The organism is Nocardia ignorata NBRC 108230, from assembly GCF_001612905.1.
GTDB lineage: Bacteria > Actinomycetota > Actinomycetes > Mycobacteriales > Mycobacteriaceae > Nocardia > Nocardia ignorata.
This window is the reverse complement of the sequence record NZ_BDBI01000035.1, coordinates 1-101,509: the sequence shown is the minus strand read 5'-3', so window position 1 is coordinate 101,509 and position 101,509 is coordinate 1. Positions and strand designations below refer to the sequence as shown.

106 protein-coding genes and 1 pseudogene are annotated in these 101,509 nt (G+C 68.1%); 33 read left to right on the top strand and 74 right to left on the bottom strand.

Going from position 1 to position 101,509, the window contains the following annotated elements; genetic code table 11:
• The 4 genes from NI2_RS27235 to rimP all read right to left on the bottom strand — a co-directional run.
• On the bottom strand, nt 1-296 hold a 296-nt coding region (locus tag NI2_RS27235; protein WP_174552245.1), incomplete at its 3' end, for a translation initiation factor IF-2 N-terminal domain-containing protein.
• 108 nt (nt 297-404) lie between these two features.
• Nucleotides 405-737, bottom strand: a complete 333-nt coding sequence (locus NI2_RS33290) for a YlxR family protein (protein WP_084456574.1) — start codon at nt 735-737, stop codon at nt 405-407.
• Nucleotides 738-807: 70 nt separating this feature from the next.
• Nucleotides 808-1,836 (bottom strand): transcription termination factor NusA, encoded by a 1,029-nt coding sequence (gene nusA, locus NI2_RS27230; RefSeq protein ID WP_067496435.1) that lies wholly within the window; start codon nt 1,834-1,836, stop codon nt 808-810.
• Complete coding sequence (gene rimP, locus NI2_RS27225; RefSeq protein WP_067496432.1) at nt 1,833-2,462, bottom strand: ribosome maturation factor RimP; 630 nt, start codon at nt 2,460-2,462, stop codon at nt 1,833-1,835. The genes nusA and rimP overlap by 4 nt, the downstream gene beginning before the upstream one ends.
• 181 nt (nt 2,463-2,643) lie before the next feature.
• Between rimP and NI2_RS35340 the strand changes: the two genes are divergently transcribed.
• On the top strand, nt 2,644-3,558 hold the full coding sequence (locus NI2_RS35340) for a hypothetical protein (protein WP_243749697.1): 915 nt from the start codon (nt 2,644-2,646) through the stop codon (nt 3,556-3,558).
• Nucleotides 3,555-3,986 (top strand): ferritin-like domain-containing protein, encoded by a 432-nt coding sequence (locus tag NI2_RS27215; RefSeq protein WP_067496430.1) that lies wholly within the window; start codon nt 3,555-3,557, stop codon nt 3,984-3,986. Before NI2_RS35340 ends, NI2_RS27215 begins: the two co-directional genes overlap by 4 nt.
• Before the next feature lie 216 nt (nt 3,987-4,202).
• Here NI2_RS27215 and NI2_RS27210 read toward each other — a convergent pair whose 3' ends face one another.
• Both NI2_RS27210 and NI2_RS27205 read right to left on the bottom strand, forming a co-directional pair.
• Nucleotides 4,203-5,954 (bottom strand): acyl-CoA dehydrogenase family protein, encoded by a 1,752-nt coding sequence (locus NI2_RS27210; protein WP_067496425.1) that lies wholly within the window; start codon nt 5,952-5,954, stop codon nt 4,203-4,205.
• Between the two features lie 137 nt (nt 5,955-6,091).
• Nucleotides 6,092-7,840: a proline--tRNA ligase gene (locus tag NI2_RS27205; protein WP_067496422.1), complete on the bottom strand. Its 1,749-nt coding sequence runs from the start codon at nt 7,838-7,840 to the stop codon at nt 6,092-6,094.
• A gap of 270 nt (nt 7,841-8,110) precedes the next feature.
• Here NI2_RS27205 and ehuB point away from each other — a divergent pair, with 270 nt between their 5' ends.
• The 6 genes from ehuB (at nt 8,111) to NI2_RS27175 (ending at nt 12,367) form a co-directional block, all read left to right on the top strand.
• Nucleotides 8,111-8,998 (top strand): ectoine/hydroxyectoine ABC transporter substrate-binding protein EhuB, encoded by an 888-nt coding sequence (gene ehuB, locus NI2_RS27200; RefSeq protein WP_067496419.1) that lies wholly within the window; start codon nt 8,111-8,113, stop codon nt 8,996-8,998.
• Nucleotides 8,999-9,005: 7 nt separating this feature from the next.
• The gene (gene ehuC / locus NI2_RS27195) at nt 9,006-9,722 is read left to right on the top strand and encodes an ectoine/hydroxyectoine ABC transporter permease subunit EhuC (RefSeq protein WP_067496415.1); all 717 of its coding nucleotides are present in this window, start codon (nt 9,006-9,008) and stop codon (nt 9,720-9,722) included.
• Entirely contained in the window at nt 9,719-10,366 is a 648-nt protein-coding gene (gene ehuD / locus NI2_RS27190; protein WP_067496413.1) for an ectoine/hydroxyectoine ABC transporter permease subunit EhuD, read from the top strand. Before ehuC ends, ehuD begins: the two co-directional genes overlap by 4 nt.
• A gap of 4 nt (nt 10,367-10,370) precedes the next feature.
• A complete protein-coding gene (ehuA, locus tag NI2_RS27185; RefSeq protein WP_067496410.1) occupies nt 10,371-11,126 on the top strand; it encodes an ectoine/hydroxyectoine ABC transporter ATP-binding protein EhuA in 756 nt (251 codons plus the stop codon).
• 110 nt (nt 11,127-11,236) lie between these two features.
• Complete coding sequence (yaaA, locus tag NI2_RS27180; RefSeq protein ID WP_067496407.1) at nt 11,237-11,980, top strand: peroxide stress protein YaaA; 744 nt, start codon at nt 11,237-11,239, stop codon at nt 11,978-11,980.
• A gap of 156 nt (nt 11,981-12,136) precedes the next feature.
• Nucleotides 12,137-12,367 (top strand): hypothetical protein, encoded by a 231-nt coding sequence (locus NI2_RS27175; RefSeq protein WP_067496404.1) that lies wholly within the window; start codon nt 12,137-12,139, stop codon nt 12,365-12,367.
• Here NI2_RS27175 and NI2_RS27170 read toward each other — a convergent pair.
• From NI2_RS27170 to NI2_RS27160, 3 genes are all read right to left on the bottom strand, one after another.
• Complete coding sequence (locus NI2_RS27170) at nt 12,364-13,038, bottom strand: NADPH-dependent F420 reductase (RefSeq protein ID WP_067496401.1); 675 nt, start codon at nt 13,036-13,038, stop codon at nt 12,364-12,366. The two genes, NI2_RS27175 and NI2_RS27170, sit on opposite strands and share 4 nt — an antisense overlap.
• Before the next feature lie 64 nt (nt 13,039-13,102).
• Nucleotides 13,103-13,495 (bottom strand): VOC family protein, encoded by a 393-nt coding sequence (locus NI2_RS27165; RefSeq protein ID WP_067496485.1) that lies wholly within the window; start codon nt 13,493-13,495, stop codon nt 13,103-13,105.
• Nucleotides 13,495-13,776 carry an ArsR/SmtB family transcription factor gene (locus tag NI2_RS27160; protein WP_067496487.1) on the bottom strand — a complete coding sequence of 94 codons (282 nt, stop codon included), beginning with the start codon at nt 13,774-13,776 and terminating at the stop codon, nt 13,495-13,497. The genes NI2_RS27165 and NI2_RS27160 overlap by 1 nt, the downstream gene beginning before the upstream one ends.
• A 176-nt stretch (nt 13,777-13,952) precedes the next feature.
• On the opposite strand from NI2_RS27160, the gene NI2_RS27155 reads away from it, so the two are divergent.
• Nucleotides 13,953-14,789 (top strand): SGNH/GDSL hydrolase family protein, encoded by an 837-nt coding sequence (locus NI2_RS27155; RefSeq protein ID WP_243749698.1) that lies wholly within the window; start codon nt 13,953-13,955, stop codon nt 14,787-14,789.
• Nucleotides 14,790-14,814: 25 nt separating this feature from the next.
• A complete protein-coding gene (locus NI2_RS27150) occupies nt 14,815-15,459 on the top strand; it encodes a LysE family translocator (protein WP_067496479.1) in 645 nt (214 codons plus the stop codon).
• Here NI2_RS27150 and NI2_RS27145 read toward each other — a convergent pair.
• The gene (locus NI2_RS27145; RefSeq protein ID WP_067496398.1) at nt 15,456-16,079 is read right to left on the bottom strand and encodes an HD domain-containing protein; all 624 of its coding nucleotides are present in this window, start codon (nt 16,077-16,079) and stop codon (nt 15,456-15,458) included. The two genes, NI2_RS27150 and NI2_RS27145, sit on opposite strands and share 4 nt — an antisense overlap.
• Nucleotides 16,080-16,197: 118 nt before the next feature.
• Here NI2_RS27145 and NI2_RS27140 point away from each other — a divergent pair, with 118 nt between their 5' ends.
• Entirely contained in the window at nt 16,198-16,611 is a 414-nt protein-coding gene (locus tag NI2_RS27140; protein ID WP_067496395.1) for a PPOX class F420-dependent oxidoreductase, read from the top strand.
• A 2-nt stretch (nt 16,612-16,613) separates the two neighbouring features.
• On the opposite strand, the gene NI2_RS27135 is transcribed toward NI2_RS27140, so the two are convergent.
• The 3 genes from NI2_RS27135 to NI2_RS27125 all read right to left on the bottom strand — a co-directional run bounded on the left by NI2_RS27135 (nt 16,614) and on the right by NI2_RS27125 (nt 20,886).
• The gene (locus tag NI2_RS27135; RefSeq protein WP_243749699.1) at nt 16,614-18,065 is read right to left on the bottom strand and encodes an MFS transporter; all 1,452 of its coding nucleotides are present in this window, start codon (nt 18,063-18,065) and stop codon (nt 16,614-16,616) included.
• Between the two features lie 87 nt (nt 18,066-18,152).
• On the bottom strand, nt 18,153-19,409 hold the full coding sequence (cobA, locus tag NI2_RS27130) for a uroporphyrinogen-III C-methyltransferase (RefSeq protein ID WP_067496389.1): 1,257 nt from the start codon (nt 19,407-19,409) through the stop codon (nt 18,153-18,155).
• 130 nt (nt 19,410-19,539) lie between these two features.
• Nucleotides 19,540-20,886 (bottom strand): DoxX family protein, encoded by a 1,347-nt coding sequence (locus NI2_RS27125; protein ID WP_067496386.1) that lies wholly within the window; start codon nt 20,884-20,886, stop codon nt 19,540-19,542.
• A 193-nt stretch (nt 20,887-21,079) separates the two neighbouring features.
• On the opposite strand from NI2_RS27125, the gene NI2_RS27120 reads away from it, so the two are divergent.
• Both NI2_RS27120 and NI2_RS27115 read left to right on the top strand, forming a co-directional pair.
• Nucleotides 21,080-22,210 (top strand): phosphotransferase family protein, encoded by a 1,131-nt coding sequence (locus NI2_RS27120; protein ID WP_067496384.1) that lies wholly within the window; start codon nt 21,080-21,082, stop codon nt 22,208-22,210.
• A gap of 2 nt (nt 22,211-22,212) precedes the next feature.
• Nucleotides 22,213-23,316, top strand: coding sequence for an Rv3169 family protein (locus tag NI2_RS27115; protein ID WP_255284041.1), 1,104 nt, complete (start codon nt 22,213-22,215; stop codon nt 23,314-23,316).
• An 877-nt stretch (nt 23,317-24,193) separates the two neighbouring features.
• On the opposite strand, the gene NI2_RS27110 is transcribed toward NI2_RS27115, so the two are convergent.
• The 7 genes from NI2_RS27110 to mqo all read right to left on the bottom strand — a co-directional run bounded on the left by NI2_RS27110 (nt 24,194) and on the right by mqo (nt 32,730).
• On the bottom strand, nt 24,194-24,994 hold the full coding sequence (locus tag NI2_RS27110) for a TROVE domain-containing protein (RefSeq protein WP_067496381.1): 801 nt from the start codon (nt 24,992-24,994) through the stop codon (nt 24,194-24,196).
• A 380-nt stretch (nt 24,995-25,374) separates the two neighbouring features.
• Nucleotides 25,375-25,758 (bottom strand): cobalamin biosynthesis protein, encoded by a 384-nt coding sequence (locus tag NI2_RS27105; protein ID WP_067496378.1) that lies wholly within the window; start codon nt 25,756-25,758, stop codon nt 25,375-25,377.
• Nucleotides 25,759-25,768: 10 nt separating this feature from the next.
• On the bottom strand, nt 25,769-27,301 hold the full coding sequence (locus NI2_RS27100; protein ID WP_133733796.1) for a cobyrinic acid a,c-diamide synthase CobB: 1,533 nt from the start codon (nt 27,299-27,301) through the stop codon (nt 25,769-25,771).
• A gap of 328 nt (nt 27,302-27,629) precedes the next feature.
• Entirely contained in the window at nt 27,630-28,244 is a 615-nt protein-coding gene (cobO, locus tag NI2_RS27095; protein ID WP_067496372.1) for a cob(I)yrinic acid a,c-diamide adenosyltransferase, read from the bottom strand.
• 149 nt (nt 28,245-28,393) lie between these two features.
• The gene (locus NI2_RS27090) at nt 28,394-30,526 is read right to left on the bottom strand and encodes a magnesium chelatase subunit D family protein (protein WP_067496369.1); all 2,133 of its coding nucleotides are present in this window, start codon (nt 30,524-30,526) and stop codon (nt 28,394-28,396) included.
• Between the two features lie 233 nt (nt 30,527-30,759).
• Nucleotides 30,760-31,191, bottom strand: a complete 432-nt coding sequence (locus tag NI2_RS27085; RefSeq protein ID WP_067496367.1) for a GNAT family N-acetyltransferase — start codon at nt 31,189-31,191, stop codon at nt 30,760-30,762.
• Between the two features lie 6 nt (nt 31,192-31,197).
• Nucleotides 31,198-32,730 (bottom strand): malate dehydrogenase (quinone), encoded by a 1,533-nt coding sequence (mqo, locus tag NI2_RS27080; RefSeq protein WP_174552244.1) that lies wholly within the window; start codon nt 32,728-32,730, stop codon nt 31,198-31,200.
• Between the two features lie 232 nt (nt 32,731-32,962).
• Here mqo and NI2_RS27075 point away from each other — a divergent pair, with 232 nt between their 5' ends.
• Complete coding sequence (locus NI2_RS27075) at nt 32,963-33,994, top strand: alpha/beta hydrolase (RefSeq protein ID WP_084476873.1); 1,032 nt, start codon at nt 32,963-32,965, stop codon at nt 33,992-33,994.
• A 7-nt stretch (nt 33,995-34,001) separates the two neighbouring features.
• Here the strand turns inward: NI2_RS27075 and NI2_RS27070 are convergent, their stop codons facing one another.
• A complete protein-coding gene (locus NI2_RS27070; protein ID WP_067496364.1) occupies nt 34,002-34,565 on the bottom strand; it encodes a glycosyltransferase family protein in 564 nt (187 codons plus the stop codon).
• Between the two features lie 248 nt (nt 34,566-34,813).
• Between NI2_RS27070 and NI2_RS27065 the strand changes: the two genes are divergently transcribed.
• Nucleotides 34,814-35,257 (top strand): hypothetical protein, encoded by a 444-nt coding sequence (locus NI2_RS27065; protein WP_067496361.1) that lies wholly within the window; start codon nt 34,814-34,816, stop codon nt 35,255-35,257.
• 6 nt (nt 35,258-35,263) lie between these two features.
• On the opposite strand, the gene NI2_RS27060 is transcribed toward NI2_RS27065, so the two are convergent.
• From NI2_RS27060 to NI2_RS27050, 3 genes are read right to left on the bottom strand one after another with little or no spacing between them, the layout of a single operon-like run.
• Complete coding sequence (locus NI2_RS27060; RefSeq protein WP_174552246.1) at nt 35,264-36,889, bottom strand: cobyric acid synthase; 1,626 nt, start codon at nt 36,887-36,889, stop codon at nt 35,264-35,266.
• A gap of 8 nt (nt 36,890-36,897) precedes the next feature.
• Nucleotides 36,898-37,761 carry a type I methionyl aminopeptidase gene (gene map / locus NI2_RS27055; RefSeq protein WP_067496356.1) on the bottom strand — a complete coding sequence of 288 codons (864 nt, stop codon included), beginning with the start codon at nt 37,759-37,761 and terminating at the stop codon, nt 36,898-36,900.
• A gap of 13 nt (nt 37,762-37,774) precedes the next feature.
• A complete protein-coding gene (locus NI2_RS27050) occupies nt 37,775-40,060 on the bottom strand; it encodes an FdhF/YdeP family oxidoreductase (RefSeq protein WP_067496352.1) in 2,286 nt (761 codons plus the stop codon).
• Between the two features lie 81 nt (nt 40,061-40,141).
• Between NI2_RS27050 and NI2_RS27045 the strand changes: the two genes are divergently transcribed.
• A complete protein-coding gene (locus NI2_RS27045) occupies nt 40,142-41,152 on the top strand; it encodes an LLM class flavin-dependent oxidoreductase (protein WP_067496348.1) in 1,011 nt (336 codons plus the stop codon).
• Nucleotide 41,153: 1 nt separating this feature from the next.
• Here NI2_RS27045 and NI2_RS27040 read toward each other — a convergent pair whose 3' ends face one another.
• A complete protein-coding gene (locus NI2_RS27040) occupies nt 41,154-41,753 on the bottom strand; it encodes a DUF4126 domain-containing protein (protein WP_067496345.1) in 600 nt (199 codons plus the stop codon).
• Nucleotides 41,754-41,842: 89 nt separating this feature from the next.
• Nucleotides 41,843-42,224, bottom strand: a pseudogene (locus tag NI2_RS27035) (winged helix-turn-helix transcriptional regulator).
• 36 nt (nt 42,225-42,260) lie between these two features.
• Here NI2_RS27035 and NI2_RS27030 point away from each other — a divergent pair.
• The 5 genes from NI2_RS27030 to NI2_RS27010 all read left to right on the top strand — a co-directional run bounded on the left by NI2_RS27030 (nt 42,261) and on the right by NI2_RS27010 (nt 46,269).
• A complete protein-coding gene (locus NI2_RS27030; RefSeq protein ID WP_067496342.1) occupies nt 42,261-42,584 on the top strand; it encodes a RidA family protein in 324 nt (107 codons plus the stop codon).
• Nucleotides 42,585-42,996: 412 nt separating this feature from the next.
• Entirely contained in the window at nt 42,997-43,590 is a 594-nt protein-coding gene (locus NI2_RS27025; RefSeq protein WP_067496339.1) for a hypothetical protein, read from the top strand.
• Nucleotides 43,591-43,669: 79 nt separating this feature from the next.
• On the top strand, nt 43,670-44,515 hold the full coding sequence (locus NI2_RS27020; protein ID WP_067496336.1) for a helix-turn-helix transcriptional regulator: 846 nt from the start codon (nt 43,670-43,672) through the stop codon (nt 44,513-44,515).
• A 101-nt stretch (nt 44,516-44,616) separates the two neighbouring features.
• Entirely contained in the window at nt 44,617-45,384 is a 768-nt protein-coding gene (locus NI2_RS27015; protein WP_067496333.1) for a class I SAM-dependent methyltransferase, read from the top strand.
• 120 nt (nt 45,385-45,504) lie between these two features.
• Entirely contained in the window at nt 45,505-46,269 is a 765-nt protein-coding gene (locus NI2_RS27010) for a glucose 1-dehydrogenase (RefSeq protein ID WP_067496330.1), read from the top strand.
• Between the two features lie 10 nt (nt 46,270-46,279).
• Here the strand turns inward: NI2_RS27010 and NI2_RS34035 are convergent, their stop codons facing one another.
• The 7 genes from NI2_RS34035 to NI2_RS26975 form a co-directional block, all read right to left on the bottom strand.
• Entirely contained in the window at nt 46,280-46,819 is a 540-nt protein-coding gene (locus NI2_RS34035) for a hypothetical protein (protein WP_133733797.1), read from the bottom strand.
• A 330-nt stretch (nt 46,820-47,149) separates the two neighbouring features.
• Nucleotides 47,150-47,947, bottom strand: a complete 798-nt coding sequence (locus NI2_RS27000) for an ABC transporter permease (RefSeq protein WP_067496324.1) — start codon at nt 47,945-47,947, stop codon at nt 47,150-47,152.
• Between the two features lie 2 nt (nt 47,948-47,949).
• Nucleotides 47,950-48,843, bottom strand: coding sequence for a 2-aminoethylphosphonate ABC transporter permease subunit (locus tag NI2_RS26995; RefSeq protein ID WP_067496321.1), 894 nt, complete (start codon nt 48,841-48,843; stop codon nt 47,950-47,952).
• 70 nt (nt 48,844-48,913) lie between these two features.
• The gene (locus tag NI2_RS26990) at nt 48,914-50,101 is read right to left on the bottom strand and encodes an ABC transporter ATP-binding protein (RefSeq protein ID WP_067496318.1); all 1,188 of its coding nucleotides are present in this window, start codon (nt 50,099-50,101) and stop codon (nt 48,914-48,916) included.
• 24 nt (nt 50,102-50,125) lie between these two features.
• Nucleotides 50,126-51,172 (bottom strand): 2-aminoethylphosphonate ABC transporter substrate-binding protein, encoded by a 1,047-nt coding sequence (locus NI2_RS26985; protein WP_255284040.1) that lies wholly within the window; start codon nt 51,170-51,172, stop codon nt 50,126-50,128.
• A 61-nt stretch (nt 51,173-51,233) separates the two neighbouring features.
• Entirely contained in the window at nt 51,234-51,914 is a 681-nt protein-coding gene (locus NI2_RS26980; RefSeq protein ID WP_067496466.1) for a phosphonatase-like hydrolase, read from the bottom strand.
• An 8-nt stretch (nt 51,915-51,922) separates the two neighbouring features.
• Nucleotides 51,923-53,050 (bottom strand): TIGR03364 family FAD-dependent oxidoreductase, encoded by a 1,128-nt coding sequence (locus NI2_RS26975; protein WP_067496310.1) that lies wholly within the window; start codon nt 53,048-53,050, stop codon nt 51,923-51,925.
• A gap of 97 nt (nt 53,051-53,147) precedes the next feature.
• Here NI2_RS26975 and NI2_RS26970 point away from each other — a divergent pair, with 97 nt between their 5' ends.
• Nucleotides 53,148-53,870: a GntR family transcriptional regulator gene (locus NI2_RS26970; protein WP_067496309.1), complete on the top strand. Its 723-nt coding sequence runs from the start codon at nt 53,148-53,150 to the stop codon at nt 53,868-53,870.
• Between the two features lie 3 nt (nt 53,871-53,873).
• Here NI2_RS26970 and NI2_RS26965 read toward each other — a convergent pair whose 3' ends face one another.
• Nucleotides 53,874-54,233 (bottom strand): DUF4254 domain-containing protein, encoded by a 360-nt coding sequence (locus tag NI2_RS26965; RefSeq protein WP_067496462.1) that lies wholly within the window; start codon nt 54,231-54,233, stop codon nt 53,874-53,876.
• A 388-nt stretch (nt 54,234-54,621) separates the two neighbouring features.
• Between NI2_RS26965 and NI2_RS26960 the strand changes: the two genes are divergently transcribed.
• Complete coding sequence (locus tag NI2_RS26960) at nt 54,622-55,503, top strand: helix-turn-helix domain-containing protein (RefSeq protein WP_067496306.1); 882 nt, start codon at nt 54,622-54,624, stop codon at nt 55,501-55,503.
• Nucleotides 55,504-55,510: 7 nt separating this feature from the next.
• Here the strand turns inward: NI2_RS26960 and NI2_RS26955 are convergent, their stop codons facing one another.
• The 3 genes from NI2_RS26955 to NI2_RS26945 all read right to left on the bottom strand — a co-directional run bounded on the left by NI2_RS26955 (nt 55,511) and on the right by NI2_RS26945 (nt 58,332).
• A complete protein-coding gene (locus NI2_RS26955) occupies nt 55,511-56,335 on the bottom strand; it encodes a thioesterase domain-containing protein (RefSeq protein WP_067496303.1) in 825 nt (274 codons plus the stop codon).
• A 56-nt stretch (nt 56,336-56,391) separates the two neighbouring features.
• Nucleotides 56,392-56,856 carry a DUF4254 domain-containing protein gene (locus NI2_RS26950; RefSeq protein WP_084476870.1) on the bottom strand — a complete coding sequence of 155 codons (465 nt, stop codon included), beginning with the start codon at nt 56,854-56,856 and terminating at the stop codon, nt 56,392-56,394.
• A 129-nt stretch (nt 56,857-56,985) separates the two neighbouring features.
• Nucleotides 56,986-58,332, bottom strand: coding sequence for a TIGR03118 family protein (locus NI2_RS26945; RefSeq protein WP_243749701.1), 1,347 nt, complete (start codon nt 58,330-58,332; stop codon nt 56,986-56,988).
• 114 nt (nt 58,333-58,446) lie between these two features.
• Between NI2_RS26945 and NI2_RS26940 the strand changes: the two genes are divergently transcribed.
• A complete protein-coding gene (locus NI2_RS26940; protein ID WP_067496295.1) occupies nt 58,447-58,944 on the top strand; it encodes a peroxynitrite isomerase in 498 nt (165 codons plus the stop codon).
• 210 nt (nt 58,945-59,154) lie between these two features.
• Nucleotides 59,155-59,346, top strand: a complete 192-nt coding sequence (locus tag NI2_RS26935) for a hypothetical protein (protein ID WP_067496292.1) — start codon at nt 59,155-59,157, stop codon at nt 59,344-59,346.
• On the opposite strand, the gene NI2_RS26930 is transcribed toward NI2_RS26935, so the two are convergent.
• The 5 genes from NI2_RS26930 to dxr all read right to left on the bottom strand — a co-directional run bounded on the left by NI2_RS26930 (nt 59,340) and on the right by dxr (nt 65,860).
• Nucleotides 59,340-61,130 carry a penicillin-binding transpeptidase domain-containing protein gene (locus NI2_RS26930; protein ID WP_067496289.1) on the bottom strand — a complete coding sequence of 597 codons (1,791 nt, stop codon included), beginning with the start codon at nt 61,128-61,130 and terminating at the stop codon, nt 59,340-59,342. The genes NI2_RS26935 and NI2_RS26930 overlap by 7 nt on opposite strands.
• 65 nt (nt 61,131-61,195) lie before the next feature.
• Nucleotides 61,196-62,050, bottom strand: a complete 855-nt coding sequence (locus NI2_RS26925) for a GNAT family N-acetyltransferase (protein ID WP_247607075.1) — start codon at nt 62,048-62,050, stop codon at nt 61,196-61,198.
• Between the two features lie 80 nt (nt 62,051-62,130).
• On the bottom strand, nt 62,131-63,285 hold the full coding sequence (gene ispG, locus NI2_RS26920; RefSeq protein ID WP_067496286.1) for a flavodoxin-dependent (E)-4-hydroxy-3-methylbut-2-enyl-diphosphate synthase: 1,155 nt from the start codon (nt 63,283-63,285) through the stop codon (nt 62,131-62,133).
• Between the two features lie 116 nt (nt 63,286-63,401).
• The gene (locus NI2_RS26915) at nt 63,402-64,598 is read right to left on the bottom strand and encodes a M50 family metallopeptidase (RefSeq protein ID WP_067496282.1); all 1,197 of its coding nucleotides are present in this window, start codon (nt 64,596-64,598) and stop codon (nt 63,402-63,404) included.
• 68 nt (nt 64,599-64,666) lie between these two features.
• Nucleotides 64,667-65,860, bottom strand: a complete 1,194-nt coding sequence (dxr, locus tag NI2_RS26910; RefSeq protein WP_243749702.1) for a 1-deoxy-D-xylulose-5-phosphate reductoisomerase — start codon at nt 65,858-65,860, stop codon at nt 64,667-64,669.
• Between the two features lie 95 nt (nt 65,861-65,955).
• Here dxr and NI2_RS26905 point away from each other — a divergent pair, with 95 nt between their 5' ends.
• Nucleotides 65,956-66,225 (top strand): DUF2631 domain-containing protein, encoded by a 270-nt coding sequence (locus NI2_RS26905; RefSeq protein WP_067496279.1) that lies wholly within the window; start codon nt 65,956-65,958, stop codon nt 66,223-66,225.
• 55 nt (nt 66,226-66,280) lie between these two features.
• Here the strand turns inward: NI2_RS26905 and NI2_RS26900 are convergent, their stop codons facing one another.
• The 5 genes from NI2_RS26900 to rlmN all read right to left on the bottom strand — a co-directional run bounded on the left by NI2_RS26900 (nt 66,281) and on the right by rlmN (nt 71,747).
• Nucleotides 66,281-67,231: a LysR family transcriptional regulator gene (locus NI2_RS26900; protein ID WP_067496276.1), complete on the bottom strand. Its 951-nt coding sequence runs from the start codon at nt 67,229-67,231 to the stop codon at nt 66,281-66,283.
• A gap of 43 nt (nt 67,232-67,274) precedes the next feature.
• The gene (locus NI2_RS26895; RefSeq protein WP_084476875.1) at nt 67,275-68,402 is read right to left on the bottom strand and encodes a serine/threonine-protein kinase; all 1,128 of its coding nucleotides are present in this window, start codon (nt 68,400-68,402) and stop codon (nt 67,275-67,277) included.
• Nucleotides 68,403-68,479: 77 nt separating this feature from the next.
• Nucleotides 68,480-70,069, bottom strand: coding sequence for a serine/threonine-protein kinase (locus NI2_RS33285; RefSeq protein ID WP_084476868.1), 1,590 nt, complete (start codon nt 70,067-70,069; stop codon nt 68,480-68,482).
• Between the two features lie 73 nt (nt 70,070-70,142).
• Nucleotides 70,143-70,565, bottom strand: coding sequence for an uL11 family ribosomal protein (locus NI2_RS26885; protein WP_067496273.1), 423 nt, complete (start codon nt 70,563-70,565; stop codon nt 70,143-70,145).
• 72 nt (nt 70,566-70,637) lie between these two features.
• On the bottom strand, nt 70,638-71,747 hold the full coding sequence (gene rlmN / locus NI2_RS26880) for a dual-specificity RNA methyltransferase RlmN (RefSeq protein ID WP_067496270.1): 1,110 nt from the start codon (nt 71,745-71,747) through the stop codon (nt 70,638-70,640).
• Between the two features lie 62 nt (nt 71,748-71,809).
• On the opposite strand from rlmN, the gene NI2_RS26875 reads away from it, so the two are divergent.
• Complete coding sequence (locus tag NI2_RS26875) at nt 71,810-72,217, top strand: LapA family protein (RefSeq protein ID WP_243749703.1); 408 nt, start codon at nt 71,810-71,812, stop codon at nt 72,215-72,217.
• 5 nt (nt 72,218-72,222) lie between these two features.
• Here NI2_RS26875 and NI2_RS26870 read toward each other — a convergent pair whose 3' ends face one another.
• The 5 genes from NI2_RS26870 to rpsB all read right to left on the bottom strand — a co-directional run bounded on the left by NI2_RS26870 (nt 72,223) and on the right by rpsB (nt 76,614).
• The gene (locus NI2_RS26870; RefSeq protein ID WP_067496448.1) at nt 72,223-73,095 is read right to left on the bottom strand and encodes a phosphatidate cytidylyltransferase; all 873 of its coding nucleotides are present in this window, start codon (nt 73,093-73,095) and stop codon (nt 72,223-72,225) included.
• A gap of 149 nt (nt 73,096-73,244) precedes the next feature.
• Nucleotides 73,245-73,802, bottom strand: a complete 558-nt coding sequence (gene frr / locus NI2_RS26865; protein ID WP_067496444.1) for a ribosome recycling factor — start codon at nt 73,800-73,802, stop codon at nt 73,245-73,247.
• Between the two features lie 49 nt (nt 73,803-73,851).
• Nucleotides 73,852-74,580, bottom strand: coding sequence for a UMP kinase (pyrH, locus tag NI2_RS26860; RefSeq protein ID WP_067496264.1), 729 nt, complete (start codon nt 74,578-74,580; stop codon nt 73,852-73,854).
• Nucleotides 74,581-74,799: 219 nt separating this feature from the next.
• Nucleotides 74,800-75,624, bottom strand: coding sequence for a translation elongation factor Ts (gene tsf, locus NI2_RS26855; RefSeq protein ID WP_067496261.1), 825 nt, complete (start codon nt 75,622-75,624; stop codon nt 74,800-74,802).
• Between the two features lie 108 nt (nt 75,625-75,732).
• A complete protein-coding gene (gene rpsB / locus NI2_RS26850; protein ID WP_067496258.1) occupies nt 75,733-76,614 on the bottom strand; it encodes a 30S ribosomal protein S2 in 882 nt (293 codons plus the stop codon).
• An 827-nt stretch (nt 76,615-77,441) separates the two neighbouring features.
• Here rpsB and NI2_RS26845 point away from each other — a divergent pair.
• From NI2_RS26845 to NI2_RS26835, 3 genes are read left to right on the top strand one after another with little or no spacing between them, the layout of a single operon-like run.
• Nucleotides 77,442-77,699, top strand: a complete 258-nt coding sequence (locus tag NI2_RS26845) for a hypothetical protein (RefSeq protein WP_133733798.1) — start codon at nt 77,442-77,444, stop codon at nt 77,697-77,699.
• Nucleotides 77,700-77,710: 11 nt separating this feature from the next.
• Nucleotides 77,711-78,247, top strand: a complete 537-nt coding sequence (locus NI2_RS26840) for a M23 family metallopeptidase (protein ID WP_067496252.1) — start codon at nt 77,711-77,713, stop codon at nt 78,245-78,247.
• Nucleotides 78,248-78,289: 42 nt separating this feature from the next.
• Nucleotides 78,290-78,820, top strand: a complete 531-nt coding sequence (locus NI2_RS26835; protein WP_166655748.1) for a DUF1990 domain-containing protein — start codon at nt 78,290-78,292, stop codon at nt 78,818-78,820.
• A 17-nt stretch (nt 78,821-78,837) separates the two neighbouring features.
• On the opposite strand, the gene NI2_RS26830 is transcribed toward NI2_RS26835, so the two are convergent.
• The 15 genes from NI2_RS26830 to NI2_RS26760 form a co-directional block, all read right to left on the bottom strand.
• Complete coding sequence (locus tag NI2_RS26830) at nt 78,838-79,206, bottom strand: GatB/YqeY domain-containing protein (RefSeq protein ID WP_067496246.1); 369 nt, start codon at nt 79,204-79,206, stop codon at nt 78,838-78,840.
• A 76-nt stretch (nt 79,207-79,282) separates the two neighbouring features.
• On the bottom strand, nt 79,283-79,594 hold the full coding sequence (locus NI2_RS26825; RefSeq protein ID WP_243749704.1) for a DUF202 domain-containing protein: 312 nt from the start codon (nt 79,592-79,594) through the stop codon (nt 79,283-79,285).
• The gene (locus NI2_RS26820; protein ID WP_067496240.1) at nt 79,591-79,956 is read right to left on the bottom strand and encodes a YidH family protein; all 366 of its coding nucleotides are present in this window, start codon (nt 79,954-79,956) and stop codon (nt 79,591-79,593) included. Before NI2_RS26820 ends, NI2_RS26825 begins: the two co-directional genes overlap by 4 nt.
• A 481-nt stretch (nt 79,957-80,437) precedes the next feature.
• Nucleotides 80,438-81,361 (bottom strand): tyrosine recombinase XerC, encoded by a 924-nt coding sequence (locus NI2_RS26815; protein ID WP_067496238.1) that lies wholly within the window; start codon nt 81,359-81,361, stop codon nt 80,438-80,440.
• Between the two features lie 498 nt (nt 81,362-81,859).
• Nucleotides 81,860-83,026 (bottom strand): DNA-processing protein DprA, encoded by a 1,167-nt coding sequence (dprA, locus tag NI2_RS26810; RefSeq protein ID WP_067496235.1) that lies wholly within the window; start codon nt 83,024-83,026, stop codon nt 81,860-81,862.
• On the bottom strand, nt 83,023-84,531 hold the full coding sequence (locus NI2_RS26805) for a YifB family Mg chelatase-like AAA ATPase (protein WP_067496231.1): 1,509 nt from the start codon (nt 84,529-84,531) through the stop codon (nt 83,023-83,025). The genes dprA and NI2_RS26805 overlap by 4 nt, the downstream gene beginning before the upstream one ends.
• Nucleotides 84,531-84,887 (bottom strand): YraN family protein, encoded by a 357-nt coding sequence (locus NI2_RS26800; RefSeq protein ID WP_067496228.1) that lies wholly within the window; start codon nt 84,885-84,887, stop codon nt 84,531-84,533. Before NI2_RS26800 ends, NI2_RS26805 begins: the two co-directional genes overlap by 1 nt.
• A gap of 95 nt (nt 84,888-84,982) precedes the next feature.
• Complete coding sequence (locus NI2_RS26795) at nt 84,983-85,288, bottom strand: DUF2469 domain-containing protein (protein ID WP_011210678.1); 306 nt, start codon at nt 85,286-85,288, stop codon at nt 84,983-84,985.
• Between the two features lie 46 nt (nt 85,289-85,334).
• Entirely contained in the window at nt 85,335-86,039 is a 705-nt protein-coding gene (locus NI2_RS26790; RefSeq protein WP_084476864.1) for a ribonuclease HII, read from the bottom strand.
• A gap of 19 nt (nt 86,040-86,058) precedes the next feature.
• Nucleotides 86,059-86,823 (bottom strand): signal peptidase I, encoded by a 765-nt coding sequence (gene lepB, locus NI2_RS26785; RefSeq protein WP_370465683.1) that lies wholly within the window; start codon nt 86,821-86,823, stop codon nt 86,059-86,061.
• Nucleotides 86,824-86,909: 86 nt separating this feature from the next.
• Nucleotides 86,910-87,251, bottom strand: coding sequence for a 50S ribosomal protein L19 (gene rplS, locus NI2_RS26780; RefSeq protein ID WP_019048201.1), 342 nt, complete (start codon nt 87,249-87,251; stop codon nt 86,910-86,912).
• A gap of 160 nt (nt 87,252-87,411) precedes the next feature.
• On the bottom strand, nt 87,412-88,302 hold the full coding sequence (locus tag NI2_RS26775) for a hypothetical protein (RefSeq protein WP_067496222.1): 891 nt from the start codon (nt 88,300-88,302) through the stop codon (nt 87,412-87,414).
• A 21-nt stretch (nt 88,303-88,323) separates the two neighbouring features.
• The gene (locus NI2_RS26770; RefSeq protein ID WP_371852014.1) at nt 88,324-90,726 is read right to left on the bottom strand and encodes a Tex family protein; all 2,403 of its coding nucleotides are present in this window, start codon (nt 90,724-90,726) and stop codon (nt 88,324-88,326) included.
• A gap of 144 nt (nt 90,727-90,870) precedes the next feature.
• On the bottom strand, nt 90,871-92,484 hold the full coding sequence (locus NI2_RS26765) for an AMP-binding protein (protein ID WP_067496217.1): 1,614 nt from the start codon (nt 92,482-92,484) through the stop codon (nt 90,871-90,873).
• A complete protein-coding gene (locus NI2_RS26760) occupies nt 92,484-94,202 on the bottom strand; it encodes an AMP-binding protein (protein ID WP_067496214.1) in 1,719 nt (572 codons plus the stop codon). The genes NI2_RS26765 and NI2_RS26760 overlap by 1 nt, the downstream gene beginning before the upstream one ends.
• 84 nt (nt 94,203-94,286) lie before the next feature.
• On the opposite strand from NI2_RS26760, the gene NI2_RS26755 reads away from it, so the two are divergent.
• On the top strand, nt 94,287-95,126 hold the full coding sequence (locus tag NI2_RS26755; protein WP_067496211.1) for a helix-turn-helix transcriptional regulator: 840 nt from the start codon (nt 94,287-94,289) through the stop codon (nt 95,124-95,126).
• Nucleotides 95,127-95,261: 135 nt separating this feature from the next.
• Nucleotides 95,262-95,630 carry a VOC family protein gene (locus tag NI2_RS26750; protein WP_067496209.1) on the top strand — a complete coding sequence of 123 codons (369 nt, stop codon included), beginning with the start codon at nt 95,262-95,264 and terminating at the stop codon, nt 95,628-95,630.
• Here NI2_RS26750 and trmD read toward each other — a convergent pair.
• From trmD to NI2_RS26715, 7 genes are all read right to left on the bottom strand, one after another.
• Complete coding sequence (gene trmD, locus NI2_RS26745; RefSeq protein WP_067496208.1) at nt 95,627-96,307, bottom strand: tRNA (guanosine(37)-N1)-methyltransferase TrmD; 681 nt, start codon at nt 96,305-96,307, stop codon at nt 95,627-95,629. The genes NI2_RS26750 and trmD overlap by 4 nt on opposite strands.
• Nucleotides 96,308-96,310: 3 nt before the next feature.
• Nucleotides 96,311-96,835 carry a ribosome maturation factor RimM gene (gene rimM / locus NI2_RS26740; RefSeq protein WP_067496205.1) on the bottom strand — a complete coding sequence of 175 codons (525 nt, stop codon included), beginning with the start codon at nt 96,833-96,835 and terminating at the stop codon, nt 96,311-96,313.
• Nucleotides 96,836-97,078 carry an RNA-binding protein gene (locus NI2_RS26735; protein WP_056811833.1) on the bottom strand — a complete coding sequence of 81 codons (243 nt, stop codon included), beginning with the start codon at nt 97,076-97,078 and terminating at the stop codon, nt 96,836-96,838.
• Nucleotides 97,078-97,518 (bottom strand): 30S ribosomal protein S16, encoded by a 441-nt coding sequence (gene rpsP, locus NI2_RS26730; RefSeq protein ID WP_067496202.1) that lies wholly within the window; start codon nt 97,516-97,518, stop codon nt 97,078-97,080. Before rpsP ends, NI2_RS26735 begins: the two co-directional genes overlap by 1 nt.
• Before the next feature lie 199 nt (nt 97,519-97,717).
• A complete protein-coding gene (locus tag NI2_RS26725; protein WP_067496199.1) occupies nt 97,718-98,308 on the bottom strand; it encodes a Uma2 family endonuclease in 591 nt (196 codons plus the stop codon).
• Between the two features lie 29 nt (nt 98,309-98,337).
• Nucleotides 98,338-99,432 (bottom strand): metal-dependent hydrolase family protein, encoded by a 1,095-nt coding sequence (locus NI2_RS26720; RefSeq protein ID WP_067496196.1) that lies wholly within the window; start codon nt 99,430-99,432, stop codon nt 98,338-98,340.
• Nucleotides 99,433-99,777: 345 nt separating this feature from the next.
• A complete protein-coding gene (locus NI2_RS26715; RefSeq protein ID WP_067496193.1) occupies nt 99,778-100,578 on the bottom strand; it encodes a nuclear transport factor 2 family protein in 801 nt (266 codons plus the stop codon).
• Nucleotides 100,579-100,678: 100 nt separating this feature from the next.
• Here NI2_RS26715 and NI2_RS26710 point away from each other — a divergent pair, with 100 nt between their 5' ends.
• Entirely contained in the window at nt 100,679-101,470 is a 792-nt protein-coding gene (locus tag NI2_RS26710) for a phosphatidylethanolamine N-methyltransferase family domain-containing protein (RefSeq protein ID WP_067496191.1), read from the top strand.
• The last annotated feature ends 39 nt before the right edge of the window (nt 101,471-101,509 follow it).

Below are 101,509 nucleotides of genomic sequence, written 5' to 3'. Positions count from 1 at the left end.
GTCGCGGCGGCGGCGGGCGCCGGAGCCGGACGCGGGCCCGGACGGGGACCACCGGGGGTGGGCTTGGCGGCCGGACGGGCCGCCGACGACGGACCCGGACGGGCCGCCGGCTTCGCGTCGGCCGCCGGAGCGGACTTCGACGCGAGTGATTCGCGCAGACGACGTGCGACGGGTGCTTCCACCGTCGAGGACGCCGACTTCACGAACTCGCCTTGCTCCTTGAGCTTCGCGAGTAGTTCCTTGCTTGTGACACCGAGTTCCTTAGCCAACTCGTGCACGCGGGCCTTGCCTGCCACTGCTCTCCTCACTGAGAGGTCGAGCAGTGACGCCGCCTAGGTAAGGCGGGCCCGCACGACCTCGGGTTATCTCCGATGGACGTTCATCGTTGGTGCTTCACGGTGTGCTCATGAGTGCTCGTGCCTGTTCTCGAGGTACTGCTCCAGGGCTGAGATATCCAGATTTCCGGACACTCGTAGGGCTCTGCCGAATGCTCGGCGCCGCTCTGCGGAACGCAGACAAGCTGAGACGGGGTGCAACCAGGCACCCCGTCCGGGAAGTCTGCGCCGCGGGTCGGGAACGATGACCACGGGGGCGGCGGCAGTAGCACTGCCCGCCTCCCTTGGCTGCGTCACGATCCGCAACAGGTCGGCAGACGGCTCGCGCTGACGGCATCCGATACAGGTTCGAACGGATTGCGCGGGCCGGTCCTTCACCCACTCTACCGGTGACCCGGTCATAACGACGAACCCCTCCCCTTCCGAAGTTATCAACCTGTCATCCGGTGGCCGATATTCCGACGTGTCCGCGTCAACTACGGTGCGCCTGCGGCCGTGCCGAGTCGTCGGCCTCCGGCGCGGCGTCGCTGCGGATATCGATGCGCCAGCCCGTCAGGCGGGCAGCCAGGCGGGCATTCTGCCCCTCCTTGCCGATGGCGAGGGAGAGCTGGAAATCGGGCACGATCACCCGCGCGGCGCGCGCCTCGGGGTCGACGACAGTGACCGAAACCACTTTCGACGGCGAGAGCGCATTACCGACGAAGGTCGCCGGATCCTCGGCGTAATCGATGATGTCGATCTTCTCGCCCGCCAGTTCGCTCATCACGTTGCGCACGCGCTGCCCCATCGGGCCGATACAGGCGCCCTTGGCGTTCACGCCGGGCACGGTCGAACGGACCGCGATCTTGGAGCGGTGCCCCGACTCGCGGGCCACCGCGACGATCTCGACGGAACCGTCGGCGATCTCGGGCACCTCCAGCGAGAACAGCCGCCGCACCAGGTTGGGGTGGGTGCGCGAGAGCTGGATCTGCGGACCGCGCGGACCACGCGACACACCGTAGACGTAGCACTTGATGCGGTCGCCGTGCTCGTAGGTCTCGCCGGGCACCTGCTCGGCGGGCGGGATCAGGCCCTCGGCGCCGTTGGCCTCGCTGCCGATGCGCACCACGACGATGCCGCGCGCGTTGGCCCTCGCATCGCGCTGGACGACGCCGCCGACGATGTCGCCCTCGTGGGTGGAGAACTCGCCGAAGGACTTCTCGTTCTCGGCGTCACGCAGCCGCTGCAGCACCACCTGACGGGCGGTGGTCGCGGCGATGCGGCCGAAACCCTCTGGGGTGTCGTCCCATTCGGAGACGAGGTTGCCGTCGGCGTCGAGTTCGCGCGCCATCACCCGGACCACGCCGGTCTTCTGGTTGATGTCGATGTAGGCGTTGGGCTGGTGCCCCTCGGTGTGCCGGTAGGCGGTGAGCAGCGCCGACTCGATCGCCGAGATCACGGTCTCGATCGGGATGCCCTTGTCGGCGACGATCGCGCGCAAGGCTTCGATTTCGATGTTCATTCCGCAACCCCTTCGGTGGGAGTGTCACTGTGTTGGCCTGCTGCGGCGAGGTCGGCGGGTTCGTCGCCCGGGACGGGGCGGCCCGCGGCGATTCCACCGGCGAGTTCGAGTTCGGCGGCGCCGGGTGCGTTGAATTCGACCTGGACGACCGCGGTGGCGATGTCGGCGAGGGGCACGTGCACCCGGTGCGGCTTGTTCCTGCCGCCGAGCACGAGCGCGATGGTGCCGTCGTCGGCGAGCTGACCGACGCGCGCCTCGAACTTCTTCTTGCCCTCGACGGGCTCGGCGCCGTCGGCCAGGCCGACCTTTACCTTGCGGCCCTGGGCGCGGCGCCAGTGCCGGTCGGTGGTCAACGGCCGGTCGACGCCGGGGGTGGTCACTTCGAGCAGGTAGGCGGATTCGCCGAAATCACCTGCCGCGTCGAGCGACTCGGACATCTCGCGGCTCAGGTCGGCGATCGCGTCGAGGTCGGCGGGACCGTCGCTGTCCACGGTGACCTTCACCCGAACCGGAGCCAGTTCGTCCTTGCCCGCGGCCGCGATCGCGACGCCCTCGAGGTCGAAACCCCGGCGTGCGACGAGCTCAGCGACGAGCTGGCTCACCCTTTCCTCGGTGGGCATCGGCATATGGGCGGCTCCTGGTTCAGTTGTGACGCGATCGGAAATTTCTACGCCGAAGGTCTAGCGTAACGCGCCACGAGAGTGTAAAGGACCAGCCACCGGGCGGTGCGCACCGGTCCGTGTCGGCGTGCCAGGAGCGATCGCAGCGTGGCGAACCGTCGCCGCGAGATCTGGCACGATGGTCCACGTGCATCACCGCCATACCGTCCCGCCGAGTGCCGGGCGACCTTCCGGCATGCGCACCGACCACCGCGATCCCCACCCGCCGACCAGCGGGTTCGCGCGTGAAGTCGTGCGGTCGGCCACCGCCTCGGCCGTCGCGACGACTGCCGAATCCGCCGTCGCGACGAGCACCCACGCTGCCGCGCAGACTGCCCAGCACCCGCAGTCGCCGACCACCGACGCCGTGCCGCACGCGAAGTCGACAGAGCACGCTGTCCAGCACCCGCAGTCGCCGACCGCCAACACCGCGATACCGCCCTCGAAGTCGACGGAGTGTGTTGCCGCGCCGGGTGCCAGGCACGCGAAGTCGACGGAGTTCTCACCCGCACCGGCCGCCGGAAGTGCCGCGCGCACCTGGCATCGGCGGACGGTGCTGAGGCTGGTCGGAGCAGGCGCTGTCGCGGTGCCCGCGGTCGCCGTCCTGGCGTCGTGCGCCGAGGACGACACCGTGCATGCGCCGGATCCACTTGCCGCACACGAGGTGCTGGCTCGCGCCGATGCCGCCGCCGCGACGGCCGCGATCGCGCTCGCACCGCAGGCGCAGGCCGCACTGACGACCGTCGCCACCGAACGCACCGCCCACGCCGACGCCTTGCGCGCCGAGATCGACCGGGTGATCGGGGTCTACGGCGACGGAACCACCCCTGTGCACCGCACCGGCGTCGTCACCGTGCCGGGTTCCGACGGCGCACCGGTGCCCGCCGCGGACCTCGTATCCGCGGCGCAGCAGCCGATCAGCGTCGAGCAGTTGCGTGCCCGGTTGCAGCATTCCCAGCAGGCCGCAGCCACCCTGGCCCGCACCGAATCCGGTTACCGCGCAGGGCTTCTGGCCTCGATCAGCGCGGCCTGTGCCACCGAGGCGGGAGTTCTGCTGTCATGACCGGTCAACGTGAAGCGCTGCAACGCGCCCTCGACACCGAGTACGCGGCCGTGTACTCCTACGGCCTGATCGCCGCCTACGCCAACAGCGATCGGTCGCGCCTGGTCGCGGAGTTCAGTGCCGCGCACCGCGCCCGCCGGGACGCGACGATCGAACTGCTCGAAGCCGGTGGCTCCGCACCCGAGGCACCCGACGCCGCCTACAGCCCACCGTTCCCGGTCGACGACCCGATCCCGGCCGCACACCTCGCCGTAGCGGTCGAATCCGATTGCGCCGCAGCGTGGTACGCCGTGGTCGAACAGGCCACCGAGGAGGCCGTCCGGGCCGGCGCCGTCGAAGCGCTCACCGAAGCAGCGGTGCGCCGCGCCCGATGGCAGGCGATCCTCGGCACGAACCCGGTCACGGTCAGCTTCCCGGGACGGACATAGCCCGAAGGCCCACCGGGTCACGCGGGCTTCCGTACTGGAATACCGCCCGCGCACATCGGCCCGTCGCGGACGGAAGCGATTCCGCCCGCCCGGCAACGCCATGCCCTCCCGTTGGCAGTGCCGGCGGGCGACGAGCCATCGAGGGGGCCTCGATGGCCGCCCCGTGTGACACAGCGACGGTCCGGCCCGCTGAACAGGCCGGACCGTCGCTGTCGACTACGGACGCATCGCGTAGGCGCCGTCGTAGGACTCCACCTGCTGCCACACCCGGTCGAACCGCTCCGCGTCGGCGATCGGCGTGCGCAGGGCGGCGACCGCCCAGTTCCGCTGCGCGTCGGTGACCGACGGCTTGCCGAGCAGCGCGGTGGCCTGGGTGTTGAAGTCGCGGATCTGGAAGTCGAAGATCTGGTCGAGTACGTCGCGGTCGAGGCCGGTGAGTTCGGCCTGCTCGAGGATCAGCTGACCGTAGACCACCGTGGAGAACAGGTGGCCGATGGTGAGCATGAAGTCCAGGTCCTTCTGCTGCGCCTCGTCCGGTGCGGCGGTGAGCAGCAGCTCACGCAGCGCCTTGGCCTGCTCGTAGAAGCGGCCCACGTTCGGCACGTCGGCGGCCGCCTCGTAGGGCGGGGTCCAGTCGGCGAAGCGCACCTTGCCCGCGCCGCGCGCCGGGCCCTGCTTCCAGAAGAACTCCTCGTCGCCCGCCTCGAGCCGGGTGGGGACCGCCGGGTACTCGGCCGGGTTGAGCAGGTAGTTCGGCATGAACTTGAGGATCTGGCCCACGTTCACGTGCACCGTGCCCTCGAGCCGGGGCAGGTGGTTGATGTAGCGCGAGGCCTCGTGGAAGTAGGTGTTCTTCTCGAAACCCTTGGCCGCCAGCACATCGAGCAGCAGGGTCATCGCGACCTCGCCCTCGGAGGTGACCTTGGACTTGGTCATCGGGTTGAACAGCAGGTAGCGGCGATCCTCGAGGGAGGCGCTGCGGAAGTAGTCGACGGCCCGGTCGCTGAACAGCTTCATCGCGATCAGGCGGGCGTAGGCGTCGACGAAATTGCCACGCACGTGGGCGAAGTCGGTGACCGGCTTGCCGTAGAGGATGCGGTTGTTGGAGTGGGTGATGGCCTCGAAGAACGAGTGCTCCACCATGCCGATGCTGCCGTGGCACAGGTTGAACTTGCCGACGTTGACGGTGTTGAGCGCGGCCGAGAACCCTTCGGGGCCTTCGTGGAGCACGTCGGCGGCGGTCACCGGGTAGTTCTCCAGCCGGAAGTGGCTCACATACATCTGACCGTGGATGACGCTGTCGACCAGGTGGTAGTTGTCGTGGCGGGAGTCGGCGGCGAACCAGACGTAGCCGTCGGCGCCCTCGATGTCGGCGCGGCGGGAGAACACCGACACCATCGAGGCGACATTGCCGTTGCCGATGTAGTACTTCTCGCCGTTGGCACGGAACAGGATCCCCGCCTCGGCGTCGGCGCTGCCCGGCTCGGTCGGAGTCAGGACGAGGTCGGTGTTGTAGATGTCGGCGCCGTGGTCACGCTCCGACAGCGCGAACGCCATGACCTGACCGTCGGCGAGGTCGGCGGCGGCCTTGCGCTTGGCGATCTCGTTGTCGCTCTGCCAGATCGGGCCGAGGCCGAGGATCGTCACCTGCTCGGCGTACCAGTAGGCCAGCCCGTAGAAGCCGAAGATCTCCGACAGCGCCGCATTGCGCGCGGCGTCCCAGCGCTTGTTCGGGTCACCGTCGGCGTAGGCGGCCGGGGTCAGGAAGGTGGCGAACAGCTTCTCCTTCGCCACGAAGTCCAGGAAGTCCTGCACCCACAGCGCGTCCCGGTCGTCGGCCAGCAACTGCGCCTTGCCCTTGGACTCGAACCACTCGATGGTGGCTTTCAGCAGCCGCCGCGTCTCCGCATCGAAATGCTGCGGGTCGTAGGTGGCGGGGTTGAACAACAGGCTGGGCGAACTCGTCATACCCGTCAACTTATCAGCGCCCCATCCCCGACTATGCCGTCTACCTGCAGGTTTCCCCTACGTAGGCGTAAGTTCGCCGGATACGTCGATCGCGCTGCCCCACCGGTCGGCGGGACAGCGCGATCGTTGCGGACAGATCAGCCGCGCACGCGCGCGGTGACCGCGCTGACGGCGTCTTCGGCCGGGATCTCCTCGGCTTCGCCGGTCAGCCGGTTGCGGAGTTCCACCTTGCCTTCGGCCCAGCCGCGGCCGATGACCAGGATCCAGGGCATGCCGAGCAATTCGGCGTCCTTGAACTTCACGCCGGGGGAGGCGGTGCGGTCGTCGAAGAGGACCTCGAGGCCTTCGGCGTTCAGTCCGGCGACCACGTGTTCGGCGCCGTCGCGGGCGGCGGCGTCCTTGTTGGCGATCACCACGTGCACGTCGAAGGGGGCGACTTCGGCGGGCCAGCGCAGGCCCTTCTCGTCGTGCTGCTGTTCGGCGATCACCGCGACCATGCGGGAGATGCCGATGCCGTAGGACCCCATGGTGAGGCGCACGGGCTTGCCGTTCTCGCCGAGCACGTCCACGTCGAAGGCGTCGGTGTATTTGCGGCCGAGCTGGAAGATGTGGCCGATCTCGATGCCACGCGCCGACACCAGCGGACCGGCGCCGTCGGGCGAGGGGTCGCCGTCGCGGACCTCGGCGGCCTCGATGGTGCCGTCGGGGGTGAAGTCACGTCCGGCGACCAGGCCGACGACGTGCCTGCCCTGCTGGTCGGCACCGGTGATCCACGAGGTGCCGTCGACGACGCGGGGATCGACCAGGTAGCGAACACCGTTGGCCTGCAGACCCTTCGGGCCGATGTAGCCCTTCACCAGGAACGGGTTGGCGGTGAAGTCCGCCTCGGTGAGCAGTTCCACCGTCGCGGGTTCGACAGCGGCCTCGAGGCGCTTGTCGTCGACCTCGCGGTCACCGGGGATGCCGATGCCGACGATCTCGGTCTTGCCGTCGGGGTGGCGCAGTTTCACCATCACGTTCTTCAACGTGTCGGCGGCGGTGACGGCGCGGTCGAGCACCTTCGCCTCGTTGGCCCAGTCGACCAGGGTGGCGATGGTCGGGGTGTTCGGGGTGTCGTGTTCGACGGCGGCGGGCAGCCCGTCGATGGGCAGCGGCGCGGGCGCGGGGGTGACCACGGCTTCCACGTTGGCGGCGTACCCGGACTCCACGCAGCGCACGTAGGTGTCCTCACCCACGGGGCTCTCGGCGAGGAATTCCTCCGACGCGCTACCGCCCATGGCACCGGAGGTGGCGGCCACGATCACGTACTTCACGCCGAGCCGGTCGAAGATGCGCTGGTAGGCGGCGCGGTGGGTGGCGTAGCTGGCGGCGAGACCGTCGTCGTCGAGATCGAAGGAGTAGGAGTCCTTCATGATGAACTCGCGGCCGCGCAGGATGCCGGCGCGGGGGCGTTCCTCGTCGCGGTACTTGGCCTGGATCTGGTACAGCGTGACCGGGAGGTCCTTGTAGGAGTTGTACTCACCCTTCACGGTGAGCGCGAACAGCTCTTCGTGGGTGGGGCCGAGCAGGTAGTCGCCGCCCTTGCGGTCCTGGAGGCGGAACAGCGCGTCACCGTATTCGGTCCACCGGTTGGTGGTCTCGTAGGGCTCGCGCGGCAGCAGCGCGGGCAGGGAGATCTCCTGGGCGCCGGTGGCGTCCATCTCCTGGCGCACGACGTCCTCGATCTTGCGCAGCGTGCGCAGACCCAGCGGCAACCACGAGTACACGCCCGGGGCGACGCGGCGGACGTAGCCGGCACGTACCAGCAGTTTGTGGCTCGGCACCTCGGCGTCGGCGGGATCGTCTCGCAGGGTGCGCAGGAACAGGCGGGAGAGGCGGGTGATCACGGATGCACAGGGTAGTCCCTGGTCCGGTGGGGCCGACAGCCGATTACCACCTGAGCGCGCGGGAGGTTCCCGTCGCCGGTCCGGGCCCGAAATCGCATATCAGGTTACCCATTGGAGTCGTGCGCTAATCAGCAGATAACAAAGCGATAACGGAACCGGGTTCGGCAAATATCGAAGCATTAGGTTTTTCACAGACGCGAATTTCCCGACGACAAAAGAAGTTTCGGTAACCTGCACATTCTGCGGCGCTACCCCTGCGAGAGGCCGACCATGCCGGACACGATTTCCCTGCCTAAGCGCTGTACAGCAGTGTTCGCCGGTGCCGCGCTCGCGGCGGCGGTGCTCGCCGGGTGCACGAAGACCGAGACCACCGAGAGCGGCCAACTCCTGCAGTCGCTGAAGGACAAGGGCACGATCACCGTGGGTTTCGCCGGTGAGGCGCCCTATTCGTTCGAGGAGGGCGGTCAGCTCACCGGCGCGACCGTGGCCCTGCACAAGGAGATCTTCGCCAACCTCGGTATCAAGACCGTCGACGGTGTGCAGACCGAGTTCGGCGCCCTCATCCCCGGCTTGCAGGCCGACCGATTCGACGCGGTGAGCGCCGGAATGTCGATCTTGCCGAAACGCTGCGAACAGGCCGCATTCAGCGAACCGGAATTCATGTACACCACTGCGCTGATGGTGAAAAAGGGAAATCCGATGAACCTCAGCGATATGCAGTCGATCAAATCCAGCGGAGCGAAGATGGCCGCGATGACGGGCGCCATCGAATCCGATTACGCCGCGTCGCTCGGCATCGACGCCACCCAGGTGGCCACCCCGCAGGACGGTATGGACGCGGTCACCTCGGGCCGCGCCGACGTGTTCGCCCTCACCGCGATCTCGTTGAACTGGCTCAAGAGCCATACCCCGGACGCCCCGGTGGACGTGACGCCCTCGTTCGTGGCCGTCATCGACGGCAAGCCGCAGGTCGGAGCGGGCGGCACGGTGTTCCGCACCACCGATCCGGACCTGCTCGCCGCCTACAACGCCGAGCTCGCCAAGATCACCGGCGACAAGGACAAGTACCTGTCCATCGTCGGCAAGTTCGGCTTCACCGAACGCGAACTGCCCGACCCGAAGTACACGACGGCCAAACTCTGCAAGGGCGAGATCTGATCGGCCGGTGAGCAAGCTCGACGCGGTACGCGACGCCCTCCCCGCGCTGTGGGACGGCATCGTCGTCACGCTGGAACTGACCATCGGCGGTGCGCTGCTCGCGTTCGTCCTCGCCCTGGCGCTCGGTACCGCCGCACGTTTCCGCTCGCTCGCGGTGCGTGGCAGTGCCCGGGTCCTGATCGAGTTCTTCCGTGGCACTTCGCTGTTGGTGCAGATCTTCTGGCTGTTCTATGTGCTGCCATTGCTCGGTTACAAGCTCGACCCTGTGTTCTGCGGCATTCTCGCGCTCGGCCTCAACTACGGCGCCTACGGTGCCGAGGTGGTGCGCGGTGCGCTGAACGCGGTGCCGCGCGCCCAGTTCGAGGCGGCGGTGGCGCTGAGTTTCAGTCCGTGGCAGCGGATGCGGCGGGTGCTGTTCCCGCAGGCGTGGGCGCTCATGCTGCCCTCACTGACCAATCTGCTCGTACACCTGCTCAAGGCCACGGCGCTGGCGTCGTACATCACCCTGCACGATCTGACCTACGAGATCGGGCAGCTGCGCAAGACCACCAGCGACACCCTGTTCTCCTTCGGCGTCGGCCTGGTGATCTATTTCGTCCTCGCCTACCTGCTGACCCTCGGCATGAACCTCCTGGAGACCCGCGCCAAGACCAAGCTCGGCCGAGGTGCGTCGTTGAAGGAAGTGTTGCGACTCGCCCCTGACGACGCGAAGGTGACCGCATGAACGCCCAATGGAGCTGGGAGCGCGCCCGCGACGCCCTGCCGGTGCTGTGGGACGGCTTCCAGATCACCCTGCTCGCCACCGCTCTCGGCTTCGCGCTCGCCGCCGTGCTGGGGCTGGTGATCGCGATCATCCGTCAGTCGATGCCGCGTTGGATCGCCGCACCCGTCCACGCGGTGAGCGAGTTCGTGCGGCTCACTCCGCTGGTCGTGCAGTTGCTGTTCGCCTACACCCTGCTCACCCAGTTCTCGGCGCTGCAGATCGGCATCACCGTGCTCGGTATCCATTACTCGAGCTATCTCGCCGAGGTGTACCGGGCCGGGATCGAGGCGGTACCGAAGGGACAGTGGGAGGCGGCGCGCGCGTTGTCGCTGCCGCCGACACGCACCTGGCGGGCGGTGGTGCTGCCACAGGCGATCCGTGCGTCGCTGCCCGCACTCGGCACCAACGCGGTGTCGATGTTCAAGGACACCCCGTTCCTGTTCGCCATCTCGGTGGTCGAACTGGTCACCGCCGCACAGCAATTCGGGGCCCGCAACTTCGCCTACCTGGAGGCGATCACCCTGGCGGGCGTGTTCTTCCTCGTCGCCAGCTACCCGACCTCCGTGCTGATCAGAAGACTGGAGAAGCGACTTGCCTACTACTGACGAGATGATTCGATTCGATCAGGTGGTCAAACGCTTCGGCGCTCTCACCGTGCTCGACCACCTCGACTTCACGGTGGGGCGTGGGGAGAAGGTCACGTTGATCGGCCCGTCGGGGTCGGGCAAGACCACGATCCTGCGCCTGTTGATGACGCTGGAAACCGTGAGCGAGGGCGTCGTCTGGGTCGACGGCGAACCCCTCACCCACACCGAACGCAACGGAGAACTGGTGCCCGCCAGGGAGAAACACCTTCGGGCGGTGCGCACCAAAATCGGCATGGTGTTCCAGCAGTTCAATCTGTTCCCGAACATGACGGTGCTCGAGAACATCACCGAGGCGCCGATCCACGTGCTCGGCAAGTCGAAAGACGAAGCGCGCGAGCGGGCGCGGCACCTGCTGGACGTGGTCGGCCTGGCCGACAAGGAGAACGCGCACCCCTCCCAGCTCTCGGGTGGTCAGCAGCAGCGGGTGGCGATCGCGCGGTGCTGCGCGATGGACCCGAAGGTGATGCTGCTCGACGAGGTGACCTCCGCGCTCGACCCGGAACTGGTCGGCGACGTGCTCGACGTGCTGCGCACCATCGCCGAGACCACCGACATCACCATGCTGATCGTCACCCACGAGATGCGTTTCGCCCGCGAGGTGTCGGACCGGGTGCTGATGTTCGATGCCGGGCGCATCGTCGAGCAGGGTCCGCCGGAACAGATCTTCGAGGCGCCGACCAACGAGCGGACGCGCAAGTTCTTGGAAGCGGTGCGCTGAGTACCCCGGGACTTCGGATGCCGTAGTCGGCGAGCACGAAGACGCGGCTTCGCCGGGAGCGGCGGGGTGGGGCGCTGCGGTGATCAGCGCGGTGATTACCGTTGACACTCGTGCTGGTGCTGCTGCCTCCCTCCGAGACCAAGTCCGACGGCGGTTCGGGCGCGCCCCTGAACCTCGAGGATCTGGCGATGCCGCAGCTGAGCGCGGTGCGCGACAAGTTGATCACCGAGGTGGTCCAGTTGGCGGCCGACCCAGCCACCTCGGCTGCCGTGCTCGGGCTCGGCAAGGGCGCCGACACCGAGATCGCCCGCAACGCGACCCTGCGCACTTCCCCCACCCGGCCCGCGCTCGAGCGCTACACCGGTGTGCTCTACGACGCGCTGGACTCGAAATCGTTCACCAAGGCGCAGCGGGCCAAGGCGTACGCCCGGCTCGGCATCGGCTCCGCCCTGTTCGGTGTCGTCCGCGCGGGTGACCCGATCCCCGCCTACCGTCTCTCCGGCGGCACCAAACTCCCCGGCTTGCCCACCCTCTCGGCCCTGTGGCGTGACGTGCTCCCCGACGCCTTCTACGCCGAAGCCGCGGGTGATCTCGTCATCGACCTGCGTTCGGGCACCTACCAGCAGCTCGGCCGCGTCCCCGACGCGATCACCGCCAACGTCCTCACCGAACACCCCGACGGTTCCCGCACCGTGGTGAGCCACTTCAACAAACACCACAAGGGGCTGCTCGCCCGTGCCCTCGTCCTCACCCGCGCCGACCCCACCGATATCCGCGGCGTGGCCCGGGTCGCGACCAAAGCCGGTCTGCGTGCCGAAATCTCCTCGCCCACAGAGCTTCTCATCATCACCTGAGCTCGAGGTGCGCGCCGGCCCGGTTGCCGGTAACGTTCCGCGGTCCGGTCGCGTCCGGCCGGGCATGCGTGATCGAGAGAGTGCTCAGCAGGCCGACTCGACGAGCACGCCGCCGAGCTGCTGCATGTTCGGGCCGCCGACGGAATCGAGGAAACGGTGGCCGCGTGGACCGATACCGTGCCCACACTGCTACCGCGGGCACACGTCGTCAGCATGGTCGATCCGACGACCGCGTCGCTGTTCCAGGTTCCGTGGGAGGTGCTGGATCGCGAAGTCGGGCTGCGGGCCGTGCCCGGCCTGTTCCCGCCCCGCTTCCTGGTCGAACATCACCCCGATCAGGCGACGCTGGCCAGGTTGCGGGCCGCGGGGAGGTGGGGAACGGGTTAGACCTGCGCCGCCACGAGGGCCGCGCGCACCTCGTCGGCGCTCGCGGGCTTCGACGCGGGCGGCCAGTTGCTGTCGGCGGCGTACGGGTGGACGTAGACCGGCGTATCCCTTTGGGAGCGGCGGCTTTCCGGGAGGTCACCACCGTCGACAACGTCGTAGCCGAGGCTGTCGATGAACTCGGCGGCCAGCTTCTTGGCGTCGGCGTCGTCACCGAAGATCGGCAGGGCGGAGCGGTCGGCGGCGCCTGCGGGCCTGGCGAGTTCGGCCAGGTTGGCGTAGGCGATGTTGTTGAACGCCTTGACCACCTTCGACTCGGGCAGGTGCGCTTGCAGGAGTTCGCTGGTGGTGGTCTCGTCGGCGTCGAGTTCGGGGAACGCGCCGTCACGCTCGGGGTAGTAGTTGTTGGTGTCGAACACCACCTTGCCCGCCAGTGGGGCGACGGGGACGTCGCGATACGCCTTCAGCGGGACGGTGACCACCACGTAGTCACCCGCCTCGGCCGCTTCGGCGGGGGTGGCCGCGCGGGCGCGAGGGCCGAGTTCGGCCACCAGGTCCGTCAGGGTTTCCGGGCCACGCGAATTGCTGAGGACCACGTCGTGACCCGCGTCCACCGCGAGCCGGGCCAGGGTGGAACCGATGAATCCGCTACCGATCAATCCGAGTGTCGTCATATGCCGGGTCAACCGATGGGGCGCCACGATTGTTCCCCCTGGAACTCGGCGGCGCCCCGGTGCGCTATTCGCCGACAGGCGAGTTCAGGGAGATGAGATTGCCGCAGGTGTCGTCGAAGACGGCGGAGGTCACCTGGCCCATGGGCTGGGGCGGTTGGGTGAAGAAGACACCCAGGTCGGTCAGGCGGCGGTATTCGGCGTCGATGTCGTCGACGGTGAAGATCATCATCGGAATACCGTCGGCACTCAACGCCGTCTTGTAGGCCTTCGCGGCAGGGTGCTGGTCGGGCTCGAGCAGCAGCTCGATGCCGTCGGGGTCGGCGGGCGAGACCACGGTCAGCCACGAGTACTCACCAAGGGGCACTTTGTGTTTCACCTGGAAGCCGAGCACCTCGGTGTAGAACTTCTCGGCCTTGTCCTGGTCGTCGACGAAGACGCTGGTGACGCCGATGCGGATCATGTGTCCTCCTGGGGAATGGGCCACCGCGCCGTCAGCTCGCGCAGCGGGGTGAAGTCGCGGTAGTGGAATTTGTAGCGGCCGACGCGGCTCGTGCGGACCAGGCCCGCCGCCTCGAGCACCCCGAGATGCTGGGTGATCGCCTGCCGCGAGGAGCTGATGCCGTGCAAGGTCGCGAGCCTGCCGCACAGTTCGAACAGGGTCTGACCGTCACGATCGGCCAGTTCGTCGAGCAGCGCGCGTCGTGTCGAGTCCGCCAGGGCGGTGAAGATATCGCTCACGGCGAGCACTCCTTGTCTCTTCCGCAACCACAATAGGCAAGTGGCTACTTGCCTGTCAATCGCATAGTCCAGCAGATACCGTGACGCAGCACAAAGACAACGGGGTCGCCGCCGCCTAGCCTGAACTCGGCCGACCGACCCGACGCCGACGACCGCTCGACCCCCCAGGATGTTCGATGACCAACCGCATGCGCGCGCTCGTTGCGGCGCTGACTGTTTCGGTGCCCGCACTGCTCTCGGCCGGAGCGCACGCCGAACCGGCGAGCGGGGCAGCCTATGTGGCCCTCGGCGATTCCGGCGCCGCGACCACCGGCGCCGCGAACCTCGACCTCACCGCTCCGCTGCAGTGCGCTCGCTCGACGGCCAACGCGCCGAAGCTGGTGGCGCAACGGCTCGGACTCACCCTGGACGATCGCACCTGTAGTTCGGCGAAGATCCCGCACCTGACCCAGCAGCAGGGACCGGGTGTCGCCCCGCAGCTGGACGCGCTCGGGCCCGCAACCCGGCTCGTCACACTGCACATCGGCGCCAACGACGCCGACATGACCCAGTACATCCTCGGGCGGTGCCACCTGGGCGGCTGTGGAACGGACCCCGGCTGGGACCACAAGATCGATGCGATCGCCCCGAGCTACGCGGCAGCGCTGGACGACATCACCCGGCGCGCCCCGAACGCCGTCATCGTCGTCGACGGCTGGCCGACCTACCTCACCGACCACAGCTGCCCGGCCATGGCCGGACTGCGCGACGCCGACGCCGCCCACATCCAGTCCAAGTTCGAACGGCTCAACGCGGTTGTCGCGCGCGAAGCCGCCGCGCACGGCGCGATCTATGTCGACACTGTCGCCGCGTCCCGCGAGTTCGGGATGTGCGCGGATCCGTCGGTGCGCTGGTTCGACCCGATCCTGGCCGAGCGCACGCTGCTGCCCTATCACCCGACCCTGGCCGGACAGCGCGGCGTGGCCGACCTCATCGTCGCCGCGATCGAATCGAACAACGCGCTCGCGCGCTGAGCGCGGCCCGGATACCGTGGCGGTCATGGTCTCCTGGGGTGCGCTGGCGTCGTTCGCCGGACTGGCGTTGCTGATCGTGCTCGTGCCGGGTCCGAGCGTGTTGTTCACCATCGGACGGGCGCTCACCGCCGGTCGGCGGACCGCGTTGCTGAACGTGGTCGGCAACTCTGTCGGGGTATACCTCCAGGTCGTCGCCGTCGCGTGTGGCGTGGGGGCGGTAGTGATGGCGTCGGCGACGGTGTTCACCGCGATCAAGCTCGTCGGCGCGGGTTACCTTGTGTACCTGGGCATTCAGGCCTTCCGGCACCGCACCCAACTGCACGACGCCATGCGGATCGGGCCCGACGGTCGCGACGACAACGCGGTCGCGGCATTGCGCGACGGGTTCATCGTCGGCCTGGCGAACCCGAAGACCATCGTCTTCTTGGCGGCGCTGCTCCCCCAGTTCGTCGACCCCGCACGCGGCGGCGTATCGCAGCAGATGTTGATCCTCGGCCTGTGCATCCCCGTGTTCGGCCTCGTGTTCGATTCACTGTGGGCGTTGGCGGCCGGGTCGGCCAGGACCTGGTTCGCACGGTCACCGCGACGCCTGGCCGCGGTCGGCGGGACAGGCGGGTTGGTGATGATCGGCCTCGGCGCGTCGCTCGCGCTGACCGGGCGCAAGGACTAGCCCGACAACCCGATGAGTTCGGCCGCGAGGTTGGCGCGAGCGAGTCCCTCGTACCGCTGATAGGCCCGCGGCGTGCGGAACAGGCGCGGTTGCTCGGCGAGGTTGCGCAGCACCGAGGCACGGCCGGCACGGAACAGGTCGTCGGGGACGTGGCGGTATTCCTCGCGGATCGCGGCCGCGTAGGCGGCGTACTCCCGCGCTGTCCCACCGAGCACGACCAGGTCGGCGTCGCAGAGCACCGCGCCGTTGGCGTCGCCGGCTTCCGGGTTGTGGCCGCGGGTGAGGATCACCAGGCGCATCACCTCGTGCACCAGTTCGGGTGTGGCGCCGAGTGTTTCGAGGACGTCGCGAGCCAGGTCGGCGCTGCGTTCCTCGTTGTCGGCACGGTCGACGGCGTAGATCGCGTCGTGGAAGAAGGCCGCGTAGCGCACGGTGTCGATATCGGTTGCGGCATCGGCCAATTCGTCGATGGCGGCGAGCATCACCGACAGGTGGGTGAGGGTGTGGTAGCGGCGGTGTGGTTCGGCGTAGCGGCCGATGATGCCGATCCCGATGGCTTCGGAGTCGGTCCCGGCCAAGGCGATCCACCGGTCGAGCAGGTTCTCCGCGAGCACAGACATCCCTCCAGTCTCATGCCGCGTCAACTGTCGGGCAACCCCGTTTCCGCCACGAGAACCCGAATACCGTTCTGCCGCAACGGGCCGGAATGCCGGGCATGACCGCCGCGTTCGTACCGGTATGACCCGAACCATCACGCTGTCCGAAGAGTTGTCCACCTATATCGACGACGAGAAGGCGTATGCCACCGTCGCCACCCTCGGTCCCGACGGGCATCCGCATCTGACTGTCGTCTGGATCAAACGCGACGGCGACGACCTGCTCTTCTCCACCACCGTCGCCCGCCAGCAGGCCAAGAACCTGGCCCGCGACCCCCGCGTCACCGTGATGGTCAATCCGCCCGAACGCCCGTTCGTCTATGCCGCCATCCGCGGCACCGCCACCCTCGTCCCGGATCCCGATCGTCTGCTGCCCGACGAGTTGTCCCTGAAATACACAGGTCTGCCCTACGCCGAGTTCAACCCGGCCTCGGCGGACGACGCCGAACGGGTGACGGTACGGATCACGCCGTACAAGGTGACCGGCCGCCTCTGACCTCAGGCCTTTTGGGCTTCCTCCTGGGCGTGCTGGGCCTGGGCCAGCTGAGCAGGCGTGAAACGCAAGGTCAGCGCCACCACGGCGGCCAGCAGTGCCAGACCCGAGCAGACGAGCAGGACCGTGGTGTAGCCGCTGGTGAGCGCGTCGAGCTGGGGTCCGGTCATGGCCGACACCTTGGTGTCGGGGCTGCCGCCGAGCGACAGGGTGCGCGAGGCCGCGATCGGGCTGAGCAGTCCGATCGCGATCGGCGTCGCCAGGTTCATGAACATCTGCCCCACCGCCGAGAGCGGGCCGATATCGGACGGCGGCACGTCGACCAGCACGCACAGCGGTGCGAGCACCATCGCCACACCCACCCCGAACCCGATGACGACGAGCAGCGGCAGCAGGGTGGTGAAGTAGCCGATGTGGCGGTCCAGTGTCGACCCGAACAGCAGCGCCCCCGACAGCACGAGCGCGGCGCCGGTCAGCAGCCAGCGCGGCGGCACGAGCAACGCCGCCTTGGAGGCCAGCGCGCCGCCGACACCGATGCCGATGGTGAACGGGATGCAGGCGATACCGGCGTGCAGCGGGCTGTAGCCGAGCGAGTTCTGCAGCATCTGGGCGACGAAGAAGGTCATCGCGCCGAGCACCGCGCCCGCCAGGAAGATCAGCAGGAAGGTCGAGTTGCGGTCGCGGCTGTCGAACAGCGACCACGGCAGCAGCGGGTCGGCCTCGTTGCGTTCGATGAGCACGAATGCCACGAGCAGCACGACGCCGACGATCAGCGAGGTCAGGATGACCGGGCTGCCCCACCCCCACGACGGTCCCTCGGTAGCGCCGAACACGACCAGCGCGCAGGCGAGAGTGCCCAGCACCGCACCCTTCACGTCGAGGGGCGCCCGGTGGTGGGCGGTGTCGGAGAGCGTGTACATCGCGCCGACCACGATCAGCGCGCCGATCGGCACATTGATGAGGAAGATCATCCGCCACGACATCTCGGTGAGCAGACCACCGATCACCAGGCCGCTCACCGAGCCGATTCCGGCCATCGATCCGACGACGGCCACCGCCTGGTTGCGCGCCTTACCCGGCGCGAAAGTGGTGGCGACCAGCGCGAACGCGGTCGGTGCCGCGATCGCCGCGCCCGCACCCTGGAAGGCGCGCGCGATCAGCAGCGCCAGCTCGCCCTGGGCGAGACCGCAGGCCAGCGAGGCGGCGGTGAACAGGCCGACACCGGTGATGAGCATGCGTTTGCGGCCGAAGACGTCACCGAGGCGGCCGCCGAGCAGCATCATGCCCGCGAAGGTGAGGCCGTAGGCGGTGACCGTCCACGCGCCGCCCGAGCTGGACAGCCCGAGTTCGTCCTGCAGGCGGGGCAGCGCGAAGATCACGACGGTGCCGTCGAGCACGACCATGAACTGCAGGCCGCTGAGAACGATGATCGCGAGCCCGAAGGCCGACTGCTTCACCGGGGACTGCTTCGAGGCAGCGGGGTTTTCGAGCACAGTCGACCACTGTAAACGACACCGTCGGCGCCACCCGCCGAGATCGTGACCTCAGGCGGGATCGGCGGGATCGGCGCCGAAGGCCGCCGTCGGCCCGATGACGATGATCGCGGGCGGCCGGATGCCCTCCTGCTTGACCCGTTCGGCGACGGTGGCCAGGTCGGCGCGCACCACCCGCTGGGTGCGCAGGGTGCCCTCCTGGATGACGGTGGCCGGGGTGTCGGCGGACTTGCCGCCGTCGAGCAGGGCGGCGGCGAACTTGTCGATGCGTTCCACGGCCATCATCAGCACGAGGGTGCCGCGCAGCTTGGCCAGCGCCGACCAGTCGACCAGCGAGTCCGGATGATCCGGGGCGACGTGTCCGCTCACGACCACGAATTCGTGGGTCACCCCGCGATGGGTCACCGGGATGCCTGCGGCACCGGGTACCGAGATGGGGCTGGTGATGCCGGGTACCACCGTCACGGGGATGCCCGCCTCGGCGCACGCCTCGAGTTCCTCGTACCCGCGCCCGAAGACGTACGGGTCGCCGCCCTTGAGCCGGACGACGAACTTGCCCGCTTTCACGCCCTCGACGAGGGCGAGGTTGATCGCCTCCTGCGCCATGGACCGGCCGTAGGGGATCTTCGCCGCGTCGATGACCTCGACGTGCGGGCCGAGTTCGGCGAGCAGTTCCGGCGGGGCTAGCCGGTCGGCGACGACCAGGTCGGCGCGGGCGAGCAGGCGGCGGCCGCGCACGGTGATGAGGTCGGGGTCGCCCGGCCCACCACCCACGAGCGCGACGCCGGGCGTGACGGGTTCCGAATCATCGGTCACCACACCGGATTGCAGCGCTTCGAGCAGGCCGTTGCGGACGGCGGCCGAGCGGCGGTGCGCACCGCCGGCGAGGACGCCGAGGGTGAGACCGTCGTAGCGGGCGGTCGCCGGGGTGACGGCGGTGCCGTCGCGGGCGATGTCGGCGCGCACACAGAAGATCCGTTTGGCGGTGGCCTCGGCGACCACGGCGGCATTGGTCTCGGGTTCGTCGGTGCAGGCCATCGCGTACCAGGCCTCGTCGAGGTCGCCGTCGCGGTAGTCGCGCAGTTCGACGGTGAGTTGCCCCGCTGTTGCCATGCCCTCCACAGCGGGGGTCACGGCCCGGCTGATCACGTGCACCCGCGCACCCGCCGCCACGAGCAGCCCGAGCCTGCGCTGGGCGACAGTGCCGCCGCCGACGACAACGACTCTTCGCCCACGCAGATCGAGCCCGACCAGGTAGTTCGGGTCCCCGGCGGGCTGGGTCGATGCGGTGTCAGACGTGTTCGGCACAATGTCCGAGCCTAGTTCGTGACGTGCTGATCCCCGCACCCACCCGGCCGTTGCGGTTCCGGCCCGCTGCCTCGTGCCGGTCGGCCCGATGGACGCCGCTCCGCGCACGCCCCGCCGCACCGTGCACGGCTCAGCCCAGGTACGGGTTGTTCTGCACCCACCGGAAGCCGGTGCCGCGCAAGGGGAAACTGTCGAGGTCGAGGCGGGTGAGGACGACGGTGGCCTGCTTGCCCGCGATCTCGCCGCGCAGGGTGAGCCGGTCGTCGGCGCGGTCCACGGCGAGGGTCGCGTACGGTGTCGGCGCCTGATCGGGCGCGGTCGGGGCGGTCGCGATCGTGAGGTTCGCGGCCGCGGGGTCGACGGTGGCCATGACCGGGACGATCGTGTCGTCCATGCGCTGATAGCCCGCCGTGCCCTTGTCGACGACGAGGCGCTGCCAGCGCACGGGATCGGTGGCCAGCGGTGCCACCGGCACCTGGTCGATCGAGAACTCCGAGACCTCCCAGATGCCGTACAGCTCCGGCTCCGGTGCGCCCCCGCCGTATTCGCGCCACGAGTCCGTGGTCACCACGATCATTCCGGCCACGATCCACAATGCCGCCGCGACCTGCGCCACGGTGGCCCACCGGTTCGCCCGCGCGGACCGGAACAGTGCGGGCTGCACCATCGGGCCCGATGCACGTTCCAGCACAAGCACATCCAGTAGCCGCCGCGCCTGCGGGGCGAGCAGCACCAGGCTCATCAGCAGCAGGTGGCCGGACAGCATCTTCACCGGCACATCGAAGGTGAGGTTCAGCAAGAACACCTGGGCCATGCTGATCACGCTGAGCATGGCCCCGAGCGTCGCGGTGCGCGGCCAGAACAGCAGCAGCCCCGCGAGCACCTCGGCGGCGCCCAGCGCCACCTCGTAGGCCGGTGCCGAACCGACCTGCGTCCACAGCATCGCCATCGGGCTCAGGTCGCCTACCCGGGTGAGCAGGGTGGTCAGCGCCGGTTCGGGCATCTGGGTGGGGACCAGTTTCGTGAAACCGTAGAACAGCATCTGCCCGCCGACAGCCAGGCGCAGACCGGTGAGGAACCAGCTCGCCGCCCGGGGATAGGCGCGGCGGCGCCGGTCGAGAATCGACCACACCACCGTGACCAGGATCGCGACGATCAGCACCAGCCCACACTGGATCCAGATGGCGGCCTGGTCGCCGCTGCCGTTCATCTCCAGCTCGGCGTACACGCCGAACACGTGCTCCCCGATCCAGCTGCTCACGGGGGCCAGTGTGAGCAGCTGCCAGGCGACGGCGTCCTCGGGCATCTTCAGCGCGATCACGCCGAGGAAGACGAAGGTGATCTGAGCCATCCACAGGCAGAACAGGCCGAAGTAGGCGACGCAGAACCGGAACGCGAGTAGCGTGAGCGGGTGCCACCTGGGCTCCGGTGCACGCACCGGCTCCTCGACTACGCGCTCCGCGGCGACTGCGGTCACTACGTACCTCCCTATCGAAAACGGCTGTCCGGCAAGCTTTACCGACGACGACTCGCGCGCGCATCGGGGGAAACCCCGATCTTGGAGGTGTCAACCCTGAATCCCGCTCACCGACGCCCGCCTTACATTCCGGCCGGTCTTCCGGTACGCCGGTACGGAACACGTTTCACCACGCCGACAGGGGACCCCACGTATGTCCGACGACACGGACCACACCGCGCAGCAGTCGCTGACCGTCACCGAGCTCGATCTCGACGCATTCGGCGAGCGGCTCTCGGGGTGGCTGTCGGGCAAGGTCGGCGCCGACGCACCGCCGACGATCGGCAACCTCAGCAAACCCGCCACCGGCGGTATGTCGAGCACCACGGTTCTGTTCGATGCCGAATGGTCGGTGAACGGGGTCGCCGAGAGCGGTTCTTTCGTCGCCCGGATGGCGCCCGAGGACTCGTCGTTTCCGGTGTTCCAGTCCTATGACCTGCCGTTGCAGTACCAGGTGATGTCGGGTGTCGCGGCGGCGTCAGAGGTTCCCGTGCCCGCCCTGCGGTGGCTCGAGACCGACGAATCACTGTTCGGTACTCCGTTTTTCGTCATGGACAAGATCGATGGCCAGGTGGTCGCCGACAATCCCCCGTACGTGTTCTTCGGCTGGGTGTTCGACGCCACCCTCGCCGAGCGCGCCGGCATCACCGCCGAGACCGTCAAGGTGATCGCCCAGGTGCACGCGATCGACGATGCCGCACAGCGCTTTCCGGCGCTCGACGGCGAAGGGTCCGCGCTGCGCAGGCATTTCGAGGCTCAGCGCGCCTGGTACCGGTGGGCGCTGGCCGACGACGGCGTCGACATCCCGCTGATCGAGCGCGCCTTCGACTGGCTGGCGGCCAACTGGCCCACCGAGACCGGCGCCGAGGTGCTCAACTGGGGTGACGCGCGCCCCGGCAACATCCTGTTCGACGGCTTCACCCCGGCCGCCGTGCTGGACTGGGAGATGGCCACCCTTGGCCCCCGCGAGCTCGACCTGGGCTGGCTGATCTTCATCCACCGGTTCTTCCAGGACATCGCCACCCGGTTCGACCAGCCCGGCCTCGCCGACTTCCTGCGCCGCGACGACGTGGTCGCCGAGTACGAGAAGCTCACCGGCCACACCATCACCGACCTGGACTTCTACATCGTGTACGCGGCGCTGCGCCACGCCATCGTGATGGCGCGGATCAAGCGGCGGATGATCCATTTCGGCGAGGACACCGTGCCCGACGAACGCGACGACTACATCATGCACCGGCGCGGACTCGAAGCGCTGCTCGACGGCACCTACGAATGGGACTGACGATGAACGCGATCATGCCCGTCCCCCTGGACGAATACCCGGTCCATCAGACGCCGCTGTCGCTGGCCCGGGTGGCGACCAGCGACCGGAATTTCTACGACCGGTACTACTTCAACGCCTTCGACCCCGCCGGTGACACCATGCTCATCACCGGGTTCGGCGTGTACCCGAACCTGGGTGTGGTCGACGCGTTCGCGTGCGCACGCCAGGGCGACACCCAGCACAGTGTGCGGTTCTCCGACGCGCTCACCTCGCGTGATCTCGACACCCGCGTCGGTGGCTACCGCATCGAGGTGATCGAACCGCTGCAGAAGTTGCGCGTGGTGTGCGAGCACGACGATCTCGGTTTCGACCTCACCTGGACCGGGGCGCAACCGGCCGTGCAGGAACAACCGCACCTGATCCTGTCCGGCACGCGGCCCATCATCGAGGCCTCGCGTTTCGCCCAATCGGGTTCGTGGGAAGGCACTCTCGCGGTGCACGGGCGCGACTACTCCGTCGACCCGGCGGTGTGGACCGGCAGCCGCGACCGTTCCTGGGGCATCCGTCCCTCCGGCGAACCCGACCCGGCGGGCAGGCCGACGGGCATGGGTGGTTTCTGGTGGTTGTACGCGCCGCTGCGGTTCCCCGATTTCGCCATCGTGGTGATCGTGCAGGAGGAACCCGACGGCACCCGCACCCTCAACAACGCGGTGCGCATCTGGAACGACGGCCGCAAGGAACAACTCGGCTGGCCGCGCATGACCTGGGTCTACGAGCCGGGCACCCGCCACCCGCGCTCGGTCCGCCTCGACATGACGACCCCCGACGGCAAGCCCCTCGAGGTCGAGATCGAGTCCCGCCCCGGCATCGCCCTGCACGTGGGCTGCGGATACGGCGCCGACCCCGACTGGACCCACGGCCGCTGGATGGGTGAGAACTGGTCGCTGTCGAGCACCTACGACCTCACCGACCCCGGCATCCGAGCCCGCGTCCCCTACGGCGTGATCGACCACATCGGCCACGCCCGCTGCGGCGACGCCGAGGGCTGGGGCCTGTTCGAACACGCCTCCATGGGCCGCCACGACCCCACCGGTTTCGCCGATTGGTCCTCGGTCGCCCCCTGAGGGTGAGGAACTTCCGCGCGAGAGGAAAGGTGCCGCCGCGACAACGAGGTCGCGGCGGCTCCGTTTTAGTACAGGGTCAACCACATGAGGTTGGCAGCGACGGGTAGCAGCGCTTAATCGGTAGGCAATTCGGCCGCCATAAATTGACCGCTGGTCGTGCTTCTGAGTCGATTGGCAGCAGCTTCGGAGCACGATCGACGCCGTCGAACTCTGGTCGGCTCCTGACCCAAGTATTCCGTCAAGACCGCGTCTATCCTTGTGCGCCTGCGTTCCCCGAGCCACGGATACAGGTCCTGCATCCACCTCGCAGCACCCGAGCCGGTTATCTGAGCCCGATATTGCGCCTTTCGGCCTTCGATGTATCGCGGCATGTCGTAGACAGAACCGCCGAATAGATCGGCAACTCGCGAAATGATATCGCGGTCCGTCATGTTCACCACAATCTTGGGATCAATAGACCTTTCCGCCTACATGACATTTGATCATGGCAAATGAGCCTTCGCCCTCGAGCAGGCCAGCTAGCCAAGCAGTTTCAGCTTCGGTCGGCATCGCAAATCCCACATCGACGCGACCGCAGAATGATAATCCTCATGCTTCACCCCTTTGTTTCGTACCCAGCTGGTTTCACTACCGCCCGAAGCAACCCGAACAGTTACTCATATCATCTACCGACCCTCATGCACCAGGTCGACGGCGCCAGATGCCCGCGCCTCCTACTAAGCGCCCAGAAGTCTAGGCGCGCAGCGTGATCAGTACAGACGCGGTGCACTCGAACCGCACGCCGCCGCTGCGGGTCGGTGCGCTGGGCGCAGAGCGCGGCGGTCCGCGGTCCGAGCGGTTCCAGCAGGCCCAGCCGGCTAAGGCGTGGAAGCTGACATCAGCGCAGTCTGCGGATCCCGTTGTCCAGCAGCGCCTCCCACACCTCGGGTGTGTTCAGCGCGGCATCGGGCAGCATCTCCCAGCCGAGCCGGTACTCGCGAACCAGCGCGGGCACCTGATCGGCCGGGGCGGTCTGCGCACGCTGGAAGCCCTCGACCACGGCCAAGCCGTCGAGTTCCGTTGCGCGACCGCAGATCCAGTCCAACAACCTGCGCCGTTCGTCCTCGGTGGCCGCCGGGTGCGACAGGCGAAGCAGGTCGCGGTGCGTCCAGCCTTCACGCTGCCGGTACTTGACCGCCTGGAAGGCGAGCGCGTCGACCGGCTTGTCCAGGTACCAGTTCGCCACTGCCCTGCGCAGCCCGCGACCCCAGCCGCGGAACTGCTCGATGTACCCGGCGAACAGGAACAGGTGCGTGCCGGTGCGCGCGACCTGCGGCAACGCGGCCAGCGCGGCCCGACGCCCGTCGACATCGCCGACCGATGCGGCGGCGGCGAGCGCGAACAGTGCGGGATTCTGTCGCGGCGCGCGACCGGAGGTGGAGATCTCCACGATCTCGCGCACCAGGTCGGCGGTGTGCTCGGCCGCGTACTCGACGAGGAACTCGGCGTTGTCGGCGGTGAGCGCCGCAGGGCTCACGTAGTAGGTTCCCGATTCGGTGCCGAGCGTGAGGAAGCGGCGCACCCGTGCCTGCGGCGTGATGTCGAAAACGTAGCCACCGGCGTTGTTCACGACCTGACGATTGTCGGCCGGTGCGGACTGCGGTGTGCTGCGACGGTTGAACCGCGACAGAATATTCATTGTTCCCCTCCGATACGCCCGTGGGCGTTGATATTCGGCCCCGGACCCGACGGGGCATGTATGCGGAGTGGGGCAGGCGTGGTGTTTCGACCGGAGACGGAAATTGCTTTCCGACGCGGGGTTCGAACCCGCCCGACTGAAGAGGTCACCAGATAACCGACCGAATCCGGCCCGCGCTACTCCGTCGCAATCGCACGGCGGGCGTGTGTGTCCCGACCGGACGCGCCGAGTGCTCTACCAGGCTGAGCTACCGCCACCGCGCGGTGGCGGGCAGGATTCGAACCTGTGACCGCTTGGATGAAAGGTAACCGATCAGTGCCGGCCCGCCGTACGACTGCTGGAACAGACGTTACTGTGCGCGGCCGATCTTGCCCAGTGAATTAAATCGGGTCGGCGTACGCCACAGCCACGACGATTCCGTCGACAATTGTTCGACCGCACACTGATTCGCCATTCCCGGCGAGTAGAGCGGCGGACTCCGCGACGCTGGGGGTACCGACCGCGGATTCGGTGCGTGGCGAGCTGTGCGCAACCTCGACCGCGGACAATTCCTCGGCGGTGAATCCGAGCAGCGCGACTCCGAGTATCGCGGCGGCCGCCCGCACTTCCGGCTCGGCGGCTCGGGTGTCGAGCGTCGCCAGGCAGGCGATGCGGTACTGCCCGACAACCTCTTCGACGGCTCGCACGATGCGGTCCGCTGTGGTGCCGGGGCGCAGACCGATGCCGACGGCGACTCGGTCCAGCGACGCCCTACTGTCCGTCACCGACGACCCGTCATCGAGATTCGAATCCCGTTGCGGCGTCGACGAATCGGCGGATGGCGTCAGGATTACCGGCAGGGTGGGTGTGCAGGTAGGAGGCATGGACCTGGCCCACCACCGCACCTTCGGAGACGGACTGTGTTGTGCGCCAGCCCCATGCGGCGTTCGCCGTGCCCGCTCTGGTCAGGCGGGTGCGGTGGAATTCGTGGCCGCGTACTCGGGAGCCCGCCTGCCACAGCACGGAGTCGTGCAGGGCGACGGCGTCGCGGTAGCCGAGGGTGAGGCGGGGGCCGAATTCGGCGTCGGCGTCGACCACTCCGGCCATGGGATGCCCGTCGAGGGAGCGGGTGAGGTAGAGCAGTCCGGCGCATTCCGCGTGGATCGGAAGGCCGTGGGTGGCGCCGTCGGCGATCGCGCTGCGTAGGCGTACGTTCGCCGAGAGTTGCGCGGCGTGCTCCTCGGGAAAGCCACCCGGAAGCACCAAACCGGCTGTGTCCTCGGGCAATTCGTCGGTCAGTGGATCGAAGACCACGACCTGCGCACCCGCTGCCAGGAGCAACTCTCGGTGCTCGGCGTAGCCGAAGGTGAAGGCAGCGCCGCCGGCCATCGCGATCACCGGCCCCCCGATCCGGGTGCGGCGGTGGCCGGCGGTCGCGTCCGTGATCGTGGTGGTCGGCAGTAGGGATCGCTCGGACGATGTCGCCGGGGCGGGATCGTGTGGAGTTCGCGCGATAGCGGCCGACCGGCCGAGCTCGCCCGACGGCTGCTCTCGATCGGGCAGTATGGCTCGGTCGGCGGCTGCGGCCAGTTCGGTCAGCGGATCCCAGGCGGGGCCCTGTACCGATCCACCGGCCAGCGCGACGATCGCCGGGAGGTCGACGTGGGCGGCGACCAGGGTGGTCATCGCGTCGACCGCGCGGGTGGCGGCGGTGCCGTGTTCGACGGCTGGGATAAGGCCGAGATGGCGTGAGGGGACTTCCAATTCGGCCATGCGCGGGAGTACGCCGAGGACCGGGACGCCCACCCGATCACACGCCGAGCGCAAGACCTGCTCGTGGCGTTCACTACCGACACGGTTGAGGATCACCCCGCCCAGGCGCACTGAGGAGTCGAAGGTGGCGAACCCGTGGAGCAGCGCGGCCAGGCTTTGCGAATGTCCGCGCGCGTCGACGACCAGTACGACCGGTGCGCCGAGCAGGCTCGCCACCTGCGCGGTGGAACCCTCGGCCACCGCCTCCGTCCGATGCTCGTCGATACGACCGTCGAACAGGCCCATCACGCCCTCGACCACCGCGATATCGCACCCGTGGGCACCGTGCCGGTACAGCGGGACCACCCGATCCTCGCCTACCAGAACAGGATCGAGGTTCCGGCCGGGGCGTCCGGCGGCGAGCCCGTGATACCCGGGGTCGATGTAGTCCGGCCCGACCTTGAACGGCGCCACCTGGTGCCCAGCCCGCCGCAACGCGCCGATGAGCCCGGTGGCCAGCGTCGTCTTGCCGCTACCCGACGCCGGGGCCGCGATAACGATCGCCGGCGCGCTCACGGTCGCCGCTCCCACACGACCGTCGTTCCACTCCCCGTTCGTTCCACAACGGCTGCCGAGCCATCGACCATTCGTTCCCCCACAGCCGCCGGGCCAGTCACCATTCGATCCACCACAGCTACCGGGCCAGCCACCATTCGTTCCCCCACAGCCACCGGGCCAGCCACCATTCGATCCCCCACAGCCGCCATGCCGCTCGCTGTTCGATCCACGACAGCCGCCATGCCGCTCGCTGTTCGATCCGCCACGGCTGGCGGCGCGGCCACCGTTCGATCCACCAGAGCTGCCGCGTCGGTCACCATTGGATTCCGCACGGCTGTCGAGCCAGTCACCATTCGATCCCGCGCTGACCCTTGCGGCCCGCGTCCATCGGGTGCTTCACCTTGGTCATCTCGGTGACCAGGTCGGCGGCATCGATCAGGGCCTGCGGTGCGTCGCGTCCGGTGATGACGACGTGCTGGTTACCCGGCCGGTTGGTGAGTGTCTCGACGACCTCGTCGATATCGACCCAGCCCCACTTCAAGGGGTAGGTGAACTCGTCGAGCACGTAGAAGCGGTGCTGCTCGGCGGCGAGCCGCCGTGCGATCTCCTGCCAGCCCGCGAGCGCGGCGGCGGCGTGGTCTTCCTCGGTCCCGTGCTTGCGGGTCCACGACCACCCCTCCCCCATCTTGTGCCACTCCACCGCGCCGCCCGCGCCGGTCTCCTCGTGCAGGGTGCCGAGGGTCCGGAACGCCGCTTCCTCGCCGACCTTCCACTTCGCGCTCTTCACGAACTGGAACACGGCAACGTCGAACCCCTGGTTCCAGGCCCGCAGCGCCATCCCGAACGCCGCCGTCGACTTCCCCTTGCCCGGCCCGGTGTGCACGGCGAGCACCGGTTGATTACGCCGCTGCCGCGTGGTCAGCCCGTCCGCGGGGACGACCTCGGGAACACCCTTGGGCACAGCAACTCCTCTTCTCGACCCGCTCACGCGGGTCAATTCACGGCCTCGAACAGCACGGCCACCGGACCGACCGCACAGCGCCGACTCGGAATCATTTCTATCAGGACGGGCCGTCATGCCCGCCCCGCACAGGTACGGCTCGGGCAGGGCTAGGCGGCGCGGGCCGACCCGCGCACGACGTCCGCGACGGTTTCGCCGGTGAGTTCGTCCAGGCGCAGATAGCGGGCTTGCAGGTCGCGGGCCAGTTCGGCGGCCAAGCCCAGGCGGATCATGCCGCGTTCGCAGTCGATGACCATCGCGGTGTGGCCTTCGCCCGCGATCAAGCGGGCGGCGGTACGGGCGCGCGGGAGGGGGTCGGTGCCGCCGGTGGCGCGGCCGTCGGTGAGCAGGACGAGCATCGGGCGGCGGCGAGGGTCGCGCACGTGTTCGCGGGCGATCACCTCGCGGGCCTTCAGCAAACCGGCCGCGAGAGGTGTCTTCCCGCCGGTGCGCAGACCGGCCAGGCGGCGCACGGCGATGTCGACCGAGGAGGTCGGCGGCAGAACCAGCTCGGCCTCGCTGCCGCGCACGCTGATCACCGCCACCTTGTCGCGGCGCTGGTAGGCGTCGCGCAGCAGGGTGACGACGGCGCCGGTGACGGCGGTGAGCCGGTCGCGGGCGGCCATCGAACCGGAGGTGTCGACGACGAAGACGACCAGATTGCCTTCGCGCCCTTCGCGATACGCGCCACGCAGGTCTTCGATCGCCAGAGCGAGCGGTCCGGCGAACCGGCCGCGCTCGACCTGTTTCGGTGCGGCGGCGAAGACGGTGCCGAGCAGGTGCAGGCCGGTGGAGGTGTCGGTGTGGGGGCGAACCATGCGACCGGTGCGGGTCTGGGCGCGGGAGCGGCGGCCGGGAGCGCCTTCACCGATGCCGGGGACTTCCCAGCGGGGGGCAGGCTTGGAAGTGGAACCGGGTGTGCCGGAAAGCCTTTCAGCGGTCGGCCGAGAACCCTTGTCGTCGGAGCCATGGCTGTTCGAACCGGCATCGGTGGGGCGGTTGCCATTCGGGCCACCACCGGGTCCACCGTCCGGACCGCTGTCGTTCGGGCCACTCGGCCCACCGTCCGGGCCGTCGTCATCCGGCCCGTCGCTGTCGTCGGGACCGCCCTCGCGCGGGTCGTTGTCACTCCCTAGCCGATCCTCGGAACCGTCGCCGACGGGGCCGCTCGGATCGGCACCTGACTCGCCACTCGCACGACCATCGTCGGCCTGCTCGCCGCTGCGGCAGTCCGCATTCTCCCCGTCGAACGCTTTCCCATCGGCCGACCAGTCGAATTCGTCGTCGGAAGCGTTTTCGACCTCATCGGCCGCAGCCCGCATCGCCTCGTCGAGCTGTTCCTCACTGATCCCCGGCTCGTCGAACGGATCGCGCCGCCGCCGATGCGGCAGGGCCAGCTCGGCGGCGATCCGCACATCGTCCTCGGTGACCCGATCCCGGCCTCGCCAGGCCGCGTGCGCGGTCGCGGTCCGGGCGACGACCAGATCCGCCCGCATCCCGTCGACATCGAAGGCCGCACACAGCGCCGCGATCCGGCGCAGCTCGGCATTGTCGAGCACGACATCGGGCAGCCGGTCGCGCGCGGTCAGAATGCGTTCGGCGACACCCTGATCCGCGCCGGCGTAGCGGGCGGCGAAGGCGGCGGGGTCGGCTTCGTAGTCGAGGCGGCGGCGCACGACGGCCATCCGGGTCGACACGTCACGTGAGGCCGCCACGTCGACGGTGAGGCCGAACCGATCGAGCAACTGCGGGCGCAGTTCTCCCTCTTCGGGATTCATGGTGCCGACGAGCACGAACCGCGCCGGATGCGAATGCGACACCCCGTCGCGCTCCACGTGCACGCGGCCCATGGCGGCGGCATCGAGCAGCACGTCGACCAGGTGGTCGTGCAGGAGGTTCACTTCGTCGACGTAGAGCACGCCGTGATGGGCCGCGGCCAACAGGCCGGGACGGAACGCCTGCTCCCCGTCACGCAGCACCCGCTCGAGATCCAGCGAACCGACTACGCGGTCCTCGGTGGCGCCGACCGGCAACTCGACCAACCGGGCCGGTCGCGCACCGGTCTCGTCGACCACCGGCGGCAGCAACTGCGCCAGTGCGCGCACCACGGTCGACTTCGCGGTGCCCTTCTCGCCGCGCACCAGCACCCCGCCGATTCCCGGGTGCACCGCCGACAAGATCAACGCCAGCTGCAACCGCTCCTGCCCCACCACAGCGGAGAACGGGAACCCCGCCTCACCCACTCCCCGCGCAGCGGTGTGCGGACCAGCGGCAACATCAGCAAAACCAGGCACGCCCCCACTGTATGCGCGGCCCGTTCGCCCCCGATCCCCGGGCATCACTGCCCGACGAGCGGCACCCGGTGCGCCGCCCGCGACGATCGCATCCAGCGGCACCCCGCCATAGTGGCGCGCGCGTCCCTCGACAGACCGGAAGGCATGGCAGACGCAGGGTCGGAGATGGTTACCCGGGAGAATCAGCCGCGACGCATCGGGACGTGCATGATGCCGTCGTCGTCGTATTCCGGCCCGTCGACGGCGAAGCCGAACTTGGCATACATGTCGACGAGGTGGGACTGGGCATCCAATCGCACTGTCGCCGAACCGGTTTCAGCCAGCGCGGCCTGCATCAGACGAGTGGTGTAGCCACGTTTGCGGGCATCCGTCGCCACGCACACCCGGCCGATGCGGAATCCGTCCGCCTCTTCGAGCAGGCGCAAAGTCGCCACGAGCTCACCGTCGTCATCGATCCACAGGTGACGCGTGCCGGGAAGCAGATCACGCCCGTCCAGTTCGGGGTAGGCGCATTCCTGCTCCACGACGAACACGTCGACGCGCAATGTCAGCAGCCGGTACAGGGTGGCGGAGTCGAGGTCCGCCGCCCACGACCGTTTCAGCACGACCGGCACGGCGGACTATCGCACCTGGGCGAAGCCGAGCGTGTCTTCCTGGGTGGTGGCGCTGACCTCGTCGAGCTTGAGCGTCTTGTTGGTCCAGTCCCACACTTCCTGGAACAGGGCCTGGTTCTCCGACAGCTTCTGGCCGAGCGAGGGGATCATCTGCTGCAGCTGCGGGGTCCAGTCGGCGTATTCACGCGGGAAGCAACGCTGCATCACATCGAGCATCGCGGTGACACAGGTCGACGCGCCGGGCGAGGCACCGAGCAGACCGGCGATGCTGCCGTCCTGGGCGGAGATGACCGCGGTGCCGAACTCGAGCACGCCACCGGCACCCTTGCGCCGGATCACCTGCACGCGCTGACCGGCGGTGATGAGCTCCCAGTCGCGGCCGTCGGCCCGCGGCAGGAACTCCTCGAGCACACCCACCTTGCCGTTCTGCGACTTCAGCAGCTCGCTGATCAGGTACTTGGTGAGACCCATCTCGGTGAGACCGACACCGACGAGCGAACCGATGTTGTTCGGCTTGATCGACTTGAACAGGTCGGCGTTGGAGCCGTCCTTGAGGAACTTGGGGGTCCAGCCGGCATAGGGGCCGAACAGCAGGCCCTTCTTACCGTTGATGACGCGAGTGTCCAAGTGCGGCACCGACATCGGCGGCGCGCCGACGGCGGCCTTGCCGTACACCTTGGCCTCGTGCGCGGCGATCAGGTCGGGGTTGGTCGAGCGCAGGAACTGGCCGCTGATCGGGAACCCGCCGAAGCCCTTGGCCTCCTTGATGCCCGACTTCTGCAGCAGCGGCAGCGCGCCACCACCGGCGCCGACGAACACGAACTTCGCGTTGATCGTGCGCGACCGGTAGGTGCGCAGGTTGCGCACGGTGACGTTCCAGGAGCCGTCGGACTGCTTGTCGAGGTCGCGGACCTCGGTGCCGAAGGCGATCTCACCGCCGGAGTAGCCGACGTAGGCCAGCAGCTGCTTGGTGAGCGCGCCGAAGTCGATGTCGGTGCCGCCGTCGGTCCAGTTCAGCGCGATGGGGTCGGAGAAGTCACGGCCCTTGGCCATCAGCGGCAGGCGCTTGGCGAACTCGTCGGGACTGTCGATGAACTCCATCCCACAAAACAGCGGGTGCGGCGCCAGCGCCTCGTAGCGCTTACGCAGGTACTCGACGTTGTCGGCACCGTGCACGAAGCTGACGTGCGGGATGGGGTTGATGAAGCGCGACGGGTCGCCGAGGACGCCCGCGTCGACCGCGGAGGCCCAGAACTGCCGCGAGACCTGGAAGCGTTCGTTGATGTCGATCGCCTTGCTGACATCGACCGAGCCGTCGGCGTTCTGCGGGCTGTAGTTCAGCTCGCACAGCGCCGAGTGACCGGTACCCGCGTTGTTCCACGGGTCGCTGCTCTCGGCGGCGGCGGCGTCGAGCCGTTCGAACACCGAAACCGTCCAGTCCGGCTGCAGCTGCCGCAGCAGCGCGCCCAGCGTGGCACTCATGATGCCTGCGCCGATGAGAACTACATCGGTCTTTTCAATCTTCGCAGCGTTCGGCACGGGTAGATCGACTTCCTTGTCCTTCTCAGCTAACCACCGGCGGGTGAGTTCGCTTGGCGCGGGCGCTTGGCAGTGTTGATGCGACTCGCAGTGAATCGCCGGGGGTAGGTTACCCGTCGTTCACCTGAACTCAATTGTGCACCTCAGCAGATCGCCTCACTGCACCCGACCTGCCGAATGTGATGTAAACCAACCCTGCACGTCGCCGTGACCCCGCGATAGATTGGCGGGTGTGACGAACGAAACGCAAGGGATCGCCGACCGGACCGACGAGCAGTGGCAGGCCGACATCCTCGGCACGGCGTACCAGCAGCGAACCCTGCCGCTCGGTACCGACCCCGACGGCGAGGGCGAGATCGTCGCCACCCTGGTTCGCTATTTGCCCGACGCCGCCGCACCGGCACACGAGCCGACAGTGCTCTACGTGCACGGCTTCACCGACTACTTCTTCCAGGAGCACCTGGCCGAGCATTTCGCCGCACGCGGCCACCGCTTCTACGCACTCGACCTGCGTAAATGCGGCCGCTCACGGCGCGAGGGGCAGAGCGCCCACTACGTCAGCGACCTGGCGCTCTACGACAGCGAACTCAACGAGGCGCTGCGGATCGCGCGCGAGGAGACCGGCAACGATGTGCTGATCGTGGCGCACTCGACCGGCGGCCTGATCACGCCGCTGTGGCTGGACCGGCTCGAGGCCGCGGGCGGCAGCGCGGCGGCGGGCGTAGCCGGAGTGGTGCTCAACAGCCCCTGGTTCGATCTGCAGGGACCGTCGTACTACCGCACCGTCGGCACGCCCATCATCAACGCCGTCGGCCGGTTCCGGGCGTTCGCGCAGATCCCCGGCATGGGGGTGAGCACCGCCTACGGCGACAGCCTGCACCACACCCGCTCGGGTGAATGGGACTACAACCTGGACTGGAAGCCGCTGACCGGCGAACCGGTGCGTCTGGGCTGGTTGCGGGCGATCCGGCAGGGCCAGGCGCGGCTGCAGCAAGGGCTCACCATCGGGGTGCCCGCGCTGATCCTGCGTTCGCGGGTCACCAAGTTCGCGCGCCAGCACAGTGCCGCCGTCGACGTGGCCGATGCCGTGCTCGACGTCAAGCAGATCCAGCGCTGGGCCGGCTGCCTGGGCGAACGCACCACCATCGTTCCCATCGACGGCGCCCGCCACGACGTGTTCCTGTCCTCGGAGGCCGTCCGCGCCGTCGCCTTCGCCGAGACCGACAGCTGGCTCGACTGGCTCGCCGCCTACCGCAAGTCTTGATCCCGGTTCACCAGAGGCTGGTGCGCAGGACGATCTCGGTGGCGAGTTCGTGGCCCGCTTCGGTGGCGATGTTGTCGACTTCCAGAGGGACGACACGGAATTCACCGTAGACGAAGCGGCCGGAGGCGTCGGCGGTTGCGCGCGGGAGGCTCTTGGTGACCATCATCGTCACCGGGAGTTCGAGCGGCGGACAGGCCGGGTCGGGGATCGTGCCGTCGGCTCCCGGCACGGCGGGATGGCCGTGGTCTGCGACGACGAGACTCATGAACCGGCCGAACCGGCCCGCGCACACCCGCCAGGCGAGCGCCGCCCCCGTACCACGCCCGGCCACGTTCACGTAGGGCAATTCGAGTTCGTCGAGAATCGTGTGCACCCCGGCGGGCTCGAGGCCTTCGACGGACTCCACGACGACGGTCTGCAGATCGGATTCGTGCAGCCGCGCGCACACCTTGTCGAACACGTCAGCAGGGTCGTCCGCATCGGGAAGCAACAGCACATTGTGCCGCGAGGAGGGCCCGTCGACCCGCACTGTCCAGGCCTGGTCACCGACCGTGATCTGCCGAGATTTCATGCCGGTTTACGGTACACGCCCACCCTGAACACCACCTGTCGTTCGGCCCCGGTGCTCCGACCGGCCGATGCCCGTGTACTGGGCTTTCACTGCCGGGAACCGCCGAATTGCCAAACCTGTCACAAGAGGAGTCCCCTTCCGGTGAGGACGAGAGCGGTCCCACACCCGCGCGCCCTCGCGACCTGAGGCACAGCCGTGCCACTCGCCATAGGATGGCCATCGAGTTCTATCGACATCATGGGGGGCATGTGAAAAGGATCATTCAGGCTGTGCTGTGTGCGGTCGGCGCCGTCGTCTTCGGAGCGGGGGCGCTGACGGGGGTCGCCTATCTGTTCAACGCCACCGCCTACCTCGCCGGCTTCGGTGAAAAGGTCACCGTCCGAATCGAGGAAAGCTCCACCTCGGGGATGAGCAGCGGCCACGCGGGCATCGGAACGATCATCGAGGACGGGCGCACGGTCCGCCTCTTCGACGTCACCGCGGGCGAAACAGTCGACGCCCGAACGGTTCTCATCGACATCGGCAAAGACACCCAGGCCTACACCACACCCGCCACCGCCGCCAAGGACTACATCTGGATCTTCGGCGTCGTCGTACTCGGCGCCCCGGCGCTCGTGTTCGGCTTCGCCGCATACGTGCTCAGCCGTGGCCGACCGAAATCGGGCAGCACCACCGCCGAATCCACGGCGTGAACGCTTCTACTCGCCGGGTACTTCGAGGATTCCCGTTCGGATGATCGGGAGGTCGTTCGCGCCGCGCGCTATCAGTTCTTCCAGGGCGGGGATGTCGACATGCTTTTCGATCAGGTCGGCGAGTAGGTCGAGCTGGGCTTCCCGCACGGCGGCGACAGACGTGTCGGGGGCGACGGTGAAGCCGGTACGTCCCGCTCGAGTGGCGACTTCGGTCAGCCAGGCGCGGCGGAACTCGTCGGACTCGAGCACGCCGTGCACGTGTGTGCCCCAGATCGCTTCTCGTGCACTGCCTTCCGGAGCACCGCCGATGGTGAGCCAGGCGGGATCGCCGGTACGCCGCACCCGGCCGTGGTGGATTTCATAGCCGTGGACAGGGATGCCTACGGCTGTCCCGGTTACCTGCTGTGCGATCTTCGGCTCCGCGAACTCGATGTCCGAGTCGAACAGCCCGAGGCCGTCGCCCACCCATGGACTCCCGGACGGAATCCCCTCGCCTGCAGGCGTACCTCCCGGGGCGGCGACGCGCTCGGGAACAGCAGCCGTGGGCGACGGGAGGTGATCTCCGCCCGCGTATTCCACCCCGTCGACGATGCGACGGCCGAGCATTTGGTAGCCGCCGCAGATGCCGAGGATGGGGCGTCCGGTGGCGGCACGTGTGCGCAGTGCCGCGTCGATTCCCTTGGCGCGCAACCACTCCAGGTCGGAGACGGTGGATTTGGAACCGGGGACCACCACGAGGTCGGCGTTGATCAGTTGGTGCGGGCTGTCGGCCCAGTGGACCGAGACGCCGGGTTCGCAGGCCAGGGCTTCGATGTCGGTGGAGTTGGAGATGCGGGGCAGGCGGATGGCGGCGACGGTGAGCCAGTCGGTGCCGTGAGGTGGGGCGGGGCGGCCGACGGGGGTGCCCGCGATGGTGCCGAGGGAGTCTTCGGCGTCGAGCCAGAGGTCCTCGGCGAAGGGCAGGACGCCGAGGGTGGGGCGGCCGGTGAGGGCCGTGAGCTGGTCGAGGCCGGGTTGGAGCAGGGACACATCACCGCGGAATTTGTTGACGATGAAACCCGCAATGAGCTGCTGGTCTTCGGGTTCCAGGACGGCGACGGTGCCGAACAAATGTGCGAGCACTCCACCCCGGTCGATATCGCCGACGACGAGAACCGGGAGGTCCGCCGTGCGCGCCAGCCCCATGTTCGCCAGATCGGTCGCGCGCAGGTTGATCTCGGCGGGCGACCCAGCGCCCTCACAGATCACCACATCGAATTCCGCGCGCAGCGAGGCGAGTTCGTCCGCCACCACTTCACGCAATTGCTGACGACGCGTGAAATAGTCTCGCGCACCGACGGTTCCGATCGCCTTCCCACGCACCACCAATTGGGAACGGCGATCACTGCCGGGCTTCAACAGCACCGGGTTGAACCGCACGCTCGGCTCGAGCCCACAGGCGCGCGCCTGCAGGGCCTGGGCGCGCCCGATCTCCCCACCGTCGAGCGTGACGACGGAATTGTTCGACATGTTCTGCGCCTTGAACGGCGCGACCCGCACCCCGCGCCGCGCCAGCATCCGGCAGATCCCCGCCACCACAACGCTTTTGCCCGCGTCGGAGGTGGTCCCGGCGATCAGCAGTGCCCCGCGCAGCACACCGCTCACGGCAGGGTCAGGATTTCCGCGCCCGTCTCGGTGACCACCAGGGTGTGCTCGAACTGCGCGGTCCACTTGCGGTCCTTGGTGACCACGGTCCAGCCGTCGTCCCAGATGTCGTAGTCGATGCCGCCGAGGTTGATCATCGGCTCGATGGTGAAGGTCATGCCCGGTTCGATGACCGAGTCGATGTCGGGCTGGTCGTAATGCAGGATCACCAGGCCGCTGTGGAAGGTGGGGCCGACACCGTGACCGGTGAAGTCGCGGACAACGCCGTAGCCGAAGCGGTTGGCGTAGGCCTCGATGACGCGGCCGATGACATTGAGCGCACGGCCCGGCTTGACCGCCTTGATGGCCCGGTTGGTCGCCTCCTCGGTGCGCTCGACCAGCAGGCGCACCTCCTCGTCGACATCGCCGGCGAGGTAGGTCTTGTTGGTGTCGCCGTGCACGCCGTGGATGTAGGCGGTGACGTCGATATTGACGATGTCACCGTCCTCGATCACGGTGGAGTCGGGGATGCCGTGGCAGATCACCTCGTTGAGCGAGGTGCAGCAGGACTTCGGGAAGCCCTTGTAGCCCAGCGTGGAGGGGTAGGCGCCGTGGTCGCACATGTATTCGTGGGCGATGCGGTCGAGTTCGTCGGTGGTGACGCCGGGCGCCACCGCCTTGCCCGCCTCCTCGAGTGCCTGGGCGGCGATCTTGCCCGCGATGCGCATCTTCTCGATGGTCTCGGCCGTCTGTACCCAGGGCTCTTTGCCCTCGTTGACCGTCGGTTTCCACACGTATTCGGGGCGCTCGATGGAACGCGGGACATCCCGGATCGGCGACTGGGTGCCGGGGACGAGTGGCTGACGGGTGCGCACGGACATACCGGAAGTGTACTTAGCCGACGTCGGGATCGGTCGTGACGGGTTCGAGGCGGACGACGATGCCCTTCGAGGTCGGGGTGTTGCTGATGTCGGCGACGCTGTCGAGGGGGACCAGGACGTTGGTCTCCGGGTAGTAGGCCGCCGCCGAACCCCGGCTCGCCGGGTAGGCGACGACGACGAACTTCTCGGCGCGCCGTTCGCTGCCGTCGTGCCACACGCTGACGATGTCGACGGTGTCGCCGTCGGCCAGGCCGCGTTCGGCGAGGTCGTCGGGGTTGACCAGCACCACCCGGCGCGCGTGGTGGATGCCGCGATAGCGGTCGTCGCTGCCGTAGGGAATGGTGTTCCACTGGTCGTGGGACCGCAGTGACTGCAGCACAAGGTAACCCGGCGGCACGTCGAGCGCGGTCACCTCGTTGCAGGTGAACCGCGCTTTGCCGGTGGCGGTTCGGAAGACGCCCTCGTTGACCGGATTGGCCAACCGCAGCCCGCCCGGCTGCGCCACCCGCTCGTTGAAGTTCTCGAAACCGGGCACGACGCGGGCGATGCGGTCGCGGATGGTCCCGTAGTCGGCGACGAACTCCTCCCACGGAATCGCCGAGGTTCCCAGCGTGCGGCGTGCGAGCCGGGAGATGATGGCCACCTCGCTGAGCAGGTGCGGTGAGGCCGGGTCGAGGCGCCCGCGCGAGGCGTGCACTTCGCTCATCGAGTCCTCGACGGTGACGAATTGTTCGCCGCCTGCCTGAATGTCGCGGTCGCTGCGGCCGAGTGTCGGCAGGATCAGCGCGGTATCACCGCACACCGTGTGCGAGCGATTGAGCTTGGTGGAGATCTGCACGGTGAGCGCACAGCGGCGCAATGCCGCCTCGGTGACCTCGCTGTCGGGGGTGGCGCGCACGAAATTGCCCGCGACACCGACGAATACCTTCGCGTTGCCGTCGCGCATGGCGCGGATGGCGTCGACCGAATCCAGGCCGTGCGCGGCGGGCGGAGTGAACGCGAACTCCTTTTCCAGCGCGTCGAGGAACGCCTGCGGCGGCCGTTCCCAGATGCCCATCGTGCGGTCGCCCTGCACATTGCTGTGCCCGCGCACCGGGCACACTCCCGCACCGGGGCGACCGATATTGCCGCGCAGCAGCAGGAAATCGACGATCTCGCGGATGGTCGGCACACCGTGTTTGTGCTGGGTGAGACCCATCGCCCAGCACACGATGATCTTCTTGCTCGCCAGCACCCGCCCGTGCACCTGCTCGATCTCCTCGCGCGTGAGCCCGGTGGCCGCGAGTGCGGTCTCCCAGCCGATCGCGCGAGCGTGTTCGGCGAATTCCTCGAAACCACTGGTGTTCTGGGCGATGAACTCGTGGTCGAGCACCGTGCCCGGCGCGGCGTCCTCGGCGTCGAGCAGCAGCCGGTTCAGCATGCGGAACAGGGCGAGGTCGCCGCCGGGGCGGATCTTGAGGAATTGGTCGGCGATGGCGGTGCCGCGACCGAGCACACCGCGCGCCTTCTGCGGATTCTTGAACCGGATGAGCCCGGCCTCGGGCAGCGGGTTGACCGCGATGATCGTGCCGCCGTTGCGTTTGGTCTGCTCCAGCGCCGAGAGCATGCGCGGGTGGTTGGTGCCGGGGTTCTGGCCGACGACGAAGATCAGGTCGGCCTGGTAGATGTCGTCCAGCGACACGCTGCCCTTGCCGACACCGAGGGTTTCGGTGAGCGCCGACCCGCTGGATTCGTGGCACATGTTCGAGCAGTCGGGCAGATTGTTGGTGCCGTAGGCGCGCACGAACAGTTGCAGCAGGAACGCGGCCTCGTTGCTGAGTCTGCCCGAGGTGTAGAACACGGCTTCGTCCGGCGAGTCGAGGCCGCGCAAGGTGGTGGCGACGAGGTCGAGGGCGTCGTCCCAGCCGATGGGTTCGTAATGTGTGGCGCCCGGCCGCTTGACCATGGGTTCGGTGAGGCGGCCCTGCTGGTTGAGCCAGTAGTCCGACATCGTGTCGAGTTCGGCGACCGGATGCTCGCGGAAGAAATCGACGGTGACGCGACGCGTGGTCGACTCGTCGGCGATGTGGCGTGCGCCGTTCTCGCAGTACTCGTTGGTGGTCCGATGCTTCGGCTCCGGCCACGCGCAACCAGGACAGTCGAAACCATCGGTCTGATTGATGTTCAGCAAGGTGAGCGCGGTGCGCGGCAGCGTGCTCTGCGACAGGGAGTACTTCAGCGCGTTGACCACGGCGGGAACACCGACCGCCCACTGCTTCGGTGGCGTGACCGTCAGGTCGTCGGCGGGGTCCTCGATCATGAGGCCAGCATAACGGGAATGATATCGGACCACGGTCCGTTTAGACTGGGGAACAGAACGCGACCTGGAAACGAGGTTCACATGGAACTGGGGCTCACCACCTTCGCCGAGCGGTACCCCACGGGCGATCGGCCCGCGCCGACGGCGGCCGAGCGGCTGCGTCAGGTGGTCGACGAGGCCGTGGCCACCGAGGCCGCGGGCCTGGATGTGTACGGCGTCGGCGAGCACCACCGCCAGGATTTCGCCGCCTCCGCACCCGCCGTCGTCCTGGCCGCGGCCGCGGCCCGCACCGAACGGATCCAGCTGACCAGCGCGGTGACCGTGCTCAGCTCCGACGATCCGGTGCGCGTGTATCAGGACTTCGCGACCCTGGACGGCTTGTCGAACGGGCGGGCCGAATTGATGGCCGGGCGTGGGTCTTTCACCGAATCGTTCCCGCTGTTCGGTTACGACCTGGGCGACTACGACGCGCTCTTCGAGGAGAAACTCGGCCTGCTGCTTCGGCTGCGCGAGGAGGAGCCGGTCACCTGGTCCGGCCGGTTCCGCGCACCGCTGCGCGAGGCCACCGTCTACCCGCGCACCGACGACCGGCCGCTGCCGGTGTGGATCGCGGTCGGCGGCAGCCCCGAATCGGTGATCCGCGCCGGACTGCTCGGCCTGCCGCTGGCGATCGCCATCATCGGCGGGCAGCCCGCGCGGTTCAAGCCGCTGGTGGAGCTGTATCACCGGGCGCTGGCCGAAGGTGGGCACGAGAAGCAGCCGGTGGCGGTGCACGCGCACGGGTACATCGCCGACACCGACGAGCAGGCGGTCGCCGATTTCTACGAGCCGTACGCGATGGCGATGTCGGTGATCGGACGCGAGCGTGGTTGGGGTCCGATGACGCGCCAGCAGTTCGACGCGCTGCGTTCCCAGAGTGGGTCGTTGTTCGTCGGCACCCCCGACTACGTGGCCGCCAAGATCGCCGACGTCCGCGACACCCTCGGCCTGGACCGGTTCATGCTGCACACCAGCGTGGGCACACTGCCGCCGGAGAAGGTGCTGCACACCATCGATCTGCTCGGATCCAAGGTGGCGCCGCAGGTGCGGTGATCTACTCGAGTGCGTCGACCGCCCGAGTCTCGCGCCGTTCCCTTCTTCGGCGCAGGTAGCGGCGGATCCGGCTGGCGCACAGGTACACGACCCACAACCCGACCGCCAGCAGGATCGCGGCGATGACGGCCGCGAGGACCGGGAAGAACACCGCGAGCGTGATGATGCCGCCGACGCTCAAGTCCTCGACGGTACTCACCGCGATATTGGTGACCGGTTCCGGTGAGGTGTTGATGGCCATCCGGGTACCGGCTTTGACGATGTGACTGGCCAGCGCGGTCGTGCCGCCCACGGCGGCGGCGAACAGCGTGGGCAGCGAATCGTCTTGTCCGGCGATCAGAGCCGACACCACCGCACCGGAGGCCGGGCGCACGACCGTGTGCACCGCATCCCAGAAGGAATCCAGGTACGGGATCTTGTCGGCCACGGCTTCGATGAGGAACAGCACGCCTGCCGCGACGAGCACGTCGGTGCGTTCCAAACCGGCGGGCACGTCGTCGGTCCAGCCGATCCGCCCGAACAGGCCGAGCAGGAACACCACCGCGTACGCATTGATGCCACTGGCCCAGCCAGCGGTGAAGATCAGAGGCAGCACCGACACGTGGTCAGCCTAAGCCCGGGTACCGACACAGACCCGCAGGCGACGACGTTGCGGTCGAGTCCTCCCCGATGAGCCAAGGCCCACCGGATTCACCTGGCACCCAGTTCTGCTTCCTCACGCTCGTCATAGGCATCGCGGGCGCGGTGGATCGCGGGCATCTGTTCGGCCGCCCAGGCGAGCAGGACCTCGACCGGATGGCGCAGGGTTTTGCCGAGCGGGGTGATCCGGTACTCGACCGCGACCGGGCGGGTGCCGACCACGTGCCGTTCGATCACCCCGTTGCGCTCGAGTCTGCGCAGCGTCGCGGTGAGCGACTTCTGCGTCACCGTGGGAATCGCGCGACGCAGTTCGTTGAACCGGGTCGGGTCGCTCGCAGAGTTCGTTGAGGACGCTGAGCGACCACTTGTCGAGCACCTGATCCAGTAGCTCGCGGTGCGCGGCGTCGATGCGGAGCTCGTCGGCGGTATCCATGCTGAAACCTGGTTTCGTTGAAGTGTCCCCACCGGAATGCTGCAGCCCGCGCCCTACCACCACGTGGCTGTGGGCACCGGATCGCGGCACGTGCAGGTCAGCGGGCAGGTCTCCCGTCTCGCCGATGGAACGCCCGTCGCACCGGGCGACCTCGCCGGACAGGTTGCCCAAGCCCTGCGCAACACCGCAGTCGGCCTGGCCGGAGCAGGCGCCACCTTCGCCGACGTACTCCGCCTGACCTTCTACGTCACGGGTTGGACCCCCGACCAGGCAGGCGCCTTCACCTCACTCATCGGCGTGGACGCCCTGTTCGAGGCGGACATGATGGTGGAACTCGAGGCAACGGCAATCGTCGATTGACCCCTACCGAGCGTGCCGCACCGCATCGACCCGCGAAGTCATGGTCGATGCGGCGCACTCCGCGACCTCCGCGCCCGGGTGACCAACGTTGGTGTCTCAGCCGGTGCGGCATCGGTTCGGCGTCAAAGTCGGGTCCCTGACGTTCCCACCGATCGGCCCACGGTTCCATCTCGCGGACAGCACAGGGACGGCGCTAGGATCGCTCGACCGTGCACGTCGCGGCGGACCCAACTCGCCATTCTCAGATCGGGACCCGTTGTCCTCGAATAGTTTTCACCTTCTCCAACCGCCGATCCGCTGTCGTCATTGCGGCGCGGTTCCGGCCGTGCGGGCAGCCCTACGCGGGCACCGCGGGATGCTCCTCACATCTCAGAGCTTCAAGGTCGACGGTCCGTTCTGTCGCGCCTGTGGCGTGAGCACGTACCGTGACCTCACCGCGGACAGCCTGTGGCGCGGTTGGTGGGGCAAGTACTCGTTGGTGATCAACCCGGTCATGATGCTCGCGAATCTGTATCACCGGATCAGGATCGGTGCGCTCGACGCACCCAGGGATCATCCGTGGCCGCCGATGCCACCGGGAAAGCCGCTCTATCGACGCTGGCAGATCGTCGGCTTCGCGGTCCCGGCCGCCGTCACGGCGTTCGTGATCTCGGCGATCACGATCGGTATCGATCCGCAGCTGCCCGCGCCACCCAAAGAGCCCATTCCGGCATGGGCGCTCGGACCGACAACGACCTCGGCACCACCGACGTGGTGGGTAGGCAGCGCGAAGACGGGGGAATGCGTGTACAACACGAAGTCCGAAACCTGGGGCGACGACCCGAACCCCGACCTCCAACCGGCCGCGTGCACCGATCCGAGAGCTCAGGTCGAGGTCTTGGGAACCGCCTCGTTCCTCGGATGCCAGCCGGACTTTCCCACCGCCGACGCCGTCATCCACATCGATCACACCGGCCCGATGACTTCCTTCAGCAGAACGACGTTGTGCGTGCGCGTCCTCAGATGACACCGCACGCCCGCGGTCCGACCTCGGCTCCGCGCTCCGCGCTCAGCGCGGCACCGGCGCAGGTGACTACGTTGGAGTGATGGTCGGTGCGGCATCGGTTCGGCGGCGTGAACAATTGCGCGAGTTTCTGCGGGCTCGGCGGGAGCGGATATCTCCCGGTGAGGTGGGGTTGCCCGTGGGTGGGCGGCGGCGGACGCCCGGGTTGCGGCGCGAGGAGGTCGCGATGCTGGCGGGGGTCGGGGTGTCTTGGTATACGTGGCTCGAGCAAGGACGTGATATTTCGGTCTCCGGTGATGTTCTGGATGCCGTCGCGGGGGTTCTGCGAATGAACGAGTCCGAACGGGCGCACCTGTATTTGCTCGCCGGACTCAACCCGCCGCCCGCGAATGGATCGGGGACGGAGGTGACCGCGGAAATCCGGGCGCTTCTCGACGGGTGGGAGCGTGGGCCCGCCGTGGTGCGCGACCGCTACTGGAACATCCTCGCGTTCAACACTCTTGCCGGTCGGATCTTCGGATGCGACGACGGGGAACCACACAACTGCCTCGTCACCTTCTTCACCAGTCCCCGCTATCGTGGTCTGCCCGAGATCTGGGCCGCTGCGGCGCCGGGTGTTGTCGCGGCCTACCGTGCCGACGCGGCACTCGCCCCGCACGACGAGGAATTCGACCGTGTGGCAGAAGAACTCGTGGCATCGTCACCCGAATTCGCACAACTGTGGGACCGGCACGAGGTGGGTGTCCCCGCGCAAGCGGTCAACGCCCTACTCCACCCCGAAGCCGGCGAACTGTTCTTCGACGCGACAACCCTCACCGTCGCCGACAACCCCAATTGGTCCGTGGTCCTCTACAACCCGAAACCCGGCACAGCCACCCACGCCCGCCTGACCACCCTCCCCCACCTCCACCTCACCGAATCCGCCTGAGACAGAACAGCGGTAAACGTCGCCTGTGGCGTCGACCACTCGCGTCGCCGGAGGTCGCCGAATCACCTTGACGTTCAGGTCGACGGTCCTAGCGTTTGAGGATGGACTACACGCTGCCCAACCACTGGAGTCTTGCGGAGGAACGTCTGAGCTTGCTCGGCGCGGCGTACGACCCAGGGAGTATCGCGCTGGCGCAACACCTCGGCGTGTCTGCCGGCTGGCGTTGCCTCGAGGCCGGAGCTGGTGGCGGGTCTTTCGCACGCTGGCTGTGCACCGTTGCGCTGCCCGGTGGCCGAGTACTGGCAGTGGACGCCGATCCGCGTCATCTCACCGACTTGCCGGACCTCGGTGGTGAAACCGTCCGGATGGACCTCGTCACCGATCCTCTCCCCGCGGGCGCCTTCGATTTCGTCCATACCCGGTTCGTACTGCTCCACATCGCCGAAAGACAAGTCGTAATGGAGAGATTGGCTCGGGCATTGGCACCGGGCGGGGTGCTCGTGCTCGAGGAAGGCGATGGGCTCGGTGTGCTCGGTGAGATGCCGGGGGCATTCGGGGAAGTCTGGCGGGCCTTCGCTCGGTCCACCGAAACCGCGGGTGCCAGCCAATCGTGGGCACGCACCCTGCCCACACGGTTGGCGGCGCTCGGGCTCGTCGATATCCGGGCCGACGCCGATATTCCGTTCTTTCGCGGTGGTTCACCGATGGCTCGCATGTGGAGCCTCACCTGGGCACAGGCGCACGAAGCTCTGGTAGCCCACGGAGTCCCACGCGAGACGATCGCGGTGGCGCAGCGAGAATTGGATGACGAACAGCGGTGGCTGTACGCACCACCCACTGTTCGGGTCTGCGCCCGCGCTCCCCGCTAGCACGGGGAAGAAGCTGGTCTCGCGCTGAGCATCCGCCGTTCTGTGCCGTCAGGGTGGTGGTGGCACACCCCTGATAAACGCGCACTGTTTGTCTTCCCAGCGGAGGCGCAAGGTGAGTGCATGACGCACAACGGGTTTCGGTTCGACGGGAAGATCGCTCTGGTTACCGGGGGTAGCAGCGGGATGGGGTTGGCGGCCGCGCGGCGGTTGATCGAGGAGGGTGGGCGGGTTGTGGTGACCGGCCGGGACAAGGGGCGGCTCGATGCGGCGGTCGAGGAGTTGGGTGATCAGGCGGTCGGGGTGGCCGGGGACATGGCTGATCTCGACGATCTCGATGCTGTGATGGCGGCGATCTCCGAGCGGTTCGGGCGGCTCGATGTGGTGTTCACCAATGCGGGGATCGGGTCGTTCCAGTCGATCGAGCAGGTGAACGACGAGCTGTTCGGGCAGGTGATCGACAGCAATTTCAAGGGGGCGTTCTTCACGATTCAGAAGGCGTTGCCGGTGCTGGTCGACCACGGTTCCATCGTCATCAACGCGTCGTTCGGCCTGCACCGTGGGGTGCCGGGTGCGGCGTTGTATTCGGCGAGTAAGGCGGCAGTGCACAATCTGACGCGCACGCTCGCGGCGGAATTGGCGCCACGGCGTATTCGGGTCAATTCGGTGAGCCCCGGCTACATCGACACACCGGCCTTCCGCGCCGAACTCTCCGAGTCGGCGCAGGCCGGAGTCGCGGCCCTCTCCCCTGCCGGCCGGATCGGCACCGTCGACGACATCGCCGCCGCCGTCGCGTTCCTCGCCTCCGCCGAGGCTTCCTACGTCAACGGCCACGACCTACGCGTCGACGGCGGCCTGACCTCGGTAGACGCCGCCGCACTTCTCTAGCCGAGGCCCATCAGCCGAGCGGGGCGGTGTGCTTGATCCAGGAATCGAGCTGATCCTGGAAATCGGTTCCGTAGGTGTAGATCAGGAAGAGATCCCGTTCGGAGTCACCGGGGAAGGACGTGAACATGTAAGGGCGCCCGTTGTCCCCGCTGGCTTGGTAGTTCGTGTAGGCGACCCCATCATTGGTTCCGGACGACTGGCGGGCGCCCGGAATGCGGCCGAGCACATCCCGTACTTCGTTCGGACCGGTGAACTGCAGGATGGTGAAGGTGGGTTCGCCGCCGGAGTTGACACACCCCCAGGCATGGTCCCAGCCGGAGGCGAGGAGTGCCGCAGGCATCGGCGGCCCGCCCGTCGTTGTCGACGGCGGCTCTTGCGCGGTCCCCCGGGTACACCGTGTGTCCTGGAAACCCGTCCCCTCATAGCGCTCCTCCGGCAAGAGCCCCGGAAAAACACGTTGCATCGGATCCAGCTGCGATCGATTCCACGAGCGGATAGCGACGACCGCAGCCACGACGAGCAGGATGACAACCACCACGCCTGCCAGCACGATCCAGGTGCTACTACCGGACTTCGGCGGCGGAACCGGCGGCCATTGCGTCGGCCGGTGTGGGTACGGTGCGGCATATTGCTGCGGGGGCGGGTACCAAGGCTGTGGCTGGAACTGAGCGCCGCCGGGAGGCGGGTACGGCGGCTGCTGTGGATAGTTCACGACGCACCGACCCCCGACCGGGTCGATCGGCATTCGCGCGTTCCCGGACTCCGATCGGACACCGGCACCCCCCTTTTCGGATTCCAACAGATGCAGATCGTAACCGTCACGTGGGCCGGACAGCTCGTCGATACCCGCCGGGAATCGACGACGCGTCCCGGTGCCGGATCAGCGGAGCGCGGCGCGGCCGCGCAACCGGCCGAGGACGACCAGTACCACGAGGGTCACCGTGACGAGGATCGTTGTCGCGGCGGCGGCGTCGAAGACTTCTCCACGGTCGGTCTGGGCGAAGATGCTGACCGGCAGGGTTTTCCAGGTGGCGGGGTACACCATGATGGTGGCGCCTAGTTCGCCCATAGACAGAGCGATCGAGAGGCCTGCGGCGGCGCCGAGGGCGGGGAGCAGCAGGGGCAGCGTGATCTGGGTCAGGACGCGCAGGGGGCCTGCACCGAGGGATTCGGCGGCTTGGCGGTACGCGGGGTCGAGGCGGTCGAGGGCGGCGGAGATGGCACTGAAGGCGTAGGCGAAGACCAGGACGGTATGAGCCAGGATGACGATCCACCTGGTGCCGCCCAGCAGCAGCGGACGTTCGTTGAAGGCGATGAGGACGCCGAGGCCGATGGCCACCGAGGGCACCGCGACCGGCAGGTGGAAGACGGCGTCGGTGAGGCGACGCAACCAGGTGGGCGCTTCACGGGCCGCGAGGGCCGCCCAGCTGCCGACGGCCAGGGCGACCGCGCCCGAGATCAGCGCGGTCTGCAGGCTCACCGACAGGCTCGCGGCCTGTTCACCGCGCACAGCGCTGCCGAGATTGGCGAAACCGAGGTCCGCCGGAAGCGGGCCGGTCCAGCTGCCCGCGAGCGCGGCGAGAACCACCGTCGCGATCGGAGCGACGAAGACCACCGTCACCACGAGCCCGAAGGTGGTGAGTACCAACAGTTTCCCGCGCGGAGTCCAGACGAGCACGATCAGTCCTCCTTCGGACGGGCGATGAACCGGGCGAACACCAGCCGGTAGGTGAGGTACAGGGTGAGCGACAGCACCACCTGCACGGTGGCGAGGACGGCGGCGCCGGGCAGGTCGAAGGTGACGATGCCGCGGGTGTAGATCAACGCGGGCAGCGTGATGACACCCTTGGCGCCGGTGAACAGCACGATGCCGAACTCGTTGAGCGTCAGCAGCAACACGAGGCTGCCGCCGGCCGCCAGCGCGGGCCACGCTTCGGGCAGCACCACCTGGCGCAGCACCCGCCACGGCGAGGCGCCGAGACTGGCCGCCACATCGAGCTGTTCGCGCGGCAGTTGCGCGAACGCGGCGAGCACGGGTCGCACCACGAACGGGGTGAAGAAGGTGATCTCGGCGAGGATCACGCCCAGCGGCGTGGTGAGAAAATCGATGACCGGCGTTGTCGCCCCGGTCAATTCGGCGATCAACGCGTTCACCGCCCCCGCCGTGCCGTAGAGGAAGGTGAAGGCCAGGGTGATGAGGAACGACGGCAGCGTGAGGATGGTGTCGATGAGCCGGCCGACCACCCCCGAACCGGCGAACGGCACGAACGCGAGCACGATCGCCAGGAACATGCCGAGCACCAGGCAGCCGAACGTCGAGCACACGGCGATGGAGATGGTGCGCCACAACGCATCCTGGAACGCCGCCGAGCCGAGGACCGTCGACCACATCTCGGTTCCGCGTCCGGTGGGCGTGCGCGTCGACTCCGTGAGGACCCGGAGAATCGGATAGCCGGCGATACCGAGCACGATGAGCACGGGCGGCAGAACCCAGAGCACGGGCACCCATGAGCGCTGCGTACCACCGGCTTCTGGCTTGACGGCTCCAGGCGGATCCAGCACCGGCGCACTCATCACCGCACCTCGCCATCGTCGTGGCACAGACCGAAGTCGTGTCCGATCACCGCAAAGAATCCAACTGACATCATGATGCCGATCCCTCACCGCGAGAACTCGCGCCGATCGTGTTCGCGATCAACACACCGGCCGGATCGGGCAAGACGACCCCAACCACCGCACCCACCGCAGCGGTGAAGTGTCCGGGCACGTCGGCGGCGAGCACGGATGGCAACCCGTCGACATCCAGCTCGACCCGGGTCGACGCCCCACGCCACACCGCACTGCGCACGGTGGCACGCAAAGCATCGCGATCCGAGGTCTTGCCGAGGGTGATGGTGTGCGGGCGCACGCACAGCAGCGCGGCGTCGTCCGGCTTCCACTCGTCCTGCCCGACACCGGGCACCGGCGCCTGGGCACGCAGCGTCGACGTTCCCGCGCTGACCAGCGCCGCCGTCCCGGTGACATGCTTCACCGTGCACGGCACCAGGTTCGCCCCACCGAGGAACCCGGCGGTGAAGTCGGAAGGTGGTCGCTGCCAGAGGTTTTCGGCGGTGTCGATGTCGACGAGGCGGGAATCACGCATCACCGCGATCCGGTCGGCCAGGGCGAGCGCCTCGGCCTGATCGTGGGTGACGTACAGCATCGCCGTGTCGGGCAACGCCTTCCGCAATTGCTGCAATTCGCCGAGCATCGAGTGCCGCAACTGCGCGTCGAGGGCGGCGAGTGGTTCGTCGAGCAGCAGCACCCTCGGCCGGATGGCCAGCGCACGGGCGATCGCCACCCGCTGCTGCTGACCACCCGACAGTTCCCTCGGCAGACGCTCGGCATAGCCACCCATGCCGACCATCTCCAAGGCCTCGGTGACGCGCGGCCCGATCTCGGCGCGCGGCACCCGCTGCGATTTCAACCCGAACGCCACATTGCTGTGCACGCTCATGTGCGGGAACAGCGCGTACGACTGCACGACCACGCCGATCCCCCGCTTGGCGGGCGACAACGCGGTGACATCGCGTCCGGCCAACCGCACCGAACCCGACGTGGGACGAACGAATCCGGCCAGCGCCTTGAGCGCGGTCGACTTGCCCGACCCACTCGGGCCGAGCAATGCCACCGTCTCGCCGACGGCGACGCGCAGGCTGAAGTCGGCCAGCGCGACAGCGGCCTTGCCGCCCCGGCCGTAGCTGACACCGACCCTGTCGAACACGATCGCCGGTTCGGTCGTGGTGGCACCGGCCGAAACGACGGACCCCGTGCGCACGTCACCATCGGACATTGTCGACTCCTTTTACAGGGGATTTCAGCTGCCGGTTGCCTTCTGGTATGCCGCGAGATCCGCATCCAGCTCGGTGAGCACCGTGTTCCAGTCGACCGGAACCACGTCGACACCACGCATCGCCGCGGCGGGACCGCCCTCGGCGGGCGCGGGCACATCGGTACGCGGCGACACCGCGAACGCCTCGGGTCCGAGCGCTGCCTGCGCCTCGGGCGCCATCAGGAACCGCATCAGCTCGGTGGCGTCGCCCTTGTGCGGCGCGCCCTTGGCAAGACCCATCATGTACGGCACCGCCACGGTGGAACGCTTGCCGTCGGCGGCGGGGAAGAAGACGTTGAACTTCGAACCCTTCTCCTTCACCGTGGTGAGGTTCATCTGCACGTCGCCGTTGGCGATGAGCAACTCACCCTTGTCGACCTTGGCCTGCAGCTTGCCGGTCGACGACGACGGGCCGACATTGTTGGCCTGCAACGCCGCCAGGTAGTCCAGCGCACCCTGCTTGCCGCGCAACTGCTGCAGCAGCACGAGCACCGCCGTGCCGTCACCGGCCTGGCCGGGCGTCGAGTACTGCAGCTTGCCCTTGAACTCCGGCTTCAGCAGGTCGTCCCAGGTGAGCGCGGCGGCATCGACCGACGGGTTGGCGATGAAGCACAGGAAGTTGTTGGCCATCGTCACGTAGTTGCCGTCGGGATCCTTGTCGGCGGCCGGGATCGCGGCGGTGTCGATACCGCTGGGCTGCAGCAGACCCGACTGCTCGGCCTTCTGGATGAACGGCGGCAGGGTGACCACGATGTCGGCCTGCGGATTGGACTGTTCCTTGTCGACCCGGTTGACCACCTCGCCCGACCCGGCCTCGACCAGGTTCACCGCGATCCCGGTCCGCTCGGTGAACTCGTCGAAGCGGTTCTTGTACCAGCCGCCGACGCCGTCGGCGGAGTACACGGTGACGGTGCGGCCGTCGGCCGACTCGGTTCCGGTGCCGCCACACGCCGAGGAGAACGCGACGGCGGTGACGCCTGCCAGCAGCAACGCGGTGCGCGCGAGGCGGCGTCTGGTGAGGGAAGTACGCACGATGACAACAACTTTCGTTTCACGGAGGTGCATTCGCCGCGGCGGTCGCCGCGACGCAAGTTCAGGCGAGCAGCAGGGCGGGGAAGTCGGCGACGGAGTCGATGACGTGGGTGGCGCCCGCCTCTCGCAGCTGTGCCGCGCTGTGCGCGCCGGTCAGGGTGCCCGCGACGATGCGCGCCCCGGCCGCCAGACCGGTCGCGATATCGCTGGTGGTGTCGCCGAGGACGGCGATCCGGTCGACCGCGTCGACCCGCAGGCGCAGAGCCGCGGTGAGCACCATGTCCGGGTAGGGACGGCCACGGCCGGCGTCGGACGGGGCGAGGGTGAGGTCGGCCAGCTCGGCCCAGCCGAGCGCGGACAGCAGCTTGTCCTGGGTGCCGCGGCTGAACCCGGTGGTGAGCGCCACCCGGACACCCGCGTCGCGCAGGGCCGTGATCGCCTCTACCGCACCGGGTACGGGCGCGATGTCGGCCTCGCCGACGAGCGCGTCGTAGGCCGCCTCGAAGGCGCGATTACCTGCCTGGGCCGCGTCCTCGTCACCGAGCAGCGCACGGAAGACCTCGATCTTGGACTGCCCCATGGTGTCGAGCACGTATCGGCGGGCCGCCTCGCGACGTGGGCCGTCGGCCTCGATCCCGACCGCGGTAGCCGCCTCCTCGAAGGCGCGAAGCACCAATCCGCCGTCGGCGACGGTGGTACCGGCCATGTCGAGCACGGCGAGCTGAATGTTGTTGTGATGCATGGTGATCCTCACAGTCCGATCTCGTCGGCGGTTTGTTCGCCGAGCGCGGGGCCGAGCGTCATTCCGCGACCGCCGGGGCCGGTCACCACCCACACGTTGGTGTCGGCCCGCACCCGGGTGACGATGGCGTCCGGATCGACGCTCTGGCTGTAGACACCCGCCCAGCGGCGTACCACCCGTGGCAGCTTGCGGCCGAGCAGCTCCTCGGTCACCTCGGTGAGGTGGTCGTAGGGCGCTTCGTCGACGTCGAAGGCGAACGGTTCGGTGTATTCGTGGGTATCGCCGATGGTCAGCCCGCCGTGCAACCGCTGCACACACAGCAGCTGCATCTTGTGCTCGGCGGCGGTGGCCGTCTGCGACTGCTCGCGCGCGAGCGAATCCACCTGTGGGCCCGCGAAACCCGGGTAGTAGCGGAAGCTGTCACCGTCGGCGATCGCCGTGGTGAGTGCTTCGCCGAGCGGCTCGGTCTGCATCATCTGCAACCGCACCCGGCGCACCGGCAGCACACCGGCCAGTTCCCGGGTGAGCCCGGAATGCGCCGCTCCTGGGCAGTGCACGACCAGGTCGGCCTCGTGACGGCGGCCCTGATCGTCGAGCACCACCGCACCGGCGCCGGTATCGGTAACCGACCGGGCCTCGGTCGACTCGTGGAAGGTGTAGCGACCGCTCGCGGCCATGTGGGCGCGCAACGCGGGCAACGCCTGCCGCGACTCCACCGCCGCGTCGGCCGAACAGTGCAGGCCGGCCAGGTATTTGCCCCGCAGCGCCGGGTTGTGCGCCAGCACCTGCTCGGGTTCGAGCAGGGTGAAACCGCGATCGGCCGCGGTCGGCCCCGCCGTGGCGGCCTCGGCGACGGCCAGCTCCGCCGGCGTGCGGACCAGGGTGATGGACCCGGCGGGCCGGAAACCGACACCCGCGACCCGACCGCCGATCTCCTCCCACAGCTCGCGCGAACGCAGCGTGAGTTCCAGCTCGCCCGCCGACCGCCCGGATACCCAGACCAGGCCGAAGTTGCGGACCGTCGCGCCGCGCGCCTCGCGTTCGCGTTCCAGGTGGACGACCTCGTGGCCGCGGGCTATCGCGGCCCAGGCGTGCGCCGTGCCGAGAATCCCACCACCGATGATGACCAATCGCATGGCACCGATAGTGGCAAATGGTCTAGACCGATAGGTGTGGCCAGGGCGAACACCGCGTTAACTTTTGGTATAGACCAATCCGGGTACGCTGAGCGGCATGGATTCACCGCACACCACGCGCGTCCCGAAGGTGTTCCGCGTCCGCACCGAGATCGACGCGATCCTCGCCGAACTCGACGAGGGCGACCCGGTGCCGTCGGAACGCGATCTCGCCACCCGCTTCGGAGTGGCGCGCGAGACGGTGCGCCACGCGCTGCGGGAACTGCTGGTGGAAGGCAGGATTCGCCGGCGCGGACGCGGAACGGTTGTGTCGCGGCCGAAACTCACCCAGCCGCTGTCGCTGCGCTCCTACACCGAGGGCGCGATCAGTCTCGGCCGCGTACCCGGCCGCGTAGTCGTGGCCTGGGAAGACGTTCCCGCCGACGCGCAGACCGCGACCGATCTCGAGGTGGAACCCGGCACGCCGGTGATGCACCTCGAACGCGTCCTGCTCGCCGACGGTGAACGCATCGGCCTGGAAAGCACCTATCTGCCACTGCATCGCTTCGGCGGGCTTCGTGGCAGTTACGACCCGACCACGTCGCTCTACGCCGCGATCCGCGCCACCGGCGTGAGCTTTGCCGGTGCGCGGGAACGCATCGAGACCGTTCTCGCCTCGCCGCGGGAGGCGGGCCTGCTCGAAAGCACGACCGCACTACCGATGTTGCTGCTGCACAGGCGAAGTGTCGATGCGGACGGCGCACCCATCGAACGGGTGCGCTCGCTCTATCGTGGTGACCGTGTCGCCTTCGAGGCGAGGCTGTCACCGGAACCCGCGTAGCCCCTACTGCTCGGGCAGCCTTCGCCTGCCACCGATCACATCGGTGACCAGGTCGGTGTAGCCGTCGACCAGTTCGGCCAGGTGATACCAATGTTTGTGCGTGCTGTCGCTTCGCGCACCGTCCAGATCAATGGCCTGGTTGGCATCCACCCAGCTTCGCGCCATCCGGTCGACGACGGCGCCGAGACTTTCGGTGTGCAGCGAGGCACCCGTCCGATTCACCGGAATCTCGGCGACAATCCAGTCGTTGATGTCGTCGACGAGTTCTCCTCGACGGCAATCTATTTCGGCGATCAATGCGGCGTCACGCACCTGTGCCCGCCGTTCGTGCAGCTCAGCGAGCGCGTGTGCCGATCGCAGCAATTCGCGATCCTGGAAACGCCGCCCCTGGAAGGCGCACAACAATTGTGGCGCCGTCGGCAGTACCCCACCCATCACCGGCGCGCTCATCGCAACGCCCCGAATTCACCCGACACCCAAGATTTGTATACCAACATGATTGGCTCTCGATTCGGTTATCCCGGTCTTCTGTTCGGCTTGCTCGCAACCAGGCTAACTGGATCATGCTCGCTCACAACGGGAAACGCAAGATTGCGTTGTCACTCCTGCAGTAAAGCCGCCCTGACAGAACCGCGGGTCACTTGACCACAAGCGAACAGGCCGACCGGCATTCTTTCCCGAACCCGTGACAGCATGGACGAGCAGCGCAATAATGCGATTCACGTGACGCGCCACAGGCGAAGGGGCACCCATGGCAGGCAAGCGAACCACACTCACCGTCCGGCTTCGCAGGCTCGCCGCGATGCTCCGTGAGCTGCGCGAATCCGCCGGGCTCAGCAAAGAGGACGTGAGCGCGCGCACCGGCATCAACGTGACAACGCTGTACCGCATCGAAATGGCGCAGGCGCGCCCGCAGCGGCGCACGCTCAGCGCGATGCTCGACCTGTGCCAGGTGAGCGAGAAAATGCGCGAGGAGGCCATGAGCCTGCTCAGCGACGCGCTCAAACCGGGTATGTCACATGCGTACGAAGGCGCGTTGTCCGATGTCTACGCCACCTACATCAACTTCGAGGCGGAAGCACTTTCGGCACGCCAGTACCAGACCTCCACTGTGCCCGGCCTTTTGCAGACCTTCGAATACGCGGCGGCGGTGATCGATACGTCGATGCCGCGCCTCGATGCCTCCGTGATGGAGAGCCGGGCCAAGGCGCGCATGGACCGCGCGGTGAACCTGACGAAGGACGATCCGCTCGAGCTGTGGGTGGTGATGGACGAGGCCGCCATCCGCCGGGTGGTCGGCGGTCCGGTGACCATGGTCGGCCAGCTCGACCGGCTGCTGGAGGAGACCAAGCGCAAGAACGTGATTCTGCAGGTCCTGCCGTTCGAGGCGGGCGCGCATCCCGGCATGGCCGGATCGTTCACGCTGCTCGACTTCCGCAATCCGGTCGACCCCGAACTGGTGTACGTGGAGAGCATGTCCGTGCACGACCTGGTCGAAGGTCATTCGGAGATCCGCCGATTCGGCGTGATCTTCGACCAGTTGCGGGCCATGGCACTGAGCCCACGTGATTCCGCCGCGCTGATTCAGCGGGCACGCGACGAGATCGCGGCCGGGGTGGATCGGGCGCGGTAACCGCTCCTCATGGGCTGAGCAGGCCGGCGATCCGGGCGAGGACCTCGGGTGCGAGGAGGTCGTCGAGGGTCGCGTCGACCGCATGGGCCGTCACGTTGCCCGTCACCAGGCGACGCCAGTCCTCCACCGCGGCAGCCGCATCGGGTCGATCGCGCTCGGGGACGACCAGGACGAGTTCGCCGGGCAGGCTTTGTGGGCGGTGGGTCGACGCTGCGCGTGCGACCGCGTCGGAGTGATCGATCAGGTGCCGCAATTCGTCGCCCGTCATGGCGATCGTGCCCGCCAGCCTGTCGGCCAATTCGGCCGCTGACGTGTCAATGCCCATTTCATGGTTGTGCGGACGGGATTCGTTGTCCGCGACGCCGATGAGCCGCTCGACGAATTTGCCCGGCGCCGTCGGTGACAGGGGTCCGGCACCGGCATCCGTGCCCAGGAGGACAACCCGGACATCCTGGTTGTCCTCCCCCAGCCGCACCGCCATCTCCTGCGCGACGAGGCCGCCCGCCGACCATCCGAGCAACCGATACGGCCCCTGCGGAGCGATCCGGCGGATCTCGGGCAGGAAGTGCTGCGCGTAGTCGCCGATCGTCGGCAGGTCGACAAGCGTCTGCAGCCCGTAGACGGGTACCTCCGGCTCGAGGTCGGCGAGCAGGCAGGCGAACGGCCAAGCCAGGCCCGCTTCACCGGCGAGACAGAACAGCGGTGTGCCGTCGACCGAATCCGAGCGGGGACGGATCGGCAGCACGGTCGACACCGCGGCAGCGGGTCGCGGTTCGGCGTACACCTCGCGGGACCACTCGCAGGTCTGCGCCTGCTCCTCGTCTGTGCGCACAACAAATGGTACGTCGTACGAAACTTCTACCGAGCCAACAATTCCGGGGGCACCGGTCAGTAAACGACCGAGGGAAGACAGCGGGAACCGGCCCACAGATCGTCGATCAGGCGCTGGTAGCTCTCGGCGAGGTCGTCGAGCCGGGCCCACTCGTCGTAGAACTGCGCGTCGGTGGCGTCGGCCATGGTGACGAACAGCCGCACGCTGTGCGCGGCGAGCCGGTCGACGAGCATGCCGAGGGTTTCGCAGTGCTCGGCCGCGGTGGCCGAGGGCAGCGGGGCGGCCAGGATCACCCAGCGGTCGATCGCGCGCATCAGCTGCGCCCGGCGACGGTCGATTCCGGGCGCCTCGAAGGTCGGCGTGCGATCGCGCACCTGGTGCAGCACGGCGAGCTCGGCCGCCGCGTGCAGCACCGGGTGGTAGCCATCGGCCAGTCCACGGAACGCGGCGAGCATCAGCTCACGCCCGGGCAACCTGGTCCGGTCTACCGAAAACCGCGTCTCACAGCGCATCACCGTCATCTGACACCTCCGGCTCGGCCACCCCGGCAAACACTCCGCCACCACTGTCCCCTATCACGATGCAAGACGGAAGCGAACAGGCCTGCGGACATCCAGGTTGTCCTGTTCGCCTGGCGTGTGCCCGCCGCGCTACAGCGCGCGCAGACTGCCGAACAGACCGTCTTTCTCCTCACGTGGGCCCGCGGTGAAGTACAGCGCGTCGGCGTCGCCGGCGCTCTCACCGTTGCCGAACATCAGCGCCCACAACCCCTCGATCTGCACCGGCTCGCCGCCGCTGTCGCGCAGGTAGTCGACAAAGGTCCCGGTGGTGTCGTCGAAAGCGAGGACCCGGCCGAGGCCACCGGAGTTGCCGATCAGCAACTTGCCCGAGAGCGCACCGAAGTTCGACGGCGCGATCGTCACCGCCCACGGTGCGTTGAGGCGCCCGCCGTCGTCGATGATGCGCACCAGCTTGCCCGCGGCGTCGAATTCGGCGACCTTGCCCTTGTCCGGGGTACCGCCTGCCGCTTCGTCGGCCTTGGCGTCGAGCGAGACCTCCTCACCCTTGTCGAAGGCCTCGGGATCCTTCTTGTCGGCCTTGGTCACGGCGTAGGAGACGAACACCCGGCTGCCGACCGTGGTGATGTTGAACGGCGCCGGGTCGCCGGGAACGGCCTTGTTGCCCTTCTCCGGACTGGCGGGGTCGATGGGCTTGCCGGTGGCGAACGGGTTGGCGAAGCCGGTGGTCGCCACCGGCTGCCAGAACTTGTCGAAGGTGCGGATCTGCGGGTCGGCACCGAAGTCGGCGGCCAGCAGTTTGTCACCGGAGGGTGCGAGCGCGAGCCCGAAGAACGACATGCCCTGGGCCGAACCGTCGAAAACCTGGTTGGCGCCGCCGTTGCGGCGGATGACAGCTCCGTCGGGGGCCTGCTCGGTCCAGGCGTTGATCCTGCCGGAGTCCGTGCCGACGATGAACCGCGCCGAACCGCCGAGCGGGACCGGCATTCCGTTCAGATCGACCCATTGGTCGCGCACCACGAACAGATCGGAATTGATCGGGGCCGGGTTGAACACCACACCGGTCGTCTTGCCCGCCGACTTGTCGGACGGATCGGCATCGGTGCCGGGAATCGCGACGGATTCGAACTGGTCCCTGGTGAGTTTCTGCAGTGCCGGATCCGTCGACTCGCTGACATCCCCGAGGAACTGGAACGACTTTCCACCCGCGCCCACCCAGAAATGTCCACCCGCGCCCTTGGGCCGGGTCGCCAGACCCCAGGCGTCGACCATCTCGGAGATGGTGAATTGGGCGTGATAGGAGTCGGAGCTGGCGGCCAGATCGGTTTGGCTGTACCGGTTGCCGTCGAGGGCGGCGACACCGTCGCCCGCCGGATCGGTGCCCGAGCACGCGGCAGCGACCAGGAGCACCGCGCCGAGAACCGCGCCGCGCACCGGCCCGGACAGCACCCGGCGGGTGCCCCTCACATGTCCGTTCAACGTTCATTCCTTTCGACCTCCGCCGGACGGCGTTCAGGCGACGCTGACCTTATCCCGACCCGTGTGACGGTGTGCCGTGAACATGGCTGTGGTGGCAGGTCTAGGCTGTCGCGCGTGGTCGAACCAAGCGCGCCCATCGCCCCGCATCCCGCCGTCGCCGCCCTGGCACCGCTGCTCGGTACCTGGCGCGGGCGAGGTCACGGTGAGTACCCGACCATCGATCCCTTCGACTACGTCGAGGAGATCACCTTCGGCCATCTGGGCCGCCCGTTCCTGACCTACCGGCAGCGGACCAAGGCCGCCGACGACGGCCGCCCGCTGCACGCGGAGACGGGCTATCTGCGCGCCCCCGCACCCGGCAAGGTCGAACTGGTGCTCGCCCATCCCACCGGAATCACCGAGATCTGCGAGGGAACACTCACCGAAACCGTCGACGGAATTCGGCTCGAATTGAATTCGACGAATATCGGGTTGAGCGGGTCGGCGAAATCGGTGACGGCGGTAGGCCGTTCCTTCCATGTGACCGGAGACACCATCGAGTACACGCTGCGGATGGCCGCCGTCGGCGAATCACTGCAACATCATCTGAGCGCGACCCTGCAACGTGCGTGACAATGCAATTTCATTTGCACGTACCCGCTGAGCAGCGCGTTCGATCGCGACGGCGGATCGTCACGGTCGCATAGCGATTACGTTCGAACACGCCCGCACATATGGCAACAATTGTGTGTCGCTTACTGCCGCCGCCTGTTGCCGAGCGCTTCCGCGTTCTACGGTTCTCCCATTCGGAACACGTCGAAACCCTGGACGAGGGAGACGAATATGAGCCGTTCCACCCTGATTTTGACCACCGCCGGAATGATTCTCGGTGGTGCCATGGCCATCGATCTGCTCGACGCCCGAGTCCAATCCGCGCCGCCCAAACCGGCTCCCGGCTATGAAGTGGTCCACCGCGACGCGGTCGAGCACACCGACAAAGACGCCTACGTCGTCCCGCCGTATCGCGCTCAGTAACCGGGCGGCAGCGCCGCGAACATGTCACGGGTGACGGCGACCGCGTTGTCGGAACTGCCACCCTTGACCAGCAATGTCGCGAAGGCCATGTCGCCGCGGTAGCCGACGAACCACGAGTGCGATCCGCCGTCGACCTCCGCCTCCCCGGTCTTGCCGTACACCTCGCCCTGATCGCGGATGCGTTCGGCGGTGCCGCCGGTGACGACCATCCGCATCATCTCGCGCAGCCCCTCCACCACCTCGGGCGCGAGTTCGGGCCGCTCACCGACGATCTCGGTGGGCCTGCCCGCGATCAGATACGGCACCGGCGCCGACCCGTGCGCCACCGCCGCGGCCATCAGTGCCATCCCGAACGGGCTCGTCACCACCCGGCCCTGGCCGATGCCATCCTCGGCGCGCTGGACCAGCCCGTCGGCGGGCGGCACCGACCCCGACAGCGTCGGCAGCCCGGCCACCCGGTAGTCCTGGCCGATGCCGAGGCGGGCGGCGGCCTCGGTGAGCGCGTCGGGTTCGAGCCGGCTGGCCAGCCGCGCGAAGGTGGTGTTGCAGGAGCGTTCGTAGGCGGTGGCCATCGGCACATCACCCACCGTGAACAGGTTGTAGTTGGGAATCGTCCGCTCGCCGATGGTTGTCCGGCTCGGGCAGGGCAGCACCGTCTCGGGCGTCGCGATACCCGCCGCCATCGCCGCCGACGCCGTGACCGTCTTGAAGATCGAGCCGGGCGGGTACTGACCGCTCGTGGCCACGGGGCCGTCGCGGTCGGCGGCCTTGTTCTGGGCCACTGCGAGAATCGCGCCGGTGGAGGGCCTGATCACCACCATCATCGTCTGCTCGGTGCGCAGGTCGACCGCGTGCTGCGCCGAATTCTGCACGAAACGGTCGATACTGAGCGCGAACGACGGTGCGGGCTGGGCCGGGACCTCGTACAGCACATCGAGATCCGCGCCGTTGGCGTTGCGGGTGACCACGCTCCAGCCCGCCTTGCCGTCGACCTCGGCGATCACGGTCTTGCGCACCTGGGTGAGCAGGTCGGGGGCGAACTTGCGATCGGTGGGCACCATGTCCCACTCCTGGGTGAGCGTCACCCCGGGCAGACCGATCAGGTGACCGCCGAGAGTCTCGGCCTCGTACTCGCTGAGCAGGACGACCGTGTACGCCCCATCGGCTTTGCGCGCGGCCGACAGAATGGCTTGCGGGGTGTAGGCCACCGGATCGATGCGGCTCAGCGCGGCGGCCAGGGCCCCCGCGACCCGGTCGGGATCCGGGGCGTCGGCGACCGTGAACCGTACCCGTGACACCTTGCCCGGCACGAGCACGTCGCTGCCCGCCGACTCGTTGACCCGCGCGCGCGGCGCGGGTTGGGTTCGTAACTCCAGGCTTTGGGTGTCGCCGAGCTTGGGGTGGATGTCGGTGGCGGTCCAGCGCACCAGCCAGCGGCCGTCGCTGCGGCCCATCTGCAGTTCACCCGAATAGGTCCAGTGGCGGCCCTTGGGCAGTGTCCACTCGTAGGTGTAGTCGACGGTGGCGGTGTCGCCCTGCACGCGCGCGTCGCCGGTACGGACGGTGAGCTTCTCGGCCTGCAGCGCGTCCCAGGTGGAAGTGAGTGCGGCCGTGGCCTTCTCGGGTGAGGTCGTGAGACCACCCGCGGTGACCAGATCGCGGTCGGCCAAGGCCTCGGCGAAGTCCTGGGCGGCGGGCACCGGTCCCTGCGGACCCGTCGAACACGCGCCCGAGGAGAGCGCGAGCGCGAACACCGCACAGGTGGTGAAAATCCGAGTCCTCATCGGCACAGATGGTAACGGCGAACCGGGCGCCGACGACGCAACAACGCCGGGTCAGCGGCGGAAAACTAATCGACGAGGACGGTCGCGAAGGTGGCGATCTGACGGAAACCCACACGGCTGTAAGCTCGTCGGGCGATCTGGTTGTAGTCGTTCACGTACAGACTGGCCGTACGACCTGTCGACACAACGGCATTCGCGACGGCGGCCGTTCCCGCCGTCCCCACCCCGGCACCGCGATGCTCGGGATGCACCCACACGCCCTGGATCTGGCCGGTGCGCCGCGACAACGACCCGATCTCGGCCTTGTACACCACTTCGCCGTCGTCGAAACGTGCCCAGGCCCGGCCGGATTCGATGAGGCTCTTGATGCGGCGGCGGTAGCCGCGACCACCGTCGCCCGCGCGCGGGTCGACGCCGACCTCCTCGATGAACATGGAGATCGCGGCGGTGAGGTAGCGGTCGATCTCGTCGGGCCGCACTCGTCGCACCGCGCTGTCCGGGCGGGCGAGGGCCGGTTGGGCCAGGGCGAGCAGCGGCTGGTCGGCGCGTAACTCCCTCGCCGGTCCCCAACTCGGCGCCAGCATCTCCCACAGCGGCAGCGCCAACTCCTGCCTGCCGACCACGGAGGAACACACGCGCGGCCACCTGGTCGCCCGATCGGCGAACGCGCGAAGGGCCTGCTGATCGCCGCGCAGCGGAACCAGGTTCGCACCGGAGAAGCAGAGGGAGTCGGCCGGGCCGCCGCGACTCCACAACTCACCCACACCGGAACGGGTGTCGAGCCCGAATTCCTGGACACGGGCCGCGATCATGCACGAGGCGACCGGATCGGCGTCGAGGACCCGTAGCACCTCGGCCAGGTCCCGCACGGTCACCGGACGCGCGGGGGTGGCCTTGGACCGTCGCGTCGGCTCCAGCAGACTCCGCACGGCACCAGCCTGCCACGAAAGCGTGCGCAGTGGTACGGGTCGAGGTGAATCCGTCGCCGGACCGTGAGGGATCAGCCCGCGGTGACCACCGGCTGCGCACCCGGCTCGGTGCCCATCTCCTCGGCGATCCGCATCGCCTCCTCGATCAGAGTCTCCACGATCTGCGCTTCCGGCACGGTCTTGATGACCTCGCCCTTGACGAAGATCTGGCCCTTGCCGTTGCCGGAGGCCACTCCGAGATCGGCTTCGCGCGCCTCGCCCGGCCCGTTCACCACGCAACCCATCACGGCCACGCGCAACGGCACCTCGAGGCCGTCGAGACCGGCCGCGACGGCGTCGGCCAGGCTGTACACATCCACCTGGGCGCGTCCACACGACGGGCACGACACGATCTCGAGCTTGCGCGGACGCAGGTTCAGCGACTGCAGGATCTGGCCGCCGACCTTCACCTCTTCGGCGGGTGGCGCCGACAGCGAGACGCGGATCGTGTCACCGATTCCCTCGCTGAGCAGGGCGCCGAACGCGACCGCCGACTTGATGGTGCCCTGGAACGCCGGGCCCGCCTCGGTGACGCCGAGGTGCAGCGGGTAGTCGCTGCGCGCGGCGAGCTGACGGTAGGCCTCGACCATCACGACCGGGTCGTTGTGCTTGACCGAGATCTTGATGTCACCGAAGCCGTGGTCCTCGAACAGGCTCGCCTCCCACAGCGCCGACTCGACCAGCGCCTCGGGGGTGGCCTTGCCGTACTTCTCCATCATCCGCTTGTCCAGCGAACCGGCGTTCACGCCGATGCGGATCGGGATGCCCGCCGCGCCCGCGGCTTTGGCGACCTCGCCGACGCGACCGTCGAATTCCTTGATGTTGCCCGGGTTCACCCGCACCGCGGCGCAGCCCGCGTCGATGGCGGCGAAGATGTAGCGGGGCTGGAAGTGGATGTCGGCGATCACCGGGATCTGTGACTTCTTGGCGATGGTCGCCAGGGCGTCGGCGTCTTCCTGCCTGGGACACGCCACGCGCACGATGTCGCAGCCCGAGGCGGTGAGTTCGGCGATCTGCTGGAGGGTGGCGTTCACGTCGTGGGTCTTGGTGGTCGTCATCGACTGCACCGAGATGGGATGGTCACTGCCCACGCCGACATTGCCGACCATGAGCTGACGGGTCTTGCGCCGTGGTGCGAGAACAGCAGCGGGAGCGGCGGGCATCCCCAATCCGATAGTGCTGGTCACGGTCGGCTGCCTTCTTTCCTACGGATCTCGAATCGACCTGGGCTGATTGCTTCCGAGCTTAGTCGCGCACGCCCGCACCGCACCCTGTGAGGGGCGCGACAGCGGGCGTACGCGGATCAGGGTAGGCGAATCGGGTTGACGATGTCGGCGGCCAGAGTGAGCAGCATGAACGCACCGCCGATCACGACGGCCACATACGTCACGGGGAGCAGTTTCAGATAGTCGACCGGGCCCGCGGGGGCCTTACCGCGCCAGGAACGCACCACATCGCGCACCTTCTCGTAGAGCACCACCGCGATGTGCCCACCGTCGAGCGGGAGCAACGGCAGCAGGTTGAACGCGCCGAGGAAGAAGTTCAGGCTGGCCAGTACCAGGATGAACATGCCCCACAAGCCACGCTCGGCGGTCTCGCCACCGATCCGGCTCGCGCCGTAGACGCTGACCGGGGTCTCCGGGTCGCGCTCGCCGCCGGTGACGGCCTCCCACAGCGCCGACACCTTCTGCGGCATCTTGGCCAGGGACTTCACCGTCTCGACGAAGAAGTCGCCGGTGAACACGATGGTCGCCGGAATCGCCTCGACCACGTCGTACTGCTGCGGTTCGGCGTAATCGGGGCCCACACCGACCGCGGACACCTCGCGGGCCGGACCCTCCTTGGGCGAACGCATCACCCGCTCGGGGGTCACGGGCACGGTGAGGGTGTCGCCGTCGCGTTCGATGGTGTAGGTGAACGTGCCGGTCTGCTTCTGGGTTTCGGCCTGGAACTGTGCCCAGGTGGTCACCTCGACGCCGTTGACCGCCTTCACCACGTCGCCGCGCTGTAGACCGGCGCGCTGAGCCGGACCGTCACCGGTGCACGGTGCGAGCTTCTTGTCCGGTGTCTCCTGGGCGACACAGCTCATGGTGCCGAGCGCGGTGGCGGGCGGCTGCTCGAGCTGCGGCAGACCCCAGCCCACCGCGAGCACCACCAGCAGAATGAAGCCGAGCAGGAAGTTCATGGCGATGCCACCGAACATCACCACCAGCCGCTTCCAGGTGGACTGGCGGTACATCGCCCGGTCCACCTCTTCGGGCTCCAGCTCGTCCAGGGCCGTCATGCCCGCGATATCGCAGAAGCCGCCGAGCGGCAGCGCCTTGAGGCCGTATTCGGTCTCGCCACGACGGAACGAGAAGATACGGGGCCCGAAACCGATGAAGTAGCGGCGTACCTTCATGCCGGTCGCCTGTGCGGCCCACATGTGCCCGCATTCGTGCAACGCGATCGAGATCGTGATACCGACGGCGAACAGGGCAAACCCGAACGCGAATACCATCTGGCCCTTTCTTCGGCTCCATCTTTTGCGGCCGGCGCCGCGGTGGGGGTCCCGTTGATTCGGTCGGGTCAGGGCGTCGGTGCGCCGGCGATAGCCTCGGCGGCGAACTCCCTGGCCCAGCGGTCGGCCGCGAGGACGTCGTCCAGGGTATCGGGTTCGGCACGCCAGCGGTCCGCGGCCTCGACCGCGCGGGTAACGGTGCGCACGATGGCAGGGAAGCTGATGGCGCCGTCCAGGAAGGCCGAGACCGCGACTTCGTTGGCGGCGTTGTAGACGGCGGTGACGCTGCCGCCCGCCTCACCGGCTCGCCTTGCCAGACGTACAGCGGGGAAGACCGCGTCGTCGACGGGCTCGAACGTCCAGGTCGACGCCGTACCGAAATCGCAGGGCGTGGCCGCGCCGGGGAGGCGGTCGGGCCAGCCGAGCGCCAAGGCTATGGGCAGCTTCATATCCGGTGGGCTCGCCTGGGCCAGGGTGGAACCGTCGGTGAACGTGACGAGCGAATGCACGATCGACTGCGGGTGCACGGTGACATCGATGCGGTCGTAGGGCACCCCGAACAGCAGGTGGGTCTCGATCAGTTCCAGGCCCTTGTTCACCAGCGAGGCCGAGTTCAGGGTGTTCATCGGGCCCATCGACCAGGTCGGATGCGTTTTCGCCTCGTCGGGATTCACCGATTCGAGCATCTCGGTGGTCCAGCCGCGGAACGGGCCGCCGGAGGCCGTGAGCACCAACCGGTCGACTTCCTCGGCGCGACCGCCGCGCAGGCATTGGGCGAGGGCTGAGTGTTCGGAGTCGACGGGGACGATCTGGCCGGGTGCGGCCGCCCGGGTGACCAGCGAACCGCCCGCGACGAGGGACTCCTTGTTCGCCAGCGCCAACCGGGTGCCCGACTCGAGGGTGGCCAGCGTCGGTTCCAGACCGAGCGAACCGACCAGGGCGTTGAGCACCACGTCGGCCTCGGTGCGGCGCACGAGTTCGGTCACCGCGCCCGGCCCGCCGAGGTCGAGATCGAGTTGCCGGGCGGCGGCGGGATCGGCCACGGCGACATTGCGGGTGCCGGTGGCGGCCATCTGCTCGGCGAGCAGCGCGGGATTGCCGCCGCGCGCGGCCAACCCGACCACTTCGAAGCGGTCCGGGTTGGCGGCGATCACCTCGAGCGCCTGGGTGCCGATCGAACCGGTACTGCCCAGGAGCAGCACCTTCACCCGGTCGGTCGACGTCGTATTGCCGTGCGCGGCACGGGGTGCGTGGTGGGACACGGGCCCATTGTGGCAGGGCTGCTGGCTACGACGAACGGTCGTATGCCACGATATGCACACTCGCCCAACCAGAACTCGAGCCCTAAGGAGCGATCGTGGCCGCCACGGACCTCGAAAAAGCCAGCACCGAGCGCGCCGTCGCCACCAGCGTCGACCCCGCCGAGGTGCCCTCGGCAGCGTGGGGCTGGAGCGGCGAGTCGCCCAAGACCTTCCGCATCGCCGGCTGGTTCGTCGTGATCGCGCTGCTCGGCATGACCATCGGTAACCACCAGGGCCACGTCGAGGACATCTTCCTCATCGGGTTCGCCGGTCTGCTCGCGGCGGTCCTCGTCCTCGATTCGCTCACCAAGCGCATCCCGAGGTAGACACCCGCACCGATGCCTGCGGCCGCGATTCGATCGCGCCGCAGGCATTGTCGTGTCAGCGGCCGCGTCGCGCGCCCGGCTTGCGGCCGGCCTTGGCAGGTTTGCGCTGCGTGGCCTGCTTCTTCGGCGCCTGCTTCTTCGGCGCACGCTCGGGCGCGGGCCTGGCCGGTTCCGCGCCGCGTGAACTGTTGGCCGAGCGGCCGCGCACAATGCCGACGAATTCCTCGACCAGTTCCGAATCGCCGTCGGCGGGCCAGGCCAGCGCGATCCGGGTGAACTCGGTGTCGCTGATCGGGCGGTACACCAGGTCGCGCCGATGGTGCAGTCGGGCGATCGACTGCGGCACGATCGTCACTCCCCCGACGGCGGCGACCATCGCCAGGGCGTCCGCGGCCCGATCCAGATCGCCGCTGTCGTGGTGCTGTTCGTCGGCCAGATCGGCCGGGCTCACCACATCGAGCAGCGACAGCGCGTCGTCCTTCTGTACGACCGCGACCGGCGTCTCCTCCCACAGCGGGATCGCGTTCATTCCGGACCGGTCCATCGGCAACCGCACGAAGCACAGGTCCACCCGGCCCTCGCGCAGCGCGCTCTCCTGCTCGCTTTGCGCGACCCCGAGCACCTCGAGGGGGTGGTCGGGCAGCCGCTCGCCCCACACGCGCGCCCACTTCGACACCGTCACCCCCGGCACGAAACCGACGCGCAGGCTCGCGGGCCCCTCCGGCTTCTGCTCGCGCTGTGCCTGCTCGTCGGCGCGGATCAGCTCCCGCGCGTGTTCGAGCAGGGTCGCGCCGTCCTCGGACAGCTGGGTCGGCGACGCACCTGGCACGAACAGCCGCGTGCCGAGTTCGCCCTCGAGCTCGATCACGGTGGCGCTCAAGGCTTGACGCGGAATCCGCAGCGCCTTCGCGGCGCGGGCGAAATGCAGTTCCTCGGCCACGGCGACGAACCGACGTAACCGGGCGAGGTCGATGGAGTCGGCGGCGGTGACGTCGAAGTCGCTCATTCGGATCAGAATATGGCACGCGCCGAACAGGCCGGCGCGCCGATCACAGGTTGGTCAGCACGGCGATGAGCACGGCGATGCCGATCACGATGGCGAACACCACCAGCAGCACCCCGAACATCGACCCCCAACCGCCGCGCGCGGGCGGCGGTGGCGGCATGGGCGCGCGCATCGCGGGCTGGGCCCAGGCGGCGGGGGTCGCCGGTCGAGGCGCCATCGGCGGGACCGGTGCGACCGGGATCGCGGCACCGGAGGTGTTCACCGGCCGCATCGGCTGCATCCCCATGAACGGCTGAGCGTGCGCCCCGGACGGCGGGCGTGCGATCGGGCGGGCACCAGTGGTCCCCGTACGCATGGCCCGCTGGGCGGCCTCGACGAACTCCTCGCAAGAGGAGAACCGGTCGGCTGGTCGCTTGGCCAGTGCCCGCGCCATCACGGCATCCAGATTCGGCGGCAGCCCGGCCCGGCGCGGGCTCACCGGCGGTGGCGGCGACTGCAGGTGCCCGGTGATGACGGCGGCCGGGCTGGGCGCCTCGAACGGTGCGGTGCCGGTGAGCAGGGTGTAGAGCGTGCAGGCCAGCGAATACTGGTCGGCGCGATGGTCGAGCGGGACACCGGTGAGCTGCTCGGGTGCCGCGTAGGCCAGCGTCGCGGTGAACGAGCCGGTCTCGGTGAGATGACCAGAATCGTCGCGCAGACGCGCGATGCCGAAGTCGGTGAGATACACCCGCTCCTGGCTGTTGGACCTGGCCAGCAGGATATTGGCCGGTTTCACATCGCGGTGCAGCACGCCCGCGCGGTGCGCGAAGTCAAGGGCGGCGGCGGTCTCCCGGATGATCTGCAACGCCCGATCCGGTGGCAGCGTCGCCGGATCGAGCATCGACGCATCGATCCCGTCGACGTATTGCATGCTGATCCACAGCTGGTCGTTCTCCACACCACGGTCGAACACCGTCACGATATTGGGGTGGTCGAGCTGGGCGACCAGGTCGGCTTCCCGCTCGAACCTGGCCCGAATCTCGGCGTCGGAGAACAGCTCCTGATTCAGCAGTTTCAGCGCGGTCCACCGCGGCAGCCGAGGATGCCTGGCCAGGTACACCGAACCCATCCCGCCGCGACCCAGCTGCCGGTCGATCGTGTATCCGGCGAATACCGTCCCGTCAGAAACCACTCTGACCCCCGAATCTCGCTCGTCGTCCGACGCGCTGGACCCTACCAAAACGGTGTTCGTGCCGTCGCGGGCGTCCACTAGCTCATCGGGAAGGTGGTCAGTTCTTTCAGCAGTTCGGGCAGGTCCTCGGCCAGCACGTCCGAATCCCGGGAGAACAGGAATACCCAGCGTTCTCGGCCCGGGTCAGTGAATGTGGAGACGACCACGGTCATGTTGTAGCTGTCTCTGCCGTACTGGTCCATGAAGAAGCTCGCCCGGTGGTCGTCGATGCGTGTGCCGGACGATCCGCTGCCCACATCTTTGGTCTCGCGCTCGAATCGGGCGACCGCCGTTTTCGCCGACTCCTCGGAGGGGAATGCGTAGAAGGCGAATCTGGTCGCGTTGATGTCGGCGGGTTTGCAGGACCATTTGGCATGCGCCTTTTGAAATGTCAGTTCCCACTGGAGTTCGCCGCGCGTGGTCGTATTGACATAGGCCTCACAGCGCCGGCCACCAGCACCGACTCCGGTGAGGTAGGGGTTCGACAGCGATGTTCCATCGGCTTCACCGGGCGGCAGCATCTGCGGGAACGCCGCCGACATCGCGGCGATGTCGCGATGGGCACGGGAACGATTGAGAATCTGCGACACCCAGGTGCTGTCGTCCTGCCACACCCAATACGACGCACCTGCGATCGCGGCGAACACCGTCAGCAGAATCAGCGGAACGACGCCACGCCCGCGCCGGGCCGGAACGGGGCGAGCGGAATGAACCGGCGCCGGTCGCGGGGGCGGCGGCGCGGGCATCGACGGGCGTGAATACTGCTGGTGCACAGGGGATGCGAATACCGTCGGTTGCCCGCCCGTCCCGGTGAGAGCACGGCGGGCGGCGGACGCGAATTCCGCACACGAATCGAAGCGGTCCGCCGGGCGCTTGGCCAGCGCCCGCGCCAGGACCGCGTCCAGCGCGGCGGGGAGGTCCGGTCGGCACCTGCGTACCGAGGGCGGTGGGGATTGCAGGTGACCTTGAATGACCAGCACCGGATTCGCCGCCTCGTACGGAGCTTCTCCCGTGAGCAACGAGTACAGCGTGCAGGCGAGGGAGTACTGGTCGGCGCGATGGTCGAGCGGCGCACCGGTGAGCTGTTCGGGAGACGCGAAAGCGAGGGTGGCGGTAAAGGTTCCGGTTTGGGTGAGGTGGTGAACGTCGTCGCGGGGACGGGCGATACCGAAATCGGTGAGCAGCACGCGCTCCGGGCCGTTCGCGGCGGCCAGCAGGATATCGGCCGGTTTCACGTCGCGATGCAGCACGCCGTTGCCGTGCGCGTGGTCGAGTGCGGCGGCGGTGCCCTCGATGATGTGCAGGGCTCGGCTAGCGGGAACAGGATGCTCGATGGCGGCGGCGTCGACACCGTCGACGAACTGCATGCTGATCCACAGCCGCCCGTCGTCGACGCCCCGGTCGTACACGGTGACGATATTCGGGTGTTCGAGCTGCGCGGCCAGATCTGCCTCCCGCTCGAACCTGGCCCGGATCTCGTTGTCCGCGAACAATTCCGGATTCAGCAGTTTGAGCGCGGTCTGGCGCGGCAGCCGAGGATGCCTGGCCAGGTACACCGAACCCATCCCGCCACGACCGAGCTGCCGTTCGATCGCGTATCCGGCGAAAACGTCCCCCGTCGCAAGCATGATCCCCCGTTGTCGAACCGATCGATTACCGGCCCAACTTAGTGCAGGCCACACCACGCCATCGGGGTCCGGGTCACTCTTCGACCCGCACACCCATCGACCGCGCCGTACCCGCCACGATGCGCATCGCCGCGTCGACATCGGTGGTGTTGAGGTCGGGCAACTTGCGAATCGCGATGCGGCGCAGCTGATCGCGACTGAGCGCCCCGACCGCCTTGTGCCCCGGTTGCGGCGAACCCGCCCGCCCGAGCGCGGCCCGGATGAGAGAGGCAGTCGGCGGCGTCTTGAGCCGCATGGTCCACCGTTTGCGGGCATCGATAGTGATGACTGCAGGGATGATCTCCCCGCGCCGATCCGCCGTCGCCGCATCGTATTTCCGTTTGACCTCGAACGGTGGGACACCGGTCGGCCCCAGCATCTTCCCGAGCGTCATCAGCGAGGCATTACCCGCCTCGAGCTCGACAGTGACTGTGACAGAGGCTGTTTCGCGCGCCATAGTCAACGATCTCGGACCGGCGCATCGTTGCGGTCCCGCGACGATAACGCCTGGGCCGCAACAGTTTCAAAATCAGCCCTCGGCCGCCAACTGACCGCAGGCCGCGGCGATCTCCTGGCCGCGGGTATCGCGCACTGTGCAGGACACACCCTGGGCGATCACGCGGCGTACGAACTCCTTCTCGACCGGCTTCGGGCTGGCGTCCCACTCGCTGCCCGGGGTCGGGTTGAGGGGGATCAGGTTCACGTGGACCAGGGGGCCGAGGGCCTTGTGGAGTTTCTTGCCGAGCATGTCGGCGCGCCACGGCTGGTCGTTCACATCGCGGATCAGGGCGTATTCGATGGAGACACGGCGGCCCGACTTGTCGGCGTAGTAGCGGGCGGCGTCGAGGACCTCGGAGATGGGCCAGCGGTTGTTCACCGGGACCAGGGTGTCGCGCAGTTCGTCGTCAGGGGTGTGCAGGGAGACGGCGAGCCGCACCGACATGTCCTCGTCGGCCAGCTTGCGAATGGCGGGCGCCAGCCCGACGGTCGACACCGTCACCGAACGTTGCGAGATGCCCAGACCGTCGGGGGCGGGGGCGGTGATGCGGCGCACCGCGTTCACCACGCGCTTGTAGTTGGCCAGCGGCTCACCCATGCCCATGAACACGATGTTGGACAACCGGCCCGGCCCGCCGTGCACCTCGCCGTCGCGCAGGGCGGCAGCCGCGGCCCGCACCTGGTCGACGATCTCGGCGGTCGACAGATTACGGGTGAGCCCCGCCTGCCCGGTCGCACAGAACGGGCACGCCATGCCGCAGCCCGCCTGGCTGGAGATGCACAACGTATTGCGGTCGGGGTAGCGCATGAGCACGCTCTCGAGCAGAGTGCCGTCGTGTGCGCGCCAGAGCGTCTTGCGGGTGTCGCCCTCGTCGCAGGCCAGGTGACGCACCACGTCGAGCAGGGGCGGGAACAGCGTCTCGCCGACCTTCTCGCGCACGTCGGCGGGCAGATCGGTCATCTGCGCCGGATCGGACTGCAGGCGGCCGTAGTACTGGCGCGCCAGCTGATCGGCACGGAACTTCGGCAGGCCCAGCTCCTGCACCGCGGCCTTGCGCTCGTCCGCGTCGAGGTCGGCGAGGTGGCGCGGCGGCATACCGCGACGCGGGGCATCGAACACGAGAGGCAGGGAGGTGGCCATAATTCCTCCATTGTCCCAAACGCCGCGACCGGGCCGCCACGCCGGGCGCCGTTATCGAGAAGATGCGTGCAGCGGTGATAGCGGTCGGCCATGATCGAAGTATGTCCACGAACGCAGAATCAGGCACGCCACCGGCGCGCGAGCCTGAGGCCGAGCCCACCGCCGGCCGAGAACCCGAGCATGCGCCTGCGAAGCACGCACCCCTCAAGCGACCGAAGCCGGACGCGCTGGTGCGGTCTCGCACCGGCTACACATGGATGGCGCTGCTGGCTGCCGCGATCTTCGGGATCATTCTGCTGATCTTCATCCTGCAGAACCTCGACAAGGTGCAGGTGACGCTGCTGTTCTGGAGCTTCTCGCTACCGCTGGGAATCATGGTGCTGCTGTCGGTGATCCTCGGCGCACTGGTGATGGGGCTGGTCGGCGGCATCCGCATCCTGCAGTTGCGCCATGCCGCCCGGCAACCCTGAGCACCTCAGACCAACGCGCTGAGCACCAGCCACGACACGAACGCCGAGGGCAGCATCGAGTCGAGCCGGTCCATGATCCCGCCGTGCCCGGGCAGCAACGTGCCCATGTCCTTGATGCCGAGTTCGCGCTTGATCTGCGACTCGATCAGGTCGCCGAGGGTCGCCACGACCACCAGGCCGACGCCGAGCACCACACCGATCATCGAGTTGGCCTCGAGCAGCAGCGTGACGGTGAGCAGACCACCGATCACGCTGAACACCAGCGAACCGCAAAACCCTTCCCACGACTTCTTCGGACTGATCGCGGGCACCATCGGATGCCTGCCGAACAGCACGCCTGCGACGTAACCGCCGACATCGGAGCAGACGACGAGGATCATGAATGTGAGCACCCGCAGGTTGCCGTCGGGTTCGAGCAGCAGCAGCGTCGAGAACGCCGCGAGCAGCGGGATCCAGGACAGCGTGAAGATCGCGATCGCGGTGTCGCGCAGGAAGTTCCGTGGCGCGGTACTCAGGCCGTGATCGAACAGGCGCCAGACCATGCAGGTCAGCGCGGTCGCGGCGAACGCGCCGAGCACCCCGCTCGCACCCCACGGCCAGCCGAGCCAGAACACCGCCTGCCCGCCGACGAGCAACGGGATGCGCGGTACCAGGACGTCGGCCTCGCGCAGCCGCTTGGTGACCTCCCACATGGCCACGCCGACACCCACACCGGCGACGCCGATGAACACCTTCGGGACGAACAACAGGATCGCGATCAGCGACAACCCGAGGCCCAAGCCGACCGCCAGCGCCGCGGGCAGGTTGCGACCCGCCCGCGATGCCGGAGCCTTCGGCTGTTCCTGCGGCACGGCCGCGCCGGGTTCGTCCCCTGCCACGGCCGCGCCGGTCGGCTCGACCGTGTCCGGCGGCGATTCCGGTTCCGGTGCCGCACCTGTGGCGGCGGCGTCTTCGGCCACGATTGTCCCGTCGCTCAACTCGTCGTTCCGTTCATCCCCCGCACGAGCGGGACTGGCGAGATCTGCGCTCAGACCTCGAGCAGTTCGGCTTCCTTGTGCTTGACCAGCTCGTCGATCTGGCCCACGTACTTGGCGGTGGTCTTGTCGAGCTCCTTCTCGGCGCGCCCGACCTCGTCCTCGCCCGCTTCACCATCCTTCTGGATCCGGCCGAGTTCTTCCATCGCCTTGCGACGGACGTTGCGGATCGAGACCTTGGCGTCCTCGCCCTTGCCCTTGGCCATCTTGACCATCTCGCGGCGCCGCTCCTCGGTGAGCTGCGGGACCGTGATGCGCAGGATGTCACCGTTGTTGGTGGGGTTCACGCCGAGATCGGAGTTGCGGATGGCGTTCTCGATCGGACCGAGCTGGCTCTGCTCGTAGGGCTTGATCACCACCATGCGCGGCTCCGGCACGGAGATGCTGGACATCTGGGTGATCGGCGTCGGCGTGCCGTAGTAGTCGACCAGGACCCGGGTGAACATGCCCGGGTTGGCGCGCCCGGTGCGGATGCTGCCCAGATCGTCCTTCGCTACCGAGACGGCCTTCTCCATTTTCTCCTCGGCATCGAAGAGCGCTTCATCAATCACGACCGGTTCCTCCACAGCGTCGTCATCGTCATCGTCCGCGAGTGCGGGGTCAGGACCGAACCAAGGTGCCGATGTGTTCACCGGCTACCGCACGGGCAATATTGCCCTTGGTCAACAAATTGAACACCAGAATCGGCATTTGGTTGTCCATGCACAGGCTGAAGCACGTGGCATCGGCCACCTTCAGGCCCTTTTCGAGTACTTCCTTGTACGTGATCTCGGTATACATGCTCGCGTTCTTCTCCACGCGGGGGTCTGCGTCGAACACGCCGTCGACCGCCTTGGCCATCAGCACCACGTCGGCGCCGATCTCGAGCGCACGCTGGGCCGCGGTCGTGTCGGTGGAGAAGTAGGGCATGCCCATGCCCGCACCGAAGATCACCACGCGACCCTTCTCCAGGTGCCGCTTGGCGCGCAGCGGGAGGTACGGCTCGGCGACCTGGCCCATCGTGATGGCGGTCTGCACGCGCGTATCCACCCCCTGCTGCTGCAGGAAGTCTTGTAGCGCAAGGCTGTTCATCACGGTGCCGAGCATGCCCATGTAGTCGGAGCGGGCACGTTCCATGCCGCGCTCCTCGAGCTCGGCGCCGCGGAAGAAGTTGCCGCCACCGATCACCACGGCCACCTGGACGCCGGTCTCGACGATCTCGGCGATCTGCTCGGCCACGGTCTGCACGACATCGGGATCGAGCCCGACACCACCGCCACCGAACATCTCCCCACCCAGCTTCAGCAGCACCCGGCGATATCCAGGGCGGTCGTTACCCGGGTCGGTCATGGGTGTTCGTCTCCTTCGGCGAGGTGAGATCGGTTCGAACTGCGGGCGCGCGGAGCAGGCCGCACAGCAAGGCAGAGCGGCATCCATCCTGCCTTATCCGGTTACCGCCACCACACAAGACCCCCTCGCGCGCGGCCCGCGCCGGGTCGGTCCGCGCGTCGGCGGCGCACGGCAAAACGCCCCCGATGCTGAGCGCATCGGGGGCGTCGGATGGCCTGATCAGGCCTGGCCGACCTCGAAGCGCGCGAAACGCTTCACGGTCACGCCCGCGTCCTCCAGAAGGGCCTTGACGGTCTTCTTGGAGTCGGTGACGGCGGCCTGCTCGAGCAGGACGACGTCCTTGAAGAAGCCGTTGACGCGGCCTTCGACGATCTTCGGCAGTGCGGCGTCGGGCTTGCCCTCTTCGCGCGCGGTCTGCTCGGCGATGCGGCGCTCGTTCTCGACGGTCTCGGCGGGCACCTCGTCGCGGGTCAGGTACTTGGCCTTGAGCGCGGCGACCTGCATGCCCGCGGCGCGAGCGGCCTCGGCGGCGGCGTCGCCTTCACCCTCGTACTCGACCAGCACGCCGACGGCGGGCGGCAGGTCCGAGGCACGCTTGTGCAGGTAGGTGGCGACCGGGCCGTCGAAGGACACGACGCGACGCAGTTCCAGCTTCTCGCCGATCTTGGCGGCCAGCGCCTGCACGGCCTCGTCGACGGTGCTGTTGTCCAGCTTCAGCGCCTTGAGGGCGTCCAGATCGGCCGGCTTGGCAGCGGCGGCCGCGGTGACGATCGCGTCGGCCAGCTCCTGGAACTCGGCGTTCTTGGCGACGAAGTCGGTCTCGGAGTTGATCTCGATCATGACGCCGTCCTTGGCGATGACCAGACCCTCGGCGGTGGCGCGCTCGGCGCGCTTACCGACATCCTTGGCGCCCTTGATGCGCAGGACCTCGACGGCCTTGTCGAAGTCGCCGTCGGACTCGGCCAGCGCGTTCTTGCAGTCCATCATGCCGGAGCCGGTGAGCTCCCGGAGCCGCTTCACATCAGCAGCGGTGTAGTTCGCCATCGGGGGCGAGCCTCCTCGTGTGTGGGGTGCTTGGGTGTTAACACCACCTTGCCGACCGCTTCTGAACTCAGAAGGGCCGGCAAGGTGAACGTAGAGCTACCGATCAGCTCAGAAGTCAGCCGGGGTGTGCTGGGCCGGGTCGGCCTTCACCTCGGCAGCGGCTTCGGCCGGGGTCTCGGCGGCCGGGGCCTCGGCGGCGGGGGCTTCAGCGGCCGGGGTCGCCTGAGCCAGCAGCTCCTGCTCCCACTCGGCGAGGGGCTCGCCTGCGCCGGCTTCGGGCTTCGAATCGCCGGAAGCGCGGCCCGCGCGGGCCTGCACGCCCTCGGCCACCGCGGAGGCGACGACCTTGGTGAGCAGAGCGGCGGAACGGATCGCGTCGTCGTTACCCGGGATCGGGTAGTCGACCAGGTCGGGATCGCAGTTGGTGTCCAGGATCGCGATGACCGGGATGTTCAGCTTGCGAGCCTCACCGACGGCGATGTGCTCCTTGTTGGTGTCGACGACCCAGATGGCCGAGGGCACCTTGGCCATGTCGCGGATACCACCGAGGGTGCGATCCAGCTTGGTCATCTCACGCGTGAGCATGAGGATTTCCTTCTTGGTGCGACCCTCGAAGCCACCGGTCTGCTCCATGGCCTCGAGCTCCTTCAGGCGCTGCAGGCGCTTGTGGACGGTCGAGAAGTTGGTGAGCATGCCACCCAGCCAGCGCTGGTTGACGTAGGGCATACCGACGCGAGTCGCCTCGGCCGCGATCGACTCCTGGGCCTGCTTCTTGGTGCCGACGAAGAGAACGGTGCCACCGTGGGCGACGGTCTCCTTGACGAACTCGTAGGCCTTGTCGATGTAGGTCAGCGTCTGCTGCAGGTCGATGATGTAGATGCCGTTGCGGTCGGTGAAGATGAACCGCTTCATCTTCGGGTTCCACCGACGAGTCTGGTGCCCGAAGTGCGCGCCGCTGTCGAGCAGCTGCTTCATAGTTACGACAGCCATAGCTCCCGTACCCTCTTTCGTTGCCGGTTGACGCAGCCGATCGGCGATCGACTGCCCTGGCGCCACCGAAACCACCGGACCCGATCGACGTGATCGGGACCAGCCGGCGATTTCACTGTTCATCCGCTGGAGAACTCGCGCTGACATGCCCTCGCGGACCGTCTGCGTTGCGAGCGACGACCGGATGGACGAGCACGGGTGGCGCGCGAAGTCGGTCCGTGCCGTGCACACGTGTTGCTGCTGAGCACAAACCGCTCGTTCAGTCTACGCGGCGACGGGCCAGGGCCGAAATCGAGCCTGCTCGCCGACCGGGCATTTCCGTGGTGAAGTGCGCGATATCCACATGTGCCGAAGTTGTCCACAATCGGGAAATCGTTGTCCCGCTCGGGGATCGCGGGGCCGACAGTTGTGCCATGAACACATTGACGCGCGTCCTGATCACCACCTTTCCTCTCCTCTGCGCGGTGGGTGTAGCGGCGCCGGCGGCCGGTCATCCAGCCCCGGTGTGCGCGGTCCTCGCGCAGCCACCGGGTGACGGGGAGGTCGTTTCCCCACGATCTCGGGCGGCGGCACCGGGCTCGATCCCTGCCGCACCGCCACCGCCTGATGAGAGAGCGGCGCCTGGGCCCGTCGTTGTGATCGTGGTGCCGGGGGCAATCGCGCCACGGCCTACCGGGGTCGACGCTGCCGGCAGCCCGTGTGCCACGGCGGGCGCTGAGGGAGGCGTTGGTGCCGGGATTCCGGCGGGGTGTGACGGTGTCGAAGGTCCGGTCGACGGCGGCGAGCGGGTGCCGGTGCGGCGACCCGGTTCCTGTGGCAAGGCGCCGATGCTGCGACCCGGGGAGATGCCGAAGGGGTCGCTGGTTCCGGCGCCGGTTCCGGTGCGGGTGACCGTGCACGATCTCGGATCGGCGGCGCCTGCCCGGCAGCGGGCCCGGCCGGAGAAGGATCGGGGTTCCGCGCCGGAGCTCGAGATTCGGGTGCGCGCCGGGAGCGGTTCGGCGGCCGACCTGCCTGCCGCGTTGCGCGAACTCGTGCGCGTGCTGGTGCCGCAGCCCGTGCCTGCGCCGCGGCCCCATCGCTGAGGCGCTCGACGATGGCGAGCCGGGTTCGTCCGTACGCGTGGATCTCGGGCGCTGTCCTCGTGCTGACGGTGGTCGCGGGTGGGGCGGCGCCGGTCGGGGCGGTGGAAACCGGACCGTTCGGCTGGCCGCTGCGTCCACGACCGACGGTGGAACGGCCTTTCGACAAACCGGAGCGCAATTGGTTGCCGGGCCATCGCGGGGTCGACCTGGCAGGCGCCGAAGGTCAATCGGTTCTGGCGGCGGGCGACGGAATCGTCGTCTTCGCGGGCACGGTCGCCGGGAAACCTGTGGTGTCGATCGACCACGAGGGCGGCCTGCGCACCACCTACGAACCCGTGCAGGCGCAGGTCGAAGTGGGAGCCCGGATCAGTCGCGGCACCCCGATCGGCACCCTGGTTGCCGGACACGAAAGCTGCCCGGTACCGGCATGCCTGCACTGGGGTGTTCGCCGCGAATCCAGCATCCACAGCCGACGCGAATACATCGACCCCTTAGGACTGCTGCACGAAGTCCCGGTACGCCTCGAGCCGCTGAAACCGGCACTGTGACCTCGACGAGCCGGCACGGAGCCGCAGGGAATACCGGCCACAATCGATACTGTGCCCGCAGAATCAACGCCCTTCACCTATCCCGACGTCGGCGCCACCCGCGCGACCACGCTGCCTGCCGGTTACCACCGGTTCCGGCTCCGGCGGCCGATAGGGCGGGGTCGCGAGCTGTTCGATCGGGCGGGGACTCACATCCTCGCCTTCGGAATGCAGAAGGGAGTCGGCATCTTTCAGCGCGCCGATTCCGAAACCGCCAGGGAGGGGACCGAATTGACGGTCCGTCTCGGCGCCGGGCCGCTCGGCATCAATGCGCCGTGCCGGGTGGTCTACGTGCTCGACGAACCGAACCGCCGCGGGTTCGCCTACGGCACGTTGCCCGGGCATCCCGAACGGGGCGAGGAGTTGTTCGCGGTCGAATACGAGCCGGCCGACGACACGGTGTACGGGCTGGTCACCGCGTTTTCGACACCCGCCGCGTGGTACACCCGCCTGGGCGGGCCGGTCGCGCGCCTGCTGCAGCACTGGTTCGCCCGCCGCTACCTCCGGACATTGCCGAGCAATACCGGAAACTGACCCACGCGGGCCGGTCGTCAGAGGAAGGCGCTCAGCACGTCGGCTTCCGCGGTCACCTGGTCGCGCTGGTCCACCGCACCGAGGCGGTCGTATTCCCCTGCGGTGATGCGTCTTTCGTTGATCTCGTGGCGGACGATCTCGACGATATCGTCCTCGGTGAGTTCCCGGCGGCGGGCTTCGGCGGCGCCGAGGCCGACGGCACTGTCTTCCAACGCACCGGCTTTCGCGTCGCCGACGTCGACCGCCTCGGCATTGTCGATCGCGGCCAGGGCTGATCGCAGCGCCGAGACCGCGCTGCGATCCCTGGCTTTCATCGCGGGCTTCAGTGCGGTGCGCAGGCGATCCCGCAACGCGGTGAGGGGCTGGTCCGGTAATCCTGCGGTCATGAGAGTCGACTCTAATTGCCTGCTCGGTACCCGTAGCCGAGTTCCTGCGGCCGACTGGGCGGTTGTTCGATCGGCGTCATGATGCGTATCGGCCGCCGAGCAGGACCTCGGCTACGGCGATGAGGACGACCAACGTGACCACGAGGGTGGTGATCGACACCAGCCGGTGTCCGCCCGCCGAGCGGCCCCGGCCGAGTGACCGACCGCGATACCAGCCCAGACCGGCGAGCAGCACGGCCGCGGTGGCGGCGGCGCAGGGAAAAACGATCCACAAGCCGTCCTCGGTGGTCGCCTCGTGCGCGAAGAGCAGCGCACAGACAGCAGCGCCGAGGGCGGTGCGCCGCCACGCGAGCGCGGTGCGTTCCATGGCAAGGGTCGGCGCGGTCACGACAGTACGACCGCCACACAGACGAGGACGGCGATCACCGCGACGCCGACCGACAGCACCGGCACCAGCGCCGTGCCCGGCAACGGCCCACCCGCCAGCATCGCGCGATTCACCCGACGCCAATGCCGATACGCGCCCACCGCGACGGCCAGTGACATCACCAGACAGGCCAGCGTGATCACACCGGCGAACCCCGCCAATCGCGGTGGCTGAACGAGGGTGTGCACCGCGACGCCGCCGGCGAGCAGGCCGAGTGCGGTCCTGATCCAGGCCAGAAATGTCCGCTCGTTGGCGAGCGTGAACCGATAGTCGACCGCACCCTCCCCGTCTTCGGATTCGGCCCCGACCTCGGGCAATGTCATCCCATCACCTCCGCCACCCATCATGCGCCCCCGACAGCCCATCCCTGATCAACCTCATACAACCGACGCGTCGACCCACAACTGGCCCACGATCCACGCTGTCTCCTCGACAGCCTCTCGTATTCGACGAGCTGACCAAGCCGGTCGAGGTGTGGTGTGCACAAGTGGCTCGGCGCAAGCTTCGAGATCGACCTCCCCGGTGAAGCGACCAGTGTGAACTGACCGGCTTCACGTCGTCGAGTCGGTGCAGTGCGCCATCGATGGTGTCGAGCTCACCGACGCGCTTCCGATCGGTGCCCGGCAACAGCGCTGGCTCGCCGACAACGAGCTCATCGTCCTCACACAATGCGCAACCTGCTCGCGGCAACGGCGATCCGGCTGAGAGTCGGCAACCGACAGGCCAAGCATCGGCTCGAATAGGTCGTTCACCGCGGTTGTCGCGTCGGCGTGGCATCGCGCGGATGCGGCGCCGGGGTAGCGATCATGCGCGTGGATGGGCTTGGTCGTGGACTCGTTTGAGGCGTTCGACGGACACGTGGGTGTAGAGCTGGGTGGTTGCCATGCTGGCGTGGCCGAGGAGTTCCTGGACCACGCGCAGGTCGGCGCCGCCTTCGAGGAGGTGGGTGGCGGCGGTGTGGCGCAGGCCGTGGGGGCCCATGTCGGGGGCACCGGGGATGGCGGCGACAACGTCGTGGACGACAGTCCGCGCCTGGCGTTGGTCGAGGCGGCGGCCACGCTGGCCGAGGAACAGTGCGCGACCGGAACGCTCGTTGGCCAGGGCGGGGCGGCCGGCACGCAGCCAGGCGACGAGGGCTGCCTCGGCCGGGGCACCGAAGGGCACCGAGCGCTCCTTGTTGCCTTTGCCGAGTACCCGGACGAGTTGGCGTTCACGGTCGATGTCGTCGAGGTCGAGGCCGCACAGTTCGCTCACCCGGATGCCAGTGGCATACAGCAGCTCCACGATCAACCGGTCACGCAAGGCCATCGGGTCCTGCTGTGCCGCACCGGATTCCGCCGCGCCCATTGCCTGTGCGGCCTGCTCACGACCGAGCACCGCAGGCAGCACACGGTGCGCCTTGGGGGCCTGCAACCGCAGCCCCGGATCGGTATCCAGCCGCCCCGCCTCGGTCAGCCACGCGGTGAAAGTCCGTGCCGCCGAGGCTCTTCGCGACAGCGTCGTCCGCGCGGCCCCACCCGCCGCCAGCTCGGCCAGCCACGACCGCAACACTCCCAGATCGAGTTCCCGCAAAGCCGCATCCGCCGACCGCGCGTACAGATGCTCGAGCAGAGACCGCACATCCCCCACATAAGCCCGCACCGTATGCGCAGACCGATTCCGACCCAGCCGCAGATGCCGCCCGAACTCCCCGAGCAAAGCAGTCAAATCCTCGGGCAAAGCGTCCATCCCCCAACCGTCGCCCCTCCCCCCTCCTTCACGCAACCCACCACGCCGCACACCCTCACACACCACCTACACCTCTGAGTCGACGAGTGGCAGCGGCGGTGACCCGAGCGATCACACCGCCGACAAGCACCGCCTCCTCAGACACGTCGCTCTCGCGCTTTCACATTCCGCCCGCGCCCACACGTCGACCAGGCACCGCCGCTATCCCGATAGGGGGATCAGCGCCTAGGACACTGCGGTCACCTGGCCGACGAGGCGGCAGTACCGCTCTCGCCCTCGATGCCCTGCACTGGTACCGGCGCCCATCCATCCAGGCATGGACTTGGCGCCCTCCCGCTCAACAGCCGCACCGCCCCGGGCGCCAGATACCCGAATGGCGAGACCACCAACGCCCAGCTGTCCGCTACCGGACGTACAGCCCTATTCCTCGCAAATCAGGGTCGCTCGGCTGGGACGGCGGGTAGCGCTGTTCGTCACGGGCGAAGCTCGACGAACCGGTTACCCCGGGCGCCGGGTGCGGAACCACCCCTCGGAATCGCAGCCGACCAGGTCGGCCAGTTCCAGGCTGGGGAGGACGGCTCGGACGGTGGCCAGGTCGAGGCCGCACTGGCCGGCCAGGTCGCGGGGTTGGCGGGAGCCGATGGCAGGGAGGGCGGCGTAGACCTCGGCTTCGGCGCCGCGCAGGTGGTGGGCTGGGTCGGTGGGCACGCCTTCGCCGACGGGGAGGCGCAGGGGGCCCGCTTCCTCGACGACGTCTTCGGCTCGGGTGACCAGCAACGCCTCGCCTTCGCGGATCATGCGATGGCATCCCACCGACGACGCCGATCCGACCGGGCCGGGAACCGCCATGGCCGGGCGACCGAGGCGGCGCGCCCATTTCACGGTGTTCCTTGCGCCGCTGCGCAATCCGGCTTCCACCACTAGTACGCCGTCTCCCAGGGTGGCGATGAGCCGGTTGCGGGCCAGGAACTGATGTTTCTGGGCCGCGACGCCGGGTGGGTATTCGCTGACGACCAGACCGCTGTCGGCGATGGCGGCGAGCAACCGGTCGTGCTGGGCGGGGTAGGGGCGGTCGACGCCGCAGGCCAGGACGGCGACGGTGGGCCCGCCGACGGCGAGTGCGGCCCGGTGGGCGGCCGCGTCGATACCGAAGGCCGCACCGGACACGATGGTCCAGCCGCGCCCCGCGAGATCACAGGCGATCTCGCTGGCCACCTGCATCCCGTACCCGCTGCTGCATCGTGAACCGACCACTGCCACAGCGCGTTCCGATGTGGTACGCAGCGACAGCGGTCCGCGCGCCCACAGCACGAGCGGCACGGCAGCTTCCCGATCACGGTCGGTGTCGAGCTGGTCGAGACCGAGCATTCGCCAGCCTGGCCACTCGTCGTCATCTGGCGTGATGACCCGGCCACCGATTCGCTGTATGGCCTCCAGATCTCTGGCAGCCGAGTCCATTTCACGCCGCGCGGCGGTGGGACCGCGCAATGCGGCAGGCAACTCGTGCTCGCGCACCGCCCGCGCCGCCTCGCAGACCCCGACCGAGGCGATCAGCGCCGACAACGGCGCACACGGACCCTGCACCACCCGAGACAGATACACCCACGCCAGCCTGCGCTCATCAACATCGAGGTCGACGGTGCCGACCACATGTGGCCTGGTCATTGCCCACCCCGCTGACGGAAGTTCAACGACGACAGCACATCCTGCACGCTCGGCAGCTCCCCACCGCGCAGATCGCAGACCGTCCAGGCCACGCGAACCGCCCGATCGGCACCACGCGCCGACATCCGCCCCAACCGCAGCGCGGTCTCGATCGGCGCGATCGCGTCGGCGGGCAACCGGAACCGTTGACGCAGAATGTGTCCCGGCACTTCGGCATTGGTTGCCCAACCGTCCGCGCTCCACCGCTCCGCGGCACGTGCCCGAGCTTCGGCAACCCGTGCCGCGACGACAGCACTGGTCTCGGTCTGCTGGTCACCGAAAGCGGCCCCCGCCTGACCACGCATCTGCACCCAGATGTCGATGCGATCGAGCAGCGGACCCGACAGTTTGCCGAGATAGCGGCGGCGAGCGAGAGGCGCGCAGATGCAGTCGACATCACGGGCGGGCGCACACGGACAGGGATTCGCCGCGAGCACGAGCTGGAACCGCGCCGGATAGCGAGCCACACCGTCACGCCGGGCGATCCGCACCTCGCCCTCTTCCAACGGAGTACGCAGCGCCTCCAGCACTTTGGTGCCGATCTCGGCGCATTCGTCGAGGAACAGCACCCCCCGATGCGCCCGGCTGACCGCACCGGGCCGGGCCATACCGGAACCACCACCGATCATGGCGGTCACCGATGTCGAGTGATGGGGCGCGACGAACGGCGCGAGCGTCATCAACGGTTGTTCGGCCGTCAACGAGCCCGCCATCGAATGGATTGCCGTCACCTCGAGCGACTCGGCCTCCGACAGCGGCGGCAGCAACCCCGGAAGACGTTGCGCCAGCATGGTTTTACCGATCCCTGGCGGTCCGGTGAGCAGAAGATGGTGACCACCTGCCGCAGCCACCTCCAGCGCCCAGCGAGCCTCGTCCTGGCCAGCGACATCGCTGAGGTCCCCACACGGCGCCTGGACGCCCGGCACCACACCGTCGGGTTCCAGCAGCGTCCCTTCACCGCGCAACCAGGCGACGACTGCGCGCAGACTCATCGCACCGAGCACCTCGACGCCCTCGACCAGTCCGGCTTCGGCCACCGCCTCGGCGGGCACCACGACGGTCGGACAGCCCGCATTGCGTGCCGCGATCACCGCGGGCAACACACCGCGAACCCGGCGTACCCGCCCGTCGAGGGCTAGCTCGCCCAGCAGCACGGTTTTCACGAGCTTGTCGCCCGGCACCGCACCGGAGGCGTCCAGCACCGACACGGCGAGCGCCAGATCGTAGACCGAGCCGACCTTCGGCAGCGTCGCGGGAGACAGCGCCAGAATCACTCGCCCGTCGGGCCACTTCTCCCCTGTATTGGCCACCGCGGAGCGCACCCGGTTGCGTGACTCCTGCAGGGCCGTGTCAGGCAGCCCGACAAGATTCACCGACGGCAGGCCCTGGCCGATATCGGCCTCGATCTCCACCAGCTGGCCGTCGACACCGGTCACCGCGACCGACAGCGCACGTCCGAGGGCCATCAGAAGGCCCCCGTCAGATGGTCGATCACCGGTTTGCGGCCGCGCGGAACGAGCACCGAGACCACATCGAACCGGATGCGCCGCCACGGCCCGTCCTGCTCGGCCAGCCACAGCAACGCCAATCGCCTGATCCGCTGCTGTTTACCGAAGGTGACCGACTCGGCCGGGCTGCCGAAGCCGAGGCCGGACCGTGTCTTCACTTCCACGAACGCCGTCACCGACGGGTCCTGGACGATCAGGTCCAGCTCCCCGTACCGGCACCGCCAGTTGCGGGCGACGATCTGCATCCCGGCCTCGCACAGATACTGCGCGGCCAGCTTCTCCCCGTATGCGCCGAGCGCCTGTTTGTCCGTCACGAATGCAAGCGTGGTCCCGGCGCGAATCTACGCCGGGACCACGACCTGCGGAAACACAAAACCTGTGGATAACTCGCCCCTGGGGACAACTCCCCTTATTCGGGCAAACGGAGGTCGGGCTTCTCCAGCTCCTCGATATTGACGTCCTTGAACGTGATCACCCGAACATGCTTGACGAAGCGGGCGGGACGGTACATGTCCCACACCCAGGCATCGCTCATCCGCACTTCGAAGTAGACCTCGCCGTCAGCGTTCTGTGGTCGCAGCTCGACGGAATTGGCCAGGTAGAAGCGCCGTTCTGTCTCCACCACGTACGAGAACTGGCCGACGATGTCCTTGTACTCGCGGTACAACGACAGTTCCATCTCGGTTTCGTACTTCTCGAGGTCCTCAGCACTCATCGGGTGGGACATCCTCCTGCTAGCAGCGCCGCGTTCATTGATCACATCATCGCGCATGAGCCGCGCGGGTAGCCACCCGGCTACCGTCCGGCACCTCGAGTTCGCGCACATTCCGCCAAGATCGGCGGTGTTCGGTGCTCGGACCGAGCGCGCGCAGGGCCGCGGTGTGCTCGGGAGTGTTGTAGCCCTTGTGCGCGGCGAAACCGTAGCCGGGCAGCTCGGCGTCGAGCTCGACCATCATCCGGTCCCTGGTGACCTTGGCCAGGATGCTGGCCGCCGCGATGCACGCCGCGGACGCGTCGCCGCCGATCACCGGCAGCGAGGGCGCGGGCAGGCCGGGGACCTTGAATCCGTCGGTCAGGATGTAGCCGGGGGTGCGGCCGAGATGGGCGACGGCGCGACGCATCCCCTCGATATTGGCGACGTGGATGCCGATGGCGTCGATCTCCCAGGCGGGAACCACCACCACACTCCAGGCCAGCGCCAGGCGCTTGACCACCGGGAACAGTTCCTCACGGGCCGCCTCGGTGAGTTTCTTGGAGTCGTCGAGCCCGGCCAGCTTGTCGTAGGCCTTGGGCGCGAGCAGGCACGCGGCCACCACCAGCGGTCCCGCGCAGGGCCCGCGCCCGGCCTCGTCGACACCGGCCACCGGGCCGAGGCCACTGCGGATGAGCGCCGCCTCGAGCGTGCGTAGGCCACCCGCCCGGCGCATCACCACCCGCGGCGGCCAGCTGGTCCGATCCTGCCCCACAGTTCGATTGTCCCCGTGTCTAGTTGTCCTGCGGATTCTGCGAACTCACCGGCCCCATCCGGCCGGGCGGCCAGATCTTGAACACGGTCTTGCCACGCACGTTGTCGACCGGGACGGTGCCCTGCAGATCGTCGCTCACATGAGCGCGTGAATCGGCCGACTCGTTGCGATTGTCACCCATCACCCACAGATGCCCCTCGGGCACCTTCACCGGGCCGAACATCCGCCCCGCCGGGTACACGGCGTTCGGACGGTCGGTGAACCAGGGGTAGTCCTTCTTGATGTAGGGCTCGTCGAGCGGTTTCCCGTCGACCATCACCCGGCCCTGCGGGTCACAGCACTGCACGGTCTGCCCGCCGACGGCGATCACGCGCTTGACGAGATCGTTCTCGTCGGGCGGAACCAGGCCGAAGTAGGACAGGAAGTTCTGCACACCGCGAATGGCCGCGTTGTCGGAGCGGATGGACTTGTAGTGCCCATTCCACGATTCGGGGCCGACGAAAACCACCACATCGCCCGGACCCGGCTCGGAACCGTAGTAGCTGATCTTCTGCACGTAGATGCGGTCGCCGATCTGGAGTGTGTCCTCCATCGACTGCGACGGGATCACGTAGGGCCGCCCGACGAAAGTGACCATCAGGGCGGCGATCACCGCCGCGATCACGACCAGTATCGGCAGTTCCTGCCAGAACGGCCGTTGCTTCTTGTCGTCGGCCTTTTTCCTGCGCCGCTTGCCCTCGTCGCCCGAATCGGACACCGACACCGACCCACTTTCGTCTGCCACGCCGAACAGAGTAGCCCGGCGCCCCGACGTGAGTCGGGTGCCGGGCTACTGTCAAAGATTCTGTGCCGGAGAGAGCTACCGGAAGATCAGCGCTTTTCCTTGATCTTGGCGGCCTTGCCGCGCAGGTCGCGCAGGTAGTACAGCTTGGCGCGACGCACGTCACCACGGGTCACGACATCGATGTGGTCGATGTTGGGGCTGTGCACGGGGAAGGTGCGCTCGACACCCACACCGAAGGACACCTTGCGGACCGTGAAGGTCTCGCCGATGCCGCCGCCCTGACGCCGGATCACGACGCCCTTGAAGACCTGGATGCGCTCCTTCGAGCCTTCGATGACCTTCACGTGCACGTTCAGGGTGTCACCGGGACGGAAGTCGGGGACATCGCTACGCAGCGACTTCTCGTCGACGAAATCAAGGGTGTTCATTTTCCACCTTTTCGGATTCTTCGCGCGAACAGAGGAACCTGGCGGCTCGCGCTCGACCGGTTCGTGCTCAGTACAGGGGTGCTCCCGGACATGACTCGCCCAAGGCAACCGGTTCATTGTGCCAGACGGGGTGGTCACGACTGAAATCGGGCGGCGCCGCTCACTCCTCGGCGGGCTTGCCGGGACCGGCTTCGGCCCGTCGACGGGGCAGCAGGTGCGGGTGCGGTGGCGGCGCGGGCGGGGCCGCGACGACCTTGCGCCGCAACTCGACCTCGGCGGCGGTGCGCGCGTGTTCGACGTCGGGCTTCCCGGCGATCAGATCTTGGATGAAGATCTTGGCCCGGATCACCGGACGACGGTAGCGCCGCTCCCGGGCGATCGCGCGTGACATCGTCTTGGGCCGGTGCCCGTAGCGCCACCGCGCCCACGGCGCTCCCGGGCGGCTCAGCCGGATCGCGCCCACCAGCAGCAGCGGCGTGAAGAACATGCCGAACAACCCGGTCCAGATCTTGCCCTTGGCGATCACCACAGCCGCGAGGACGAGATTGATCGCCACCGTGACGACGATGCCGACGCGCACCCCCACACCGGCCGACTCCCGGAAATCGTCGTAGTCGAGGAAGGTCGCCGGCTGCACCCCGAGCAGCAGCAGCCCCGTCACGGCCAGCGCGACGAACACCGCGTCCACCGAGGTGCGGCCCTGCTCTTCCCAGTACACATCGCGCAGGTAGAAGATCAGCGCGAACTCGTCCAGCACCAGCGCCGCGCCGATGCCGAAGAAGGCGGCGAGCACGCTCGAGGTGACCTGGGTGGAGTCCTCGGCGGTGGCGATCAGGCCGATGCCCGACAGCAGCACCGTGATGACGCCGAATACCATGTGGTGGATGTGGGTGTCACCGGCCTTGAGGTTGCCCGGCCACCACTTCACCTGCGCGCGGATCAAGCGCACGCTGACCCGGATCACCACGAAACCGAGGATGAACCCCAGCAGGAAACAGAGCAGGGGCAGGCGGCCGTGCGCGATCACATCGTCTTCGAGCCACCGTCGCATGCCGCCCGCCCTGTCGTCGACCTACTTGCCGAAACCGGCCCGGCGCAGCGCCTCGGCCATCGAACCGGTCGGTTCGGCAGCAGGCTTGCGCTGATTGCCGCCGCGCGGTTGTGCCTGACCCCGGCCCTGCGCGCGGCCGGCGCCTTGGCCACGACCACCCTGGGGGCGACCTTGGCCACGCGGCGCACCGCCTCCACGATTGTCCCCCGTGGCGGGCTTGCCCGGTTCGTCATCGAGCCGAAGGGTGAGCCCGATCCGCTGACGGGCGACATCGACCTCGAGGACCTTCACCTTCACCACGTCACCGGACTTGACCACTTCGCGCGGATCCTTGACGAAGGTGTGCGACAGCGCCGAGACGTGCACGAGGCCGTCCTGGTGCACACCGACATCGACGAACGCACCGAACGCGGCCACGTTGGTGACCACACCCTCGAGCACCATGCCCGGCTTCAGATCGGCGACTTTCTCGATCCCGGCGGCGAATTCGGCGGTCTTGAACTCCGGACGCGGGTCGCGGCCGGGCTTCTCGAGCTCGGCGATGATGTCGCTGACGGTGGGCACACCGAACTTCTCGTCGGTGAACTCGACCGGCTTCAGCGAGCGCAGCACCGAGGTGTTGCCGATGACCTCGGCGATCGGCTTACCGGTTCGCTCGAGAATCCGGCGGACCACCGGGTATGCCTCGGGGTGCACCGCGGAGGTGTCGAGCGGGTCCTCACCCCCGCGGATCCGCAGGAAGCCCGCGCACTGCTCGAAAGCCTTGGGCCCCAGCCTCGGCACCTCGAGCAGGGCGGTGCGGCTGCGGAACGGGCCGTTCTGATCACGGTGGGCCACAATGCTTTCCGCGACCGAGGAGGACACACCGGAGACGCGGGCCAGCAGCGGCACCGAGGCGGTGTTCACGTCGACACCGACCGCGTTCACCGCGTCTTCGACGACGGCGCCCAGCGAGCGCGCCAGCAGTGTTTCGGACACGTCGTGCTGGTACTGGCCGACACCGATCGACTTGGGGTCGATCTTCACCAGCTCGGCGAGCGGGTCCTGCAGGCGGCGCGCGATCGACACCGCACCGCGCAGCGACACGTCCATGTCGGGCAGTTCCGCGGAGGCATAGGCCGAGGCGGAATACACCGACGCACCCGCTTCCGAGACCACGATCTTGGTCGGCTTGTTCTCGGGGATGCGCGAGATCAGTTCGGTGGCAAGGGCATCGGTTTCGCGGGAGGCGGTGCCGTTACCGATGGCGATGAGCTCGACATCGAATCGGGCGACCAGCGCGGCGAGCACGGCAAGGGACTTCTCGGTCTGCCCCTGCGGCTTGTGCGGGTAGATGACCTCGGTCGCGACGGCCTTACCGGTGGCGTCGACGACGGCGACCTTCACGCCGGTGCGGTAGCCGGGGTCCAGGCCCATCGTGGTGCGGGTACCCGCGGGCGCGGCGAGCAACAGGTCGCGCAGGTTGGCGGCGAAGACGTCGACGGCGTCCTTCTCGGCGGCCTGACGCAACCGCATCCTGGTGTCGATACCGAGGCTCACCTGCAGTTTGGTTCGCCAGGCCCAGCGCACGGTGTCGAGCAGCCAGGTGTCGGCGGGGCGGCCCTGGTCGGCGATGCCGAAGGCCTTGGCGATGCGGCCCTCGTAGATGGTGCGTTCACCGGGTTCGGGTTCCTCGGTGTCGGGTTCCAGATGCAGGGTGAGCACCTCTTCCTTCTCTCCGCGCAGCAGCGCGAGGATCCGGTGCGAGGGCAGTTTGTGGAACGGTTCACTGAACTCGAAATAGTCGGCGAACTTGGCGCCCGCCTCTTCCTTGCCCGCACGAACCGTCGAGGTGACCTGGCCCCGGTTCCACATCATTTCGCGCAGCTCACCGACCAGGTCGGCGTCTTCGGCGAAACGTTCGACCAGGATCGCGCGGGCGCCGTCGAGCTGCTCGGCGGTGTAGTTCGCGGGATCGGTGGTCGGATCGGTGATGAGCGCGTCGGCCACGGGTTCGTGCCCGGCCTCGCGCGCGATCTGGGCCTTGGTGCGGCGCTTGGGCTTGTAGGGCAGGTAGATGTCTTCGAGGCGGGCCTTGGTCTCGGCGAGCATGAGCTGCTCGTGCAGGGCCGGATCGAGTTTGCCCTGGCCGCGGATGGATTCGATGATGGCGCCGCGTCGCTCGTCGAGCTCGCGCAGGTAGCCGAGCCGTTCTTCGAGCTGACGCAACTGGGCATCGTCGAGGCCGCCGGTGACCTCCTTGCGGTAGCGCGCGATGAACGGGACCGTCGAACCACCGTCGAGCAATTCGACGGCGGCGCGGACCTGCGTCTCACGCACCCCCAATTCGTCGGCGATCCGCCTGCCCACGCTGGCCAGGATGGTCGTGCTGTCGGTCGGAGTGCCGTTCGACGTCGAACGGGCGATCTCGGGCGCTGTCGTCACAGCCGCAGAGACTACAGCTCCCCGCCGACACCCGGCTCGATCCCAGGTCAGCGCACCGTCGTGAGCTCGGAATCGGTGATCGGCCGCTCCAGGAGCGCGCCGGGCCGGTCGAGCAGGAACTCGCCCAGCCCGGCGAGGGATGCGTCAGCCGAGGAGATCCTTGGACAGTTCCCGCATTTCGGCCTTGCGGACCTTGCCGGTGACGGTCATCGGGAACTCCTCCACCACATGGACGTAGCGGGGGATCTTGTAGTGGGCGAGGCGGCCGGTGCAGAAATCGCGGAGGGTGTCGGCGTCGAGGTAGTCGGCGCCCTCGCGCAGGCGCACCCAGACCATCAGTTCTTCGCCGTATTTCTCATCGGGGACGCCGATCACCTGGGCGTCGACGATGTCGGGGTGGGTGTAGAGGAATTCCTCGATCTCGCGGGGGTAGATGTTCTCCCCGCCGCGGATCACCATGTCCTTGATGCGGCCGGTGACCGAGAGGTAGCCGTCGTCGTCCATCACGCCGATGTCGCCGGTGTGCATCCACCGGGCGGCGTCGATCGCCTCGGCGGTCTTGTCCGGCTGGTCCCAGTAGCCCAGCATCACCGAGTAACCGCGGGTGCACAGCTCGCCGGGTTCGCCGCGCGACACCGTCCGGCCGGTGTCCGGGTCGACCACCTTCACCTCGAGGTGCGGTCCGACGCGGCCGACGGTGGCGGTCCGGCGTTCGATGCTGTCGTCGCGGCGGGTCTGGGTGGACACGGGGCTGGTCTCGGTCATGCCGTAACAGATCGATACCTCGGCCATCCCCATCCGGTCGATCACCCGCTTCATCACCTCCACCGGACACGGTGAACCGGCCATGATGCCGGTGCGCAGGCTCGAAAGGTCTCGGGACGCACCGTTGTCGAGCTCGGCGAGCATGGCGATGAACATGGTCGGCACACCGTAGAGCGAGGTGCATCGTTCGGCGGCGACAGCGGCCAGCGTGGCGGCCGGATCGAACGACGGCGCCGGAATCACCACCGCCGCACCGTGAGAGGTGGCCGCGAGGTTGCCCATGACCATGCCGAAGCAGTGATAGTAGGGAACCGGCACACAGATCCGGTCGGCGCTGGTGTAACCGCACAGTTCGCCGACGAAGTAGCCGTTGTTGAGGATGTTGTGATGACTCAGCGTCGCACCCTTGGGGAAACCTGTTGTGCCCGAGGTATATTGGATGTTGATCGGGTCGTCGGCCGACAGGGTCGCCGCGATGGCGGCCAAGCGTTGCGGGTCCGGTGCCGTCTCGGCCACTTCCTGCCACTGGGGTGTGCCGAGAATCAGGACCTGCTCCAGCGCAGGGCAATTCGGACGTGCCTGCTCGATCATCGCCACGTAGTCCGAGGACTTGAACTCCGCGGCCGCGATCAGTGCCCGCACCCCGGCCTGCCCGAGGACGTATTCGAGTTCGCTGCTGCGGTAGGCGGGGTTGATGTTCACCAGGATCGCGCCGAGCTCGGCCGTCGCGTACTGCGCGAGATACCACTCGGCGCAGTTCGGTGCCCAGATGCCCACCCGGTCACCGCGCCCGATGCCGCGGGCCGCGAGTCCGGTCGCGACGGCGTCGACGGCCGCCCCCACTTCGCGATAGGTCCAGCGCCGGCCGGTCGTCCGGTCGACGAGGGCTTCCTGATCGGGATAGGCGGCGACGGTCCGGGCGAGATTCGCGCCGATGGTGTCGCCGAGCAGCGGAGTGCTCGCGGGGCCGCAGGCATAACTGAGTTCGGACATCACCGGGTCTCCTTGCCGCGCAGCAGGAACCGCTGCACTTTCCCGCTGGGCGTTTTGGGCAGACTCGCGACGAAATGTACCCGTCGCGGATAGGCGTGGGCCGCGAATTCGTCCTTCACCAGTTGTTGCAGCTCGGCCACCAGGTCGTCGTCGCCGTCGACGCCCTCGCGCGGCACCACGAACGCCTCGAGCACCTCGCCGCGCAGGTCGTCGGGCATGCCGACGACGGCGGCCTCGGCGACCTGAGCGTGCATCACCAGCACGCTTTCCACCTCGAACGGGCCGATCCGGTATCCGGCCATGATGATCACATCGTCGTCGCGGGCGCTGAAACGGAAGAATCCGTCGGCATCGCGGGCACCGACGTCGCCGGTGAGGTACCAGCGGCCGTCGGCGGTGAACCGCGCCGAGGTGCGTTCGGGATCGTCGAGGTAGCCGAGGAACCACAGCAGCGGGCTGTGATCGGTGTCGATGGCGACCCGGCCCACCTCGCCGGGCGCGGCCTCGGTGTCGCTGTCCTCGGCGAGCACCGCGCACGCCCAGCCCGGCAACTGCCTGCCCATCGAACCGGCTGGGGCGTCGACGTCGAGGTCGGGGTGCCAGGCATGGCAGATGACCATGCCGTGCTCGGTCTGGCCGTAGTGATCGCGCACCGCGACACCGAGCGCGTCGCGGGACCAGGCGACGACCTCGGGCGTGAGCGGCTCCCCCGCCGATGACGCCCGGCGCAACGCCACCCCGTCCGGCACCTGCCCGTCGGCGCGCAACGCCCGGTACACGGTCGGCGCGGCGGCGAAATTGGTGACACCGAAGCGGCGCAACACCTCCCAGGTCAGGGGCGCGGAGAAGCCGGCATGCAGCAGCAGGCTGCGCACCCCGGTGGCCAGCGGTGCCAGGATCGCGTAGTACAGCCCGTAGGCCCAACCCGGGTCGGCCGCGTTCCAGTAGACGTCGTCGCCACGAACGTCCAGGGCGAATTCCTGGTAGGCGTGGAAGGAGGCCAGCGCGCGCACCGGAATCGGTACGCCCTTGGGGGTGCCGGTGGTGCCGCTGGTGAACAGCTGGACCAACAGGCCGTCACCGCCGACCGCGACCGGAACCGCCCGCGGGTCGTCGGCCCGGTGCGTATCGAGCAGGTCATGGAATGACACTGTGCCGGGCAGGGCGTCGCCGGCGACGATCGTGATGGGCGGGCTCGTCGGCCCATCAGCCGATCCCGACGAGTCGCGTGGGGCGAGCCGCGGCTCGGCATCCGGACCGGTCCGCTCACTCGGTGTGGCCGAGTCACCGGACGGGAATCCCTCGCAGGCAAGCAGTTTCGGTGCCTGGTCGGCATCGGCGACGACAACCTTGGTGTTGCTCGCCGCTAGCCGGAACTCGATCGCGGGCGGGGCGAAGGCGGTGAACAGCGGCACATGCACCGCGCCACGACGCCAGATTCCCAGCAGCGCCACCACCAGGTCGGCGGACTTGGCCATCAGCGTGGCCACCCGGTCGCCGACCCCGACCCCGAGCCCGGCCAGTGCGGCCGCGAACCGCGACGAACGCTCCCGCAGCTCACCGTAGGTCAGATCACGCACGCTCAGGTCTGGCTCGATGATCGTGAACGCGATCGCGTCGGCCGGATGCCCGTCACAGAGCAGCTCGGCCGCGCACGCGTCGGGGCCGTCGTATCGGTCGAGCAGGTCGCGTACCCGCGCGTCCAGGTCGGTACTCATCGCAGTTCTCCTCAACACCGTGCCGGTCTCGCATAGAATGTGGCACACCTCACGTTCGCCACTACCCCCGAAAAGGGGTGATCCATGAGCTCCCTGTTGCGTCCCCGCGACGGCGACGCCCTGCGCGCCGAGATCCGCTGGGTGTCGCGCCGGGCGAACGTGCCGGTGGTGTTCGGCGGCCCCGTCGACGAGGACACCTTGTTGCTCACGGAGTTCGTCGGCACCGTCACCACCGGTTTGCGCGGGCTGTCGGTGCTGCGCACCTCCGGCCTCGGCGGGCAGGCGATGGAATACCGCAGACCGGCGGCCGTGGCCGACTACCGCCGCGCGCCCACCATCACCCACGACTACGACGCGGCTGTCTCGGGCGAGGGGCTCCGCTCGGTGATCGCCGTGCCGGTAGTCGTCGGAGACCGGCCGCGCGCGGTGCTGTACGCGGCCACCCGCGGCGCGAGCCCCCTCGGTGACCGCACCGCCGACGTGATCATGGCGGCGGGCAGGCGGCTGGCGAACGAGATCGCCGTGCGCGACGAGGTGGATCGACGGGTGCGGTTGCTCGAGCTCGCGGAACCGGTCGCCGCGACACCGGCGACCGAGGAACTGCGCGAGATCCACGCCGAACTGCGTGCCATGTCGGCCGCCGTCGACGATGCCGCGCTGCGTGATCGGCTGGCGGGTGTGTCGGCACGACTGGCCGCCGTGATGACCGGGGCACCCGTCGACGAAGCCCCTCGGCTGTCGCGGCGCGAGATCGACGTGCTCGCCCAGGTGGCCCTCGGCTGCACGAATCAGGAAGTGGCGCTTCGGCTCTCACTCGGGGCGGAGACGGTGAAGAGCTATCTGCGGCACGCGATGAGCAAGCTCGACGCAGGCACCCGTCAGGAAGCTGTGGTGACCGCGCGGCGGTACGGGCTGCTGCCCTGAGTCACGCACCTGTTTCCGGACGGAACCAGCAATCCTCGTTCTGGACGATCACACAACGAACAACCCCAAGTGATACCCAAATGTCTTTAGCGCAAAACAATCTCGGCGCGGATTCCGACCGGTACCGTCGATCCGATGACGGAGCCTTTTCAGCTGGCCGGCCTCTCCCTCGACTGCGCCGACCCCGAGTCTCTCGCCCGTTTCTACCTGGGGCTGCTCGGCGGCCGCGTCCTGTGGAACGACGAGCACAGCGTCGGTATCCGCATACCGTCGGGTCTGACGATCGCGGCACAGTACGTGGAGGGCTACTACCCACCGCAATGGCCCGGCACGCCCGCGGTGTACCTGGACCTCGCGGCCGACGCCGACCTGGATCTGTGCGAACAGCACGCGCTGGCGGTGGGCGCCACACCCGCACCGGTACAACAGGATCCGCGCTGGCGGGTACTGCTGGACCCGGCCGGGCATCCGTTCTGCATCACCACGCGGGTGATGGCGAACTAGTCGGGCAGCAGGTCGGGCCTGCGCTCGCGGGTCCGCCGCAGCGACTGCTCGCGACGCCAGGCGGCGATCTTCGCGTGATCGCCCGACAGCAGGATCGGCGGCACCTCAAGGCCGCGCCAGGACACCGGGCGGGTGTAGCTGGGGCCCTCGAGGAGGCCGTCGGAGAACGAATCCTCTTGGTGTGACTGCTGATTGCCGAGTACACCGGGGATCAGGCGAACCACGGCCTCGGTCATCACCAGTACTGCCGCTTCGCCGCCGATGAGCACGTAGTCACCGATGCTCACCTCTTCGACGCGCACGCGGCGGGCGGCGTCGTCGAAGACGCGCTGGTCGATGCCCTCGTAGCGGCCGCAGGCGAACACCAGGTGCTTTTCGATGGACCAGCGTTGGGCGGTGGCCTGGGTGAAGGGCACCCCGGCCGGGGTGGGCACGACGAGCAGCGCGTCGTCGGGGCACACCTCGTCGAGCGCGTCGCCCCACACGGTGGGCTTCATGACCATGCCGGGGCCGCCGCCGTAGGGCGAATCGTCGACCGACTTGTGCACGTCGTGGGTCCAACGGCGTAGATCGTGCACACCGATCGAGATCAGGCCCTTGTCGACGGCCTTACCGAGCAGCGCTGTGCGCAGCGGCTCGAGATATTCCGGAAAGATCGTGACGACATCGAGTTGCACGAATTACTCCGGATCGAGCAGGCCCTCGGGCGGGGTGATGACCACCAGACCGTCGGCGACCGACACGGTCGGCACGATGGCGGTGACAAAGGGAATCAGAATTTCGCGGCCGTCGTCCGCGGCGCGCACCGACAGCAATTCGCCTGCGGCGGAATGCAATACCTCGGTGACCTTGCCGACGACGGTGCCGTCTTCGAGTTCGACGCGCAGCCCTTCGAGCTCGTGGTCGTAGAAGGCGTCTTCGTCGTCGGACGGCGGCAGGGTCTCGCTGTCGACGACGAACAGCATGCCGCGCAGTGCGTCGGCGGCGGTGCGGTCGTCGACGTCGTCGACGAAGACCAGAAGCCGGCCCGAGTGCTCTCGGGCCGACTTCACGGTGAACTCACGGGTCGCCGACGACTTCGGCATGCGGCCGTGCAGGGTGGCGCCGGGGGCGAACCGGACATCCGGCTCATCGGTGCGCACCTCTACGACGAGTTCGCCGCGCACACCGTGCGACTTGGCGACCCGACCTACGACGAGTTCCATCTAGGCGTCGGTGTCGACCACGTCGACCCGGATGCCCCGGCCACCGATACCGGCGACCAGGGTGCGCAGCGCGGTCGCGGTACGACCACCGCGACCGATCACCTTGCCCAGGTCTTCAGGATGGACATGCACCTCGACGGTGCGTCCGCGACGGCCGGTGAGCAGCTCGACGCGGACGTCGTCCGGGTTGGCGACGATGCCACGAACCAGATGTTCGACGGCGTCGGCAACAACGGCAGTCATTACTCGGCAGCCTCGGTGGCCGGGGTCTCCTCGGCGGCGGCCTCGTCCTTCTTGGCGGCCTTCTTCTTCGGGGTGACGGCCTCGGCGACGGGCTCGTTGTCGGCGGCGGCCAGCGCGGCGTTGAACAGGTCGAGCTTGGACGGCTTGGCGGCCTTCACCTTGAGGGTGCCCTCGGTGCCCGGCAGGCCCTTGAACTTCTGCCAGTCGCCGGTGATCTCCAGCAGACGCTGCACGGACTCGGTCGGCTGCGCGCCGACGGACAGCCAGTACTGCACGCGCTCGGAATCGATCTCGATCAGCGAGGGCTCTTCCTTCGGGTGGTACTTGCCGACCGACTCGATGGCCCGGCCGTCACGACGGGTGCGGGCGTCGGCGACGACGACGCGGTACTGCGGGTTGCGGATCTTGCCCAGACGGGTGAGCTTGATGCGAACAGCCATGCTGATCTGCCTCTTTCAGTAGTTTGGTCACCACGCGATTCGGCGACCCACATGGTCTGCGGGTCCGGTTTCGCGCATGAAGTGCGTGACCGCCGCGCGGTACGTAACCGGAGACGGGCTGACACTGTCCAGGGAGGACGGTGGTCCATTGTGCCAGACGGGCCGAGCGCAGCTGAAATCGCCCGCTGCGGTCGGGGCGCTATCGCGGTGCAAGCTGCCCGGTGTCGATGGGCACCGGAACGGGCCCGGGCGCGGTAACCGTCTCACCGTCAGCGGCGTACACCTTGCGGCGGTAGCCCGATTCGCCCAGTACGAGAGCCTCGAAGCCGACGCGCTCGCCGACCGTTAGATCGATGATCCAGAGGTGGGGCACCCTTGCCGCGGCAAACGCGGCCATTCTGGTGTCGCGCTCTGCGCGTGGATTGTCCCGAGACCACACATCCACGGCGAGGAGTACATCCTCTGCTCCGCAGCTCACATGGCGCGGGGACCCGCTTGTCACGATGACATCCGGGATGACGGCGATGCGAAGCGGCGCGCTGATACGGATCGGCACGGCCCGGAGCACCGTCAGATCATCGCGGTCGGCCGCTCGCAAGGCAGATCGCATCGCGACAAGCAGCTTCTCGGCGACGCACCGATGCGCACCACCTGGCGGCGGGCTGACGACCGGGTAGCCCCAGATGAGTTCGAGTCGCGTCCCATCGGTCGGCTGGCCTCCGACGAGCCAATCGTCCACAGCAATCGGTCCCAGCGGGTGGGTCAGCGACACCTCGGCGCTCTTCGTCATCCGTGCCGGCCTTCCTGGTGCGTGTTGGTTCAGCGGTGGCCGGTGACCGGGTTGGGGGTTTTGACGACCATGCCGCGGAGGACGACCCAGAGGGGGTCGGTGAGGGCGGCGGGGGTGGTGCGGGGGTCGTCGGCGTAGACGACGAAGTCGGCGGGGGCGCCTTCGGTGATGGATTCGCGGCCGAGCCAGGTGCGGGCGTTCCAGGAGGCGGCGCCGAGGGCGTCGTGGGGGGACAGGCCCGCGCCGGTGAGGGCGGCGATCTCGTCGGCGATGCGGCCGTGGCGGATGGAGCCGCCCGCGTCGGTGCCCGCGTAGATCGGGACGCCCGCCTCGTGGGCTTTGCCGACGGTGTCGCGGACACGTCGGTGCAGGTCGCGCATGTGGGCGGCGTAGACGGGGAATTTGGTCGCCGAGTCGGCGATGCCGGGGAAGGTGTCGATGTTGATGAGGGTGGGGACCAGCGCGGTGCCATTGGCCAGCATCAGTTCGATGGTGTCGTCGGTGAGGCCGGTGCCGTGCTCGAGGCAGTCGATGCCGGCGTTGATGAGGCCGGGCAGGGCGTCCTCGCCGAACACGTGGGCGGTGACGCGGGCGCCGTTTCCGTGCGCGGCGTCGATCGCTTGTTTCAGGATGTCGTCGCTCCACAGCGGACGCAGGTCCCCCACCGACCGGTCGATCCAGTCGCCGACGATCTTGACCCATCCGTCGCCGAAGCGCGCCTGTTCGGCGACGATCTCGGGCAGGTCGCGTTCGTCGTCGAGTTCGATGCCGAGTTCACGGATGTAGCGCTTGGGCCGCGCGATGTGGCGCCCCGCGCGGATGATGCGCGGCAGTTCGGCATGCTCGTCGATGAACCGGGTGTCGATCGGTGAACCGGCGTCACGCAGCAGCAGCGCGCCCGCGTCACGCTCGGTCTCGGCCTGCTCGATAGCACCGTCGCGCGTCTCGTCCCCACCGCCGTAGCGAATACCGACGTGACAGTGGGCGTCCACCAGACCCGGCACGATCCACCCTGTGCGACAGAGGGTTTCGGCCCCCGCCACCGGCTCGAACGTCACCGCACCGTCGACCACCCAGAGGTCGAGCTCCTGATCACCGGGAAGAACCACACCACGCAGATGCACACCAACCTCCAGACGTCAGCCTCCCCCCAACCTACCGCCAACCCCCACCCCGAACCCACCGAAACCCCACTCCCAGCCCCCGCATTCCCAGACCGCTACACGACTCCATTCGAGCCGGTCACCCGCCAAATTCCCACCGGCCCACGTGGCACCACTCGAGTCCGCCATAACCGCACTCCCAACCCCGCACGACCCGACCTCGAGGAGGGTCCGCCGCGAAGCGGCGTAGCGGCCCCCCAGGGGCCGCGCTCGAGCGCGCCAGCGCTCCAAAAACACAGCCCAATACCTTTGTGGTGCACAAAACACCGAGCGCTTTCGCCCGCCGTCCTCAGCACACCAGACAACTCACCCGTCGAGGTAGATCGTCACACCCTCGATACGCGAAGAGCCCGCCGCGAAGTCCACGAACACCACCCCACCCGACTCCCCCATCCGCACACTGACACTCACCGTCCGCCCGGCCGCGATCATCTTGTCCCACTGCATAGACCGCACCATCTCACCGAATTCCGCAGGGCCCAACGTGTCCCCCGACGCCACCCGCACACTCGCCCGCCCGAGCAACTCCTGAACCCGCCCCGAGTCCCCACGAGCAGCCGCCACGAACAACCCCCGCACGATCCGCTTCCCGTGCCCACCCACCCCACGCAACGCCCGCATCATCCCCATCGCCCCACCCACTCCGAGCTCCCCGACCAACTGCGGACCGAGTTTTGCCCCCGCGAGCACACCGGCCGGCCCGGTCCGCATCAACCGCGCGACCATCACGCCCAGCTCCCAGTGCGCGGCGAGCCGGATGATCCGCCACCCACCATCGGACGCCACCAGGTCGTAGCGCAGATGCATCGGCACGACAACGGTCGCGCCCGTCGACATGGTCGTCTCGATGTGCAGGTCGCGCACCACCGTGTGCCCGGCGACGATGTCGCGCTCGACGCGAAAGGCGATGGTGTTGGGCGCGATGAAGACGTTGTAGAAGCGCGAGATCGCCTCGGGCCCGATGTGCGCGCGCGAGCCGTAGGGGTCGTGCACCGCCGCCTGCTCGGCGAACAGCCCGACCCAGGCGGTCTTGTCGTGGGCAGCCACGGCGCGCGGGGATGCCAGCACCGCCGCCAGCAGGTCTTCAGCGGTCCCGTCGAGCGGCATCTGCGTCCTCCATTGTCGCGTTCCCCCTGCGCGATCCATGATAGAACGTGTTCTAGTTTTGCGTCGGCGATCGTGCCGGACGCCTGGACAGAGGATCTCGATGGACTGGTACACCGGGAACACGACCTACGACACGGTACTGACCATCGCGTTCGGCTTCGCCGCGTTTGTCATCGTCGGCGGGCTGTTCGCGCAGAGCCCGTACGGCCGCTTCGCCTCGAACGCGGTGGGCTTCAATCTGAATCCGAAGCTGGGCTGGTGGCTGATGGAGTTGCCCGCGACCGTGGTGTTCGCGGTGTTCTACCTGAGCGGACCCGACCGCTTCGAGCCCGTCCCGCTGGTGCTTGCCGCCATCTGGGTGCTGCACTACGGCAATCGCGGCTGGTTCTTCCCGCTGTCGATCCGGCAGGTGCCGGGCAAGAAGAGCACCTTCAATGTGTCGGTGGTCGGAGCGGGCGTGTTCGTGACGGCGCTGCACGGCTATCTCAACGGCGCGTTCTTCAGCAACGACTACAAGATCCAGTACGGCACCGCCTGGCTCACCGACCCGCGCTTCCTGATCGGGCTGGCCGTATACCTGGGCGGGTTCGCGCTGCTGGTGCGCTCGGAGTCGATCGTGCGGAATCTGCGGGACAAGAACGACCCGGGCGCCGCCGAGTACCGAGTCCCGCACGGCGGCGGTTTCCGCTTCGTCAGCAGTCCGGCCTATCTCGGCGAGCTGATCGCGTGGGCCGGGTTCGCACTGCTCACCTGGTCGTTGGCGGGCGTGGCGATCTTCCTGATCACCGCGGGCAACCTGGTGCCACGCGCCTTCGCCACGCACCGCTGGTACCGCGAGAAGTTCGCCGACTACCCGGCGAACCGAAAAGCCCTGATCCCCAAGCTGCTCTGACCGAACCGGCCCCCGCACTCCCCTACCCCGAGGAGGGGA

Coding starts and splice junctions, on each gene's coding strand:
- NI2_RS26845 (WP_133733798.1), top strand. CDS start 77,442: ATGCTGCGACCCGGGGAGATGCCGAAGGGGTCGCTGGTTCCGGCGCCG.
- NI2_RS27115 (WP_255284041.1), top strand. CDS start 22,213: ATGAACGCGATCATGCCCGTCCCCCTGGACGAATACCCGGTCCATCAG.
- NI2_RS26975 (WP_067496310.1), bottom strand. CDS start 53,050: ATGCGATTGGTCATCATCGGTGGTGGGATTCTCGGCACGGCGCACGCC.
- NI2_RS27210 (WP_067496425.1), bottom strand. CDS start 5,954: ATGACGAGTTCGCCCAGCCTGTTGTTCAACCCCGCCACCTACGACCCG.
- ehuD (WP_067496413.1), top strand. CDS start 9,719: ATGAACGCCCAATGGAGCTGGGAGCGCGCCCGCGACGCCCTGCCGGTG.
- NI2_RS26980 (WP_067496466.1), bottom strand. CDS start 51,914: ATGCATCACAACAACATTCAGCTCGCCGTGCTCGACATGGCCGGTACC.
- NI2_RS27145 (WP_067496398.1), bottom strand. CDS start 16,079: ATGTCTGTGCTCGCGGAGAACCTGCTCGACCGGTGGATCGCCTTGGCC.
- ehuB (WP_067496419.1), top strand. CDS start 8,111: ATGCCGGACACGATTTCCCTGCCTAAGCGCTGTACAGCAGTGTTCGCC.
- NI2_RS26840 (WP_067496252.1), top strand. CDS start 77,711: ATGGCGAGCCGGGTTCGTCCGTACGCGTGGATCTCGGGCGCTGTCCTC.
- NI2_RS27150 (WP_067496479.1), top strand. CDS start 14,815: ATGGTCTCCTGGGGTGCGCTGGCGTCGTTCGCCGGACTGGCGTTGCTG.
- NI2_RS33290 (WP_084456574.1), bottom strand. CDS start 737: ATGACCGGGTCACCGGTAGAGTGGGTGAAGGACCGGCCCGCGCAATCC.
- NI2_RS26995 (WP_067496321.1), bottom strand. CDS start 48,843: ATGAGTGCGCCGGTGCTGGATCCGCCTGGAGCCGTCAAGCCAGAAGCC.
- NI2_RS27155 (WP_243749698.1), top strand. CDS start 13,953: ATGACCAACCGCATGCGCGCGCTCGTTGCGGCGCTGACTGTTTCGGTG.
- rimP (WP_067496432.1), bottom strand. CDS start 2,462: ATGCCGATGCCCACCGAGGAAAGGGTGAGCCAGCTCGTCGCTGAGCTC.
- NI2_RS26755 (WP_067496211.1), top strand. CDS start 94,287: ATGAGCTCCCTGTTGCGTCCCCGCGACGGCGACGCCCTGCGCGCCGAG.
- NI2_RS26990 (WP_067496318.1), bottom strand. CDS start 50,101: ATGTCCGATGGTGACGTGCGCACGGGGTCCGTCGTTTCGGCCGGTGCC.
- NI2_RS26970 (WP_067496309.1), top strand. CDS start 53,148: ATGGATTCACCGCACACCACGCGCGTCCCGAAGGTGTTCCGCGTCCGC.
- NI2_RS26710 (WP_067496191.1), top strand. CDS start 100,679: ATGGACTGGTACACCGGGAACACGACCTACGACACGGTACTGACCATC.
- NI2_RS27030 (WP_067496342.1), top strand. CDS start 42,261: ATGCTGCAGCCCGCGCCCTACCACCACGTGGCTGTGGGCACCGGATCG.
- tsf (WP_067496261.1), bottom strand. CDS start 75,624: ATGGCGAACTACACCGCTGCTGATGTGAAGCGGCTCCGGGAGCTCACC.
- NI2_RS26805 (WP_067496231.1), bottom strand. CDS start 84,531: ATGGCCCTCGGACGTGCGCTGTCGGTCGCGGTGACCGGTGTCGACGGC.
- NI2_RS26775 (WP_067496222.1), bottom strand. CDS start 88,302: ATGCGACGGTGGCTCGAAGACGATGTGATCGCGCACGGCCGCCTGCCC.
- NI2_RS27215 (WP_067496430.1), top strand. CDS start 3,555: ATGACCGGTCAACGTGAAGCGCTGCAACGCGCCCTCGACACCGAGTAC.
- NI2_RS27050 (WP_067496352.1), bottom strand. CDS start 40,060: ATGATCGAGGACCCCGCCGACGACCTGACGGTCACGCCACCGAAGCAG.
- NI2_RS26820 (WP_067496240.1), bottom strand. CDS start 79,956: ATGACATTGCCCGAGGTCGGGGCCGAATCCGAAGACGGGGAGGGTGCG.
- rpsP (WP_067496202.1), bottom strand. CDS start 97,518: ATGGCTGTTCGCATCAAGCTCACCCGTCTGGGCAAGATCCGCAACCCG.
- NI2_RS26960 (WP_067496306.1), top strand. CDS start 54,622: ATGGCAGGCAAGCGAACCACACTCACCGTCCGGCTTCGCAGGCTCGCC.
- NI2_RS26760 (WP_067496214.1), bottom strand. CDS start 94,202: ATGAGTACCGACCTGGACGCGCGGGTACGCGACCTGCTCGACCGATAC.
- NI2_RS27045 (WP_067496348.1), top strand. CDS start 40,142: ATGGAACTGGGGCTCACCACCTTCGCCGAGCGGTACCCCACGGGCGAT.
- NI2_RS27170 (WP_067496401.1), bottom strand. CDS start 13,038: ATGACGACACTCGGATTGATCGGTAGCGGATTCATCGGTTCCACCCTG.
- NI2_RS26930 (WP_067496289.1), bottom strand. CDS start 61,130: ATGAGGACTCGGATTTTCACCACCTGTGCGGTGTTCGCGCTCGCGCTC.
- nusA (WP_067496435.1), bottom strand. CDS start 1,836: ATGAACATCGAAATCGAAGCCTTGCGCGCGATCGTCGCCGACAAGGGC.
- NI2_RS26900 (WP_067496276.1), bottom strand. CDS start 67,231: ATGAGCGACTTCGACGTCACCGCCGCCGACTCCATCGACCTCGCCCGG.
- NI2_RS27070 (WP_067496364.1), bottom strand. CDS start 34,565: ATGAAATCTCGGCAGATCACGGTCGGTGACCAGGCCTGGACAGTGCGG.
- NI2_RS27020 (WP_067496336.1), top strand. CDS start 43,670: ATGGTCGGTGCGGCATCGGTTCGGCGGCGTGAACAATTGCGCGAGTTT.
- NI2_RS27140 (WP_067496395.1), top strand. CDS start 16,198: ATGACCCGAACCATCACGCTGTCCGAAGAGTTGTCCACCTATATCGAC.
- pyrH (WP_067496264.1), bottom strand. CDS start 74,580: ATGACCGACCCGGGTAACGACCGCCCTGGATATCGCCGGGTGCTGCTG.
- NI2_RS27110 (WP_067496381.1), bottom strand. CDS start 24,994: ATGAATATTCTGTCGCGGTTCAACCGTCGCAGCACACCGCAGTCCGCA.
- NI2_RS26715 (WP_067496193.1), bottom strand. CDS start 100,578: ATGCCGCTCGACGGGACCGCTGAAGACCTGCTGGCGGCGGTGCTGGCA.
- NI2_RS26735 (WP_056811833.1), bottom strand. CDS start 97,078: ATGACTGCCGTTGTTGCCGACGCCGTCGAACATCTGGTTCGTGGCATC.
- NI2_RS27010 (WP_067496330.1), top strand. CDS start 45,505: ATGACGCACAACGGGTTTCGGTTCGACGGGAAGATCGCTCTGGTTACC.
- NI2_RS33285 (WP_084476868.1), bottom strand. CDS start 70,069: ATGCTTGCGACGGGGGACGTTTTCGCCGGATACGCGATCGAACGGCAG.
- rimM (WP_067496205.1), bottom strand. CDS start 96,835: ATGGAACTCGTCGTAGGTCGGGTCGCCAAGTCGCACGGTGTGCGCGGC.
- NI2_RS26875 (WP_243749703.1), top strand. CDS start 71,810: ATGCGTGCAGCGGTGATAGCGGTCGGCCATGATCGAAGTATGTCCACG.
- ehuA (WP_067496410.1), top strand. CDS start 10,371: ATGATTCGATTCGATCAGGTGGTCAAACGCTTCGGCGCTCTCACCGTG.
- rplS (WP_019048201.1), bottom strand. CDS start 87,251: ATGAACACCCTTGATTTCGTCGACGAGAAGTCGCTGCGTAGCGATGTC.
- NI2_RS26830 (WP_067496246.1), bottom strand. CDS start 79,206: ATGACCGCAGGATTACCGGACCAGCCCCTCACCGCGTTGCGGGATCGC.
- NI2_RS26915 (WP_067496282.1), bottom strand. CDS start 64,598: ATGGTATTCGCGTTCGGGTTTGCCCTGTTCGCCGTCGGTATCACGATC.
- NI2_RS26725 (WP_067496199.1), bottom strand. CDS start 98,308: ATGACGAAGAGCGCCGAGGTGTCGCTGACCCACCCGCTGGGACCGATT.
- rpsB (WP_067496258.1), bottom strand. CDS start 76,614: ATGGCTGTCGTAACTATGAAGCAGCTGCTCGACAGCGGCGCGCACTTC.
- NI2_RS26815 (WP_067496238.1), bottom strand. CDS start 81,361: ATGGACGCTTTGCCCGAGGATTTGACTGCTTTGCTCGGGGAGTTCGGG.
- NI2_RS26750 (WP_067496209.1), top strand. CDS start 95,262: ATGACGGAGCCTTTTCAGCTGGCCGGCCTCTCCCTCGACTGCGCCGAC.
- NI2_RS26950 (WP_084476870.1), bottom strand. CDS start 56,856: ATGACGGTGATGCGCTGTGAGACGCGGTTTTCGGTAGACCGGACCAGG.
- NI2_RS26795 (WP_011210678.1), bottom strand. CDS start 85,288: ATGAGTGCTGAGGACCTCGAGAAGTACGAAACCGAGATGGAACTGTCG.
- dprA (WP_067496235.1), bottom strand. CDS start 83,026: ATGACCAGGCCACATGTGGTCGGCACCGTCGACCTCGATGTTGATGAG.
- NI2_RS27120 (WP_067496384.1), top strand. CDS start 21,080: ATGTCCGACGACACGGACCACACCGCGCAGCAGTCGCTGACCGTCACC.
- rlmN (WP_067496270.1), bottom strand. CDS start 71,747: ATGGCCACCTCCCTGCCTCTCGTGTTCGATGCCCCGCGTCGCGGTATG.
- NI2_RS27015 (WP_067496333.1), top strand. CDS start 44,617: ATGGACTACACGCTGCCCAACCACTGGAGTCTTGCGGAGGAACGTCTG.
- NI2_RS26935 (WP_067496292.1), top strand. CDS start 59,155: ATGAGCCGTTCCACCCTGATTTTGACCACCGCCGGAATGATTCTCGGT.
- NI2_RS26885 (WP_067496273.1), bottom strand. CDS start 70,565: ATGGCGCGCGAAACAGCCTCTGTCACAGTCACTGTCGAGCTCGAGGCG.
- NI2_RS26765 (WP_067496217.1), bottom strand. CDS start 92,484: ATGTCCGAACTCAGTTATGCCTGCGGCCCCGCGAGCACTCCGCTGCTC.
- map (WP_067496356.1), bottom strand. CDS start 37,761: ATGTCCGTGCGCACCCGTCAGCCACTCGTCCCCGGCACCCAGTCGCCG.